We start from the raw sequence: 108,988 nt of genomic DNA on the forward strand, positions 1-108,988 counted from the left end.
AAACATCAACCTGGCGCAGCTTCGCGACGATCTCTTCGGGCTTGTGCTTCTTCTGGGGCATTCCAATGTCCTCTCCAACGGCTCACGAGCCTACTTCAGGGAGGACCACTTTTCAGGGGGCAGACCACGGGAGAAACTGATCCGATCTGTGAGGATGGCGGCAACCGGTCGCGCGCAGACATCCATTCCGAGCTGACCCACCTCGTGATCACAGCCCTGGGCCAAACGCTCAAAGATGGTAGCGAACAAAATCACGCGCATTCTGGCGTCCGCTAACCGCCCGTTGCTGCCGTTCGGCCTCTAGAACCAATGTCGGCTCATCCGCGTCAGGAAGTCTGAAGTGATGGGGACCCCGGAGGCATCACCTAGAACGGAATCGATACCACAGCGCGGGCAGAGAGCTGTTTGCCCTTCATCCGTCCATTCAGTGATTTCAGTGGGGCTGTACGTCTCAAGGCAATAGAAGCACCCGCGAATGCCGCTGGCCTCGATCTCGCCTCTGTGCCGGATCGATTGCTTGTGCGCGAGATCAATGTCGATTGTCATGCGCGAATCTTGGCATCTGGGTGTTTCATCGTCCAGCGACCGCTTTTTCCCGCAAAATTGGCGTCCCGTGCCCTCGGACCAGAGTGCCGCTCTCCACCCGTTGCAGACATTCTCGCTACTCTTCGATATCCCAAGCAGAGGTATCCTCTACCGGCTTGGGTAACCGCCCTTCAAGCCATTCGGCTACTGTGTCGGGCTGCATTGACTCTTCTGCACACTCGATGACCCAGCTCAGAAAATCACGCGGCCCGCCGTTCATGTATGGTGGAGGCGAGACTGGCTTGAAAATCGTCGGGAGCGGTTCTGTAATAGACAAGAAGTTAAGAACGTGCGCCAACTCCTGAACCACATTCCATGCCAAGGGATGTTCAATAGCTATTGAGAACTTTACCCACCACCTTCCTTCGTCCGCTCCCGAACCGAACCCATGTGAAGGCGACTCGTTCACCGCTATCGCCGGAACGCGGGAAAGAAACTCAAGCAGCCTGTGGAACTGCAGATTGTGTGGGGCCCATCTCTCCATCGTCAAAACATACCACGTGCCTGACGGCTTTCCACCCATAGCGGATGCCACGCCGCCTTTTGTACCCTTCAGTTCCGCGGCCTTACCGCCTCGTCGGAAATACTTGCGGATCACCCGCCAAAAAAGAACGACGCGGCAGCAGCACCACGGCAAGCGTGAAACATTCCAATGAACGCTGCTTCGCGAGCGGAAACGTTCGGTCTTACGATCCTCATCTTTGCCGTCGCTGCCGGCCTCAGTGTCGCCAGCGTCTATTACGCTCAACCCTTGCTCAGCTCGATGGCGCAGGATTTTGGGATATCGGCTTCGGTCATCGGATTGGTCGTGACCTTGACGCTCCATCGGAAGCGCCGTGGGGACCTGATCCCCGAGGCCTATGCGGATTTCGCGCGACCAATCTTTGCCGAATTCGCCAACCCGGCGCTGACCACGAAAGAAGGTGACGTGGCCGCGGCTGTGCTGCAAGCAGCCACAGACGCTTCGGATCGTCTGCACTATCCGGCTGGTTCCGACGCCGTTGCCCTCGCTTGGGTCGCCTAATTGCCCTGGCACCGATCATGGGCTTGCCGCCATGATCGGTGCCCCGAAATCATCCGGCTTGTTGCAGAACTCGGCCAAACGTCCGCAGGGCAGAATCGCCATAACGCCTTATGATCCGAACGTCTGCTTTTTGGCGTTCTAAGCCAAAAGCCGCCAGTCCGCATCCGGCCCCAAAGCTGCCGGGCGGCAAAGCGCCCCGTTTCGGCCGTCCGGACCCCCGTTCTGAATTCCCGAAAGCTGACATTGGATGGGAACTCGCCACGCGACCAAACCAAGGTGTCTAAAAGCCTGTCGGGTTTACTGGCTGAAACGGACACTGTCCACGCTGGTCGTTTTTCTTCTCTAGCCGCCAGCCGCCTTAAGATAGGACAGGCACATGGCAACCAGCTGTTTTCGGATCTCGACTTGCAGCGTCAACGGCATGTTTCGCTCAAAGACATTTCGCACTGTGCCGAAAATCACCGAGAGCAGCGTGGCATTGATCAGATCGAGGTCTGCATAGTCGGCATCAGGGGCCGTGGCGAGCATTGCCGTCGTCGCCCGGTCCATACGTCTGGCGAAGGCCTCAATGAGCGCTTCATTGTCGAGCTCGACGGCTGAACTGTAGAGCACCCGCGTGACATCACTGCGCTCTGTCTTCGCCTCCCAGTAAGCTGTGACCAAGGCTTCGACCATGATGGCGGTCGATACACCGTGATGACGCAGGCAGACGTCTTCCACGCGATCGGCCAGCCGATCTAGGTAACGTTCGTTGAGCGCGTAGAGCAGCGCCTGCTTGTGCGGGAAGTACTGGTACATGGTGCCCACCGACACGCCGGCACGTTCAGCCACCCGCGTGGTAGTCAACCGATGCACTCCTTCGATCAGCAAAACCTGAATGGTCGCTTCGAAAACGGCCTCGACGGTCACAGTTGACCGGGCCTGGCGCGGCCTTTTGCGGGGATTCAGGTGTCTGGGTGCTGCAACATCCATATGCGAATCCCAAACGTGAATGATCCTTCATATACTAGCATGAGGCAGTTGGCCAGTTTCTGAAGGACTTAGACGATGACGACACAGAAAGTCGCGCTGGTGACCGGCGCAAACAAGGGTATCGGCTTCGAGATCGCCCGCCAACTGGCGCAGTACGGGATCACCGTGCTGCTGGGCGCACGAGACCTCGCCCGAGGTCAGCAAGCAGTTGCATCGCTCGTCTCGGCAGGACTTGATGTTGAAGCTATCGAGATCGACCTCAATGACGAGAAGACGATTGAGGTGGCCGCGCAGGTAATTGGCGACCGGTATGGTCGGCTCGATATTTTGGTCAATAATGCTGGCATCGTCGATGCGGAAGACGGCCCGCCAACCGTCGCGACCACTGGCGCTGCACGCCGGCTCATGGAAACCAACTTCATCGGCACGCTCGCGGTAACCCAGGCTATGCTGCCACTGCTGCGCCGCTCCCTGGCCGGTCGCATTGTCAACCTGGCCACCACTCTGGGTTCGCTCGCCATCAACGGCGATCCGTCATCGCCATACTATGAGGCGCGGCTTATCGGCTACAATGCGTCCAAGGCGGCTCTCAACATGCTCACTGTGCAGCTGGCCGCAGAACTGAAAGGTACTGGGATTGCGGTCAATTCGGTAGCGCCCGGCTATGTCAAAACGGATCTCACCGGCAACAACGGCTTCATGACTGCGGAGGAAGGTGCGCGCCTGCCGGTTGAATATGCCCTGCTTGGTGATGGCGCTGTGTCAGGCACCTTCGTTGAGCCGGAAGGCAACGCACCCTGGTAATCTGCGATTAATCGATGAGACTTCGAATTGTGGGGGGAGGCGAGGCTGATAGGGGAACGTTATGGCCCCAGGGCAATAGTGCAACAACCTGTTGCACAAAGTCGCCGTCGGGCCAGGCCTCGGCGAACGCCCGCATGTATTCGGGTTTCGGGGAACAGGCCGGTCATTTCCGGGAAGGCCCGGCCAAGATCGCCGGCCAGACGGTCGATCACCTTGGCGCCCCAGGGAGAGGCTGCGTAGGCCTGGGCATCGAGTTCGACGGCAGGCTTGTTTGGAAGGCGGAAGAGTCATCCGGCCGTCTTCATGCGCTTCTTGGCGAGCATGGCCCGGACGAACTTGTCCCATTTCGCCATGCCTGCGCGCTTTTCCGGCATGTAATTCCAGCGATCGTAGCTCTTAGAGCTGACGTCCTGCAGAGTGTGGTTCTGCAATCGGTCTCGGATCTCTTTCGAGAGACCTGCCTTGCCGGCAAGCGTCTTCCAAGTTCGCCGGAGATCTCGGTTTGTCACGACGGGGATAACCTCACGATCGCGCTGGCGCCATATGAACGAATAGAGCGTTCCATGGCTGACAGGCTTGGACGGGTCGGTCGCGGATGGGAAGAACCAACCGAATTCATTCGGCTTGATCGACTCGATAAGCTCGGCTGCGATCTTGGGCACGGGGATGGCGTGAGGCTTTCCATTCTTGGTCTTGGACCAGTCGATGATGCGCTCGGCCGCATCCCATTGATCGATGTGTAGTCGAGCGATCTCCTCGACGCGCTGGCCGGTCAGCATGAGAATTCTGACGGCGCGCGTGTAAGGGGGGTGGACCGGCGTATCGGGGGATTCGAGCCAGCGATAGAGACGGATAAATTCCTCCTCGTCCAACCAACGCGTTCCGACGTTTTTTGGTTCTGTCGGAATGCCTGCTGCCGGATTGTAGACGAGACGAAAGCGACGGGCCGAGGTCGAGCGATAGTCGTGCTCGGATTTCAGTCCCCAACTGTAGGCCGATCGAATGTAACTGCGAACATGATCGGCCATGGATCGTTTGCCCCGCTCATAAATCGGGCGGATGATAGCCGTGATCTCGTCGGGCTCGATGTCGCGGGCCGCGCGGTTGCGGCCGAGCGTATCGGCTATCTTGTTCAGCCCCTTTTCGGCCTCTTTCCACGACGGCTTTCCGTCGGCCTTGAGGGATGCGACATAAGCTTCGAATAGATCAGCAACGGTGCCGGGTCGCGTGTCGCCCGCAACCTTGATGCTGCGTCCCTTCTGGATCATGTCGGCGTAGTCGCGCTTGAAAATCTCGCGCGCTTGGCTGAGGCTCATGGAAGGGTAAGAGCCGAGTTTCTTCTTGAGGCGCTTTTGGTCTCGCCACTGTTGGGCCATCCAGTCCGCTGTCACGCGGGTCGGCATTGGCTTCATCACGAGGACCAGTCGGCCCGTTCCGTGGCCCTCACCGTCGACAAGGTTCTGCTGCTTTCCGTTCTCCTCAACCTGCTTCAAAGCGCGGCGTATTTCTCCATCGGTAAGGCTTGGCACTGGGGTCTCCCATAGGCTTTCGAGTGGGATCGACTGACGGGTAGTAGGGGTCGGTATCTGGGTCCAAAACAGGCCTCGATCCCCCTAAAACCGTCCCCAATATGCCACAGTGTCCGACTCTGCGACAAGGCAGAAAGTCGTTATGCTTCAACGGTGTAGGGCGTGATCGAACGTGATCTATAAGGCGTGAGTGGGATGGTTATGAACTAGCACGATGGCCGTTGCCGAAAGCTCGAGCGCCCGGCGAACCACCTCGCGCGGGTAGGCGGGTGTGTGGTCGACCGTACCGGTCTGCTGCACCTCGTCGGCAATCAGCGCGTTCTTCTTGTCGAGGAAGAGGATGCGGAATTGTTCTCGCTCCTCGAAGGCCATGGCCGCCCGGCAGTAGTCGAGCACCTGGCTCCAGGATGAGAGGATCTCGCGTCCCTTGATCTCGCCGCGTGCCAAGCGTCGGCCGGCGGCAGCAATGATCTTGAGGTCCAGCGCCGCGCCCTCGCCAATGTCTTCGACCTCGCGCAGGAGATGCTCAGGCGCGCCCAGCACTTCGGCCAGCGAGCCGAAGCGTTTCAGCAGCGCCTTGGCGCGCTCCTTGGTGTCCGCGCGCGGAATGGAGCGGAACAGCAGCAGTTCGAGAATTTCATAGTCGGAAAGCGTTTCCGGCCCGGCCCGGCGAAAGCGGTCGCGCAGGCGCTGGCGGTGGCCAAGATAATGTGGCTTTTCCTCGCGCGGCTGGGAAGGTTTTAGGGATTGCGGCGGCCGTTCGCCAAAGAATCCGCGCTCGTCTTGCCCGTCGTCGGCCATGCAATATCCCCCACGTTGTTACGCCGCCTCGGGCGGCGAACTCCCCGGGGGGAAATATTATGAAGGCAAACCGGGCCGGTCGAGTCCCTTGGGCGACAGCGTGAAAATTTCGCAGCCCGTCGACGTCACGCCGACCGTGTGCTCGTACTGCGCCGAAAGCGAGCGGTCGCGGGTGACCGCCGTCCAGCCGTCGGAAAGCACCTTCACGTGCGGACGGCCGAGATTGATCATCGGCTCGATGGTGAAGATCATCCCTTCACGCATCTCCACGCCCTCGTTCGAATTGCCGTAGTGCAGGATGTTGGGCGCGTCGTGGAAGAGCAGGCCAACGCCGTGGCCGCAGAAATCGCGTACCACCGAGCAGCGCTCGCCTTCCGCATAGGCCTGGATGGCAGCGCCGATGGCGCCGGTGCGGGCGCCGGGCCGAACCGCGGCAATGCCGCGAAGCAGGCACTCATAGGTGACTTCGAGCAGGCGCTCGGCCGCACGCTTGACGGTGCCGACCGGATACATGCGGCTCGCGTCGCCGTGCCAGCCGTCGAGGATGTAGGTCACGTCGATATTGACGATGTCGCCTTCGCGCAGCGGCTTGTCGTCAGGAATGCCGTGGCAGACGACGTGGTTGATCGAGGTGCAGGTGGACTTGGTATAGCCGCGATAGTTCAGTGTGGCGGGTAGGGCGCCATTGTCCATGCCGAATTCGAAGACGAAGCGGTCGATCGCATTGGTGGTGACGCCCGGCTTGACGATGTCTACGAGCTCGTCGAGGCAGCGCGCGGTGAGATTGCAAGCCTTGCGCATGCCCGCAAAGGCTTCCTCGCCATAAAGGCGAATCTGACCGGTGTTGCGCAGTGGGGCCGTGTCGGCGTCCAGATAGGTGACCATGGGATAGACCTGCGTGTAGAAAGGTGAGCGCCGGGGGCGCTGCAACCGCCATGATGTGACACCTGAACGCGCCGGCTTCAAGTCCTAACAGGCCAGGCGTGACCAAAAGGCCCGATTTTGCGTCCTTGAAAGGATTTAATGGACGTTGCGAGGCGAGTTGCAGTCCTCACTTGTTGGCAGTGCTTACTTAACATCTGAAGGGAGTTGACCCGGGCCGGGGCAGAGGGCAATTTCTCGCCGCGCCGACCTCCAATGGCGGCGCCGTGGGTCGGGGGACCGTCGGATCGAAGATTCGACGATGTGCCGGATTTCACGACGGTGGTGCCGGTTTCGGGCGGGGGGCTTGGAACCGGCATCATCTGACCCGATCTCTATGACGGGTAAAACTGCACGAGGTGCGGCTTTCCTTTGGCGCTTGGACGTGATACGAGCCAGTGCCATTCCTGAAGGAACAGACGAGTCAGCGCAGCTCACCCGAGCCTCAGCGCTCGTTTCCCGTATTGAGGACTTGGCATGGCAAAGATCATCGAAACCGCAACTGGCGCCACCGCGCTGACATTTGACGACGTGCTGCTGCAGCCCGGTCATTCCGAGGTCATGCCTGGCCAGACGGATATCCGGACCATTATCGCTGGCGACATCGAACTGAACATCCCGATCCTTTCGGCGGCTATGGACACGGTGACCGAGGCGCGCCTGGCTATTGCCATGGCGCAGGCCGGCGGCATCGGCGTCATCCACCGCAACTTCACCCCGGCAGAGCAGGCCGAGCAGGTCCGCCAGGTCAAGAAGTTCGAATCGGGCATGGTGGTGAACCCGGTCACGATCGGGCCGGACGCCACGCTGGCCGACGCCCAGGCGCTGATGCGCGCACACGGCATTTCCGGCATTCCGGTGGTCGAGAACGGCGGCAAGGGCGGCCAGAAGACCGGACGCCTCGTCGGCATCCTCACCAATCGCGACGTGCGCTTTGCGACCGATCCCGGCCAGAAGGTCTACGAGCTGATGACCCGGGAGAACCTGATCACGGTCAGGGAAACCGTCGACCAGAACGAGGCCAAGCGCCTGCTCCACCAGCACCGCATCGAAAAGCTCCTCGTCGTGGACGATGCGGGCAACTGCGTCGGCCTGATCACGGTCAAGGACATCGAGAAGTCGCAGCTCAACCCCAATGCCGCGAAGGATGCCCAGGGTCGGCTGCGCGCCGCTGCCGCTACCAGCGTCGGCGACGACGGCTTCGAGCGTGCCGAGCGCCTCATCGATGCAGGTGTGGACCTTCTGGTCATCGACACGGCGCATGGCCATTCGCAGCGCGTTCTCGACGCTGTCACCCGCGCCAAGAAGCTTTCGAACTCGGTGCGCATCATGGCGGGCAACGTTGCCACCGCGGCCGGCACCCAGGCCCTGATCGACGCCGGTGCGGATGCCGTAAAGGTCGGCATCGGGCCGGGCTCCATCTGCACCACGCGCGTCGTCGCGGGCGTCGGCGTTCCGCAGCTGTCGGCCATCATGTCGGCAGTCGAGACGGCACAAAAGGCTGGTGTCTCGATCATCGCTGACGGCGGCATCAAGTTCTCCGGCGATCTCGCCAAGGCGCTTGCGGCCGGTGCCAGCGCTGCCATGATCGGCTCCCTGCTGGCCGGCACGGAGGAGAGCCCGGGTGAGGTCTATCTCCACCAGGGCCGTTCGTTCAAAGCCTATCGCGGCATGGGCTCTGTGGGTGCCATGGCGCGCGGCTCGGCCGACCGCTACTTCCAGGCCGAGGTTCGCGACACGCTGAAGCTGGTGCCCGAGGGCATCGAAGGGCAGGTGCCGTATAAGGGCCCGGTGGCCGGCGTCCTGCACCAGCTCGCCGGCGGCCTCAAGGCTGCGATGGGCTATGTCGGCGGCCGCGATCTGGCTGATTTCCGCGAGCGCGCCACCTTCGTGCGGATTTCTACGGCCGGCCTGCGCGAGAGCCATGCACATGACGTGACGATCACGCGCGAAAGCCCGAACTACCCGGGCGGCTTCTGATCAAGGGGCATAATTCGATCGGGCCGGCATGAATCCAGCATGCCGGCCCGATTTTCATTTTGAGCTGAAAAAATTCGGCGCGTGGTAAGCGCCGCCCGCCCATCGCCGAATGCGGTGAAACGGGCCGCGCCCCCAGACTATTCCGTCTCGAAAACCACGATTTTCCTGCGCTCGAACTTGAGCGCGAGTTCGCCGCGCACCAAGCGCGAGGCGATGTCGCCGAAGACTTCCCGGCGCCAGCCATGCATGGCCGGCACGTCGGCCTTCTCGCCTTCGGCCGCGATGCGGTCGATGTCGTCGCTCGAAGCTAAGACCTTGGCCGCCACGCCTTCCTTGTCGGCGACCTGCCGCAGCAGGACCTTCAGCAGCTCGGCAGCAGCGCTCGTGCCTTCAGGGGCCTGATGCTGCTTGGGTAGTTTCGGCAGCTGATCCTTGGGCAGTTGAAGGGCCTGATTGACGATCTCGAGCAGTGCCGCGGCGCTGGAGGAGCGCTCCCAACCCTTCTGAATCGTGCGCAGGCGGGCGAGTGCGGCCGCATCACGCGGCTGCTGCTGCGCGATCTCGTAGATCGCGTCGTCCTTGAGCACGCGGCCACGCGGCACGTTGCGTTCACGCGCCTCGCGTTCGCGCCATGCGGCCACGCTTTGAAGAACGGCCAGCTCGATCGGTTTGCGCAAGCGCATCTTCAGCCGCTTCCAGGCGTCATCGGGATGCGGGTCATAGGTCTCGCGGGAGGTGAGGACCTCCATCTCCTCGTTCACCCAGTGAGCGCGGTTGTCGCGCTCAAGCTGGGCCTTGAGATGCTCGTAGACCTCGATCAAGTGAGTCACATCGGCCAGCGCATAGGTAAGCTGCTTGTCGGAAAGCGGCCGGTTGCGCCAATCGGTGAAGCGCGACGATTTGTCGAGCTGGGTGCCGGTCACCTTCTGCACCAACTGATCATAGGAAACGCTGTCGCCGAAGCCGCAGACCATCGCCGCCACCTGAGTGTCGAACACCGGATGCGGGATGAGATCGCCGAGGTGGAAGATGATCTCGATGTCCTGCCGTGCAGCATGGAAAACCTTCACCACCGCTTCGTTCGCCATGAGCTCGAAGAAGGGCTTGAGATCGATGCCCGGTGCCAGCGGATCGATCAGCGCGGTCACGCCGGGCGCAGCCATCTGGATCAGGCAGAGTTCCGGCCAGAAGGTCGTCTCGCGGATGAATTCGGTGTCGACAGTGACGAACGCCGACTTGCCGAAGGCGGCAATGACGGTTTCGAGCTCTTGCTGGGTGGTTATGATTTGCATGAAATTTCGTTAACAGAAAATGGACGGTATTTCCTTTCAGTCCGAGACGCTTTCGTCAAGCGCCGCGGCCTGTGGACGACGGACGGTATCACCTTTACGGCGCGCGAGCCGGGCAAAAACCGTGGATGTGCGCAAAAGCGCAATGAACCGGCCGCGCTTGCTTGCCGGTACCGGGCTGCGAACGCCCATGCGGTAGACGATGATCACGATGAAGATCGAATAGATCGCCGCCATGAAGCCGAACAGCGCATGCGGCCCCCAGAACTGCATGAAGGTCGAAGCTGCGAAGGGGCCGGCGATCGCGCCGATCGAGTAGAACAGCATAAGCGCCGCATTCACCAGCACGAATTCGTGGCTGTCGGCCCGGTCGTTGGCATGCGCCGCCGACAACGAATAGAGCGGCATCGCAAACGAGCCGAAAACGAAGACCAGACCGAAATTGGTCAGCGGCGCTTTGCCGGCCATCGACGTAATGGCGACTGCTGCCAGCATGGCGAAGGTCGTCGTCAGCAGCAGCACCTTGCGGCGATCCCAGCGGTCGGAAAGGCTGCCGAGCGGATATTGGATGATCGCGCCGCCGATGATGCCGACGCAGACGAAGGTCACCACATCGGCAACCGACATGCCGATCTGTTCGGCATAGACGGGCGAGAGCGTGCGGAAGGCGCTGTTGGTCACGCCGACGGCGATGCAGCCGATGGAGCCCAGCGGCGAGATACGCCACACGCGGCCGAGGTCGAGCTTGACGTCTTCCGGCGCCTTCGGATTGGAGCGGTCGCCGAGCGAGACTGGCACCAGCGACAGCGTGATCATGATCGACATGATGGCGAAGATGGCAAAGCCACCCGCGCCAAAGATCGGAATCATGAACTGCGCGCCGGTCACCGAGCCGATATCGATGATGCGGTAGAGCGCCAGCACCCGCGCGCGATCATGATTCTGCACGCCGGAATTCAGCCAGCTTTCCATGACCGTGAAGAGACCGGCAAAGCAGAAGCCGGTGATGAAACGCATGCTCGACCACATCACCGGATCGATGACGAGGACCAGGAGCAAGGTGCCGGCCGAGGCGACCGCGGCAAGCGCCGAAAACGACCGGACATGCCCCACGGCCTTCATGATGTGCGAGATCGCCATGCAGCCGAGCAGGAAACCGGCGAAGTAGGCCGTGCCCATGAAGCCGATGGTCGAGGGCGAGAAGCCCTCCTGTGCCCCGCGCAGCGCAATCAGCGTGCCTTGCAGGCCGTTGCCGCCAAGCAGGAACCCTGCGGCGACGAGAAGCGGGATAAGCGGGCGTATGGAGGACATCAGGCAACGATCAGGTGGAGAAACGGCAGTAGTGACCTATTAGACGCTTCATTGCCACCCCCAATCCTTACGGGTATTGGACCAAAACGCGGCATTGCCTTGACAAAATCCAGCACCCATGCGCTTTTCGCGCAAATTTTCGGGCTGCGCGCTGAAGCGCCGGCACGGCCAAGCAAACTCCTGACCGGAATTTCATCATGCACCGTTACCGCACTCACACTTGTGGACAATTGAGGAAATCGGATGTTGGATCGATCGTTCGGCTGTCGGGCTGGGTGCATCGTGTCCGCGACCATGGCGGCCTGCTGTTCATCGACCTCCGCGACCACTACGGTCTGACGCAGATCGTTGCCGATCCGGATTCGCCCTGTTTCAAGATCGCCGAGACCGTTCGCGGCGAATGGGTCATCCGCGTCGACGGCGAGGTCAAGGCGCGCGCCGGTGACACGGTGAACGCGAACCTCGCAACCGGCGAAATCGAGATTTTCGCCCGCGAAATGGAAGTGCTGTCGGCCGCCAAGGAACTGCCGCTGCCGGTGTTCGGCGAGCCGGACTATCCGGAAGACATCCGCCTCAAGTACCGCTTCCTCGACCTGCGTCGCGACACGCTGCACAAGAACATCGTTGCGCGCACCAAGATCATTGCCGATATGCGTAAGCGCATGGGCGACGTCGGTTTCACCGAATACTCGACGCCGATCCTGACCGCCTCGTCGCCGGAGGGCGCACGCGACTTCCTGGTGCCGAGCCGCATCCATCCCGGCAAGTTCTTCGCGCTGCCGCAGGCACCGCAGCAGTACAAGCAGCTGTTGATGGTCGCCGGCTTCGACCGCTATTTCCAGATCGCGCCCTGCTTCCGCGACGAGGACCCGCGCGCGGACCGTCTGCCGGGCGAGTTCTACCAGCTCGACCTCGAGATGAGCTTCGTGACCCAGGAAGACGTCTGGAACACGATGGAGCCGGTCATGCGCGGCGTGTTCGAGCAGTTCGCCGAGGGTAAGCCGGTCACGCAGCAGTTCCGCCGCATTCCCTATGACACCGCCATCCGTACCTACGGCACGGACAAGCCGGACCTGCGCAACCCGATCGAGATCCAGGCGGTCACGGAGCACTTTGCCGGTTCGGGCTTCAAGGTGTTCGCCAACATGATCGCCAACGACCCGAAGGTCGAGGTGTGGGCGATCCCCGCCAAGACCGGCGGCAGCCGTGCTTTCTGCGACCGCATGAACTCCTGGGCGCAGGGTGAGGGTCAGCCGGGCCTCGGCTACATCTTCTGGCGCAAGGAAGGTGAGAAGCTCGAGGGCGCCGGCCCCATCGCCAAGAACATCGGCGAGGAACGTACCGAAGCGATCCGGCAGCAGCTCGGCCTCGAGGACGGCGATGCCGCCTTCTTCGTCGCGGGCGACCCTGCCAAGTTCTACAAGTTCGCGGGCGAGGCGCGCACCCGCGCGGGCGAGGAGCTGAACCTCGTCGATCGCGACCGTTTCGAGCTGTGCTGGATCGTCGACTTCCCGTTCTACGAGTGGCTGGAAGAGGAAAAGAAGATCGACTTCGCCCACAACCCGTTCTCGATGCCGCAGGGTGGTCTGGAAGCGCTCAACACGCAGGACCCGTTGACCATCAAGGCCTATCAGTACGACATGGTCTGCAACGGCTACGAGATCGCGTCGGGCTCGATCCGCAACCAGCTGCCGGAAGTGATGGTCAAGGCCTTCGAGCTGACCGGCAAGTCCCGCGAGGAGGTCGAGGAACACTTCGGCGGTCTCTACCGCGCGTTCCAGTATGGCGCCCCGCCGCATGGCGGCATGGCGGCCGGCATCGACCGCGTGATCATGCTGCTGGTCGGCGCCAAGAACCTGCGTGAGGTGACGCTGTTCCCGATGAATCAGCAGGCGCAGGACCTCCTGATGAACGCGCCGTCGGAAGCGACCCCGGCGCAGCTTCGCGAGCTGTCGCTGCGCGTGGTGATGCCCAAGAAGGAAGATTGAGAACCGCCCGCAGGCGTTTCTCTCCGCAACGAAAAAGCCCGGCATCGCTGCCGGGCTTTTTTCGTCTCTTGGTGCTAAACTTATTGCTCGGCTTCTTCGTTCGCCTGGACCGTGACGCCGAGCGTCTTGGGCAGGTCGAGCGGGTTGGCCATGGCGCCCGCTGCGATGAGGGCGAAGGGAACCGACGAGGAAGGCGTGGCCCGGACTTCGATGTTCTTCGGATCCTCCAGGAACTTGTTGACCGCAGCACTGATCTGGCCGGACAGGTCCGGGTTGTTGAGCTGGGAGGTCATGAACGGCACGATGGCCTTGGCCTGGTTGGCGATGTCGGTCGACTTCACGCCCTGCTGCTTGGCGACGTATTCCAGCACCTTGCCGGTCAGCGAATCGTCGTCGAAGCGCACGCTCGCACCTTCGAAGGTCAGCTGCTGCATGAGGCCCAGCATCGCCAGGCCCTGGGCCGAGTTGTCGGCGCCTTCGGGCTGGTCGGCCATCTTCTTCTGGAGGTCCTGCATGGACTTGAGGAAGGCCAGCGTGTAGCCGCCGAGATCGAAGGTCATGCCGATGGTGCCGGCGTTCTCGATCGAGATGTCGTTCTGCGACAGGGTCAGCCGGCCGTCGGAAGGCTGCCAGGAACCGGCGGATTCGACGTAGCCGCTGATGGTCTTATAGCCCAAGCCGTCGATGACGGCCTTGGTCTGGGCGTCGTCGATCGCGCTCAGATCGGCAGTGAACTTCTCGATCGAGCTGGTGAACTCCAGCGCATTGCCGTCCTTGGGGGGCGTCATCTCGACCGAGAGATTGGACATCGTGAACACCGGCTTGTCGTTCAGCTTGACGTCCAGGCTGGCGAGCGAGGCTGAATCGTACATCGCCATCGAGCCAAGCGCGTCGCTCGAGCCGGGGGCCGGCAGCACGACGCCCGAAAGCACCAGCGAGCTGATGTCGACCGCGGCCTTGTCTTCGGCGAAGTGATAGGGCTCGGTGGTGACCGTGTCGATCTTGTATCCGCCGTTCTCCTCGTTCACGCCCTCGAAGGTGAGCTTGCCGATCGAAAGGCGTTCCTTTTCACCGGGGGCGCCAAAGGTCACGCCTTCGAAGACCATCTTGGAAGCGTCGCCGTTGACCTCTTTCCAGTCGACGTCCATGTTCTGGGAAGCAAGGAGCTCCTTGAAGCGCTGCGCCACAGCGGTCGTGTCCTGCGCGTAAGCCGCGTGCAGCGGCATCGCAAGAAGAAAGGTCGACAAAGCGAGTTTTTGAAAAGTCGTGCGGATCATCATTGCTGGTCCTTGAGAAAAGACTACTGTGCCGTTTCCAGTCATGCCTGACCCGGAAACGAGCAGCTCGCGAGGAGCATGCTCAAAAATCCACGAAAAAGGCAATCGGAACGTGACGCGTCCAGGGCAGTAAATGCCCGTGCCCAGGCTTGCGCTTTTGCTTCAATTCGCCCTCTTGCCGCGAATCGCACGGTCGGATAACCGAAAACCATGGGAAAAAGGCTCTTGCCGCCGGGTTCCGGCGATGGCGATCATATTGAACCGGTCGATCTGAAGAAGGCGCTGGAAGAGCGCTATCTTGCCTATGCGCTATCGACCATCATGCACCGTGCGCTGCCGGACGTGCGCGACGGGCTGAAGCCGGTGCATCGGCGCATCATGCATGCGATGCGGCTTTTGCGGCTCAACCCCGACCAGGGCTTTGCCAAATGCGCCCGCATCGTCGGCGAGGTGATGGGTAAGTTCCATCCGCATGGCGATCAGTCGATCTACGACGCGCTCGTGCGCCTGGCGCAAGACTTTGCCGTCCGCTATCCGCTGGTCGACGGGCAGGGCAATTTCGGCAATATCGACGGCGATAACGCCGCCGCCATGCGATACACCGAAGCGCGCATGACCGAGGTGTCGGTGGCGCTTTTGGAAGGCATCACCGAGGATGCCGTCGACTACAGACCGACCTATAACGAGGAAGACGAGGAGCCGGTGGTTCTGCCCGGCGCCTTCCCGAACCTGCTGGCCAACGGCTCGTCGGGCATCGCGGTCGGCATGGCGACCTCCATTCCGCCGCATAATGCCGCCGAGCTCTGCACCGCAGCACTCCACCTGATCGACCATCCTGACGCGAGCGTCGACGATCTCGTCAGCAGGGAGCCGGGCGACGGGCTGGTGCAAGGCCCCGATTTCCCGACCGGCGGCATCATCATCGACAGCCGCGCCTCGATCCTTGAGGCCTATGAGACGGGCAGGGGCTCGTTCCGCGTCCGCGCCCGCTATTCGGTCGAGGACCAGGGACGCGGCACCTGGAACATCGTCGTCACCGAAATTCCCTATCAGGTGCAGAAGGCGCGCCTGATCGAGAAGATCGCCGAGCTTCTGGTGGCCCGCAAGCTGCCGCTGCTCGAGGACATCCGCGACGAGAGCGCCGAGGACATCCGCCTCGTACTGGTGCCCAAGAGCCGCACTGTTGACCCTGGCCTGCTGATGGAATCGCTGTTCAAGCTCACCGAGCTCGAAAGCCGCTTCCCGCTCAACATGAACGTGCTGTCGCGCGGCAAGGTGCCGAACGTCCTGTCGCTCAAATCCGTGCTGCAGGAGTGGCTGGAGCACCGCAAGGAGGTGCTGGTCCGCCGTTCGAAGCACAGGCTGGCCGAGATCGAGCGCAGGCTGGAAATTCTCGCCGGCTACCTCATCGCCTATCTCAACCTCGACGAGGTGATCCGCATCATCCGCGAGGAGGACGAGCCCAAGCAGGTCATGATGGCCCGCTGGTCGCTCACCGACATCCAGGCCGAGGCGATCCTCAACATGCGCTTGCGCGCCTTGCGCAAGCTGGAGGAGCTCGAGATCCGCAAGGAGCACGACGCGCTCAGCAGCGAGAAGGACGAGATCGAGCGGCTGCTGGCTTCCGACGAGAAGCAGTGGAAGACGATCGCCTGGCAGGTCCACAAGGTGCGCCGCGATTTCGGCCCCGAGGAGAGCCCGGACGTCGGCAAGCGCCGGACCACTTTCGCCGACGCGCCCGATCACGATCTGAACGACATCCAGAACGCCATGATAGAGAAGGAGCCGGTCACCGTCGTCATCTCCGAGAAGGGCTGGCTGCGGGCGATGAAGGGCCACCTCAACGACCATTCGCTGTTCGGCTTCAAGGAGGGCGATGGGCTCAAGCTCGCTTTCCACGCGCAGACCACCGACAAGATCCTGGTCTTCACGACGGGCGGCAAGTTCTACACCATCGGCGTCGACCGCCTGCCGGGCGGCCGCGGTCATGGCGAGCCGATCCGCATCATCGTCGACATGGAGAACGACCAGGACATCGTAACCGCCTTCGTTCACGACCCGGCGCGCAAGCTGCTGCTGGTCTCGACCGAGGGCAACGGTTTCGTCGTGCCGGAGCCGGACGTCGTCGCCAACACCCGCAAGGGCAAGCAGGTGATGAACGTCAAGCTGCCCGACGAGGCCAAGCTCTGCCTGCCCGTGACGGGCGACCACGTGGCAATCGTCGGCGACAACCGCAAGCTGCTGGTCTTCGCGCTTTCCGAGATCCCGGAAATGACGCGCGGCAAGGGCGTGCGCCTGCAGCGCTACAAGGACGGCGGCGTGCTCGACATCAAGCTATTCGCCATGGCCGACGGGCTGAGCTGGCAGGATTCGGCCGAGCGCACCTTCGTGCGGAGCCGCGAGGAGCTGCTCGAGTGGATCGGCAACCGAGCGGCTGCCGGCCGCATGGTGCCCAAGGGCTTTCCGCGCACTGGCAAGTTCGGCGGATAAGGGCTGATCCGAACCGAAGGACCGCGTCAGCGAGCGGGCGCGGACTTTTCGGGAGGGATCATGCTTCAAAAGCGAAAAGGCGAGATGGGGAGGGCCATCTCGCCTTTTTTGGTATCCGAACTTGACGGCTGGTCAGGCGTTTGCGTCTCTCTACTCACGGTCGACTGTGTGCCGACGCGAGATCGGCCCATGCTGCTTTGACCACGCGATGAGAGTCTGGAATACGGGCTGCAGGCCACGGGCGGCCTCGGTGATGTCGTATTCCACACGCGGGGGCATTTCTTCATAGGCCGTGCGCTTGACGAGGCCGTCGGCCTCCAACTCACGCAACTGGACCGTCAGCATGTGCTGGGTGATGCCGGGAAGTGCCCGGCGCAATTCGCCGAAGCGGTGGGTCCCCTGTGCCAGGGACCACATGATCTCGATTTTCCACTTGCCGGTCAGCGGCCGCATGGCCTCGATGAAGTATTTGTAGGGGACCTCGCCGCCGGTCTCCGGCTGGGCCGCCACTTTATGGGCTGTCATATTCATTGAATTTCAACGCAATTCCAAAGCGATTCCAAATTTCCCCCGCGTGGATAGGTCACGCGCGAAGCGCGAAAATGGGCATTCGCAGTCAAGAAATGAAGACCAAAGGTGACCTCGATTTGCCTGATCCCATCACGATTTGTTGAACGCGAAGTCACATTCTTGAAGTGATTGTGATCTTGTGCGATTCATTCGGAGATTCTGCGTTTTTCCGAGGCGGCGAAGGGCGGCCCGAGTCTCGTGGGTTGCCTCCCGAAACGAAGGCGGGGAGGGCACAGGGCCGGCCTCCGTCATTGTCTCCAAGGGATACACTTATTCGTCGCCACGCCCGGTTTTCACCGTCTGGCTGTTGTCAAAGAACCTGGGAAGACGGGCGGTCGTTGGACACGCTTATCTAAGTAAATCTTGCGGCCCTTCGACCGCCCGTTCGATGCTCTTGCCCCGCTCAGTCGCCTCCACATTCGCGTGGCCAGCCGCCGCAAAGGCCCGGACTTGGGGGTTCATCACCCAGCAGTGCGACCGTAGCACCACCAGCCCGGACATCGTCGGCCTCCACGCTCATCCGGTTCATGACCCGTGTTCCCGCTGAGGCCGATGCGGAGGATTATGCGGGAGGCGGCAATGTGGGGGAGAAAAGACGCGGCGATTTTCTTTCGGGGCGAATGATTTCAGGGGGTTAGCTTTGGTCGGCTTCGGAATTCCCGGGAATCTATCCCCTTTTTCTGCCGCCGCACCCCCTCTCCGTCGACCGGGGCGAATTGGCGGATTGCTTGCTCGTTACAGCGCCTTGGCGATTTTCGCGGCGAGGCGGGCGTTGTTTTCGACCAGCGCGATATTGGTCTTCAGGCTCGCGCCATTGGTCAGTTCGAGGATGCGAGAGAGCAGGAAGGGCGTGACCGCCTTGCCCGAAACGCCCTGTGCCTCGGCGTCGCGCTGCGCGGCATCGATGTAGCCGGCCATCGTCTCGACCGGGATTTCGTCGGCAGCCGGCACCGGATTGGCAACGAGCATGCCGCCTTCGATGCCGAGCGCCTGACGCGTGCGGAAGAATGCGGCAATGTCGTCGGCCGCATCGAGGCGCAGCGGCGCGGCATAGGGCGAAATGCGCGACCAGAAGGCCGGCATCACGTCCGAGCCGTGGGTGACGACCGGCACGCCGCGCGTTTCCAGCACTTCCAGCGTCTTTTCGATGTCCAAAATGGCCTTGGCGCCGGCCGAGACGACGACCACCGGCGTGCGCGCCAGCTCGTCGAGGTCTGCGGAGATATCAAAGCTCTTTTCAGCGCCCTTGTGCACGCCGCCGATGCCGCCTGTGGCGAAGACGCGGATGCCGGCCAGATGCGCGGCAATCATGGTGCCGGCAACCGTGGTGCCGCCGGTGCGGCCCTGCGCCACCGCAAAGGCGAGGTCGGCGCGCGAAAGCTTCATGGTGCCGGTGGTCTTGGCCAGCGCCTCGCGCTCGGCGTCGGAGAGGCCGATCTTCAGGCGGCCGTCGATGACGGCGATGGTGGCCGGCACCGCACCTTCGTCGCGGATGATCTTCTCGACATTGGCTGCCATCTCGCTGTTCTGCGGATAGGGCATGCCATGGGTGATGATGGTGCTTTCGAGCGCCACCACCGGCTTGCCCGAAGCGAGCGCCTCGGCGACCGGGGCGTGGATGTCGATGAAGGGGCGGGCGGTTTCTGGCGTCATGAAATGTCTCCAATTGAGGCGCCTAAATGCATATCCTCGGCCCCGGGCACAAGGGACAGCACTGCGGCAAATTCCTTCGGCGATAAATCCGGCACGGATTTGTCGCTTTCCACGGCGAGCACGGCTGCCGCGACACCTTCGCGCAGTGCCTCGCGCAGCGGCAGGCCACGCAGCATGGCAACCGTGGTGGCGCCGGCCAACGCATCGCCCGCGCCGGTCACGTCCACCACCTTCCGCGCCGGCGGCGGCGTGATGGAAAACAGCTCGTCGCCGTCAAAGCCGATGACCGAGCTTTCGCCGGCCGTGACGACGCCCCTGACAAGGCCGCGCTGGCGCAGCACCTGAATCGCAGCCGCGATATCGGTGTCGTCGGTTTCGGCCAACGCGCGGATTTCCCGGCGGTTCATGAACAGGCAGGCAAGGCCGGAAAGCAGGCCGTTCAGCCGCACCACCTTGGCCGGCGAAACGGCGATGACGAAGACCGGCTTGCCCTCTGCTGCGCCCACCAGGCTTCGCAAGGCTTCGGCGGGCAGGTTGGCGTCGCACATAATCGCGTCTACGCCGGCGACCGCCTCGCGCAGCTTCGAACGGCGCATCTGCTTGGGGAACGCCAGCTCGTAGAGCATCATGTCGGCAAAGCCGGTGATCACGTCGCCATCGCGGTCGAGAATTGCCGTATAGCTCGGCGTCGTGCGGTCGAGGAACACGGCCGAGAGGTCCGAAATTCCTTCCTCGGCGATGGCGCGGGCCACCATCTCGCCGGCCGCGTCGCCCCCGCGCACAGACATCAAGGATGCCTTGGCGCCGCGCCGAATCGCGTCGCGCAGCGCGTTGAAGACGCCGCCGCCGACATCCTCGCGCATGGTGCCGGGGTTGGAAGCGCCGGGAACGTAGACGCCGCTGACCTGGCCGCGCCGGTCCACATGTGCGCCGCCAATGGCCAGAATGGAGGGAGATTTCATGCCTGTGTCCTGTCGAAACGAACCGGCGCGGACATTATGACCTCGCCGCGCGCCGGGCAATGCGCGGAAACGAATCGAAGCTGTGCCGCTTCATGCCTTTGAAAGCCGCCGAGCGCGGCGCGCACACCAAAGTGTGATGGCCGTGTACAAAAATGGAACAAATTTGAAAATTAAACTATATTCAATAGCTTAACGTCTATTGCCAAATGGGAACAAAAAAGGTACAAAACAATCAAGGAAGGGGAATTTCCGGCCTTCATTGACGTCCAAGGGGTAATGTATCATGGCTCAAAATTCGTTGCGGCTTGTTGAGGACAATTCGGTGGACAAAACTAAGGCTCTGGATGCAGCGCTGTCGCAGATCGAGCGCGCTTTCGGCAAGGGCTCGATCATGCGTCTTGGCGCAAACGAGAAGAGCGTCGAGATCGAAACGGTATCGACCGGCTCGCTCGGCCTCGATATCGCGCTTGGCGTCGGCGGTCTGCCGCGCGGCCGTATCGTCGAGATTTACGGCCCGGAAAGCTCGGGCAAGACCACGATGGCGCTGCACACGGTGGCCGAGGCGCAGAAGAAGGGCGGTATCTGCGCCTTCGTCGATGCCGAGCACGCGCTCGACCCGGTCTATGCCCGCAAGCTGGGCGTCGACCTGGAAAACCTGCTGATCTCGCAGCCCGACACGGGTGAGCAGGCTCTTGAGATTTGCGACACGCTGGTGCGTTCCGGCGCTATCGACGTGCTGGTGATCGACTCGGTCGCAGCGCTTACGCCGCGCGCCGAAATCGAGGGCGAGATGGGCGACGCGCTGCCCGGTCTGCAGGCCCGCCTGATGAGCCAGGCGCTGCGCAAGCTCACCGCGACCATTTCGCGCTCCAACACCATGGTCATCTTCATCAACCAGATCCGCATGAAGATCGGCGTGATGTTCGGCTCGCCCGAGACGACCACGGGCGGCAACGCGCTGAAATTCTACGCCTCGGTGCGCCTCGATATCCGCCGCATCGGTTCGGTCAAGGATCGCGACGAGGTCGTCGGCAACCAGACCCGCGTCAAGGTGGTGAAGAACAAGCTGGCCCCGCCCTTCAAGCAGGTCGAGTTCGACATTATGTATGGCGAGGGCGTGTCCAAGACCGGCGAGCTGATCGATCTGGGCGTCAAGGCCGGGGTCGTCGAGAAGTCGGGCGCGTGGTTCTCCTACAATTCGCAGCGTCTGGGCCAGGGGCGCGAGAACGCAAAGCTGTTCCTGCGCGACAATCCTGACACGGCGCGCGAGATCGAGATGACGTTGCGCCAGAATGCCGGCCTGATCGCGGAGAAGATGCTCGATCAGGGTGGTGGTGGCGACGATGAAGGATTCGACGAGGCTGGCGAAGCGTAAGTTTCGTCACCGCTGAAAGATCTGGCAGGCCGTCGGCGTTCGCGTCGGCGGCCTGTTTGCGTGATGCCGGTTTCATGATCGCGCGAGTTGGCTTTTGGCGCGCGCCCGACGAAAAATTGTCGGCTTTCGGCGTTCTGGACAGGGTAGGATGCGAAGGCTAAAAGGCCATGTTCATTTTCCGCCCCGGGCGCGGGGCGGTTTCTCGTAAAGGCAGGTAGATGAGCGGCGTAAACGAAATCCGGTCGACCTTTCTCGACTATTTCCGCAAGAATGGCCATGAGGTGGTGCCATCGAGCCCGCTCGTGCCGCGCAACGATCCGACCCTCATGTTCGTTAACGCCGGCATGGTGCAGTTCAAGAACGTGTTCACCGGGCTTGAGACGCGCAACTACTCGCGCGCCTCGACCGCGCAGAAATGCGTGCGCGCCGGCGGCAAGCACAACGACCTCGACAACGTCGGCTACACCGCGCGCCACCACACCTTCTTTGAAATGCTCGGCAATTTCTCCTTCGGCGACTATTTTAAGGAGAACGCCATCGAGTTTGCGTGGAACCTGATCACCAAGGAATTCGGCATCGACCGCGAGAAGCTGTTGGTCACCGTCTATCACACCGACGACGAAGCCGCCGGCTTCTGGAAGAAGATCGCGGGCCTGCCGGAACAGAAGATCATCCGCATCGCGACAAGCGACAATTTCTGGGCGATGGGCGATACCGGCCCTTGCGGCCCTTGCTCGGAGATTTTCTACGATCATGGCGAAGGCATTCCCGGTGGCCCTCCCGGCAGCCCGGATGAAGACGGCGACCGCTTCATCGAGATCTGGAACCTCGTCTTCATGCAGTTCGAGCAGGTGACGAAGGAAGAGCGCATCGCGCTGCCGCGTCCGTCGATCGACACCGGCATGGGCCTCGAGCGCATCGCGGCCGTCCTGCAGGGCAAGCACGACAATTATGACATCGACCTGTTCCAGGCGCTGATCCGCGCGTCGGAAGAGGCGACCGGCGTCAAGGCCGAGGGCAAGAACCGCGCGAGCCACCGCGTGATTGCCGACCACCTGCGCGCGTCGAGTTTCCTGATCGCCGACGGCGTGCTGCCGTCGAACGAAGGCCGCGGCTATGTGCTGCGCCGCATCATGCGCCGCGCCATGCGTCACGCGCAGCTACTCGGCGCCGCCGAGCCGCTGATGTGGCGCCTGGTGCCGGCGCTGGTGCGCGAGATGGGCCAGGCCTATCCCGAGCTGGTGCGCGGCCAGCCGCTGATCACCGAGACGCTGAAGCTTGAGGAAACGCGCTTCCGCAAGACGCTGGCGCGCGGCCTGACGCTTCTGTCCGATGCGACCGATACGATGAGCAGCGGCGACCGCCTCGACGGCGAGACTGCCTTCAAGCTCTATGACACCTACGGCTTCCCGCTCGACCTCACGCAGGATGCACTGCGCCAGCGCGGCATTTCCGTCGACACCGACGGCTTCAACACCGCGATGGAACGCCAGAAGGCCGAGGCGCGCGCCAACTGGGCGGGCTCGGGCGAGGCTGCGACCGAGGCCGTCTGGTTCTCGGTCAAGGACAAGGTCGGCGCGACCGAATTCCTCGGCTATGACACCGAGCAGGCCGAGGGTGTTGTCACCGCGCTGGTCAAGGACGGCGCCGTCGTCCAGTCGGTCTCCGAGGGCGATACGGTCGACGTCGTGGTCAACCAGACCCCGTTCTACGGCGAGTCGGGCGGCCAGGTCGGCGACACCGGCACCATGTCGGGCGAAGGCTTCGTCATCGAGATCGCCGAGACGCAGAAGAAGGGCGACGGCCTCTTCGTCCATTCGGGCAAGGTTGCCAAGGGCAACGTCAAGACCGGCGCGGCGGTTGAGATGAAGGTCGACCACGAGCGCCGCACCCGGCTGCGCTCCAACCACTCGGCCACCCACCTGATCCACGAGGCGCTGCGCGAGGTGCTTGGCACCCATGTGGCGCAGAAGGGCTCGCTGGTGGCGCCGGAGCGACTGCGCTTCGACTTCTCGCATCCCAAGCCGATCTCGGCCGAGGAGCTTGAGCGCGTCGAGACCATGGCCAACGAGATCGTGACGCAGAACAGCCCGGTCGTCACCCGGCTGATGGCGGTGGACGATGCCATTGCCGAGGGCGCGATGGCGCTGTTCGGCGAAAAGTACGGCGACGAGGTGCGCGTCGTGTCGATGGGCACCGGCCTGCATGGCGACAAGGCCGGCAAGTCGTATTCCACCGAGCTGTGCGGGGGCACCCATGTCAGCGCCACGGGCGACATCGGCCTCGTGCGTCTTGTTTCGGAAGGCGCTGTTGCGTCGGGCGTGCGCCGCATCGAGGCGCTGACCGGCGAGGCGGCGCGCCGCCACCTCGACGAGCAGGACCGCCGGCTGAAGGCGATCGCCTCCGCGCTCAAAGTGTCCCCGGCGGACGCGCTGTCGCGCGTCGAGGCACTTATCGAGGAGCGCCGCAAGTTCGAGCGCGAACTGACCGAGGCCCGCAAGAAGCTGGCGCTCGGCGGCGGTTCGACCGGCAATGGCGCGGTCGCTGAGAACGAGACCGTTGCCGGCGTGGGCTTCATGGGCCGCGTCGTTTCGGGCGTGTCGCCCAAGGATCTCAAGCCGCTGGCCGACGAGGGCAAGAAGTCGCTCGGCTCGGGCATCGTGGTGTTCGTCGGCGCGGCCGATGACGGCAAGGCGAGCGTGGTCGTGGGTGTCACCGACGATCTCACCCAGCGCTTCAGCGCCGTCGATCTGGTGCGCGTTGCCTCCGCAGCACTCGGCGGTCAGGGCGGCGGCGGTCGGCCCGACATGGCGCAGGCCGGTGGCCCCGACGCAACCAAGGCCCAGGCTGCAATCGACGCAGTGAAGACCGCGCTCCAGTAAGCAGGGTCGATCCATTCGCTCCGGGGCGATAGCCCCCGGAGCTTTCCGACAAGAATATGGATACAAAAAAGCCCCGGATCGCTCCGGGGCTTTTTTCGTCTGGGCTATGTGGCCTGGAGAAAGATGGCCTTTCGTTGAAGCGCCATCTCGCTCCAGGCATTCAAGCCTGCCCGAAAAGCCGGTGGCTTTTCGGGATCATGCCTCAGGCCGACATGGCGGCGCGCAGGTTCTCGTCGATCTTGTCGAGGAAGCCGGTGGTGGAGAGCCAGGGCTGGTCGGGACCGATCAGCAGCGACAGGTCCTTGGTCATGTAGCCCGCTTCCACGGTCTGCACGCAGACGCGCTCCAGCGTGTCGGCGAACTTCTTCAGCTCGGCATTGTTGTCGAGCTTGGCGCGATGGGCGAGGCCACGCGTCCAGGCGAAGATCGAGGCGATCGAGTTGGTCGAGGTCTCCTCGCCCTTCTGATGCTGGCGGTAGTGACGGGTGACGGTGCCGTGCGCGGCCTCGGCCTCGACGGTCTTGCCATCCGGCGTCATCAGCACCGAGGTCATCAGGCCGAGCGAGCCAAAGCCCTGCGCGACGATATCCGACTGCACGTCGCCGTCGTAGTTCTTGCAGGCCCAGACGTAACCGCCGGACCACTTGAGCGCCGAGGCGACCATGTCGTCGATCAGGCGATGCTCGTACCAAATCTTCGCTTCCTTGAACTTTTCGGCGAATTCGGCGTCGAAGACCTGCTGGAAGATGTCCTTGAAGCGGCCGTCATAGACCTTGAGGATGGTGTTCTTGGTCGACAGATAGACCGGGACCTTGCGCTGCAGGCCATAGTTGAAAGAGGCGCGGGCGAATTCGGAGATCGAATCGTCGAGGTTGTACATGCCCATGGCGACGCCGGCGGACGGCGCGTCAAACACGTCGTATTCGATTTCCTTGCCGTCCTCGCCGACGAACTTCATCGTCAGCTTGCCCTTGCCGGGGAACTTGAAGTCGGTGGCGCGGTACTGGTCGCCGAAGGCGTGACGGCCGACGATGATCGGCTTGGTCCAGCCCGGAACCAGGCGCGGCACGTTCTTGCAGATGATGGGCTCGCGGAAGATCACGCCGCCCAGGATGTTGCGGATGGTGCCGTTGGGCGACTTCCACATCTTCTTGAGGCCGAACTCCTCCACGCGGGCTTCGTCCGGCGTGATGGTGGCGCACTTGACGCCGACGCCGTACTGCTTGATCGCGTTGGCCGCGTCGATCGTCACCTGGTCGTTGGTGGCGTCGCGGTTCTCGATACCGAGGTCATAGTACTTCAGGTCGATATCGAGATAGGGGTGGATCAGCTTCTCTTTGATGAACTGCCAGATGATGCGGGTCATCTCATCGCCGTCGAGTTCGACGACCGGATTATCCACCTTGATTTTTGTCATGGAAATGCCTCGTTCTGGGAGCGGAACGCAATTGTTCCAACGGGTTTGCGAAGGGAGTTCGGGCCCCTATAGCAAAGCGGGGGTGGGCGCGCAAACGCTACCGCCAAGGCAGACGCCGGCGCGGAGCGGGATGTTTCGTTTCGCGGCGACTTGTGCGAGAGAAGGCGCCAGCAAACGCAGGTTTCAGTTAAGGACAATGGCAGGCACCGATCACGACAAACCCCTGATCACCGGAGGCCCGGCGATTATACTGGTCGAACCGCAACTCGGCGAGAACATCGGCATGGTGGCGCGCGCCATGGCCAATTTCGGCCTATCGGAATTGCGGCTGATCAATCCGCGCGACGGCTGGCCGAGCGAAAAGGCACGCGCGGCCGCCAGCAAGGCCGACCACGTCATCGACGGCGCGGTGGTGTTCGACACGCTGGAAGAGGCCGTGGCCGACCTCAACTTCATCTATGCCACGACGGCGCGCGAGCGCGACGGTTTCAAGCCGGTGCGCGGGCCGGAGGAGGCGAGCCGCAGGCTGCGCACGCGCAACGACGCCGGCGAGCGCACCGGCATCCTGTTCGGGCGCGAGCGGTTTGGCCTGTCGAACGAGGAAGTCGCCATGGCCGACGAAATCGTGACCTTCCCGGTCAATCCGGCCTTTGCCTCGCTCAACATCGCGCAGGCCGTGCTGCTGATGTCCTATGAGTGGATGAAGTCGGGCTTTGGGGCTGAGCAAACGCCGTTTGCCGGGCCCGATGTGATGCCGGCGAGCAAGGAACACCTCAACGGCATGATCGGCCATCTGGAATCGGCGCTCGATGCGCGCGGATACTTCCGCCCGGCCGCGAAAAAGCCGAAGATGCTCGACAATCTGAGGGCGGTGCTGACCCGACCGGCATTTACGCTGGAGGAGATCAAGCTGCTTCGAGGGATCATTTCTTCCCTGGATTATTTTTCGCCCAAGACGCCGCGCGGCTCCGGCAACCCGGAAAGGAAAGCGAAAGTAGATCGTGATAGGCATGGCAAGAGCGGCGAAACCGTAAAGGACGAGGAACGCTGACAACATGACCGACCGGCCGGTGCTGATGTTCGATTCCGGCATTGGGGGGCTCACCGTGCTGCGCGAGGCGCGCGTGCTGATGCCCGACCGCCGTTTCGTCTATGTGGCAGATGATGCCGGCTTTCCTTACGGCGACTGGGAGGAAGAGGCGCTGCGGGCGCGCATCGTCGACCTCTTCGGCGAGTTGCTGGAGAAGCACAGGCCGGAAATCGCGGTCATTCCCTGTAATACGGCCTCGACGCTGGTGCTGTCGGACCTGCGTGCGGCCTTTCCCGGCACGCCCTTCGTCGGCACGGTGCCGGCGATCAAGCCGGCAGCGGAGCGCACGCGCTCGGGCCTCGTTTCGGTGCTGGCCACGCCCGGTACCGTGAAACGCGCTTATACGCGCGACCTGATCCAGTCCTTCGCCAATGCCTGCCATGTGCGGCTTGTCGGCAGCCAGAACCTCGCCCGCATGGCGGAAGCCTATATTCGTGGCGTTCTGCTGGACGACGAGGCCATACGGGCCGAGATCGAGCCTTGCTTCGTCGAGCAGGACGGCCAGCGCACCGACATCGTGGTGCTGGCCTGCACGCATTACCCGTTTCTTGCCAACGTCTTCCGCCGGCTGGCGCCCTGGCCGGTGGACTGGCTGGACCCGGCCGAAGCGATCGCGCGCCGGGCGCTGTCGCTGATTCCGGCCGCGTCGAAGGCCGAGCCGGAGCATGATCCGGACGTGGCGATCTTCACCTCGGGCGGCGCCGATTTTCTCACCCGCCGCCTGATGCAGGGTTTTGGGCTGAGCGTAGCCTAGAGCATTTTGCAGCGAGGCGGAATCGCCTCGCGTCGCACAAATGCGCCTCAATAAGACGATTTTTCCCGGAACATTAGGACGGGCTGATGGGTTTGCCCCTGGGAGACAACAGGGAGTGTTGAACCATGCCTGCAACTTCGAAAGCCCAGCAGAAAGCCGCCGGCGCGGCGCTTGCGGCCAAGCGCGGCGAGATCAAGGTGAGCGAACTCAAGGGCGCATCGAAACAGATGTTCGAATCGATGAGCGAAAAGCAGCTTGAGGAATTCGCCGAGACCAAGCTGAAGGGCCTGCCTGAGCACAAGACCAGGCACTGAGCCCGGAATACGTGGCGACTCATGAAAGAGCACCGCGCAGCGATGCGCGGTGCTCTTCTTTGTTCAGTAGCCCACCGTGAACCGCTTGCCGGTGTGCTTGCCCGTCTCTGCCTCGTCGGCGATTGCGACGGCCAAATCCTCGACCGATATCCGGCTTTCGCCCTTGTCGTCGAATACAGGCTTGTCCTCGCCGTAGCGGAATTTGCCGGTGCGGGCGCCGGGCGCGAGCAATATCGCCGGTGACAGGAAGCTCCAGTCGAGCCCCTTTTCCTGGCGGATTTCGTTCAATGCGTCACGGGCGGCCAGGGCGCCGTCCTTGTATTGGGCCGGAAATTCGGGCGTGTCGACGATCTGCACGCCTGGCGCGGCTTCAAGGCTGCCGGCGCCGCCGATAACGATCAGCCGTGTCTTGGCGGCCTTGGCTGCCTTCACGATGTCGCGGGAGCCGTTGAGGTGCTTGTTGTAGATGTCGGGGTCGCCCCAGCCGCCGTTGAAGGAAGAGACGATGACATCGTGGCCTGAAAGCGCCTTGGCGAGCGCGTCGACATCGTTGACGTCCACCTGCTTGGCCGTGACGCCGGGCAGCTTCTCCACCTTTTCGGGGTGGCGCACGATCGCGGTGACGTTCCAGCCGCGCGAGACGGCTTCCTTCAGGATGGCCTTGCCGACGAAGCCAGAGGCGCCGATGAGAGCGATTTTCATGGGTATTCTCCTTGTCCCCGACGTTTGCATTCGCGACCGGTCGGGTATAAATCGTAATCAGGTTATCAACGGTAACCATATAGGGGAGGCCGGAGAAACCGGGAAGAACGCACGATTTTGTGCTCAGGTAACAGCGAGGGAACCGCATGGACGTGAATGTGAAGACCGAAGGCGCTGCGCCGCTTCTGCACACGCATCCGGGGTTTGAGCGCGGCGCAAATGGCAGCTGCCCGATGCGCGACGTGCTCGACCGTATCGGCGATACCTGGAGCCTGCTGGTGATCATCAACCTCCAGCCTGCTCCGATGCGCTTCAATGCGCTCCGCCGCAGCATCGAGGGCATTTCCCAGCGCATGCTCACCGTCACGCTGCGCTCGCTGGAGCGGGACGGGCTGGTGCGCCGCACCGTGCGGCCGACAACGCCGCCGGAGGTGGAATACGCGCTGACGGACATTGGCCAGTCGATCGCGGTGCCGATTGCCGCACTTGGCCTGTGGGCACAGCGGAACCAGCCGTTGCTGCAGCAGGCGCGGGAGCGTTTTGATGCGACAAACGCATGAGAAGCGCCCGATGGCGTTGACTTTCGGCGCTTAGTCGCCTATCCACCCGCCAGCCGCGCAGAGATGTGCGGTTTACGTGTCCCGTGGGTTTTTCCGCCAGCTTTGCGCGGAAGATCCTGTCAGGTCTCGAAAACGGAGGCCAGAGGAGGGCGCGTTTCCTTCGCTCGGAGCACGAGGTTCCGGGCATATTTGTTTGAAAGGGAATGCGATGAGCAAGCGCGAATCCGCAAAATACAAGATTGACCGCCGTCTTGGCGAAAACATCTGGGGCCGTCCGAAGTCCCCGGTCAACAAGCGTGAATACGGCCCCGGCCAGCACGGCCAGCGCCGCAAGGGCAAGCTGTCGGACTTCGGTCTGCAGCTGCGCGCCAAGCAGAAGCTGAAGGGCCACTACGGCGACATTTCGGAAAAGCAGTTCCGCAAGACCTATGACGAGGCAAACCGCCGCAAGGGCGATACGCCGGAGAACCTGATCGGCCTGCTCGAGTCGCGTCTGGACGCGATCGTGTACCGCGCCAAGTTTGTTCCGACGATCTTCGCCGCTCGTCAGTTCGTCAACCACGGCCACATCAACGTCAACGGCCGCCGCGTCAACATCGGCTCGTTCCGCTGCAAGGCCGGCGACGTGATCGAAGTGCGCGAGAAGTCGAAGCAGCTGACGATCGTTCTCGAGTCGGTCGGCCTGGCTGAGCGCGACGTGCCGGACTACATCGAAGTCGACCACAACAAGATGGTCGCGACCTTCCAGCGCGTTCCGGGCCTGGCCGACGTTCCGTTCGCCGTGCAGATGGAACCGAACCTGGTCGTCGAATTCTACTCGCGCTAATTCAGTCGCGAAGTTCGAATTTATCGGAAAGGCCGCCTTCGAGGCGGCCTTTTTGTTTGCCCGTTGCCCTCCGCCGGGCGTTGTTCTAAGTCGGGCTCATAAACCGACCGAGCAGGAATACACCGCCATGAACATGATGCCGGAACCAATCGCCGATCTGGAAGGCGATGCCTGCCATCCCATGTTCCGTGAAACGCCGTCGGGCGTGGAGTTCAACAAGCTGCGCAAGCGGCTGCTGCGCCAGACGCGGCAGGCGCTGGACGATTTTTCCATGGTCAAGCCGGGCGAACGCTGGCTGGTGGCGCTTTCGGGCGGCAAGGACTCTTATGGCCTGCTGGCGCTGCTGCTGGACCTGAAGTGGCGCGGCTTCCTGCCGGTGGAGCTTCTGGCCTGTAATCTCGACCAGGGCCAGCCGCACTTTCCAAAGCACATCCTGCCGGACTTTTTGAACAAGCACGGCATCGAGCACCGCATCGAGTACCAGGACACCTATTCGATCGTCACCGACAAGATCGACGAGGGCAAAACCTATTGCTCGCTCTGTTCACGCCTGCGGCGCGGCCACCTCTATCGCATCGCGCGCGAGGAGGGGTGCTCGGCGCTGGTGCTGGGCCACCATCGCGAGGACATTCTCGAAACCTTCTTCATGAACCTGTTCCATGGCGGCCGACTCGCCGCCATGCCGCCCAAGCTGCTAAACGACGAGGGCGACACACTGGTGCTGCGGCCGCTGAGTTATTGCGCGGAAGCCGACATGGAAAAGTTCGCCGAGGCGATGCAGTTTCCGATCATTCCCTGCGACCTCTGCGGCAGCCAGGAAGGCCTGCAGCGCAACGCCATGAAGGCGATGCTGGACGATATCGAGCGGCGCATGCCCGGCCGCAAGGACACCATGATCCGCGCGCTGACCAATGTGCGGCCGAGCCATCTGCTCGACCGCAACCTGTTCGATTTCGCGGGGCTCATGGTGCCGGAAGGCGCTTAATTCGCCGAGTATCTAGCCGAGGATTTCCCCCTCGACCGGCCGCGCGAAGCGGAGGCCCGGCGAGGGGGGGCTTGGCTGCTACGAGTTGCAGCGGCGCCTCGTCATACCGGCTTGTTGTGCGGCCGGAACAGCTGGCCCTTCTCCGCGATCAGCACGAAGACCAGCCCAACCACCGACACAGTGAAGTAGCCGACGGCTAGCGGGGTGGTCGTGCCGTCGAACGACTGGCCGATCAGCGCGCCGATGGCGCCGCCGCAGGCAGTGCCCATGAAGCCCAGCACCGACGATGCCGTGCCGGCGACATGGCCCAGCGGTTCCATGGCCAGCGCGTTGAAGTTCGAGCCGATAAGGCCGAACTGGAACATCGCAAGCGCGAAAAGCACCAGGAAAAGCGGGAAGGGCAGGTAGCCGAGCATCAGCGAAAGCGTGAACCAGACGAAGCTCACGGTCATGAAGCCGATGAGCGCGCCATGCGACAGCCGGCGCATGCCGAAGCGGCCGACCAGGCGCGAATTCAGGAACGACGACAGCGCCATGAACATGGCAACGCCCGCGAACACCACCGGGAACATGGTGCCCAGATCGTAGATGCCGACATAAATCTGCTGGGCCGAGTTGATGAAGCCGAACAGGGCGCCGAAGACGATGGAGCTGGCGAGCGTGTAGCAAAGCGCAACCCGGTTGCCGAGCACGATGCCGAAGCCGCGCAGGATGGTCATCGGCGTGAATGGCCGCTTGTCGGCCGGATCGAGCGTTTCAGGCAGCCGCACCCAGATCCAGATGCCGGCGAGGATGGCCATCACGGCCATGAAGCCGAAGATGAGGTGCCATTCGCCAAAGATCATGACGACCTGCCCGATGCCCGGCGCGATGACCGGGACGATCATGAACACCATCATGACGAGCGACATCACCTCGGCCATCCTGCGGCCGCCGAAGACGTCGCGGATGATCGACACGCTGATGACGCGGGTGGCGGCCGAGCCGATGCCATGCACGAAGCGCATCGCCAGAAGAGCGCCGAACGAGGGCACGAACATCGCCGCGCCCGCGGCCAGCACATAGATGCAGATGCCGAAGAGCAGCGGCGGGCGGCGCCCAAAACGGTCCGCCAGCGGGCCATAGGCCAGCTGCGCGAAGGCAAAGCCCAGCAGGTAAGCCGAGATCACATATTGCCGGTGGTTTTCGTTCTCGACGCCGAGGCTGGCGCCGATCTGCTGCAGGCCGGGCAGCATCATGTCGATGGCGAGCGCATTGAGCGCCATGAGCATCGCCATCATGGCGATGAACTCGACCTTGCCTATGCCTTTGAGGCGAGATTCCGATACTGCTGTCGATGCGTCCATTTAGTCACCCCGTCGAAACGCCAAATAAGGCGCCGGAACGGCCGGCGCCTTTGCTGGAAGTCCCGACGCGGATGCCGGAACGGTTATTGCTTGTCAGGCTATCAGGCGGCCTTTGTGGCTACGCCCTTGCCTTCAAAAAGGGCCTGCAATTCGCCGGCCTGGAACATTTCGCGGATGATGTCGCAACCGCCGATGAACTCGCCCTTCACATAGAGCTGCGGGATGGTCGGCCAGTTGGAATATTCCTTGATACCCTGGCGCAGCTCCATCGAGGTCAGCACGTCGATGCCCTTGTAGTCGACGCCGACATAGTCGAGAATCTGAACGACCTGGCCCGAGAAACCGCACTGCGGGAAACCGGGGGTGCCCTTCATGAACAGGACGACGTCGTTGTTCTTGACCTCGTTGTCGATGAAATCCTTGATACCGCTCATAATGACTTGCCTTTCATCGCCCGCACGCGCAGGGCCGTGATATTCGTTCTTCAAATAACCCCATTGCCCGGGCGAGACAAGGTCGAGCCCTGACAATGACGGCACCGGCGACGTGACAACTGACGGGAAAACCTTGCTGCGCACCACCTCACGTCTCACCAATCGCTCGACGATCCTTGCGACTGCGTTGCTTGTCCTTGGATGCCTTGCGGTGGTCGCCTTCTGGCCGAAGCGCAAGCCTGCGCGCCCTGTCGTTGCGGCGCAGGTTGCAGTGGCGCTTCCGGTGCCCTGCCGCGATTTGAGCTTCGAAGGCATCGACCATATCGTCTGCGAGATCGACCTGCGCAGCTATGACATCGGTCTGTTCCACAAGGATGCCGACAGCAAGCCCTACCGCTCGCTGAAAAACTTCGACGCAGTAATGAGCGGGCAGGGCAGGCAGCCGATCCTGTCGATGAATGCGGGCATGTATCACGAAGATTTGTCCGCGGTCGGCCTCTTGGTCGAGGACGGCCGGCAGACCAGCCCGATCGAACTGGCGAGCGGCATCGGCAATTTCTTCATGAAGCCGAACGGCGTCTTCAGCATTCGCGCCGATGGAACTGCCGCGATCACCGAATCGAGCGCCTATGCCGCGGCCCCGCCTGCAGACTCCTTTGCCACGCAGTCAGGCCCGCTGCTTGTCATCGACGGCCAGTTGCATCCGCGTTTCGAGGAGAACGGCTCGTCGCGCTTCATTCGCAACGGCGTGGGCGTGCGCGACCCGGACACGGTGGTGCTGGCGATCTCCCGCCAACCGGTGAGTTTTGGCAGCTTCGGCCGCCTGTTCCGCGATGCGCTGCAATGTCCGAATGCGCTCTATTTCGACGGCGCGATCTCGGCGCTGTCGAACGGCAAGGACATGATCATGGGCGGCGCCAATCCGGTGGGGCCGATATTGGCGGTGTTTGCGAAGCGGCAGCCGTAGCTCCGGGCACGACCTCCGCCGAAGCCCTCCAACCTATGGTCGATTTGCTTCGGCAAGCGGTCGTTCCGGCTGAAACGCTCTCGGCTCAGTCCGGGGCGCTGGTCTGCAGGGCCAGCGCGTGCAGCACGCCGCCCATATTGCCTTTCAGGGCCTCATAGACCATCTGGTGCTGCTGGACGCGGCTCTTGCCGCGGAAGCTTTCGGCCACGACCTCGGCTGCATAGTGGTCGCCATCACCGGCAAGGTCGCGGATCGTGACCTTGGCATCGGGAATGCCGTCCTTGATCAGCTTCTCGATGTCGCGTGCGTCCATTGCCATGAAGGAGTCTCCAATCTCACTCCTTCAGATATGGCCGTTGCGCGAAACAAGGTCAATCGTCGGGTGTCGCCAGAACGAGCCGAGCAGGCCGATCAGATACGGCCTTGCCAGAGCGGCAGCCCAGTCGAGGCAGCGACTTCGGGATCGGCAGTGAAAATCCCGGCGCCGCGCGCGTGAAGCGTGAGCAGGACCGCGCGATCCATATCGCTATGAAGTCTTTGCAGGCCAAGGTCGTTGTAGACGTGGCCGCTCGACCCGGGGTTGATACCCGAGATGATCACGGCCGGTGCGCCGCTGAGGAGCGCATAGAGCACCGCGGTCACGCCATTCGAAAACTTCCGGGCGTTGTCCAACTCGCTGTGGCGCTTGCCTATGATGGCTTCGTACAGCGCCATGCGGTGATACTGGTCCACCAGCCGAAGCTCGTCGCAGCGATAGTTGAAGGCAGACAGTCCGTCCCGCAGGCGTTGTTCTTCGAACGGCCAGCGGATCACATGCAGGATGCCGGTCTCTTCGCCATTGAGAACACGACGAACGGCAACAGCGTTGTCGTTCGTTCCTTCGATCTGGTTGAACTGCAGGAAGGTCGCGTCAGGCTTTGAGATGCCCCACTTCTTCGCTACCGACTGCGAGCCATTGACGGTGAGAACCGAAAAGCTCTCATCGAAGCCCTTGGGCAGATTCGAGACCGGGGCTGAGCCGACGACGAGCACCGGCCCAGCGAGTGGCGTCGGATGACGTGGCGGCTTGGGGCGGGAGAGCCGATAAACCACGGCCTCCTTTATCTTTCGCCTGATCTCGGAATAGCCCACCCGAAGGCCCATGGATTAAGCGTTCGACAATTCGTTATCCATGAATTGCGGGAACCACGCTTCATGCGCTTCGCGCATTGCCGAGACGGCGATTGCGCGGGCGTCGCCCAGCTTCAATTCGCTGCCGCCGGTGGTGCCGATCCAGGGCGCGAAGACGCCCGTGTCCTTGACACGCTCCTGATAGAACCAGTCGACGCGGTCGCGCGGGATCGTCACGAGATAACGGCCCTGGTCTTCGCCGAAGAAGACAGGAATCGGCGACAAGTCCTTCAATTGGTTGACGGTTGCGCCGATGCCGGAGGCCATCGCCATTTCGGCGAGGCCGACAGCGAGGCCGCCATCGGAAAGGTCGTGCACGGCAGTTGCGATGCCGTCGGCGATGAGCGCGCGGACGAAATCGCCCACCTTCTTCTCATGCTCCAGATCGACCGCCGGCGGCGGGCCGTCGGTGCGGCCATGGATGTCGCGCATATAGACCGACTGCGCCAGATGCGTGCCCCAGGAGGCCGGCGCGCCGACGAGCAGGATGGCTTCGCCTTCGGCCGCAAAGCCGATGCGCGCCATCTTCGACCAGTCGCGGATGAGACCGACGCCGCCGATGGTCGGCGTAGGCAGGATGCCCTGGCCATTGGTCTCGTTGTAGAGCGAGACGTTGCCCGAAACGATCGGGAACCCGAGCGCGCGGCAGGCGTCGCCGATGCCGGTGACGGCCTTGGTGAACTGGCCCATGATCTCGGGGCGCTCGGGATTGCCGAAATTGAGGTTGTCGGTGGCGGCCAGCGGCTCGGCGCCGGTCGCGGTCAGGTTGCGCCAGCATTCGGCCACGGCCTGCTTGCCGCCCTCATAGGGATCGGCCTCGCAATAGCGCGGCGTCACGTCGGACGAGAAGGCCAGCGCCTTGGTCGCATGGCCTTCCACGCGCACCACGCCGGCATCGCCGCCGGGAAGCTGCAGCGAATTGCCCTGAATCAGCGTGTCATACTGTTCCCATACCCAGCGGCGGCTCGACATATTGGCGCTGCCGAGCAGTTTCAGCAGCGCATCGGCTACGTCTGCGTGCGGAATGTCGTCCTTGGCCAGCGGCTCGTGCGTCTTGGGCTCGACCCAGGGGCGGTCATATTCGGGCGCCTCGTCGCCGAGTTCCTTTATCGGCAGGTTGGCGACTTCCTCGCCCTGATGCAGCACGCGGAAGCGGAGGTCGTCGGTGGTCTTGCCGACGATCGCGAAATCGAGCCCCCACTTGCGGAAGATACCCTCGGCCTCTTCCTCCTTTTCGGGCTTGAGCACCATGAGCATGCGCTCCTGGCTTTCGGAGAGCATCATCTCGTAGGCGGTCATGCGCTCTTCGCGCACCGGCACCATGTCGAGGTCGAGCTCGATGCCGAGATCGCCCTTGGCGCCCATCTCGACGGCAGAGCAGGTGAGGCCGGCAGCACCCATGTCCTGGATGGCGATGACGGCGCCCGAGGCCATGAGTTCGAGGCAGGCTTCCAAGAGGCACTTTTCGGTGAAGGGATCGCCCACCTGCACGGTCGGGCGCTTTTCCTCGATGTCGTCGCCGAATTCAGCGGACGCCATGGTCGCGCCGCCGACACCGTCGCGACCGGTCTTGGCACCGAGATAGACTACCGGCAGGCCCACACCCTCGGCCTTGGAGAGGAAGATGCCGTCGGTCTTGGCGAGGCCGGCTGCGAAGGCGTTGACCAAAATGTTGCCGTTGTAGCGCGGGTCGAAATTGACCTCGCCGCCAACCGTCGGCACGCCGAAGGAATTGCCGTAGCCGCCGACGCCGGCTACGACGCCGGCCACGAGATGCTTCGTCTTGGGGTGGTCCGGCGCGCCGAAGCGCAGCGCGTTCATGGCCGCCACGGGGCGGGCGCCCATGGTGAAGACATCGCGCAGGATGCCGCCGACGCCGGTCGCCGCGCCCTGATAAGGCTCGATGTAGGAGGGGTGGTTGTGGCTCTCCATCTTGAAGACGACGCATTCGCCGTCGCCAATGTCGACCACGCCGGCGTTCTCGCCCGGCCCCTGGATGACGACGTCACCCTTTGTGGGCAGGGTGCGCAGCCACTTCTTGGAGGACTTGTACGAGCAGTGCTCGTTCCACATGGCCGAGAAGATGCCGAGTTCGGTGAAGGTCGGCACGCGCCCGACGAGTTCAAGGATGCGCTGGTATTCGTCGGGCTTCAGCCCGTGCGATGCAATCAGCTCGTCCGTGATTTTCACGGTATTGGAAATGGTCATGGGATCGGGCCTTTTCCGTCAGTTCAGCTTCGGAAGCTTCCTAAAGCGTGAAATGCCAAGGTCTGCAAGGATTGCGATGACGCATGGCACAAGATAGCGGGTGTCATGGTGCGGGCAGGGGACCTCTCCGCTCTTTTCGGTCCCTCGCCCATCGAAAATCAGGCCGCGCTGCCGCAGTCGCTGTTGCCAGTGGCCCAGCGGGCGAGATCGGCATTGATGCGTGCGCCGAGCGGCTCGGTCGTCAGTGGGCCAAAATGCTCGATCCGGCTCGAATTGCCGCGCGCCTGCACGACCAGCAGCGGCAGGCCGCCATAGTTCTTGGCCGGAACCAGCAGGAAGCGCGGCGTGCCGCCGAAGGCGTTCAACTCATTGGCCATGCGATAGGACTTGAAGGCAGGGTCCTTGCTGGCGAACCAGCATCTGTGCGCTGCGATGGCCACCTGCTCCATGGATTTCAGCGATGCGCTCTTGCCCGAGCCGGCATTCGAGCTCGAAGGCTTGGAGCCGGACTGGCAAGCGCCGAGCGCAAGCAGCGCCGAAAACACTGCGGAAACCATGCAAAGCTTCTTCATGCCGCGACATTCGCCTTTTCGAATCGTGGGTTGCGGTCGGTGGGATGTTCGCTGAACCGTTCAGGCGCCAGGTCGTCTCACGCGGCCACGCCGAGCGCGCTTTCGAATAGCCCGCGCCCGTCGGTGCCGCCATGGGCCGGTTCGATCAGGTTTTCGGGGTGCGGCATCAGGCCGAGCACATTGCCCTTGTCGTTGACGATGCCGGCAATGTCGTTGATCGCGCCGTTGGGGTTGGTGCCTTCGGCATAGCGGAACACCACCTGGCCCTGGCCCTCGATGCGCGCCAGCGTCTCGGCATCGGCGAAGTAGTTGCCGTCATGATGGGCGACCGGGCAGCGGATGATCTGGCCCGGCTTGTAGCGATGGGTGAAGGCGGTGTTGGCGTTGGCCACCTGAAGCTTCACCTCGCGGCAGACGAACTTCAGCGATGTGTTGCGCATCAGTGCGCCCGGCAGCAGGCCAGATTCGACCAGGATCTGGAAGCCGTTGCAGACGCCGATGACCTGAACGCCCTTGGCGGCCTTTTCGGCCACGGCGCGCATGACCGGCATGCGGGCTGCGATAGCGCCGCAGCGCAGGTAGTCGCCATAGGAGAAGCCACCGGGGATGACGATCAGGTCGACGTCAGGGATGTCGGTGTCCGTCTCCCAGATGGTGACGGGGGCGGTGCCCGAAATCTTGGTCAGCGCCGCGATCATGTCGCGGTCGCGATTGAGGCCGGGGAGGACGACGACGGCAGATTTCATTTCGGTTCGTAAGGCCTTTGCGTTTCGGCGAGTTCGCGCAGTTCGAGACGGTGTTCTATGCGATCGAAGCTTTCGTCATGCCTGTCGAGCTTCGTATAGATATTGTGAACGTCGCTCTGCATTGAAAGCATGTGGCCGCGAATGGCTATCAGCTCTTGCTTGACCTCGCGGACACTGTGCTCAAGTCCGTCGAGGCGGGACTGAATTTTCTTAAGCACTTCGTAGATCAGATCGCTTGAGATTTCAGCCACTACACCCTCCGGTTTCAACCTCAGGTTATGGACACACTATAGTTCTCGATGACCGTGTTCGCCAGAAGCTTGTCGCACATGGCATTGAGGTCGGCTTCGGCCTTGGCGGCGTCGGTGCCTTCGATCTCGATGTCGAACACCTTGCCCTGGCGAACTTGTCCGACGCCTTCGAAGCCGAGGCTGCCGAGTGCATGTTCGATCGCCTTGCCTTGCGGGTCGAGCACGCCGTTCTTGAGGGTGACGGTTACGCGGGCCTTGATCACGGGCATTTCACTCCGAGAAGTCGACTAAAAGTTGTTCGGGCGCGTTTTTGGACGCGCCCGAGGATTTGGTTCAGTGCTTTACGAGGACCGGGCCGGTGGGGCGCGGCGGCTCGTTTTCATTCATGATGCCGAGCCGGCGCGCCACTTCCTGGTAGGCTTCGACGAGCCCGCCCATGTCGCGGCGGAAGCGGTCCTTGTCGAGCTTGTCCTGGGTGTTGACGTCCCACAGGCGGCAGCTGTCGGGCGAGATCTCGTCGGCGACGACGATGCGCATCATGTCGCCCTCGAACAGGCGGCCGCATTCGATCTTGAAGTCGACGAGCTGGATGCCGACGCCGAGGAACAGGCCGGAGAGGAAGTCGTTGACGCGGATGGCGAGAGCCATGATGTCGTCGATTTCCTGCGGGCTTGCCCAGCCGAAGGCGGTGATGTGCTCTTCCGACACCATCGGGTCGTCGAGAGCGTCGGCCTTGTAGTAGAATTCGATGATCGAGCGGGGCAGGACGGTGCCTTCCTCGATGCCGAGGCGCTTTGCCAGCGAACCGGCGGCGATGTTGCGCACGACGATCTCGAGCGGGATGATCTCGACTTCCTTGATCAGCTGCTCGCGCATGTTGAGGCGGCGGATGAAGTGGGTCGGAATGCCCATCCGGTTGAGATGGGTGAAGATGTGCTCGGAAATGCGGTTGTTGAGCACGCCCTTGCCGTCGACGATGTCGTGCTTCTTTTTGTTGAAGGCGGTGGCGTCATCCTTGAAGAACTGGATCAGAGTGCCCGGCTCCGGTCCTTCATAAAGGATCTTGGCCTTGCCTTCGTAGATGCGGCGGCGATTTTTCATCTCATTGTTCTCTGAATTCAAGGGCCGACGGCACGGAGCCGCTCCCTGCATCTCGCGCGCGAAGATCGCGGCGCTCATGGGGTTTCAAGCGGTCTCTATCCCAAACGCGCCGTTTCCTCAATGAGCAAATCTGTGCGATCAACTGGTTTTGCAAGCAAAATGCCGCAGTGCAGCATGGTTCGGCCCATATTGACCGGCAAACGGCTTTCGGTTTGTGTTGCCCAGACCCATATAGTCAGTCTCGAATCGGTATTGATCCGGAGGAATTGCGCATGACTAGCATGAAGGACCGCGAAGAGGTCTTCGAGAAGAAGTTCGTCATGGACGAGGAATTGCGGTTCAAGGCGACGGCCCGGCGCAACAAGATGCTCGGCCTGTGGGCCGCCGAAAAGCTCGGCAAGACGGGCGCCGACGCCGAGGCATACGCGACGGAAGTGGTCGTGGCGGATGTCGAAGAGGCTGGCGACCACGACGTGTTCCGCAAGATCCGCCGCGATTTCGATGCGGCCGGCGTTGCGCAGTCGGATCACCAGATCCGCCGCACGATGGACGAAATGCTCGCCGTCGCAGCCGAGCAGATCAAGAACAGCTGAGCCACTTGCGCTCTGGACCAAGGAACCGCCCGCTTGCCGGGCGGTTTTTCTTTGCCTTGCGATCGGTTTCCGGTTCACATGTCAGAAGATTCCGAGGAGTTTTGCCCATGACGATCGCATCCCGCCTGAACGCCGGTGAAACGCTGCTCACGGCCTGGTCCGGTATACCGGACGCGCTGACGGTCGAGATCGTCGCCGCGCAGGGCTTTGATGCGGTCACGCTCGACATGCAGCATGGCGGGCATCACGAGGACAGCATCTTGCGCAGCATCGTGCCGGTGCTGCGGGCGGCCAAGCACCCGGTGGTGCGCATTCCGGTCGGCCGCTTCGACATGGCCAGCCGCGCCCTCGACTTCGGCGCCGAGGCGGTGATCGCCCCGATGGTCAATTCAGTGGAGGATGCGCGCCGTTTTGCAGCCTTGATGAAATATCCGCCGGTCGGCGAACGCTCCTGGGGGCCGACCTTCGCGGCGCCGCGGTTCGGCAGCAAGGACCCGACAGCCTGGCTGCGCGAGAGCAATGCGGCGACGGTTTCCTTCGCCATGATCGAAACGCGGGCTGCGCTGAACGTGCTCGACGGCATCCTGGCGACGCCCGGCGTCGACGGCATCTTCGTCGGCCCGGCGGATTTCTCCATCGCCTGGACCGAGGGTGAGACCGTGGATGCGACGCTGGAAGACATGATGGAAACGCTGGCGCGCATTGCGGCCCGGGCGAAGGTGGCGGGCAAGCATGCGGGCATCTTCGTGGTCGATGCCGGCATGTGCGGCCGTTTCGTCGAGATGGGCTACCGCTTCCTGGCGCTGGGCACCGAGCACCGCTACATCTCGCTTGGCGCCGAAAGCCTGCTCAAGACCGCTCGTGGCGCGCTCGGCGCGCCGCAGGCGAGCAAGGCTTCCGGGAAGACGGGTTACTGACCCGCCTCAGCCGGGCAGCCGCGTCAGGAAATTGGCGAAAGCCATCGAGCCTTCCGGCCAGGGGCCGAAGCCTGCATCGCTGTTGATATGACCGGCGTCTCCGGCATGGATCAGCTGCGAGCCCCAGGCGGCGGCGATGTCGGCCGCGATCTCCTGCGAGCAGAACGGATCGTTGCTGCTCGAAACCACCACCGACGGAAACGGCAGCGGATCGCGTGGGTAGGGGCCGAAGGTCATCAGGTGCTTCGGCCGGATCTCGGGATTGGCGACGTCCGGCGGCGCGACCAGGAAGGCGCCGGCGACCGGCTTCGTGAACAGCGGTACGGCATGGACGACCGTCGGCACGCCGAGCGAATGCGCAACGATCACGACCGGCTTTTCAGCCTCGTTCACCGCGTTGGCGACAGCTTCCACCCAGTCCTCGCGGACAGGCTTGGACCATTCTGCCTGCTGCACACGACGCGCCGTCGAGAGTTTTGACTCCCAGCGGCTCTGCCAGTGGTCCGGCCCGGAGTTGGTGTAGCCGGGAACGATGAGGATATCTGCGTCTTTGACCTTCATGACCGCGCATGTAGCGACGACGCATTTCCGGTGCAACCTCCAAGATGCTCGAACGAACGTCGACCCCTTGCTCGGACCACGGCAAGCGCGCGCAACAACTCCCTCTCGTCACAATTCCATATGCACGATTTCGATCGGGTCTCCGCCTACACCATGGGAGAAGAAGCCTCGCTTGAGCGTGCGGAAGCCATGCCGCTGGTAAAAGCCCTCGGCATTGATCGTAGACTCGACCTTGATCGGTCCTTCGTGCCCCAAGCGGGCATGGTCGATCCCGATTTCGAGCAATCGCTTGCCGAGGCCAGAACCGGCCGCCTCCTCCAAGAGGAACAGCCGGGTGACCTCTCCGGGCTCTGAGTCGACAAAACCGACGATCCTGCCGGCTTGTTCGGCGACGACCATTCGACCCTTGGCGATGAGGTCCTCATAGTATTCCGCAGTGCGATTGCCCATCCACCCGTCGATTTGCTCGGGGGAATAGTGGTTCTTCGCGAGCGCACGCACGGAAAATCGCGTGACTTCGAACACGGCGAGGCCATCGGCTCGATGAGCTGGGCGCAGGGAGAAGGATTGCTCGGTGTTCATGAAATCCATTCGGATAAGGTTTTTTTTGCTCCCCATCAGTTAGCAGATGGGCAGCGGATGCGTCTCCGCTTATCGCACATTGGTACAATCGGTAATTGAGCAGCACCGCTGCTAACTGTCGATCTGGTGAACGCGGTGTTCGCTAATTGCCGGCTTGTGTGAACGATCATCCTCGCAGATTTATGAGATGACGAAACAGCCGTGTTGGCCGGAGAGTGGCTTTGGAACTGACACGACGCAAATTGGTCGGCAGCACCGCATTGCTCGCCCTTGGGGCGACGGTGGGTGCCGGCCGCACGGAGCCGAAGATGAGCGAACTGCCATTTGCCGCCACCACGCCGATCAGCGTTTCCCGCGTCGGCCTCAAGGCGAAGGACGCCGACAAGCTTGCCGCCTACTACCGTGCAGTGGTCGGCCTAAATGAACTGTCGCGGGACGGCTCGGTCATCACGCTCGGTGCAGGGAACCGGCCGTTGCTCGACATCGAGGCCGACCGAGCGGCAAAGCCCGACGACCCCCGCAGCGCCGGGCTGTTTCATACCGCCTTCCTGCTGCCTGAGCGCGCCGATCTCGGCCGCTGGATCAGGCACGCCATAGACCAGCGCATCCCGGTCGACGGCGCATCCGACCATCTGGTCAGCGAGGCGCTGTACCTCACCGACCCCGAAGGCAATGGCATTGAGATCTACGCCGACCGCCCACACGAAAGCTGGAATTGGCACGGCTCGCATGTCGAAATGGCGACCATTGGCCTGAATGTGCCGGACGTTCTCGCCACGGTGCCGGCCGACAACGCCGAATGGAAGGGCGCGCCGGAAAACAGCGTGATCGGCCATGTGCATCTGCGCGTCGGCGATCCGAAGGAAGCCGAGGCCTGGTGGCACAAGGAATTCGGCTTCGACACCGTGGCCGTATATGGCGGCCAGGCAGTATTCCTGTCGTCCGGCGGCTATCACCACCACATCGGCGCCAATTCGTGGCAGAGCCCGCATGCCGGCAAGCGCGACGCTGGCCGCACCGGCTTGAGCTGGGTCGAGATGCGCTCGGCAAACGCCAAGACGAACGAGACCCGGGAAGACCCCTGGGGCACCGTGATCAGGACGGTGCCCGACAAGGCCTGACAATAGTTCAAAAGAAAAGGGTCTGCGCCACGATGCGCAGGCCCTTTTTCTTTGGCAGGTCGATGCGGCCGGAACGTTGCCCGCCGTAACCTTTGGGCGAGATCAGCTTTCCCCGAACACCCGCTTGAAGATCGTGTCGACATGCTTGGTGTGGTAGCTGAGGTCGAACTTTTCACGGATCGCCTCTTCCGAAAGCGCGGCCCGCACTTCCTGGTCGGCCAGAAGTTCTTCAAGGAAATCCTTGCCTTCTTCCCAGACCTTCATGGCGTTGCGCTGGACGAGGCGATAGGCGTCCTCGCGGGAGACGCCGGCCTGCGTGAGCGCCAGAAGCACGCGCTGCGAATGCACCAGCCCCCGGAACTTGTTCAGGTTCTTCAGCATGTTTTCGGGGTAGATCACCAGCTTCTCGATGACGCCGGCCAACCGGTTCAGTGCGAAGTCGAGGGTGATGGTGGTGTCCGGGCCGATGGCGCGCTCGACGCTTGAATGGGAAATGTCACGCTCGTGCCAGAGCGCCACGTTTTCCATCGCCGGCGTGACCGACATGCGCACGAGCCGAGCAAGGCCGGTGAGGTTTTCGGTCAGCACCGGGTTGCGCTTGTGCGGCATAGCCGACGAGCCTTTTTGGCCGGGCGAGAAGAATTCTTCCGCCTCGAGAACCTCGGTGCGCTGCATATGGCGGATTTCGATGGCGACGTTCTCCATCGAGGAAGCGATGACGCCGAGGGTCGCGAAGAACATGGCGTGCCGGTCGCGCGGGATGACCTGCGTGGAAACGGGCTCGGGCGCGAGGCCGAGTTTTTCGCAGACATATTCCTCAACATAGGGATCGATATTGGCGAAGGTGCCGACCGCGCCCGAAATGGCGCCGGTGGCGATTTCCGCGCGCGCCGCGACCAGACGCGCCCGGTTGCGCGACATCTCTGCATAGAAACGGGCGAAGGTGAGGCCCATCGTGGTCGGCTCGGCGTGGATACCGTGGCTGCGGCCGATGCGGATCGTGTCCTTATGCTCGAAGGCGCGCGTCTTCAGCGCGGCGAGCACGCGATCCATGTCAGCCAGCAGCAGGTCGGCCGCGCGCACCAGCTGGATGTTGAGCGTGGTGTCGAGCACGTCCGACGAGGTCATGCCCTGGTGGACGAAGCGGGCGTCGGGCCCGATGAACTCGGCCAGATGCGTCAGGAAGGCGATGACGTCATGCTTGGTGACAGCTTCGATCTCGTCGATGCGCGCCACGTCGAACCTTGCCGCGCCGCCCTTTTCCCAGATGGTCTTGGCCGCTTCCTTGGGGATGACGCCGATCTCGGCCAGCGCGTCGCAGGCATAGGCCTCGATCTCGAACCAGATGCGGAACTTGGTTTCCGGCGACCAGATGGCCACCATTTCCGGGCGCGAATAGCGAGGGATCATATCGAGCTGTCCGTTAAGCGTTGAATGAGGGGGCTCCTAACAGACCAAGCCCCGTTGCTCAATGCGCGAGCCTGCCAAGAATACCAGCTTGCGGCAGATATGCATCCAATTCAGCGGCAGGGCGTTATCCGGCAAGCCCGCCGAAGGGAGGATACCGCCGTGACCGCCGCCGACCACTTACGCGAAGATGCCATTCACCAGATCCGCGAGCACATGGAGGTCATCGGCGCCGATGGCGTGCATATTGGCACGGTCGAGGCTGTGGCCGGCCAGCGCATCATGCTCTCGAAGCAGGATAGCGGGCAGGGCTCGCACCGCCATCACAACCACTATATCCCCCTGGCGCTCGTGGCCGAGGTCGAGGGCGACAAGGTACGCCTGTCGGCAAACTCAAATGTCGCCGTCACCTTCGAGGAAGAGGAAGACGGCCACCAGCCGCTCAGCTCGACAGTGAAGACCACACCGGCATGAGGTCGCCGGGCGCTGGCGTTGCCGAATAGACCGCACGCGCGATGGCGCGCGCCATTGTGGCGCCGGCGGCGGCATAGAGGTCGGTGATGTCGTCGACATCGGGCGCGATGCCGCTCTTCCCGGTGGCAAGCGCGAAGACCAGATCGCCGTCCATCGGCGTGTGCGTCGGCCAGATGGCACGGGCAAAACCGTCATGCGCGGCAATGGCCAGCCGCTTGGCGGCAGGCTTGGTCAGCACCGCATCGGTGGCGATCACGGCTATCGTGGTGTTCGCCCCGGCCACAGGCCGCTGGCGGAATTTCAGCTCTATATCGGTCGCTTCCGGCGGCAGGGGCGAGGGCAGGCCGAGCCCGCCGAACTCGTCGCCGATCTCGAACGGAGCGGCCCAGAAATGCCGGCTGCGGCCGACCGTGACCGCGCCTACCGGATTTGCTGCCACCAGCGCGCCGATGGTGATGCCGTTTGGCAGCACCGTGGAGGCCGAGCCGAGGCCGCCCTTGAGGCCGGCGACCAGCGCGCCCGTGCCGGCGCCGGCAGTGCCGATCTCGAAGTCGAGCGCAACATCCTGCACGGCCTCATAGCCGAGTTCGCGATAGGGCGGATAGCGGCCCCAGTTCTTGTCGCCGCCATTGATGAGGTCGAACAGGATGGCGCCGGGAACGATGGGGATGCGCTGGTCGGCCACGGCAAAGCCGATGCCTCGCTCGCGCAGCGCCGCCTGCACGCCGGAGGCAGCGTCCAGCCCGAAGGCCGAGCCGCCCGAAAGCACCACGGCATTGATCGTATCGACCGAATTGTGCGGCTCCAGAAGATCGGTCTCGCGTGTGCCGGGCGCGCCGCCCAGCACCTGCACCCCGGCCACAGCCGGCTCGTCGCAGAGCACCACGGACACGCCCGATTTCAGCTTGGCGTCGGTCGAGTTGCCGACCTTCAGGCCGGCGACGTCGGTTATGAGGTTGCGGGGGCCGGCCTTGAAGCTCATTGAACCTCCACGGGCAAGAAGCGCGTCCCGTCATAGCGGAAGACGCGGTACGGGTTCTCGGACAGATCGCCCTTGGCGTCGAACCTTACAGGGCCGATTGCCGTCTGGAAATCATGTTCGGTCAGCGCTTTCTTGAGGTCACCGCTCGCTGCCGCCTCGGCAACCGCCGCGCGGACGACCTCGACGGCCGCATAGGCGGGCAGGACATAGCCTTCGGGGATGATCCGATCAGCATTGAATTTCTCGACCACGGCAGGGTTCGCGACCTCCTGCCATTCGGGCAGGGCGATCATCAGCGTGCCGGCCGCCAGTGGCACCGGACCGGGCGCCGCACGCAGGGTTTCGCCGCCCGCGAACACCATGTTCAAGCCAATCTTGCGCGCGTCGCGCGCCATGATGGCGATGTCGTCGCGGTCGCCGCCCACGAAGACATGCGTGGCATCGGCCTTGCGCAGACGGCCGACGAGGCCGACCTGATTGTCGAGCTGCGGCCGGAACGTGTCGTTGAAGACCGGCTTCAGCCCATCCTGCTGGGCGGCGGTGCGAAAGCTCTCGGCCAGCTCGCGGCCATAGATGGTGCCGTCGTCGACGATCGCAAACAGCTTGTCGCGCCAGAGCTTTGTTAGCAGCAGGCCGGCAGCGTCATGCTCGCTGTCGGCGCGGGGGGCGAGGCGGAATACGGGCCAGCCGGTCTTTTCGCGACTGTCGGTGAGGCTGTCGGTGCGCACGCCGATGGTGACGACGGGAATGCCGGCCTCTTTCAGGATCGGCATGGCCGCCTCGATTGCCTCGCCGCAGAGGAAGCCGACCACGGCCTGCACCTTGGCCTTCGCGAATTGCCTGGCGGCCTTGGCACCGCCGTCGGCGGTGCAGGCGTCGTCGGCGATCTCGAGCGTCACCGAGCCGTCTTCAGCTGCGGCCTGCGCGCCGGCGCGGACCTGCGCGCCGAGGACGGCCGAGGGGCCGCTGAGCGGGGCCGCCACGCCGAGGCGCAGCGTCTCGGCATGCGCCGACCCGGCCAGGAGCAGGCCAGCCAAGGCGCCTATGACGAAACGTGCAATCCGCATGCCTTTCCCCCACTGCCGGCGGGCGATAGCCGGCGTCATTTCGGGCCAAGACGTAAAGGCTGCCCCAATTTTCCGCAACACGCTAATTTCCTTGGCGTTACGGCTGGCCCAAGCCGCCTTGCTTGTGACGCGGTAATAGCGGGCATATATAGCGGGCAACTGACAATCGCGGGAATCTCTCTGGTGTTGAAGAAATATGATGTCGAGCCGCAGGCCTATCGCGACGCGATGGCGCATTTCGCCGGTGCCGTGCATGTTGTGACGACCGACGGCAAGGCCGGGCGGCGCGGCGCAACCGTTATCGCGGCCTGTTCGGTTTCCGACACCCCTCCGATGATCCTGGTGTGCCTCAACCGCGAGAATCCCAACAACGATCTCTTCATCAAGAACGGCAATTTCGCGCTCAACACGCTGGCCGCGCATCACCAGGAACTGGCGGCGGCTTTTTCCGGCATCACCCGTCTGCCGACCGAGGAGCGCTTTGCGCTTGGCGAGTGGGAGACGATTGCCAGCGGCGCGCCGACGCTGACCGACGCGCTCGCCGTGTTCGACTGCGAACTGATCGACACCAAGGACCTCGCCACCCATCGTGTGCTTTTTGGCAAGGTGACAGGCCTTCGGGTGAGCAATAACTTCAAGCCGCTGATCTATCACGATCGCGGCTACCACGTACTCGGCCGGTGAGGCCCACGGAGACGCAATGACCGAAACGGCACGACCGGTACCCGGCTCCATCGACGAAACGCTGGAGATGCTGACAGGGGCCGATTACGTTGCCGACCGGTCGCTGGCGACGGTGCTATTCCTGAGCCTGCGCATGAAGCGCCCGCTTTTCCTCGAAGGCGAGGCGGGCGTGGGCAAGACCGAGATTGCCAAGGTGCTGGCAAGCGGGCTCGGCCGCCGGCTGATCCGCCTGCAATGCTATGAGGGGCTCGACGTTTCCTCCGCCGTCTATGAGTGGAACTACGCCGCCCAGATGATCGAAATCCGCATGGAGGAGGCGACCGGAGACGTCGACCGGCGCGACATGGAGCGCAACGTCTTCTCTGAAAAATACCTGATCCGCCGCCCTGTGCTGGAGGCGCTGACGGGCAAGGCAGGTGCGGCCCCCATCTTCCTGATCGACGAGCTCGACCGCACCGACGAAGCCTTTGAGGCTTACCTCCTCGAAATCCTGTCCGATTTCCAGGTGACGGTGCCCGAACTCGGCACGATCAAGGCCGAAGAGCCGCCGATCGTCATCATCACCTCCAACCGCACGCGCGAAATCCACGACGCGCTGAAGCGTCGCTGCCTCTATCACTGGGTCGACTATCCGGATGCCGCGCGTGAGCTGGAGATCGTGCGCCGCAAGGTGCCCGACGCCAACCGTCGGCTGTCGACAGAAGTGGTGAATTTCATCCAGAAGCTGCGCGAGATAGAGCTGTTCAAGGCGCCGGGCGTGGCCGAGACCATAGACTGGGCGAGCGCGCTGACCGAACTCGACAAGGTGGCCCTCGATCCCGAGACGGTGTCCGACACGATCGGCGTTCTGCTGAAATACCAGGACGACATCGCGCGCATCCAGCAAGGCGAAGGCCGCCGCATCCTCCAGGAAGTGAAGGCCGAGCTGTCGGCGGCGGAGTAGGGGCCATGGACAAGTTCCAGTCCGCTCCCAAGGTCGCCGTCCCCGATGGGCGCATTGCCGACAACATCGTCTATTTCGCCCGCACGCTGCGCAAGGCGGGCATGCGCGTCGGGCCGTCCTCGGTGAAGGATGCCATCGAGGCGGTGCTGGCCGCCGGTATCGGATCGCGCGAGGATTTTTACTGGACGCTGCATGCGGTGCTGGTCACCCGCTATGAGGACCACGCCACTTTCGACGAGGCGTTCCGCCTGTTCTGGAAGTCGCGCGAGCTGATCGAGAAGATGATCGCCATGTTCTCGCCGGTCGCGCCGGAAAGTCGCGAAAGGCAGAAGCCGCGCGCCGCCGAGAGCCGTGTGGCAGATGCCATGTTCGAGGGGCACCAGAAGAACCAGCCCGTCAGCGAGATGCCTGAAATCGAGATCGACGCGCGATTCACCGTCTCGGGCAACGAGGTGCTGCGCGGCAAGGATTTCGCGCAGATGACAGCAGCCGAGATCAGCGACGCCAAGCGCGCCATCGCCGGGCTGCAGCTGCCGTTCGATACGGTGCGCACGCGGCGCCACCAACCGGACACGCGCGGCCGTGCCGATCCGCGCGCCATGATGCGCTCAGCCGCCCGCACCGGCGGAGAGCTAATCCTGCCGAAATTCCGTTCGCCCCGCGAAATCAGCCCGCCCATCGTGGTTCTGGCCGATATTTCCGGCTCGATGAGCCAGTACACGCGCATTTTCCTGCATTTCCTGCACGCGCTGACCGAGAAGCGGCGGCATGTGCACACTTTTGTCTTCGGCACGCGGCTAACCAACCTGACCCGCCAGATGCGCCATCGCGACCCCGACGCGGCGCTGGCCGACTGCTCGGCGGCGGTGAAGGACTGGTCCGGCGGCACGCGCATTGGGGACGCGCTGCACGAGTTCAACCGGCTGTGGTCGCGCCGGGTGCTGGGGCAGGGCGCTGTCGTACTGCTCATCACCGACGGGCTGGAGCGCGATGACGTGGCCGGTCTTTCGGAGGAGATGGCGCGGCTGCACCGCTCCTGCCGGCGGCTGATCTGGCTGAATCCCTTGCTGCGCTTCGAGGGTTTTGAGGCGCGGGCGCGCGGGGTGCGGGCGATGCTGCCGCATGTGGATGAATTCCGCGCGGTCCACAACCTCGATGCACTTGCCGATCTCTGCGCGTCGCTGGACCGGCGGACGACCGCGGATGTCGATCCGCGCCGCTGGTTGGGGATTGGCAGACCTCAGGCGGCGTGACCATATTACCTACGGTCCTGTCCCGGCTTATGGAGGAGCCGTCATGGAGAACGCAGCACATCTGGATGAAAGCCGAGACCCGCTGCTCATCGCCGAAGAGTGGATGAAGAGCGGCAGGGATGTCGCGATTGCCACCGTGGTCGAGACGTGGGGCTCTGCGCCGCGCCCGACCGGCAGTTGCCTGGTGATCGACTCGGACGGCAATTTCCAGGGCTCGGTTTCCGGAGGTTGCGTCGAAGGCGCGGTGATCGCCGAGGCCGCCGACGTGATCGAGAGCGGCAAGCCCAGAATGCTCGAATTCGGCGTGGCCGACGAGACCGCTTGGCGCGTGGGACTTTCCTGCGGCGGCCGCATCCGCGTTTATGTCGAACGGCTGGGCTGATCATGGATCCGTATCAACTCAAGAAGCTGAACGCCGAACGCCGCGCCCGCCGGGCAGCCGTGCTGGTGACCGATCTCGGCGACGGCCGCGACCGCCTCGTATGCGAAGGCGACGCGGTGGCGGGCGAACTGGGCACAGCCATCGCCGAAGCCTTCCGCACCGGCGCCTCGGGCGTGGTGGAGGCGGAAGGCCGCAGCTTCTTCCTCAACGCGCATCTGCCGCAGCCGCGGCTGGTGGTGATCGGTGCGGTGCATATCAGCCAGGCGCTGGCGCCGATGGCGCAGGTGGCCGGCTATCCGCTGGAGATCATCGACCCGCGCACGGCCTTTGCTACGCCGGAGCGCTTTCCTGACGTGGCGCTTCATGCCGAATGGCCGGAAGATGCGCTGAAAGTTCATCCGCTCGACAGTTACACCGCGCTGGCAGCGCTGACGCATGATCCCAAGATCGACGATTTCGCGCTGAAGGCGGCGCTTGAAGCCGGCTGCTTCTATGTCGGCGCGCTGGGCAGCCGGAAAACCCACGCCAAGCGGGTGGAGCGCCTGATGGCGATGGGCGTGCCGGCAGAGCGGATCGACACGATATTCTCGCCGATCGGCATAGACATCGGCGCGGCCAGCCCGGCCGAAATCGCTGTCGCGGTCCTGGCCCAGGTGATCCGCGCGTTCCGGTCGCGCGACACGGCACGACAGCCGAAGGGGCAGGCGGCGTGAGGTTCGGAACCGTCAGCATCGAACAAGCCGAAGGCGCGGTGCTGGCGCACTCGCTGAGTGCTGGCGAGCGGCGGTTTCGCAAGGCGCATCTGCTGAACGCCGACGATATTGCATTCCTCAAGGCGGCCGGCATCCGCGAAGTGGTCGTTGCGCGGCTCGATCCGGGCGATCTCAGCGAAGACAAGGCGGCCGAGCGCATCGCGCGGGCACTTCTGGTGCTCAATGTCGAGGTGAAGGCGGCGGCGACCGGCCGCGTCAACCTCCACGCCGAAATGGCCGGAGTGTTCACTGTCGACAAGGGGTTGGTCGACGCCATCAATGCCGTCGATCCGGCGATCACGCTGGCCACCGTGCCCGACTACGCCGAGGTGCAGGCCGGGCAGATGGTCGCCACGGTGAAGATCATCCCCTTTGCCGTGGCAGGCGAACTGGTGGAGCAGGTGGTGGCGCTGTGCGCAGGGCGCGAGGCCTTTGGCATAAAACCGTTCCGCGCGCTACGCGTGGGCATGATCCAGACGGTCCTGCCCGGCATCAAGGACAGCGTTCTCGACAAGACCTCCGCGATCACGGTCGAGCGCCTGGCGCGCTCGCAAAGCGAGATCACCGAGGAGCGGCGCACGCCGCATGAGGCAGCACCAGTGGCCGACGCGGTTGAGGCGCTGGTGCGCGATAACGACATGGTTCTGGTGTTCGGCGCCTCGGCCATGTGCGATTTCGAGGACGTCATCCCGGCGGCCATCGCCAAGGCTGGCGGGCGGGTCATCCGCGCCGGCATGCCTGTCGATCCGGGCAATCTGCTGGTGATCGGCGAGATTGGCGGCAAGCCGGTGATCGGCGCTCCCGGCTGTGCCCGCAGCCCGAAGGAAAACGGTTTTGATTGGGTTCTGGACCGCGTCATCGCGGGCCTCCCCGTCTCGGCAATGGACATTGCCGGCATGGGGGTGGGCGGCCTTCTGATGGAAATCCCGACACGGCCGCAGCCGCGCGAGGCGCGCGAAAGGCCGGTTTCCGCGAAAGTGGGCATCGTGGTGCTGGCCGCCGGGCGCTCCAGCCGCATGGGCGGGCCCAACAAGCTGATGGCGCTGTTCGGCGACCGGCCGCTCATCCGGCTGACTGTGGAGCGTGCGCTGGCAAGCCATGCGGCGAACACAGTCGTCGTCACCGGGCATCAGGCCGAAAGGATCGAGGACGCGCTTTCAGGGCTCGACGTGAAATTCGTGCGCAACCCCGATTTCGCGACCGGGCTTGCCTCCTCACTCAAGACGGGGATAGCGGCGCTGCCGCCTGATGTCGCGGGCGCGCTGATCGTGCTCGGCGACATGCCGGGCATTGTCGCTGCGGATCTCGACCGCATGATTGGGGCGTTCAAGTCGGGTGGCGGGCGGCCGGTGGTGCGTGCCACCCATGAAGGCCGCCGCGGCAACCCGGTTCTCCTGCCGCGCTCGCTTTTTCCTGCCGTTGCGAGCTTGCAGGGCGACACCGGCGCAAGGCATATCGTGGAGGCCGAGGGGGCCAATGCCATCGATGTCGAGATCGGCGTGGGCGCAGCCATTGACGTCGATACGCGCGATGCGCTGGAAAGCGCCGGCGGCGTGCTGCAGGAAAGGTGAGCGGGGACGCATGACATTTCTGGTTCGGTGGCGCAGCGCCGGTGCTGCAGGGCTGATGGCGCTTGCGATGCCCTCGCTTGTATTGGCCGACGGGCTGACGCTGGCACCCTTCAAGGACGATCTCTTCGCCTATCCCGGCGTGCTCTCGAGCGGCGATGGCGGCGCCTATACGGTGGTCGACTATCGCGAGATGCGTGACATCAACGCGCGCGACGAAATCCCCGAACGGCGCGTGCGCGGACAGTATATTTCAACCAGCGTGCGCAGCGTGCAGCAGGATCTGGTCCTCAAGACTGATAGCGGCGACGTGCGGCACTTCGCGGTGGGCAAGCAGCAGGGCGCGAAGATGATCGTCATCTACCTGCACGGGCAGGGCGGCAGCCGCAAGCAGGGCGTCGACGACTTCACCTTCGGCGGTAATTTCAACCGGGTTAAGAACCTGATGGCCGAAAATGGCGGCCTCTATCTCTCGCCTGATTTTCCCGACTTCGGCGACAAGGGTGCGGCGCAGATCGCCGCGTTGATTTCGCACTATGCCCAGCAATCGCCCGGCGCGTCGGTCTTCGTTGCCTGCGGCTCGATGGGCGGGGCGCTGTGCTGGAAGCTCGCCGCCGACAAGACTGTCGCGCCGCGCCTGTCCGGCCTGCTGCTGCTCGGATCGCTATGGGACGAGGACTTTTTCGCCAGCGCCGCCTTCAAGCGAAAGGTGCCGGTGTTCTTCGGGCAGGGCAGCCACGACATCGTCTTCCCGGTCGAGAAGCAGGAGGCGTTTTTCCGCTCGATCTCGGCCAAGTCGCCCGGCTATCCGACGCGCTTCGTGCGCTTCGAGACCGGCACGCACGGCACGCCGATCCGCATGACCGACTGGCGCGGCGTGCTGAACTGGATGCTGTCGCTCAAGCGCTGACCTGAGAGATCAGGGCGCGGAGTTGTAGTCCAGAATGGTCTCGGGATTGACGATGCCGTCATAGGTGGCGTCGACGTCGTATTGCACGAGGCTGAAATCGCCGTTGCGGAACAGCCAGGTGCCGTTCGACGAGGCGTCGCCCTTGGCCCGCCACTTGCCGTTGGAGGTGATGGTGTGGGCTTGCGGATCATAGGTCGAGTTGATCAGCGCGTTCTCGTCGCGGAAGCCGATGATGTTGATCGCCTCGACCTTGCCCTCGCTATTGTTGTGCTCGTAGTGGATGTCGAGCTCCGGCGTGGCGAAGTGCAGCTCGCGCACGCCGCGCGCCTCGTCGGCCAGGTAGTAGACATGGATTTGGTTGTAGGCGCCCGAGGTGCAGAAGAAGCGGATCAGCCGCGCCTTGCGCTCGGGGCCGGCCGCGCCTTCGTTCCCGTCGTGATAGGTGATCGTATAGTCTTCCGGCTTGGTGGCGTCGTCGGGCTGTCCCGGCGCCAGCGAATTGCACTGCGCCGTGTGGGTCGCCGCGAATGCGGTCTTGGCCTCCTCAAGCACCTTGTCCTTGGGGGCCGGGGGCGGAACGTCGCCGCAGCTTGCCGGCAGCGACTCCTCCAAGGACTTGTCGCTGGGCTTCAACTCGCCCTTTTCGATGTGCAGCCCCACGAAAGGCGGCTCGGCCTGGATCTGCGGATTGGAAAGCCGCGCCGTGTAGCAGCCGGCAAAGATCTTCTGGCTGCCGTCCTTGCCATGCGCGAGGATGGATATGGGGATGTAGTAGATCGTGCTGCCGGCAGCACCCTCCGAGCTTGGCTCGCCCACCAGCGCGCGCACTTCCTCGGTGTCCTTGAAGCCGTCGACGAACTGCTCGAAGTTCTCCGTCGGCTTGGCCTCGCCGAAATAGCTCCAGGCGCGCGTGTATTCGTGCCGGTCGACCGCGTTGTAGAACGAGCGCACCAGCGCGGCCGCGTCGGAGCGGTCGTCCAGATAAGGCGGCTCGGCTGCGAGCACGTGGGTGCAGGCCAAGGTCGAGGCGGTGGCGGCAAGCAGAAGTCGTTTCATCAGGCGAATCTCTCCGGGCCGCTAGTATCTCAAAGGGATTGCGGCAGGGTCGTGACGTTCAAGTGCTACCAAAGCGCACTGGCGCCCAAACACTTGGCAAGTAAATTTCTTTTGCTGTCGCCAAGCCATTTTTAACGAGCGCTGGATAGTGTCCGAGCCAGGGCCGATCGTGGGATGACGGCGCAGGAGAGTATCGTGGGGACCAACACCGATCGCGATTTTGCTTCGTTGCTCGACGACCTCTTCGTCGCACGTGCGATGGCTGAGGATTCACCGCCCAAGCCCTCGATTCCATTCGATTATCTGGCCGTCGCCGACGAGCTCTATTCGGGGCGTATCAAGGTAGCGGCGGAAGCCGTCGCCTCCGAGTACCGCGAGGCGAGCGAAAATTTTGAGGCCGGATTCGCGGCTCTGCTGGCCAGCCTCGACGAACTGGTGGTCGAACGGGTGGAACCGCAGGAAGATTTGCCGTCGGTCGATCCCGAGGCCATTGCCCGTGAGCTCAATCTGACCGCCGTGAAGGCCAGCGCCGACTTCAGCCGGCTGCGCAGGACATTCGCCTTCCACAATCATCCCGACCGCGTGGCGCCGCATCTGCGCCAGCGCGCCATGGTGCGCATGCAGGTAGCCAACATGCTGATTGACGACGCCAAGCGCCGGGCAGCCAAGGCGAGCAAGCGCTAGGCGATCCCACTCTGGAGTGCCGGCCGATCATCGGCTATGCATGCGCGTCCTTCCCGCGCGCATACGCGCCAGCCTGACATTCCGGAGACTTTTTTCATGGAAAAGCGCCGCATAGGTCGCACCGACCTTTCCGTCTCGAAAATCTGCCTCGGCACCATGACATGGGGCCAGCAGAACACCGAGGCGGAAGGCCACGCCCAGATGGACCTCGCCTTTGAGCGCGGCGTCAATTTCCTCGATACCGCCGAGCTCTATTCCATTCCGCCCAAGCCCGAGACGCAAGGGTTCACCGAAACCTATATCGGCAACTGGATGAAGGCGCGTGGCAACCGCGACCGCGTCGTGCTGGCCTCCAAGGTGGTCGGCCGCACGGCGAACGAGTGGTTCAGGGGCGGGCGTCCGTCAAAGTTGGTGCGCGCCGATATCCTCGATGCCATCGACAAGTCGCTGGCACGCCTGCAGACCGACTACATCGACCTCTACCAGATCCACTTCCCTGACCGGCTGATCACCTGGGGCGCGAACCCCACGCGTATCGGTACCGAGCCGGCCAAGCGCGCCGAGGACGAGACGCCAATTGCCGAGACGCTTGCCGTTTTCGAGGAACTGGTGAAGGCAGGAAAAATCCGCCATCTCGGCCTTTCCAATGAAAGCTCCTGGGGCGTGATGCGCTTCGTCGCCGAAAGCGATCGCGGCGTCGGCCCGCGCGTCGCCTCGGTGCAGAACGCCTACAACCTCGTCAACCGCACCTTCGAGGTGAACCTGGCCGAGACCTGCGAGCGCGAGGATGTTTCGCTGCTGGCCTATTCGCCGCTGGCGCAGGGCTACCTGACCGGCAAATACGACCACGGCGCCCGGCCGGAAGGCGCGCGCACCACGCTGTTCGATCGCGGCCAGCGCTACGAGACGCCTTATGCGGCCGAAGCCCTGCTCGCCTACAACGAGTTGGCGCGCTCCTTCGACATGGAGCCGGCGCTGTTTGCCAATGCCTACGTCACCAGCCGCTGGTTCGTGACCTCGAACATCATCGGCGCGACCTCGCTACCTCAGCTCGAAATGGCGCTCGCTTCGGCCGAGGTGAGATGGACTGAGGAAATGCAGAAGGCGGTCGACGACATCCACCAGCGCGTCGGCAATCCCTGCCCCTAGTACTTGGAATGAGCATCGGATTAAAACCGGTCCCCACTTTTCGGTCCGATGCTCTAACCGGCACCGCAAGTCGCTTTGGCAACTGGACCCGGCCGAACGAATCGCTAAGCTCCGCCCGAAAACGAGGAAAGGGATTCCGCAATGACTGACATCTGGTTTCGCACGGGCGAGGCGACGGTTCTGGCCGCCGAGGGGCAGGCAACGGACGCCATGCCCGAGGTTCTGATCGGCTCGGTGAAGGGCCCCGTGGGCCAGGCCTTCGCCTCGATGATGGGGCAGGCCAAGGGCCACACGCGCATGTTCGTGGTGCGCGACCTCAACCAGCTCGTGCGCCCGGCCACGATGATGACCACCAAGGTCACCATCAAGAACATGGCCTATGCGGAACTGCTCGGCGGCGTCGTGCAGGCGGCCACCGGCGACGCCATCGTCGACTGCCTTGCCGAGGGCATCCTGCCCAAGGACGAGGCCGACGAGCTGTGCATGATCATCATGATCTGGCTCGATCCGCGCTGCGCCGAGGACGAGAACCTCGACAAGAAGGATCTCTACCGCACCAACTACGAGGCGACCAAGATCGCCATCTCGCGCGCCATGACCGGCAAGCCGACGGTGGACGAGCTGATCGCCAACCGCAAGACGGTGAAGCACTACGCGCTGGACGGCGTGATCGACTACGAGTGATCTTTCTCGGCGTTTTGTCGCCCGAGACTTCCGAAGACGCCGCCCAAAGCGGCGTCTTCTTTCATTCGGGAGGCAGGTCGAAAGGCTCTGGCCCCCCGCTTTGCCGGTCTTGGCTATGCGCATGTCCGGAGCACGGCGCTATGTAGGCGCCAGGCGGCCTTCGGCCTGCACGCATTTCCAACAGAGTTCGCATATGACCACCGCAACGACAGTAACGAGCGCCACTTCGGCGTCGCAGCGCCTTGCCTTGACGGCGCTGATCCTGGGCGCCGCAACAATCGGCTGCTCGCCCATTTTCGTGCGGCTGTCGGAAGTGGGCTCGCTGACCACGGCCTTCTGGCGCGTGGCGCTGGCCATGATACCGCTGCTGCTCTGGTCGGGGGCGACCTCGGGCCGCGAGCAGGAGCAAAGGCGCCCTGTGGGCCTCAAGGACCGGCTGGCGCTGGTCGTGCCGGGCTTCATGCTGGCGGGCGACCTGGCCGCCTGGCACATCTCGCTTCACATGACGTCTGTGGCCAATGCGACGCTGCTCGCCAATATGGCGCCCATATTCGTGACGCTCGCCAGCTGGCTTCTGTTCCGGACCCGCATCAGCGGGACCTTCATGACCGGGCTGGCTCTCGCGCTCGTCGGCGTGGTGGTCCTGAAGGGCGGACCTGGCGCATTCTCGGGCGGCAACATGGCGGGCGACGTCGTCGCGATCGTGGCGGCCATGTTCTATGCGGGCTACATGCTCTCGCTGGCGCGGATTCGCAGCCAGTTCTCCACCCTGACTGCCATGCTCTGGACTACCGGTTCGGCCGCGGTCTTCATTCTGCCGATGGCGCTGGTCTTCGAGACCGGCTTTTGGCCGCAGACGCTGTTTGCCTGGGCGATGCTGCTGGGGCTGGCCTGGATGACGCATGCGAGCGGGCAGGGGCTGATCATCTATGCGCTGGCATGGCTTCCGCCGGCCTTCTCGTCGCTTACCTTGCTGATCCAGCCTGTGATGGCTGCGATCCTGGCCTGGATGATCCTGGGCGAACCCATCGGACCTATGCAGGCGATCGGCGGGGCGGTGGTGCTGGCGGGCATTTTCGTCGCGCGCCGAGGGTAGCCGACTGGCAAGTTGCCAATTGTGATAACCGAACTTTGATTAGCCGAACGTTGCGTTAGCTGGCGAAACGAATAGACAGGATTTCGTTCGAAATTCCGTCGAAAAGCCATGCCGATGAACCATCGTATACTGTTCGGTTCCTATCCGATCCCGCGCTTTGCCAATGTAGCAAACCACAACTTCCTTGTCTGGACGGACGAGGAGGGCAGGCCGCTGTTCGAAATCAATGGCGGGGCGAGCAATCCTGACGGTACATTCAACTATGCGGCGGCCTTCAGCCGGCTGACGGCGGTGCAGACGGATTATGCGCGGCGCGACCCGCGGCTCTATCCGGAATTCTATGTGCGACCCACCTCGCGCACTGTGACGCTTTTCGAAGCGGGTTATCGCGAGGTTGCGGCGAGATGGCGGGCAGGGGTGGAGATGGCCGAGCGCATCGCGGCTGCGGGCCTGCGCTATTCGTTTCTGACGCAGAACAGCAATTCGGTGGCCAGCACGGTGGCGCGGAGTATGGAGCTTTCCGTGCCGTCCGCCGCACTGGGCATTCTGCGGGCACCGGGCGGCCGGAGGCGGCTGAGGCCGGTCGACATTCATGGATCGCGCCACGCCCGTTCCATGAATGCCCATATGTCCTGACCTACACCTCTTCCGGCGCGCAGCCGAAACGAAGCAGGTTTCCGTGTGGGTCGTGGATATAAAACTCTTTCATGTTCCACGGCCGCACGGTGAAGGGGCTTAGCTTTTCGACGCCGCGTTCCGAAAACTCGGCGTGGAGTGACGGCACCTCGCCGCCGCGGATGTAGCAGGACGACACTGGCGGCAGCGCCAGGTCCGGCGTGCACCAGAAATGGATCTCCATCTCGCCCCGGCGGACGATCAGGTAGTCGTCCATCTCCGGCTGGACGACCGCAAAACAGAGCTCATCGCGATAGAAGTCGCGGCTCGCCTTGATGTCGGGCGAGGGCAGGACTGGAATGGTGCGGGCATAATCCATTGCCGCTCGGCCTATGCGCCTTCGACGACCGAAAAGCCCTCGAACTGAGGGTGGCCGATATAGAGCGGCTTGTTGTTGCCGGCATTCTTGTGGGCAGCGCGGAAATTCTCCGACTTGGTCCAGGCGACGAAATCCTCGTGGCTTTCCCACACGGCGTGCGAAGCGAAGAGCGTGTAGCCTTCCTCCTCGTTGACCGGCCCGCGCAGAAGATGAAACTCCCTAAAACCCTTCATCTCGGCGAGGCTCGAATCGCGGTTCTTCCAGACGTTCTCGAACGATTCTTCCGAGCCCTTCTGCACCCTGAAGCGGTTCATTGCGATGTACATGGGTCGATCTCCTTTCAAATCCGATGGGGTCGGCCGGGCAGCCAGCTTGTCAGTAGGTCAAAGAATAGATGGCCGGGCGCGGACGCTCGGCCAGGGTTGGCATGGCGTGAGCGGTCGCCATGCCGTTGTCTGCAGCCGGCCCTCACAGGCCGAACTTGATCCCGGTTCTGCTCTCGGTCTTCAGCGAGCGCAGGCAGGCATCCGGCGCGATGCCGTTGCCTGAGCATTGGGCGGCGGTGTTGATGAGCACGCGGCTGACCTTGGCGCAGTCGGTGCGCGGCAGGTCGAATCGGCTCACCTTGGTCTTGCCGGCCGGCAGGTCCTTGAAGTCGAGCACCGTCAGCCGGTCGACCACGCCGCTCTCGTCGAACAGCGCGATCTCGAAGACGGCCCGGGACAGTTCGGCGCCGAGAGCATTGTTGACCACGAAGGTCATGCGGCAGCCCTTGTCCGAGGGCTCGGCGCCGTTGAGTTCGAGGGTGAGGGCAGGCGCGGCCGCGTTTTCCTGGGCAAACGCCGGCCCTCCCGTTGCGAGCGGCAACGCCATTGCGGAGGTCATGAAGCCAATGAGAGCTGCCGCCCGAACCATGATCAGCCTCCGAAGCGCATCGTTGCGCCGAGCTTGAACGTCACGCCCGGCTCGTAGAGCGCGCTGGTGGTGCTGGCGTTCAGCGGGTTGGTGTACTTGACGTCGAAGATGTTATCGACGCGGAAGTTCACGTTGAGGTTGTTCGTCGCCTTGTAGGTGGCGAAGGCGTTAACCAGCGTGTAGTCCGAGGCGTATGGGTTGCCCTTCGGAGCGCCGTTGTACTGAACCTCGCCGCCGAGCACGAGCCTGTCCTCCAGGAAGCGGAAGCCGAGCTGGCCGGTGACCTGGGAGGAGGGGATGGTGGCAAGGTCTTCCTGCTCGCCACTGTAGGACACCGTGTAGCCGTCGATGATCGACGCCGACAGGCCGAGGAAGCCCCAGGCCGCGTCATAGACGCCTTCGAGCTCAAAACCCTTGATCTTGGCGTTGGCGAAGTTCTGGTACTGGTAGCAGATCGGGATCGCGCCGGTTACGCGCGGGCAGCCGCTGGTCGGGTCGTAGGCGGACAGCGTCGCGCCGCCGATATAGTCGGCCACGTCGTTGTTGAAGTAGGCCGCCTTGAGGCGCAGCGCGTCGTCTGGCTGGATGAGGCCGTCCTGCTTGTAGTTGATGCCGACTTCCCAGGTCTTTGCCGTCTCGGGCTTGAGGTCCGGATTGGGCAGGAACGGGAACTTTACGCCCGACGGGTGCAGGCCGCTGATCAGCGTTTCGGTGATCGTCGGCGAGCGATAGCCCTCGGCATAGGTGCCGTAGACCTGCAGGCCCTGCAACGTGCCTTCCTGGAAGGGCGAGACGCCAACCGTGATGCGCGGCGACAGGCGATCGCCCGAGGCCTCTCCGGAACTGCCGTCGAGCTTGTAGCTGTCGTAGCGCAGCGCGCCGATGACCTCGAGCCACTCATAGGTGAGCTTGTCCTGGATGTAGGCGCCCGACACGCGACGCTTGCCCGAAGGGGTGTAGACATCCATGCCGCCGCCGGCGTTCGCGGTGACGACATCGTCGCTCACCCAGTCGCCACCATAGGTGAACTCGTGGCTGGCAAAGCCGGTGTCGAAGCGCGACGTGTTCCAGATGTCGAAGCTGTAGGTGCCGAGGTCGTAGGTCGTCTGCGAACCGGCCGGCACGACGATCGGCGCGCCGGTCGTGGAATCGAACTGGTTGACGTCCTTCAGATAGGTCTGGCCGAGGTCGGTCTTGTTGTAGGCGGCGTTGATGTGCAGATCGAGCCAGCTGTTGTCGTCGTCGGTGATGCTGTAGCGACCGGTGAAGGTGTTCTGCTTGACGTCCATGTCATAGGCGTTCGCGCCTTCGGTCCAGCTGTCGTTGGCGCCGACCCAGCCGAGCTTCAGCTCGCTGTTCTCCGTCGGGCGGATGGTGGTCTTGAGCATGCCGTTCAGCACGTCGAAGCCGGTGCCGGGAACGGTGTCGCCGCCGCCATCCTTGTAGCTGCCGTAGTCGCGATAGACGATGTTGCCCAGAACGTCGAAGGCGTCGTTGAAGCGGTAGGCGCCGGTTGCGCTGGTGGTCCAGCCATGACCGTTGGTTTCATAGATGCCGCTGACCGATCCTGCCCAGGTCTCGCCGTCACGCAGGAAATCCTCCGCATCCTTGGTCTCGTAGAAGACCACGCCGCCGATGGCGCCCGAGCCGTAGGTGTTGGCCACGGGCCCTCGAATGATATCGACCTGCTTCACCAGTTCCGGATCGAGCCAGAACATCGATTGCGTGCCGTGGCCGGAGCGTTGGAAATTCTGCCGCGCGCCGTCGACGATGACCGCGACGCGACCAAAATCCTGCAGGCCGCGGATGTTGATGCTGGAGGCGGTGCGGTTCGCGTCGGACTGCGTCGCAACGCCAGGCACGGCGAACAGCAGGCCCTGCTGGGTCGTGGCCATGCGGCGTTCTATCGACTCGGCATCCACATGGCTGACCGACGCCATGGTGTCGATGGCGCTCTCGTCGGTGCGGCTGACGACGGTGATCTTGTCGAGAAGCGTGACGCCGTCGCCGCCCTTCTTCTGCTCTGCCTGTTCGGTGTTTTCCTGATTCTGCGCCTGGCTGCCGGCTTCCTGCGCCGAGGCTGAAACCACGCCGATGGCAATGGCCGCAACGCCCGCCATCAAGGCCGCGGCGCGCATCGCGCTCAGCCTGAACTTCATTGCTCCGTCGCCCGACGGAGTCCCCACTTCATGAGCCAACAGCCCCATACCCTTATTTCTCCAGTGTCTGCTGATGCGGGCTGGCCTGGAGGCTGGCTGGCACTTTTTTCATTTGAATCGGAGCGTTTTAAATCTTGACTCGTTTACTCCGGTATTGCACTGACTAGATAACATGATTGATCGAGTCAAGATTGATTTCGAGCCCATCAATCCGATCGGTGGACAACGAAATCGTCTTCGCAAGGCAGCGGCAAACAAGGGGTCTATCGACCATGAACAGCCACAATCAGGACGCTTTTCACCACCGTGCGAAGGAGCCCGTCGTCGAGGCGGGCCAGCGGCAGGAAACGTCGCTCCTGTCGATCCGCACGGTCTCTAGCGCAGCGCTCTTCGAGGGCGAGCACGAGATCGGCATCGATCATCGTGGGGCGCTTTACCGGCTGAAAATTACCCGTCAGGGCAAGCTCATTCTCAACAAGTAATTCCGTATCAAGGGGTCTGAATCATGGATGCTCGCGTTAAGCCCGCGCCGCACGAAATCCGTCTGGCGAGAGCCGAAAATCCGAAGATGCGCGAGCGCGATCTCGCCAGCCAGCTTGGCGTCTCCGAGGCCGAGCTGGTGGCGGCCTATATCGGCGAAGGCGTCGTGCGCCTCGAGCCGCGCGTCAACGATCTATTGACCGGCCTGGAGGCCGTGGGCGAGGTGATGGCGCTGACCCGCAACGAAAGCGCCGTGCACGAGAAGATCGGGGTCTACGACAAGGTCGTCACCGGTGAGCAGACGGCAATGGCGCTGGGCGAAAACATCGACCTGCGCATCTTCCCCAAGCGTTGGGCCTTCGGCTTCGCCGTCGAAAAGCGTGACGGCGACGATGTTCGCCGCAGCTTCCAGTTCTTCGACAAGGCGGGTGCTGCCGTGCACAAGGTGCATCTGCGCCCATCCTCCAATGTCGAGGCATATGAGCAGCTGGTCGAAAAACTCCGCTCGGAGGACCAGAGTGTAGCCCTCGATATCGAGGCCGCCGATGTTGTCGAGGCGACCGTCGTGGAGACGACCACAACCGTGGAAGAGCTGCGCGACCGCTGGGGCAAGCTCACCGACACGCACCAGTTCTTCGGCATGCTGCGTACCCTCAAGCTCGGCCGTCAGCAGGCGCTGCACATGGTCGGCGAGGACTATGCCTGGCGGGTCGAGAACGATGCGCTGACGACCATGCTGCACAAGTCGGTCGAGACGCAGGTGCCGATCATGTGTTTCGTCGGCAATGACGGCTGCATCCAGATCCATTCGGGACCAATCCAGAACGTCAAGCCGATGGGGCCGTGGATCAACATTTTCGACGAGACCTTCCACCTGCATTTCCGGACCGATCACGTCCAGGAACTCTGGGTGGTGCGCAAGCCGACCACGGACGGCCATGTCACCTCGCTGGAAGCCTATGACGCCAATGGCGAGTTGGTCATCCAGTTCTTCGGCAAGCGCAAGGAAGGCCATGACGAGCGCGTCGAGTGGCGCGAAGTCGCCGAGAGCCTGCCGCGCGCGACGGCGGCTGCCGCATAAGGATGAAGAGCATGTCGATATTCAGCCGTTCCATGCGGGTTACCGCGCTCGGCGTTGCGCTGGCGTTCGGTTCGCTTGGCGTGGCGCAGTCGGAGGAGGGCAAGAGCGTGTTTCCGGATGCCTCCCGCGTTGCGGCCGTTGGCGGCTCGATCACCGAGATCGTCTATGCGCTGGGCGAGGAGGGCAAGCTGGTGGCTCGCGACTCGACCAGCACCTATCCGGAAAGCGCGCTAAAACTGCCCGATGTCGGCTATATACGGGCGCTGTCGCCCGAAGGTGTCCTGTCGGTCAATCCGTCCGGCATCCTGGCATTGGCAGGGAGCGGGCCGAAGGAAGCCATCGACGTGCTCAAGAAGGCGAGCGTGACCTATATCGAGGTGCCCGAGACGTTCGATCACCAGGGCATTCTCGACAAGGTGCGCATCGTCGGCCATGCGCTCGGCGCGGACGACAAGGCCGCGACGCTTGCCAGCTCCATCGATGCCGACCTCAAGGCGGCCGAGGAACTGACGGCCAAGGTGGCGGAGCGCAAGCGCGTGCTGTTCATTCTCAGCATGGAAGGCGGCAAGATCCTTGCTGCCGGCGACCACACGGCCGCCAATGGCATCATCAAGCTGGCCGGCGGTGTGAACGCCATGGAAGGCGTGAACGGCTACAAGCAGCTGACCGACGAGGCGGCGCTGACCGCCAAGCCCGACATGATCCTGATGATGGACAGCGCAGGCGCGCCCGCAACGGCGGATGCCGACGTCTTCTCCAACCCGGCTCTTGCCACTACGCCGGCGGGCAAGGCGAAGAAACTCGTCCGCATGGATGGCAGCTACCTGCTGGGTTTTGGCCCGCGCACGGCAAGCGCGATCCGCGATCTCGCGGTCGCACTCTATGGCGACCAGATCAAAGGCTGAGCGTACCGTGGTTGACAGCGTGGCCGGCAGCGTCGGCAACATGGAAAGGCGCGCGTCGGCGGGCGACCGCTCGGCGCGCGCGAAATTTGCGATCGTCCTACTGGCGGTTCTGCTCGGCGTGACCGTGCTGCTGAGCCTGGCTTCCGGAGCGTCGGATGCCTCGGCGCTGGCCGTTGCGCGCGACTGGCTGTTTCCGTCGATGTCGGACGGCTCGCCTCTGTCCGAGCGCGACCGTATCATCGTCTATGACATCCGCCTGCCGCGCGTCGTTCTTGGCGTGCTGATAGGCTCGGCGCTCGCCGTGTCGGGCGCGGTCATGCAGGGTCTGTTCCGCAATCCGCTGGCCGATCCCGGCCTGGTCGGCGTGTCCGCAGGGGCGGGGCTCGGCGCCATCGTCGTCATCGTCCTGGGCGGCACCATGCTTGGCCCGCTGCTGGCGATTCTCGACATCTACACACTGCCACTCGCAGCTTTCGCGGGCGGTCTTGCCACGACCCTGATCCTCTATCGCGTCGCCACGCGGCGCGGACAGACCTCCATCGCCACCATGCTTCTGGCCGGCATTGCGCTCGGCGCCATGGCCGGCGCGTTTTCCGGCATCATGGTCTATCTCGCCGACGACCGGCAGCTGCGCGACCTGACGTTCTGGGGGCTCGGCTCGCTGGCCGGCGCCACCTGGACCAAGATCGCGGCGGCCGGGCCGATCATCGCGCTGGCGCTGATCGCCTCGCCCTTCTTGGCGCGGGGCCTGAATGCACTGGCGCTGGGGGAGGCGGCGGCGCATCACCTCGGCATCCCCGTGCAGCGGTTCAAGAATGTCGCCATCGTCTCGGTCGCGGCGGCCACCGGCGCCTCGGTCGCGGTCAGCGGCGGCATCGGCTTCGTCGGCATAGTGGTACCGCATCTGCTGCGGCTGCTGATCGGGCCGGACAACCGCTACCTGCTGCCGGCTTCGGCCCTGCTCGGCGCCTCCATGCTGCTGCTCGCGGATGCGATAAGCCGTATCATCGTCGCGCCGGCGGAACTGCCGATCGGCATCATCACCGCAGCCGTCGGCGGACCGTTCTTCCTGTGGATCCTGCTGCGCAAGCGCGGTCTTCTGGATCTCTGAGTACAGCCATGATCGAAGCCACTGACATTTCTGTCTCCATCGGTTCCAGGCGCATCATCTCCGATGTGAACTTCGAGGTTCGCCCGGGCGAGATCGCGGCGATCGTCGGGCCCAACGGGTCCGGCAAGACCACGTTCCTGAAGGCGCTGACCGGCGATCTTCCATATTCGGGCCGCGTCGTCATCAACAACCGCGACATGGCGGGCCTGAAGCCGTGGGAGGCGGCGTCGATGCGTGCCGTGCTGCCGCAGTCGACGGCGCTGTCCTTTCCGTTCACGGTACATGAGATCGTAAAACTCGGCCTGATGAGCGGCCGTTCAGGCGCGCTGGCAAGCGAGGAACGCAATCTACCCGAAAGGGCGCTGGCGCGGGTGGACCTCGACGGTTTTGCGGGCCGTTTCTATCAGGAGCTTTCCGGCGGAGAGCAGCAGCGCGTGCAGCTTGCCCGCGTGCTGTGCCAGGTCTGGGCGCCGGTGCTGGATGGCAAGCCGCGTTATCTATTCCTCGACGAGCCGGTCTCCAGCCTCGACATAAAACACCAGCTGATCATCATGGACATCGCCCGCGATTTTGCCCTGCGCGGCGGCGGCGTGGTCGCAATCCTGCACGATCTCAACCTGACGGCGATGTACGCCGACCGCATCTTCGTTATGCATCGGGGCCGGCTGGCGGCCGCCGGAACCCCGCAGGAAGTGCTCAGTGACGATCTGATTTCGCAAGTGTTCGAGTGCGGCCTGAAAGTCGGCCGGCTTCCGGCCGGCAATACGCCGTTCGTCCTGCCGCAATCGGCGGCGATTTAGGGCGCCGCATTCGCCCTCAAAACAAAAAGGCCGCGCCCGGAAGGTCGCGGCCTTTGTTTTTCCAGCGATCGGTTGGCTTACGCAGCCGGCGCGCGGCGTTCTGCCAGCTCGTCGATGCCGAGAAGCGCGCGGACATTGGGCCGCGCCTTGACCAGATCGTCGATCGTGTGCTTGGCAAGCACCGCGAAGAAGGCGTTCAGCGCCTCGCGCAGCGCTGAGTTCAGTCCGCAGCTGTCGATGAGAGGGCAATCGGCCGCATCGTTTTCGAAGCATTCGGCCATGGCGAAATTCTCTTCCGTCACCCGCACCACGTCGAACAAGGTAATCTTGTCGGCCGGGCGGCCGAGCCGAACGCCGCCATGACGTCCGCGAACCGTCTCCACCAGACCCGCTTCGACCAGCGGTTGCAGGATCTTGAACAAGAACAGCTCCGACACGGTATATGCGTGGGCAATTTCGGGAATCCGGCTGAGCCGGTCATTGTTGGCGGCGCAATACATCAGGATGCGTATGGCGTAGTTTGTCTGGCGCGTGAGCCGCATGGTGGTTCCTTCGCGAATGCTGTCCGGATCATGGGCGCGTAACGCGCTCGCATGAGGCTCCGGCCAGTACGGGCACTGCAATCGACTCGATCAGCAGGGATCGTTTCTCTTCATTACCGAATATGGCGTACAGTTTGGAATAATTCCAGATTGGAAACGACAATACTTTCCATTCTTTGTCAAGTTTATGATGGCGCTCGCCTGCGTCGAGCCCAGCAGCCCTGCGCTGCGCGAATGGCTGCCATGATTGACTTTTACGTAAGACGAGGTTGCATTTCGTGTTGCAGTGCACAATATTGGGGTCGTTCGTAGTCGTAGACTCGAGGGAGGAGCCCACGAGGAGTACGACATGCAGAAGTCTGCATCCCCCATGGCCCAGCTTACGGGCATCATCAGGCAACTAAGGCCTTCGGATTTACCGCGCTTTCGCGACCATCTGCTGCGGCTTGACGTCGAAAGCCGGCGCGACCGCTTCAATGGCTTCGCCGACGACAGTTTCGTCACCGCCTATGCCGATCGCTGCTTTGCGAAGGGCACCACCGTCATCGGCTATGTCGAGGACGACCGCGTGCTCGGCGCCGCCGAACTCCATGAGCGGCCGGAAATCGAAGAACCCACGGGCGAGATCGCCTTCAGCGTCGAGCGCGAGCTTCAGCACCGCACGATCGGCGGGCGCCTGTTCGAACGGCTGATCGCCAATGCGCGCTGGCTCGGCTATACGCGGCTTCTGGTCACCACCCATCCGCAGAACCAGGCGATGAAGGCGCTGGCGCGCAAGTTCAATGCTGCGCTTTCCTTCGACGCCGGCGAAACGGTGGGCGTCATCGAGCTCGACCCGCCGGTGCCGGTGTTCACCAAGGCAGCTTCCGACCCTTTCGTGATGGCTAGGGGCGCACGTGCCGGCGCCCCGGCGATGCCGCCTGCCGTCTTCTTCATGCACTCCTGACCTCGGCGTGGTGGCGTGCGCGTGAGCGAATGGTAGTGTAGCTGCCGTTCGCCACCGGAATTGCCCATGTCACCGAACGACACAATCGTTACCACCGGCTTTCGCGACGACGCGGCCAAGCTTGCAGCCCTCCGGCGCACCAAGCTGATCGCCACCGGCGCGCTTTGCCTCTGCGTTGCGGTGTTCGCCACCGCCAAGATCTATCAGCCCGTCTATCCGTGGCTTGGCTTTGTCGCCGCCTTTGCCGAGGCCGCGACCATCGGCGGCCTGGCCGACTGGTATGCGGTTGTGGCGCTGTTCAAGCGGCCACTCGGCCTGCCCATTCCTCACACTGCCATCATTCCCGCCAATCAGAACCGCATCGCCGACAATCTCGGCCGCTTCATCGAGGTCAACTTTTTGGCGCCCGGGCCGGTGCGCGAGAAGCTGAACGAGGTGGATTTCGCGTCGCTGGTGGCCGACTGGCTGTCCAACCCGCAACGCGCCGAGGCGCTGTCGCGCTTCGTTGCGCGGCTGGTGCCGCAGACGCTTGCCGCAATCGACCGTTCGGGCCTGCGCAATTTCGTGGCCGAACGCATGGTGGCCGAACTCGACAAGGTGCGGGTCGCGCCGCTGGCGGCCGAATTCTTGTCGGCCTTCACTGAGGATCGCCGGCACCAAAAACTCTTCGACCAGTTCACCAGGATCATCGGCCGCTTCCTCTCCGACGAGGAAGCGCTGGCCACAATGCGCGAAAAGATCCGCAAGGAACTGCCGTCGCTGTTCAACCTGTTCCGTGCCGACGCTTATCTTTTGAAGAAGATCGTCGCGTCGTCCGCCTCGCTTCTAGAGGAGGTGCGCAACGATCCCGATCACCCGATGCGGCACGAATTCGACCGCTTCGTGCACAACTTCATCGACGATCTGCGCACCTCAAAAGCCTATGCCCGCCGAGCCGAGGCGATGAAGCGCGATTTCCTCGCCCGGCCCGAGCTGAAGGCGCTTGCCGGCGACGTGTGGGAAAGCCTGCGCAATTTGATCGAGCAGGATGCCGCGGCACCGGATTCGAAGATCCGCGCGCATCTTGCCGGCATGTTCGTGGAAGTCGGCCGCAACCTTGCCAGCGACAAGGCGATCCGCGCCGACATGAACCAGGGCTTTGTCGTGGCGCTGTCATCCTTCGTCGAAAGCCAGAAGAGCGGCGTTTCCGGCTTCATCGCCGAACAGGTCAAGCGCTGGGACCTCGGCCAGCTGACCCGCCTGATGGAGATGAACATAGGCCGCGACCTGCAATATATCCGCTTCAACGGCATGCTCATCGGCGGCATGGCCGGGCTGGCGCTCTATGTCGGGGAGCTACTCCTCCTGGCGAATTGACCTTGGTGGTCTCGGCCCTATTCTGACTGCAGGCTCCGTCCGGAGCGTGCACGCTCTATTGGGAGCGCAAAGGGAGGACAGGAATGGCCAAGAAACCCGAGTCCGACACTTTCACCGGCATGTTCAGCCAGCTCGGCGAGGCGTTGAAGATGCCGCGCGTCGACGTGGATGCCATCATCGATCACAACCGCCGCAACCTCGAAGCCTTGCAGAAAGCAGCTAGCGCCTCGGCAACGGGCGCGACCGAACTGATGAACAAGCAGCGCGAGATCTTTCAGGACACGCTGCGCGAGATCACCGATATGGGTCAGAATTTTCGGGCGGGAAATCCGCAGGAAATGATGACCAAGCAGGCCGAACTCGCCCGTCGTTCCTTTGAGGCGGCCGTGAAGAATGCCGGCGAATCCGCCGATATCATGAGAAAGTCGGGCAGCGAGTCGCTCGACATATTGCGCCAGCGCATCCATGACGCGATGGAAGAGATCCGTCGCGGCTACGAAAAGAAATAGTGGCGCCGGCGCAGATAGCGTCGTCACCGAATTCGATTTGACGCTCTCGCCCCGCGGCCTGACAGAGGTCGGCGAGGTCGACGCGATCTGCCTCGCGACTTGACGCCCGCAGGGCGGCGCGGCGCCGCTGTAGGCGCCCCAGGGGGCCATTTCGGCATAAATGCCTTTTGTCACGCCAAATAAGCTGCTACTTCCGGCGCCGATTGACAGGAAACGGCTTGCCGTGACCGGCGGCCGGCCATCGCCCAACTGGAATGAAGGCGTGGCGCGCTGACGCACGGAGGTAATTTATGTCGAAACCGGCTCCGACTTTCGAGATGCTGAAGGGAATGGCCGGCCAGGAGCTCGGCGTCTCGGGATGGGTTACGGTCGACCAGAGCCGCATCGACCAGTTCGCCGAATGCACCGGCGACCACCAATGGATCCATGTCGATACCGAACGCGCCAAGCGGCGCAGCCCGTTTCGCTCCACCATCGCGCATGGCTATCTGACCCTGTCGATCATCGGTGCGCTTGGGCAGGACCTCGGCGCGGTTCCGGAAAACACGCAAGCCGCCTTCAACTACGGGCTCGACCGCGTGCGCTTCATCTCGCCGGTGCGTGTCGGCTCGCGCATTCGCCTGCGCTCGACCATGATTTCCATGGAAGATCGCGGCCCCGGCCAGTATCTGATCAAGGCAAACAACGTGGTCGAAATCGAGGGCGAGGAAAAGCCCGCGCTGATCGCCGAAACGCTGATCATGTTCTACGAGCGCCGCACGAGGCCGGTGAAGGCCTGAAGCTTCGATCACTCCGCGTCGGGCTGGTTCTTCGGCGCTGCCTTGATGAAGGCGGGCAGTTCCATGCAGTTCGCCGCGATCCGCGAGATCACGGGGTAGGGGCCCATGTCGACGTCGAAGCGGGCGTTGTTGGCGACCTGCGCGACCAGGCAGATGTCGGCGAGGCCGGGCGCGTCGCCGTGGCAGAAGCGGCCCGTCTCCGGGCTTTCGGCCAGGATTTTTTCAAGCGGCTCGAAGGTCTCATTGACCCAGTGGCGAAACCAGTTAGCAACGTCCGCGTCGCTGGCGCCGAACACTGCGCGCAGCGAGGTCAGGATGCGCAGATTGTTCACCGGATGGATGTCGCAGGCGATCATCTGGGCCAGCATGCGCACTCGCGCGCGGCCGAGCGGGTCGGCTGGCAATAGCGGCGGCTCGGGCACCATCTCGTCGAGGAATTCGATGATCGCCAGCGACTGCAGCAGCACATGGCCATCGGTCCAGACCAGTGCCGGCACCAGCCCCTGCGGATTGACGGCCAGATAAGGCGGCTCGCGATGCTCGCCGTGGCGCAGGTGGTGGGCCACGTAAGCGTAGCTAAGTCCCTTCATTTCCAGCGCGATCCTCACCCGATAGGAGGTCGAGGACCGGAAATAGTTGTGCAGGACGATCTCACTCATCGGGGCCTCCCGGTGCCGTCGTTTCGCGCCCGCCGCAGTCATGCGTCAGGCAGGGACATTCGATGTACTATTTGCCAATAATCGCTTGCGGCTGGCTCGGCTACTCTTGGAGCAGGCGGAATGAATCGAGGACGCGGAAAAGATACCTGTCGGACCGGCGATTCCGGTGTGGGACATGCCCTTGATTCACATAGTTGCATGACGGAGTGTTGGCCATGAGCGCTGCCAACGACAAAGCCCGATTCCTGATCATCGACGATCACCCCCTGTTTCGCGAGGCGCTGCACAGTGCCGTGCGCATGGCCTATCCGGATGTCGATACGGTCGAGGCGCGCTCCATAACCGAGGCGCTGGAGATATTGGCGGGTCCAAAGCCGTTCGATCTGGCGCTGCTCGACCTCAGCATGCCCGACGTGCACGGCTTCGAAGGGCTGCTGCAGCTTCGCACCCATCACCCGCGGCTGCCGGTGGTGGTCGTTTCCGGCCATGAGGAGCCCAAGATCATCTCCGAGGCGCTGTCCTACGGCGCGGCGGGCTTTATCCCGAAATCGGTGCGCAAAAGCGACCTTGCCGCTGCCATCCGCGCGGTGATGGACGGCGCAATCCACGTGCCGGAAAACTACAAGCCCGAGGCACTCGACGCCGAAAGTGCGGACCGGGCCGAAATGGCGCGGCGCCTTTCCAAGCTGACGCCGCAGCAGCTTCGCGTTCTGCAGATGCTCCGCCAGGGGCTGCTCAACAAGCAGATCGCCTATGAGCTGCAGGTCGGCGAGACGACGGTGAAGGCGCATGTCTCGGAAATCCTGCGCAAGCTCAACGTCTACAGCCGCACACAGGCAGTGATCGAGGTCTCGAAGCTCGACAACATCGATCTGTTCAGGGACTCGTCGGGATTTTGAAGGTTAGGGGAGTAGGGCAGTAGAGTTCCAGAAGGAGCCGCCTCCCGGAGAACTGCCGGGCGTGGAACAATCCCTGTCATTCGGCCCTATTCCCCTATTCCCTCACTCCCCTAAGCCAGCAGATGCGCCAGTAGCGCCCTGAGTTGCGCCGGCTTCAGCGGTTTGCGCATCAGTTCGACGCCGGCTTCGCGCGCGACTTCAGCCACCTCTTCCGAGGTGTCGCCGGTTACGATCAGCGCCGGCACGTCGCGGTTGAGATAATCGCGTACGGCCGCGATGGTGACGCTGCCGAGGTCGCCGCCTTCCAGATGCTGGTCGGCAATCACGATGTCGGGGATCCAGGCCGTATCGCCCAGCGCCTCCAGCGCTTGTGTGGTCGAGGCCGCCGATTTCACCGTGCACTGCCAGCGCTCTAGAAGCACCGTCATTGCATTCTGCACATCGGGCTCGTCCTCGATCAGAAGCACCTTGGTGTCGAACAGGCCATAGCCACGCGGCCGTTCCTCTACAGGGGCAGTGGGCGTTTCAACGAAGGCCGTTTTGGCCGCCGGGACTTCGAGATGGAATATGGTTCCGCGCCCGACGACCGAAGTGAAGCTGATCGGATGCCCGAGCGCGCTTGCCATGCGGCGCACGATCGAAAGGCCAAGCCCGAGCCCGCCTCCGGTCAGATCTGCTTCCGTCGCCTGAGGCGCGCGGTGGAATTCTTCGAAGATCGCCTCGTACTCATCTTCGGGAATGCCGCAGCCGGTGTCCACCACGTCGATCCTGACGGTGCTGCGGCGGTGGCGTATGCCGACCAGCACGCCGCCGGCGCGGGTGTAGCGGATGGCGTTGGAGACGATGTTCTGCAGGATGCGCCGCAGCAGCGTGCGGTCGGAGCGTACCACCGCATTGGTGCTACGGAAGCGCAGCTTCAGGCCCTTCTGGTCCGTCAGCGGCTGGAAATCGGATTTCAGCGAAGAAAACAGCGGCTCGAGCGCGACGTCGGTGATCTCCGGCTGGACCACGCCGGCATCCAGCTTGGAAATGTCGAGCAGGATGCGCAGCAGCTCTTCCATCGTCTCCAGCGAGCGCTCCACCTGCTGCACCAGCTTGCGGCCTTCCTCGGTGGTCTGCACCTCCGCAAGCGCGGAGACGGTGAGATGGGCGGCGTTGAGCGGCTGCAAAATGTCGTGGCTGGCGGCGGCCAGGAAGCGGGTCTTGGAAAGATTGGCGCGCTCGGCGTTTTCCTTGGCGGCCACGAGGTCGACATTCGACACCTCGAGCCGGCGCAAGGTGGCGCGCAGTTCCTCGGTGCGGCTGCGCACCCGGTTTTCGAGATTGATTGCGGTCTGGAAAAGCGAAAACGCGTTGCCCTGCTGGTCCATCGAACGCTCGACGCGCGAGATCAACGCCTCGTTGATCTTCTTCAGCCTTTCGATGTCGTGCACGTCACGGATGGGCATATTTTTCTTGCCGTCACTCCGCCGCTTGTTGCTGCCCGAAAGCAATGCCGGTGAATGTCTGGTTTAGATGCATTGAACGGTATTGCTCGCCATAGGTTCCAAAACCGACCACGCGGTTGGCGCGATAGAGTTCGGAAATGTCGCGGAATACCTGGCGATTGCGCGCGTCGAGCCTTCTGAGCACGCAGTCGAAACCCAGGATCATGTCGATGCCGCCGAGGCGCTCGCTGACATTCTTGAGCGCGGCGCGGGTCGAATCCACCATGCCGGTCGGCTTGGCGATGGAAAGCACGACGCCATCGTCGATGGCGCAGTAGAAGGTCAGCGAGCCGTCCTTGTTCATCTTCTGGATAGAGCGGCAGTAATATTCGCCACCCACCTTCACGACCACCGGGTGCGAGGCAAAGCTGAGCGGGGTCATCGCGCTGTGCACGATGCCCACGGCCGCGGCGAATTCCTCGGCGGCCACGCCGGCGTTGAATTCGCGCACGATCCGTCGCTCCGGGTCGGAGGCGGTGACCACCAGCTTCTCTCCCGTTGGGACGAAATTCTCGGTCTTGAAGACGTGGAACGGCACGTCGGTGGCAATCAGGATCACGATGGCGCAATCGCTGCCGACATGGCCGTTGGAGATCGGCGTGGTGGTCTCGAACTTGAGGTCGTCGCCGGCGGAGCCGCCAATCAACGGAATATCGTCCAGCGCCCAGTGCAGCGCCGAGGTCACCGCTTCTTCGGCATAGGAAAGCCCGTCGATGAGGCAGATGGCAAATACGTTGCCGGATCGGGCCAACCCGTTGCGCGCATGAAGCTCCCGCCGCAGCCCCTCCACTTCGCCGGCGACCTCGTCCATGCCGGCGGTGGAAAGATCATGGATCGTGGCGCTCACTGCGGTGAAAGTGCGCCGCGGAAACAGGATCGCCACGACATGGCCGTCTTCGAGGCCGGCGGGCGTGATCTCGCCCGCGGTCGAGCAGCCGGCATGGGCGAGCTCCGGCGCGTGGCGTGCCAAAGCTTCGGACAGAGCCTTGGCGCTCATCATCGATTGGGAAAAGAAGAACAGGGCGAAGCCGGCATCCATGGAAGAGGCTTCGCTCGCGACCGCGCGCGCAAATTCGTCGGCATCGGCCCTGTCATATGTAAGGGCCGACAGACCACAAGCATAGCTTGTCCGCGAACAGACCAGCGCAGTTCCTCCCCAACCGGCCGATCGACGTCTTCCTCCCGCGCCGCCGGCGTACACGTCGGGCGCATTCTTGTACCTGAAGTTGATTTTGGCAATGCCTCGGGTCTTGGCCCAGATGGGGCAGGTCGTATCCGAAAGTACAATATACGGACTCAAGGGGCCCTTGCATTCTCGCCATGTCGAAAGATGTAATGCGCTTTCGCCACATGCTGTGGCGATGGCAGTTACGCCGTGCGCAGACCTTACGGGCGCGACGGCGCGGGCACCGAGGGAGGTTACATGTCGGAAGTATCGTTGGTTGTGAACGGCCGGCGCGTTAGCGGCGTGGTCGAGGACCGCACGCTGCTGGTCCATTTTCTGCGCGAGCATCTGGGACTGACCGGAACGCATGTCGGCTGCGACACGTCGCAGTGCGGCGCATGCGTCGTGCATGTGGACGGCAAGGCGGTGAAGTCCTGCACCATGCTGGCCGCGCAGGCATCCGGGTCTACCGTGGTCACCATCGAAGGGCTGGCCGATGGCGCGGATCTGCATCCGGTCCAGGCTGCTTTCAGGGAAAATCACGCTCTGCAGTGCGGCTTCTGCACGCCGGGCATGATCATGGCGTCGGTCGACATCATCAACCGCCATCCCGACGGGCTGGACGAAGCGACGGTCCGCGAGGAGCTTGAGGGCAATATCTGCCGCTGCACTGGCTACCACAACATCGTCAAGGCGGTGCTGGCCGCTTCGAAGGCCATGAACAAGAGCAAGGCCAAGGGCAAGTCGGCGAGCAGGGCGAAGCAGGCAGCGTGAAGAAAGTCGGGCGCGGGGCAGCGAACGGATTAGCGCAAAAGGGCCGGATCCCGGCCATCCTTTCCCTACCGTTATTCGCAATCCGCTTTTCGCTTCTGAAGGTTCTGGAGGAGAACTTCGATGGGCATTGAAGGTATCGGCGCGCGGGTGGCGCGCAAGGAAGACAAGAGATTCATCACGGGCGCGGGGCGCTACGTGGACGACATGGTGGTTCCGGGCATGAAGCACGCGGCCTTCGTGCGCAGCCCGTACGCCCATGCGCAGATCAGGAAGATCGACGTGAAGGCGGCGCAGGCCATGCCGGGCGTGATTGCGGTCCTGACCGGCAAGGAACTGAAGGCCGACGGCATCGGCAACCTCATCTGCGGCTGGATGATCCATTCCAAGGATGGCTCGCCGATGAAGATGGGCGCCTGGTCGCCGCTGGCGGTCGACAAGGTGCGCTATGTCGGAGACGCGGTGGCCATCGTGGTCGCTGACACCAAGGGCCAGGCGCGCGACGCGGCCGAGGCCGTGGAAGTCACTTACAAAGAGCTGAAGGCGGTCGCCGACGTGACCGAAGCCGTGCGCAAAGGCGCACCGCAAATCCACCCCGAAGCCGAAGGCAACCTGATCTTCGATTGGGAGATCGGCAACGCCAAGGAGACCGAGGCAGCCTTCAAGAAGGCGGCGCACGTGGTCAAGATGGACGTCATCAACAACCGCCTGGTGCCCAACGCCATGGAGCCACGCGCGGCGCTCGGTCATTACGACAAGGCCGAAGATCACTACACCTGCTGGACGACGTCGCAGAACCCGCATGTCGCACGCCTGGTGATGAGCGCCTTCTACAACGTCGCGCCCGAGAACAAGCTGCGCGTCATCGCTCCCGATGTCGGCGGCGGCTTCGGCTCCAAGATCTACATCTATCCGGAAGAGCTCGTCTGCCTCTGGGCGTCCAAGAAGAGCGGCGTGCCGGTCAAATGGGTGGCGGATCGTAGCGAGAGCTTCCTGTGCGACGCCCATGGCCGGGACCATGTGACCCATGCCGAGATGGCGTTCGACGAGAACCACAAGATCCTCGGTTTCAAGGTCGAAACCATGGCCAATCTCGGGGCCTACATGTCGCTGTTCTCGTCCGCGACGCCAACCTATCTCTACGCGACGCTGCTCTCGGGCCAGTATGACATCCCGGCCATCCATGGGAATGTGAAGGCGATCTACACCAACACCGCCCCCGTCGACGCCTACCGCGGGGCAGGGCGCCCTGAAGCTGCCTTCCTCGTGGAACGCATGATGGAAGTGTCGGCGCGTCAGTTCGGCATCTCGCCGGCGGAACTCAGGCGTAAGAACTTCATCACCTCCTTCCCGCACCAGACGCCGGTGATCATGAACTACGATGCAGGCGACTTCGCAGCCTCGCTCGATGCGGCCATGAAGGAGGCCGACTATGCCGGCTTTGCCAAGCGCAAGGCCGAGGCCGCGAAACGCGGCAAGCTGCGCGGCATCGGCATGAGCTGCTACATCGAGGCCTGCGGCATCGCACCCTCGGCTGCGGTGGGCTCGCTCGGGGCGGGCGTCGGCCTTTGGGAATCGGCCGAGGTACGCGTCAACGCGGTGGGCACCATCGAGGTGCTGACCGGCTCTCACAGCCACGGGCAGGGGCATGAAACCACCTTTGCCCAGCTGGTGGCCGAGCGCCTCTCGGTGCCACTCGATTCCATCTCCATCGTCCATGGCGACACCGACAAGGTGCAGATGGGCATGGGCACCTATGGCTCACGCTCAGGCGCGGTGGGCATGAGCGCGATATCCAAGGCGCTCGACAAGGTCGAGGCAAAGGCCAAGAAGATCGCCGCCCATCTGATGGAGGCCGACGAGGGCGACATCGTCATCGAGAACGGAGCACTCAAGGTGGCCGGTACCGACAAGAGCGTGCCGTGGTTCCAGGTGGCGCTCGCCGCCTACACCGCGCACAATTTGCCGGGCGGCATGGAGCCGGGTCTCAAGGAAACCGCCTTCTACGACCCGTCGAACTTCACCTTCCCGGCTGGCTGCTACATCTGCGAGGTCGAGATCGATCCCGACACGGGCGTGACCGAGATCGTGCAGTTCGTGGCGGCGGATGATTTCGGCAACATCATCAATCCGATGATCGTCGAGGGCCAGGTGCATGGCGGCATTGCGCAGGGCATTGGCCAGGCATTGCTGGAGGGCGCCCATTATGACCCCGACAGCGGTCAACTGCTGACGGCCAGCTACATGGACTACACCATGCCGCGTGCCGCCGACCTGCCTTCGTTCAAGGTGTCGACCTCGAACACACCATCGCCGTCCAATCCGCTCGGCATGAAGGGCTGCGGCGAGGCGGGCGCAATCGGTTCGCCGCCCGCCGTCATCAATGCCATCACGGACGCCATCGGCACGGAAGACCTGACCATGCCGGCCACCCCGCAGAAGGTGTGGGCGGCGATCCGCTCGGCCACGAAGCACTGAGGAGGAACGATCATGTATTCGGTCAACTATCATCGGGCTTCCTCGGTCGCGGATGCCGCGAAGCTCATCAAGAAAGGCGATGCCAAGTTCCTGTCGGGCGGTATGACGCTGATTCCGGCCATGAAGACGAGGCTCGCCGCACCCTCCGATCTCGTCGATCTCAACCACATCGCCGAGTTGAAGGGCATCAAGGTCTCCGGCAAGACCGTGACGATCGGGGCGGCGACCACTCATTACGAGGTCGCCACTGACGAGAAGCTGAAGAAGGTTTGTCCGGCGATTGCCGAGCTTGCCGGCTTGATCGGCGACGTCGCCGTGCGCTATCGCGGCACGATCGGCGGCTCGATCGCCAACAACGACCCGGCAGCCGATTATCCGGCGGCCTTGATGGCGCTCGATGCAACAGTCGTCACCAATAAGCGGCAGATACCGGCGGAAAAATTCTTCAAGGGCCTGTTCGAGACCGCTCTGAAGGATGACGAGATCGTCACCGCCGTCACCTTCACCGCGCCTCCGAAAGCCGCCTACCAGAAATTCCCTAACCCGGCCTCGCGCTACGCCATTACCGGCGTGTTCGTGACCAAGGGCAAGGATGGCGTGCGGGTGGCGGTCACCGGGGCGGGCGACAATGGCGTGTTCCGCTCCAAGGAAATCGAGGCGGCGCTGGCGAAGAAATTCGATGCCGCCGCGCTCGATGGCGTGAAGGTGCCCTCGGCCAATATGATGACCGACATGCACGCCTCGGCCGACTACCGCGCCAATCTGGTGCTGGTGATGGCCAAGCGCGCGGTTACGGCGGCGAATGCCGGGGCCTGAGCCGACTTGGAAAGATCAAAAGGGGGCCGCTCGCGGCCCCTTTTTTCTTGGCGGAAACACCTTTCGAGAACTGCCCTTGTCGGCTAGGTGAACCGCTCGAAGATGGAAGGCAGAGACGAAATGAATATCCGCGCACGAGACGCCAGCGATAATCCCAAGCTCACCGAGATCTGGCTCGCGTCTGTGCGGGCAACGCATTCCTTTCTCACCGAGGACGACATCCAGTTCTACCACCCGCTGGTCAGGAACGAATATCTGCCAGCGGTGGACGTGTGGGTGTCGGAAACCGAGACAGGTGAGCCGGCAGGTTTTATTGGCTTGTCCGAAAGCAAGGTGGAGATGCTTTTCGTCGACCCTGCGCACCATGGACGTGGGCATGGCAGGCAGCTTCTGGCCTTTGCCAGCCAGTTGCGCGGTCCGCTGACGCTTGACGTAAACGAGCAGAATCCCGGCGCTTTGGCCTTTTACCGCAAATGCGGCTTTGTCGATGTCGGACGCTCGGAGCTGGACGGTTCGGGCAAGCCTTTTCCGCTCATCCATATGGCGCAGCGCGGCGACTGAGTTCGCTCGCTTTTGACTTGCCCATGACCAGCGGGCTAGATGGCTTGCATCATGCGTCTTCAAGGCTGGGTCGAGTGAAGAATTACTGGAAGATCGGGCTCGGTGTCGCGGCCCTGCTGGTCGTGGCGCTCTTTGTCGGCTGGTATCGCGTCGCGTCGATCGGACACGAGGCGCTGCGCGACGTCGCCACCCAGGCCAATCTTTGCAAGACGGTCGGCTGTTCCGAGGGGATCGACGAGGCGTCGTCCTATCTCGCCGAGGAGTTCGGCCTGTCGCCTCGGCTCGTCGAATGGTGCGTCGGCGTCGACACGCTGTCTGAGCGGACCGGCAGCAAGGGGCTGGTCAACCGCTCCTGGTGGATCAACCTGCTCTACGAACCCTGCGGCGACCCGATCCTTGAATGATCTGTGCGGCAGTTTACGCTGAGCCAGAATCACAGCAGCTATTGCCGGAGCTACATCCTCGAGTAAGATAAATCTTGCGGAGGGGATGATATGAAAAGAATATCGGCGCTTTGCACGGTCTCGTTTATTCTTCTTTCGAACGCATGGGCAGATGAAGTGGCCGAGACCAAGGATGGTCGCCAGATAATTCTGCACGACGACGGTACTTACAAATTCCTGGACGACGAGCAGAAGGTGGCCGGGCAGTACAAGCAGATCAGTATTGCCAACTTGAAGCTCGATATCGAAAGCATGCATGGCCAGGCCATCGAGACTGCGGCCAAGGTGACGTCGGTGGGCGCAATGGTGATGCTTTCCGACCCCAAGCAGATGTACGATCCAAATCCGGTCACTACGGATTCGGCAAAGCTGAGCGGAAGTGATCGGCAATACGTCCTTACGAAATGCAACCTGGGCTGCAAGGTCACGGTTCGAGGGGTGATAAAGGAAGTGCTTTTCCGGGGCGGCATCGAGCTTCACGAGCTCGTTTACTGAGACTTTGGGCCCGCTCGTCAGGCGACGTCGGCAACCAGGGTCGCTGGGGCGCCGGACGAGAATTTTCTGCCGGGCCGGGCTGCAGGGGGGGCGGCGTCGGTGCCGGAAGAGAGGCGCGCATGCATCTAATGCAGAACGGCGTTGCCCTGATCGAACCCTACATCAAGGCCTACGGCGCCTTTGCCGTTTTCGTCATCATCTATTTCGAGTCGCTCGGCGCACCGTTGCCCGGCGAGAGCCTGTTGGTGGGAATCTCGGCCATCGCCGCTCGTGGCGATATCAATCTTGGTCACGCTCTGGCGGCGGCATTTTTCGGGGCGATATTGGGCGACAGCACCGGCTATCTGATCGGGCGCTTTGGCGGCCGTCTGCTGCTGTTGCGTTTCGGCTCTTACATCAAGCTGACGGCTGAGCGGCTAGGCAAGCTCGAGGCGGTGTTCCACAGCAAGGGCATCTGGATCGTCATGAGCGCTCGCTTCTTTGCCGTGCTCCGGCAGCTGAACGGGCTCATCGCGGGCAGCGTCGCCATGCCATGGCTGCACTTCCTGTTCGCCAATATCATCGGCGCGGCGGCATGGGTGCTGGTTTGGGGCCTTGGCCCCTATCTGGCGGTGGACACTTTCGAGGCCATCTTTCGGCGATAGCGCGATCCAGACGGTCAAACGAAAACCGCTTGCCGGAGGCAATCCTGCCGGCAAGCGGTTTTTGTCAGAAGGGATAGAAACTAGGCGGCAAGCCACTCTTCGGCTGCCTCCATCGTCGATCCGTGAACCGTTTCGGGCACCAAAATGCCCCGCGAGCGGGCGAACGCCCTGAATGCGATATAGGCTGCCTTGATGTCGGCGTCGTTGGTGAGGGCGTTGCGGCACAGGTTGAGAGCCATGACGTGCATTGGCCCGCGGTTGCCGTTCCATTCAACCAGTGCCTCATAGGCTTCCCAGACATTGTCGACGTTGCGGGGGAAGCCGAGGCCGACAAAGATCGCGATGGGGTGTTCGAAGCGCTTGTTGGTCATGAGTGTCTCCAGCTGCGGGAACCCGGGGTTGGATCCAGGTTCCACGTTACAAGGGGCGGGGCGGAACGCTCGAGTTGGCTGTTGGTTGCATCGCTGTCCGACAAAAGTGCATATTGCTCGCGTGCCGCTGGCACGGCGGATGGAAAATTTCTGCTGCGGACGCGGCCAGCGACGCCGGAACATGGCAGGCGCCGCCGCTGCACCGAGAACTCTGAACAGGCGCGATTGGCCGGCTTCTATCTGCGCAAGAAGGCCTGGATATCCTCCAGGGTGATCCTGCCGTCCTTCTTGGTGTCGATCGCGTCGAACAGCCGTTTCATGACCACCGACACTTCAGCGAAAGTCAACGAGCCGTCATTGTCGGTATCGGCCATTGCGAACAGCACCTTCAGCGGAAGCGGAATTCTCCTGCCATGCATCCTTTCCATCATTTGGCCGGGAGGCATCATGTGCGGACGCCCCTGAATCTGCCCTGGCATTCCCCCGGGCATGCCAGGCATCGTCCCGGGCATTCTCGGTTGGGGCATCATTCGAGGGGGCATTTGCTGTTCGGGCGGCATCATGCCCGGGCCCTGATCTTCGGGCTGTTCGTCGTAATATTCGTCCGAGGGCGGCGCTGCCTGTCCGACGACTGGATTGTTCTGATCTTCGGCCGACTGGGCAAAGGCACTTGTCATCATGCCCGTCGTGACGAGCACGGCCGACAGCGTGAGGCTCTTCAACAGCATCGATGTCATGGAATCCTCCTTGCTTCCCGTCGCCGGCAGGCAGCGGGAGATTCGTTGAGGCTGATCTCTTTTCCAGGCGTAGGCCGACAACCGCGGCGCCCGCCGCCACGAGGGCTCGGGAAATCACGCGGCCAAGCCCGTCATTCGGTGGGTTGCGCACGCCTTGCGCGGCGGTCGCGATTTAACGAACCGTGCGCCAGAAGGTTGCAAGAGCGCGATGCGGCATCCCCCGCGGCGAGGGCTGCCGACGCAAGGCAAGAAAGATCGAGTTGCTCGCCGAGCAACTCGTCGATCGCCTCTTTACGGCCGTCTGTGCTTCGCCGTACGGAAACCTTATTGGCGGCGGCTACCTCAGAAGCCGCGCTCCTCGTCTACCCACTCCTCGGGCGGAATCGGGAATGGCTGAATGGTCCTGACAATGCTGCCCTCGCCAAGCTCGCGAATTTGCTGATCGATGGCTTCTCTGAGCGGCATGACAACGTCCCACACGCCGGCGGCAAAATCGCGCGTCCGGTCGTCGGCCGTGTGGCGGGCCTGGTATTGCGCACGGTCGCAAAATCGTTTTGCATCGGCGCCGACGCAAAACATCGCACGTTCGGGCAATTGGGCGACGATGCTCCCGACAATGACGAGCAGCGCCTCCATCTTGCCCGCGTCATAAGCCGATATCCTCCGGCTGTCTTCAGGCTCTTCCATTACGCAGTCCCCTCCCTGCAATCCATCACGCAGTCCCCTCCCAGGAATCTCGTGATTCGAAGAAGATAATCCGTTCTGCTGCACTGTGGAACGGGCTCAGTTTTGCAGCCAAAAAGCTGCTACCTGGCTCCGATCGAAGGCCTTGTTATCCCAGTGCGCGATCTTGCCGTCGCGCTCGATGTCAATTTGCGCTAGATAGCCAGCGGAACCATCTTTGCGTTTGCGTGGAGTAGTCGCTTCCAAAACCGGCGGTACAACATGGCGGCAGGGGCATAACTTGGTTGTACTGGCGACAGGGAAGCACGACTAAATCCGCAGAGATGGGCGGAAAATCCGTACGACAAAGACGAAGGCAGAATGAACGAAAGCGCCAAAAAATATAATAATTACAAAGCGTTTAAGCTTTCCGTCGCTCCCATGATGGACTGGACTGATCGTCACTGCAGATTTTTCCATCGCCAGCTTTCGCGCAATGCGCTGCTCTATACCGAGATGGTCGTGGCCGACGCCGTCATCCAAGGCGCGCGCGAGCGGCTGCTGGGATTCTCGCCGGAAGAGCATCCGGTCACGCTGCAGCTCGGCGGCTCCGATCCGAAGAAACTGGCCGAGGCCGCGCGCATCGGCGAGGGGTTCGGTTACGACGAGATCAACCTCAATGTCGGCTGCCCGTCCGACCGCGTGCAGTCGGGCACCTTCGGCGCCTGCCTGATGAAGACGCCGGAACTGGTGGCCGAATGCGTGGCCGCCATGCGGCAGGCGGTGACGATCCCGGTGACGGTCAAATGTCGCATCGGCGTCGATGAGCAGGATCCTGAGGCGGCGCTGGATGCGTTGGCCGATGGCGTCTTCGCGGCCGGTGTGGAAGTGCTGTGGGTGCACGCCCGCAAGGCCTGGCTGGAAGGCCTGAGCCCGAAGGAAAACCGGGACATCCCGCCGCTCGACTACGGTCGCGTCTATCGGTTGAAGGCGAAAAACCAAAGCCGTTTCATCGGCATCAATGGCGGTATTCAGACTCTGGATGAGACCGCAAAACACCTCGAAAATGTCGATGGTGTCATGCTCGGCCGCGCGGCCTATCACACGCCCGGCATCCTGGCCGATGCCGATGCGGTGGTTTACGGCGAGGCCGCGCGCGAATTCGACTATGCCGGGTTGATCGACACGATGGCGGCCTATGCCGCGCGCCACATCGAGCAGGGCGGCCGGCTCGGCCATGTCACGCGCCACATGGTCGGGCTTTTCCACGGTCAGCCGGGCGCGCGACGCTTCCGCCAGATTCTCTCCACCGACGCGACGCGGCCCGGTGCGGGTCCGGAAGTGCTGTACAGCGCCTTCGCCGCAGTCGAGCAGGAGCGCGCCAGCCGCGCCGCCTGACATTTCCTGCACACTCCGTGATCGACGCCCGGCGGCTGCCTTGCCCGCCGGGCGCTTTCGTATGCGAAAGCGCCTTGCCAAAATGATAAGTGTACACTTATATGTGGCCTATGATCGAGTCTGAAATCTTTCGCGCCCTTGCCGACCCAACGCGCCGAGCCGTCTTCGAACGGCTGGCCGACGGGGAAATGAGCGTCGGCGATCTCAAATCGGGCTTTGCCATTTCGCAGCCGGCGGTGTCCCAGCACCTGGCGGCCCTGCGCAAGGCGGGGCTGGTCGCCGAGCGGCGCGAGGGGCGCAACGTGTTCTACCGCGTGGCGCCGGAAGGGCTGGCGCCTCTCGCCGGCTGGGTGGAGCGCTATCGGAACTTCTGGCCGGAGCGCGTGGAAAGACTGAAGGACGTGCTGAAGGAAATGGACCAATGAGCGAGCACCAGAACGAGCCGCATGACGAGATCGTGGTCGAGTGCACCTTGCCGGAGGCTCCGGAAAAGGTGTGGCGGGCGCTGACCGTGCCCGAATTGCTCGGCGCCTGGCTGCTGCCCAACGACATGCGGCCCGTCGAGGGCGAGCATTTCTCCTTCGATGGAGCACCGGGCGAGGGCGGCAAGGTCGAATGCGAGGTGCTCGACATCGAGCCGCACCGGCTGATCCGCTATTCGTGGCGCGACGCCGGAACCGCGCGCGACGGGCTCGCCACCTCCGTCACCTTCCGGCTCGACCCGGCCGATGGCGGCGGCACCCATCTGCGCATCGTGCATGAGGCGCGGGTCGTCGCCTGGCCGGTCGCGCGGCCGCAGACCCTCGCCGCCAACTCAAACCGCCCCGCCACGATGGCGCTGGCCGCCTGATCATCCTCGTTGGAGAACGCATATGAGCGGAGTGAATAATCTCGTCCCGATGGTGGTCGAGCAGTCGAGCCGCGGCGAACGCGCCTTCGACATTTTCTCGCGGCTGCTACGCGAGCGCATCATCTTCATCAACGGGCCGATCGACGACAATGTCTCGGCGCTGGTTTGCGCGCAGCTTTTGTCGCTGGAATCCGACAATCCGAAGAAAGAAATCTCGCTCTATATCAATTCGCCGGGCGGGGTGGTCAGCAGCGGCCTCGCGATCTACGACACGATGCAATACATCACGAGCCCCGTGGGCACGGTGTGCATGGGCACCGCCGGTTCGATGGGCTCATTTCTGCTAATGGCCGGCTCGGCTGGGCGGCGTATCGCGCTGCCCAATGCTTCGATCGTGCTGCATCAGCCCTCGGGCGGCTATCAGGGCCAGGCATCCGACATCCAGCGTCACGCCGAAGACATCGTCAGGATGAAAAAACGCCTCTACGCGCTCTATGCCAAGCATTGCGGACGCACCCTCGAAGAGGTCGAGCACACGCTGGATCGGGATTATTTCATGACGGCCGAGGAAGCACTCGCCTGGGGCATCGTCGATCATATCTACGAGCGCCGCGAACTGACGGCGGCGTAGTTCAGTCGCGCAGGATCATCCGGTCGCCGCGGATGTCGAAGCCCGACAGCGAGCCCAGGAAATTCATGCCGAGCAGGCTTTGGCTCAGCATTCCCGGCGCTGCCACCAGCACCGTCTGGTTGCGACGGCTGATGGCGCCGAGCTCGATATTGCGTGCCACCACGCGCGCCGCCGTGGCATCGCCATTGGCGGTCGAAACGGGGATGGTGTAGTCGAGGTCCGAGGGGTTGAAGCCGGCGCGCTCCGCATCGGCGGCCGTCAGCACGGTGGCCGTCGCGCCAGTGTCAACCAGTGCGCGGACCGGTGCGCCGTTGATGTTCAGCCGGGCCTCGAAATGGCCATTGGGTGATTTTTCGAGCGTCACCGTGGAACGGCCTTCGGAATCGGTCAGTGAAAGCGGGCTGCCGGGAACCAGCCCGGCGGTCACGCGGCTGGCGATGTCCTGCAACTCGTAGCGGTACTGATAGCCGGCGATCAGCACCAGGACGAGCAGCAGCCACATGCCCAGATTGCGGACGATATCGCTGAAGCGATGCCGCGCATTCAGGATGCCGGCGCCGATGACCGCGCCGAATATGCCGAGATAGAGCACACGGCCAAGTGTTTCGCTGGAGAAGCCGGATGCGCCGCTGCTCATGTCGTTGGCGATCAGCAGCAGGAGGCCGATGCCCATGACTGCCAGAACGATCCAGATTCCGCGCCCTGCCATTTGGGTTCAGACCGCCGTATCTCTTTCGCGCGCCATGCGTGCACGCCTGGTTTCGCGGCGCGGGCGACGCTCCACCGTCTCGAGCCGCGCCGGTAATTCCGCCATGACCTCGCGCCGCCGCTCGGGCGTCATGCCGATCCAGCCGGAAATCTCCTCGCGGGTGCGCCCGCAGCCAAAACAGTAACCGGTCTTCATGTCGACCGAGCAGACGAGGATGCAGGGCGATTCAATAGCCGGCATGGAGACTTTCCGTTGGTTCACTCCACATGGGACAGCTGTGGCGGCAATGCAAGCCCCAGGTTGTATGAGACGTTTCGGCCATTGTGCCATGAGGCCAACGCAGCTATGCCGCTGCCAACGACCATTCTCCCAGGTTAAAACGACATGACCAGTGCGCTTCCTTTCGACGATTTCCGTACCCTGATGACACGGCTGCCGGCCGGTGACGAGGCGGCGGGCGAACGCGTGCGGGCGCAGTTTTCCAAGGCCGAAAAGCCGGTTGGTTCGCTTGGCAGGATCGAGGACCTCGCCGCATGGTTGGCGACGTGGAGCGGCCGGCCGCCGGCCGTCAATCGTCCGCTGGTGGCGATCTTCGCCGGCAATCACGGCGTGGTGCGGCACGATATCTCGCCCCGTACCGTCGAGGCGACGGCGCGCGCGGTGGAACTCACCGCCGCCGGCGGCGCGGCGATCAACCAGATCTGCCTTGCCAACGACGTCGGCCTCAAGGTGTTCGACCTGGCGCTGCACCTGCCCACTGAAGACATCACGCAGGACGCCGCGCTCGACGAGCGCGGCTGCGCGGCAACCATGGCCTTTGGCATGGAAGCGATCTCGGGAACGGACCTTCTGTGCATCGGCGACCTGGGCGTGGGCAATTCCACGGTTGCGGCGGCCATGCTGGCTGCGCTGCACGGCGGCACCGGCGCCGACTGGGTCGGCGTTGGCTCGGGCGCAGACGCCACGATGATCGCGCGCAAGGCGAAGGTGGTCGACGCAGCGCTCGCTTTCCATCGCGCCCACCTGAAGGACCCGCTTGAAGTGCTCCGCCGGGTCGGCGGACGGGAGTTCGCGGCGATTGCCGGCGCCATCATAGCCGCCCGCATGGAAAAGGTGCCGGTGATCCTAGATGGGCTCGCGGCAATCGCATCCGCGTCGGTGCTCTATGCGATCAACCCACGCGCGCTCGATCATTGCGTGGTGGCGCAGGCGTCCCCGGAGCATGGTTTTGGCAAGGCGGTCGAAAAGCTCGGCATGAAGCCGCTGCTCGATCTCGGCATGGCGCATGCCGAAGGTGCGGGTGGTGCGCTCGCCGTGGGACTGGTGAAGGCAGCCGCGCTTTGCAGCACGGGAATGGCCGCAGCGCTACGCTGATTGGCGACGGCGGCCAGCGGCCGCCACTGCCTTGGTCGGCAGCGCGGGCAGCACTTCCATGACCCGCGAAAGCGGGAAGATGGCGATCGCTTCGGTGCCCTCGCGCAGCTTCGAGTGAAGCTGGAATTCGCCGCCATGCATGGCAATCAGGCCCTGCACGATCGGCAGGCCGAGGCCGGTGCCTTGCTCCGCGCTCTTGATGGCGATGGAGCCCTGGCCGAAGGCCGAAAGCACGACCGGGATTTCCTCCGGCGGAATGCCCGGTCCGTTGTCCTTAACCGAAATGTACTGGCCGCCGCCTGCGGTCCAGCCTACGCGCACCAGGATTTCGCCGCCGGGCGGAGTGAACTTGACGGCGTTCGACAAGAGGTTGAGCGCGATCTGGCGAACCGCGCGCTCGTCGGCATAGAGGCGCGGCAGCTCCGGCTCGAACTGCTGGACGATACGCAGGTCCCTGTTGTGCGCCTTGAGCTCCATCAGGTGGCAGCATTCCTCGGCAATGTGCAGGAGATGCACCGGCTCCTCGTTGAGCTGGTAGCGCCCGGCCTCGATGCGCGACAGGTCGAGGATTTCGTTGATGAGATTAAGCAGGTGCTGGCCAGAATCGTGCACGTCGCGCGCATAGTCGCGATAGGTCGCGTTCTGCATCGGCCCGAGCACCTCGTTGGACATCACTTCGGAGAAGCCGAGAATGGCATTGAGCGGCGTGCGCAGCTCATGGCTCATGGAGGCGAGGAAGCGCGACTTGGCAAGGTTCGCCTCTTCGGCGCGGCGGCGGGCCTCGTCCGACATCGACTTCGCCGTTTCGAGTTCGGCGATCAGCCCGTCTTTTTCCGAGCGAAACGAGAGCAGCATGACCGAGGAGCGGTTCAGGCGGCTCGCGACATAGGCGAAGAAGGGCAGCGAAAGCGCCAGAAGGGCGGTCATCAAGAGATCGACCGCTTCCGGCGAATGCGAGACGCTGACGCCGTAAATCACCACCGGCAGCGCGAAGGTGACCATCAGCGCGCCGCGCAGCGAGGAAGCGATCAGTGCGGTCGCGGCCATCGCCAATAGCAAGATGACGGCCTTGACGATGGGGAATTGCTGGAGCTGGCATTCGTCACAGCCGATCCCAGCGAAATAGGCCCAGCCTAGGCCGGATAGGAAATGGCCGATCAGGAAATTGCGCTTGATGCCCTGCGTGTCGAGCTTGGCCAAATCCATCTTGCTGACGCGGTGCGCCACTAGCGCCAAGCCCGCATAGCAGGTGGTGGTCAGCATCGCCCAGATAAGGATTTCGCCCCGCATGCCGGCAATCAGGCCCGCGACCGTGATGACCAGAACCAGCAATGGGATGGCGGTGGCGCTGCCGGTCATGGCGTGGGCATGCAGCCTCAGCAGCTCGCGGTCGAAGGCAAGCGCGCCGGGGCGCTGGGCAAGTCGGTCGCGCGTCCTGCGAACGGCGCGCGCGACATCGCTGTTGCGGCGCCGCTTCGTGCGATCCACAATGTTCTTGTCGGCGATGTCGGAGCGCAGCAACGCCATCAGGGTTCAATTTATGCGAGCAATTGATTTCAGAGGCTTAGGCTACGCCGAAATAATTAAGAGTCTGTTTGCCATATGCTTCGAATGACGCGGTATCGCCCGCTTCGAAGGCCTTCTGCCAGGCCACGCAGTGCCTTCCGGACGGTCTTGGACATCTGTCTCGCGGTGGCGATTCTCGGCATGCTTGCAGTGGTGAGCGCGCGCTTCGACCTCCTTGCCACGCGCCAGAACACTGGTTCGGTCATCGTCAATGACGGCGATACCGTCACGCTGAATGGCGAGCGCATCCGGCTCATCGGCATGGACGCGCCGGAATATATGCAGGCCTGCAACAAGGGCGGCATCGACTATCCATGCGGGCGCCAGGCGCGGGAGGCACTCGTCAGGCTCATCGCCGGCAGGAGTGTCACCTGCGAGGGATCGAAGCGCGACCGTTACGGCAGGCTTCTCGCCGTCTGCAACGCCGGCGGCGTAGATCTGAACCGCGCAATGGTCGAGCAGGGCTGGGCGGTCGCCTATGGCGACTACGGCGATGCCGAACGGATGGCACGCGATCGCCGCGCCGGCATTTGGGCCGGCACCTTCGAGCAGCCGAGCGACTGGCGTGCCAGCCATCACAGGAATGCCGAGCCGCGCCATGATGCCGGCAACTGGCTTTTTGACTGGCTGCGAGAAGTTCTTCGGTTTTGGTGAGGCCGCGCTATAGTGCGGCTAAATGTAGTCCGGGAGAGCGATGTGAAGCTGTATGATGGTGGGCGCGCGCCCAATCCGCGCCGGGTACGCGTATTCCTCGCCGAAAAGGGCATCGAGGTGCAGATGGTGCCGGTCGACATGGCCGGCCTCGAGCACAAGAGCGCGCTGATGACGTCGCGCAACCCTTTGCAGCGCCTGCCTGTGCTGGAACTGGACGACGGCACCATCCTGACCGAGTCCGTGGCCATCTGCCGCTATTTCGAGGAGCTTCACCCCGAGCCGGCACTGTTCGGCCGCGGCGCGCTCGGCAAGGCCAAGGTCGAGATGTGGCAGCGGCGGGTGGAACTGAACCTCTTCATGTGCGTCGCGGCTGCCTTCCGGCATATCCATCCTGCGATGAAGGAGTGGGAGGTGCCGCAGATCCCGACTTGGGGCGAGGCCAACAAGCCCAAGGCCCTCGATTTTCTGGAAATCCTCGATGGCGAACTGGCCAGCCGCGAATTCGCCGCCGGCGACGAGTACTCGATCGCCGACATTACCGGCCTGATTGCCATCGATTTCATGAAGCCCGCCCGCATGCGGGTTCCCGAAGAATTCGGCAACGTCATCCGTTGGCATCAGGCGCTGTCGAACCGGCCGAGTGCTGCTGCCTGACCTCATGACTGCGAATGATCTGGACCGTTTGACCGCGCAAATCCGCGCCTGTCGCCTTTGCGCGGAGGAACCGCGCGGCCGGCCGCTGCCACATGAGCCGCGGCCCGTGGTGGTGGCGTCGACGAGGGCGCGCATCCTGATTGCCGGCCAGGCGCCGGGCACCAAGGTGCATGCCACCGGCATTCCGTTCAACGATGCCTCAGGCGACAGGCTGCGCGACTGGCTCGGCGTCCCTCACGAGGAGTTTTACGATCCCGCAAACTTCGCTATCTTGCCGATGGGCTTTTGCTTTCCGGGGCAGGATGCCAAGGGCGGCGACCTGCCGCCGCGCCGGGAATGCGCCCCGCGCTGGCGCCGGCCGTTGATCGACCTGATGCCGCAGATCGAACTCGTGCTCGCGATCGGCCTCTATTCTCAAGGGTGGCATATCGGGGCCGGCCGGGGTGCCACACTAGGCGAAACCGTCATGAACTGGCGCACCATCTATGCCTCCAACGAGCGGCCGCGCGTGATCCCGCTGCCGCATCCTTCCTGGCGCAACTCCGGCTGGCTGAAGAAGAATCCCTGGTTCGAAACGGAATTGCTTCCGTTCCTGAAATCGGAAATACGCCATCGTCTAGGCTGATTTCATTGCAATGCCGTTGCGTAAAATCGCGCCTGTCGGAGAATTCCTTTCTTGCGGACAAAGCGGGTTATAGCGATTATGCGGGAATATTTTTTCGCTCGGAGCCAGCATGGACCGTCTTGACCGCAAAATTCTTCGTCTTCTGCAGGAAGATGCTACCCTTGCCGTGGCGGACATCGCCAAGAAGGTGGGGCTGTCGACGACGCCCTGCTGGCGCCGCATCCAGAAGCTCGAGGAGGAGGGCGTCATCAAGCGCCGCGTCGCCATCCTCGATCCCGAGAAGATCAATACCCGGGTCACCGTCTTCGTGTCGATCCGCACCAATTCGCACAGCCACGAATGGCTGCGGCGCTTCTCCGAGGTGATCCAGGATTTCCCGGAGGTCATCGAGTTCTATCGCATGAGCGGCGACGTCGATTACCTGCTGCGCGTGGTCGTGCCCGATATTGCGGCCTACGACGCTTTCTACAAGCGCCTCATCGCAAAGATCGAGATCCGGGACGTTTCGTCGTCCTTTGCGATGGAGCAGATCAAATACACCACCGAACTGCCGCTGGACTACATGGTGCTCGACAAGGAAGCCGGCTCCAACGCTGCCTGATCCTGCCTCGCATCTAAGGCCTGGAAACAAAACCCCGCTTCGAATTCGAGGCGGGGTTTTTGCTTGTTGCAGGTTTCGAAGACACAAACCATGCATGCAGGTCCTAGGGAGGAACCGGCCAAACAAGTCAGGTTTCGCTGGCGGCCGTCAGAACGCGTCGGCCTATCTATGTGAAATTACCTCTCTGCGGCTTTCCAGGCTCGATCTGCCGCAGAGCCCAAATAAGACAAAGAAATTCCCGGTCGGTTCGCCGATCCGGACTTCTATCTATGCGCCTCTTCGTCCCGCGAGCGCGTGGTAGAGCCACAGCACCACTACGGCACCGATGACCGCGACGATGAGGCTCCAGACGTTGAAGCCCGTCACGCCGGCCGTGCCGAAGAAGTTGAAGATCAGGCCGCCTACAATGGCGCCGACGATACCGAGGACGATGTCCATCAGCATTCCTTGGCCGCTGCTGTTGACGATCTTGCTACCCAGGAAGCCTGCAATGAGGCCGAGAACGATCCAACCGACGACTGACATCTCGATGTGTCTCCGTTTCCTTTGCCGGTAAAGATTTTCACAGGAAACGAAGAAACACAACTATTGCTCGCAGACTTGAAATGGCCGTCTGCTGCCCCACAATTTCTTCATCGGGGTCGGATTTAGTCATGACAGGGAGGTCCTTATGGGACTTTTTGATGACGCTGTGCCGGGAGGTAATATCGGCAAGCCTTTGATGATTGCGCTCGGCGCGTTGCTGGTGGGCAAGATGCTGAGTGGCAGCAAGAGCCAGCCCGACGCCAACGCTCCGGCATCGCCTCAGGGCGAGGAAGGCGGCCTGCTCGGCGGGCTTGGCGGTCTTCTCGACAAGTTGCGGGCAAGTGGGCAGGGCGACACGGCCGACTCCTGGGTCGGCACGGGTCAGAACCAGCCGATCAGCCCCAACGATCTTGGTCAAGCGATCGGCCAGCCGACACTCAAGGCAATCGCCGACCGCGCCGGCATGAGCGAGCAGGAACTGCTGCAGCAGCTTTCGGCCGCCTTGCCCGGAGTGGTCGACAAGCTGACGCCCGGCGGCAACGTTCCGCAACAGGACCAGATCGCCTCGCTGCTGAACCGGTAGTGCTTTGGGCCTGCGCCTTTTGAAGGGGCACGGCCTTTCGCCGTGCCCGAAGTGGTTGTTTTGCGCGTTTTCTCCGAGTGGGCTTGTCGTCGGGCTTCGTCGATGTGACAAGCCGGGCCATGGCAGCCTTGTCGATTTCCTGCATGGGTCCCTTTCTTGTCGCGGAATTCGCGTCCCCGCAGGCGATGTTGAGTTGGTCTCTGACACGTCCGGGCTTCGTCACGTCGCGAAAAGTGGCCTGGCTGGAGGTCAGGAACGCCGACCTGCCGCTCGATGTTGATCCGATCGCGCTGCTCGAAACGAAGATGGCGGAAGTCGGGCACGAGGATGCGGTCCATCTGATGACCTCGCGCACCGTCCGAAAGCATCATTTCGCTGCAGCCTCATTCGGCCAAGCCAATGCCTCCTGCCTGGCAACGGTCGGGCTCGGCAATGCAGATCGGGTCGGCGAAAGCCCGGCCATCTCCATGCCGGCCGGGACGATCAACCGGCTCGCCCATGTCGACCGACCGCTTTCGACGGCAGCGCTGATCGAAGCGATGTCGATCGCCTCCGAAGCGCGCACGGCCGCGATCATGGATCTCAATTGGCGTCAGAACGGAAAGCCCGTGACCGGCACGGGAACCGACTGCATTGTTATAGCGGCACCAGATGGTGAAAAGCCGGAGCAATTCGCAGGGCTGCATACGGATATCGGCGCCGCCATCGGCCGGGCGGTTTATGATGTCGTCAGGCAAGGTGGCGAGCTTTGGATCGCCGAACAGGCTGGATCGGACGACGGCATGGCAGTCGACATGCTTGCTGCCGAGACAGCCTAGTAGATCTTCCGAAAAGTCGACGGGAGCGGGCCTTTGCAGCATGGCCAGCCAGCTTCAAAGGTTGCCTGCATGCAAAGCTGAGGTCAAAAGTCGCATAGGTGATTCATGACTTTGCCGCAGGCACCTGCTGGTCATGGATGACCTTGCCGAACAACGACTGCAGCAAAGACAGCCCATGGAAACAATATCGGTCGTACTCGTCATGATGGTCGCGGTGGTGGTCAGTGGCGCCGTCGTGCGCGCCTCGCCCATTCCCCTGCCGATTCCGCTTGTCCAGATCGCGCTTGGCGCAGCCATTGCGTCGGTCGCCAATTTTGGGGTCGAGCTGCAGCCGGACATCTTCTTCCTGCTGTTTTTGCCGCCGCTTTTGTTTCTCGACGGCTGGCGAATTCCGAAGGAAGGGCTGCTCCGCGACAGGCGCGCGATCCTCGGCCTTGCCATGGGGCTGGTGGTGTTCACCGTCGTTGGCGTCGGTTTCTTCATCAATTGGCTCATCCCGTCGATGCCGCTCGCCGTCGCCTTCGCGCTTGCAGCGATCGTGTCGCCGACCGACCCGATTGCGGTTTCGGCCATTGCCGCAAGGGTGCCGATCCCAAAGCGGCTGATGCACATCCTCGAAGGGGAATCGCTGCTCAACGATGCGTCGGGCCTGGTCTGCATGCGCTTTGCCGTTGCCGCCGCGCTCACTGGTGCATTTTCGCTGACCGAGGCCTTCGTTACCTTCCTCTGGGTGTCGATCGGCGGCATCGTTATCGGCTTCGTCGTCACCTGGTGCGTGACGCGGGCGACCGCTCTGATTTCCCGCAAGTTTGGCGAGGAGACAGGCGCGCAGATTCTGGTCAGTCTCCTGATTCCGTTTGCGGCCTATCTTCTGGCCGAGCATTTGCATTGCTCGGGCATCCTTGCCGCGGTCTCGGCCGGCATCACGATGAGCTATGCGGAATTTCTGGGCAAGGTGCTCGCCGTGACCCGCGTGCGGCGAAGCGCTGTCTGGGACACGGTTCAGTTCGCGACCAACGGCATCATCTTCGTGCTGCTCGGCGAGCAATTGCCAACGATTGCCGCGCGCGCAGCCGATGTGGTTCGCGAAACCGGCCATCATGAGCCAGTGTGGCTGCTGATCTATGTCATTGTTATCAGTGCAGCTCTGGCCGCCTTGCGCTTCGTATGGGTCTGGACCGCCCTGAGGTTCACCATGTTCCGGATCAGGCGGCGCGGGCAGAGCATGAACACGCCCAGCTGGCGCCTGGTGGCTGCGACTTCACTGGCGGGCGTGCGCGGGGCCATCACCCTCGCAGGTGTGCTGACCCTGCCGCTGACGATGTATGACGGCTCGCCATTTCCGGCCCGCGATCTCGCGATTTTCCTGGCGGCAGGCGTCATCATCATGTCGCTGGTGGCGGCCAGCATCGGTCTGCCGCGCGTTCTGAGGGGACTGAGACTGCCGCCGACACCCGAATTGGACACGAAAGAAGTCCGCGCGCGCATCGCTGCCGCGGAAGCCGCCATCCACGCCATCGAAAAATCCCAGCACGACATGGGTAAGGGGCGCGCGGATGCGGACGTCTATGTCGATGCGGGCTCGCGCGTGATGGAAATCTATCGCCGGCGCATCGACGGGTTTTCCAAGACTGGCGAGGAGGCCGATCTTGTTCGTCATGTCGGGACGATCGAACGGGAACTGCGCCTCGCCGGGCTGCGGGCGGAACGCGACGAGATCAGTCGCCTGGTACGCAGCGGCAAGATTTCTGACGAGCCGGCACGCAAACTGGTCCGGGAGATCGATCTGCTCGAGGCTCGAATCATGAGCTGATTCGAGGGGGCACAAGGTTCGCGTTGGATTATCGCGGCCTGAGTCGCACGGTTCGATTGCGGCCGCGAAAAATGGGGCGAACCGGATGGCTGACCACACCATCCTCTTAATTCAGCAACTGCGAGATGCCTAGCCGAGTTGGATTGTCGGCAGCATTCTCTGCAGGACAACCCGTATCTCGTGGTATTTCGGATCGTTTTTACTCATCGCTATCGCTTCGTTTGCAATAGCTACAAATTCAGAGGTCGTGAGAACCCCCTTCTTGTGAAGGTGAATCGCCAGGGTTGTGGAGAAATTGAGCGACGCAATAATCGCCGCGCTCGCATCAAGCGTCTGATAGTTCATTGTCACCCCTCCCGCTGATCTTTCATATCAAAGAAAAGCCGTGCGGGCGAGTCGAGTGAGGGCAGTAGAACGGGGCCTGGGTGCCGACTTCGGCATCGCCCACGCCGATCCGTCTTGGTCCTGTCAAATCAATGTGAGTGCTTGGGTGCGCGAGAGTCGCCTGGCGCCGATCGCATCAGCGCTTTTTCGGGACTTTTGTTCCGAAATGCGGATTTTGTGTCAGTTGCGTTCGCAACTTGGCCCGATGGCCAAATCCCGACATCGCAGCCAAATGTTGATTTCATTTAGGAAAAAATGGTCGGAGTGGCGGGATTCGAACCCACGACCCCTTGACCCCCAGTCAAGTGCGCTACCGGGCTGCGCTACACTCCGAACCGGGGCAAGGCATATATACTCAGGGGGGCGGGCGCAAGCGCTAATTCGTGCCTTTTCGATCGAACCCCATCATTTGCTTTCAAATTCGACCGCGGGACCAAGCGTTCCATAGTGTTTATGATCCGTGCGGCCGTCCCGATACATAATGATCGAGGTAGCCCCGTCCTTTGATTGTGTATTCCCCGGGCTGGCACTGAGGTGCCTGAATCACGTGTCGCCGATTCGATGGCGAGATTCCCGTCGGGATCAACAAAATACTGAGATTTTTCGATGCAACCGATGGTCCTGAGCCATTGCCTCAATCATGACTCCGTAATGGAGAGCTCAGGCTTGTTGATGAAGTCTGGCTCGCTGACTTCCCTAAGATGTTACTACTTTCAGTGCACATCGGTTACCCAAAACGGAACCCTCGAACGACATTTGCGTTAAATTATCGTCAAAGTGAGAGGGGTACGGAGGTAAGCGATGCGTACCCTTACTATTGTAGCGGTATTGGCAACACTGGGTGGTTGCACGACTGAACACTACGTCGCCAAGGACTATGGCGGCACACTGTACGGCATAACATTTCCGGCTTTTGTTGCGGAGCGCCACAGGCATGAACACAGGCCGGAAAAGCCCGAGCACAAGCCCGGAAAGCCTGAGCACAAGCCCGGAAAGCCCGGTTACGGAAATGAATCTGGCTATGGTGGCTATGGGTTCGGGCAGGGCTATGGAAACCACGGCCAGGGTTATGGAAACCATGGAAACGACCACGGCCACGGGCATGAGCGTGGCGGAAAGTAACGAAGCCAAGACCCGCGAATCGACCTGAGCTTCGCGCCTCTGGTTCGGCTTGACCTTGGCGATCCGGAAGAGATCGCCGTCTGAAATCTTGGGCTGGGTTCGTCCAGTCGAGATGAATGGGGTCTGGCCGAACCGGAGGCGCGAAACGCTGTCGGGACTCTGGTTGCATACAGGTTGCAATAGAAGTCTCTCGGCTCCGGTTTTCATTTTCGCTCGGCGGAGCTCAGTCAGCTCGTTTGCTGGTGTGTGGACTCTTCTCGCAAATACAAGCTGGTTATGGGAAAGCTGGAGAGGCTGCGCCTGACCGAAACGAACGGCTACCGGTAAAGAAAACGTCGGGAAGTCGTATCGAACTTCTGCCTGGCGGTCAGGGGCATGCGTCACGCCCCTCGAAAAAAAACTGGAGTTCGCAGTGTCAGTGCCAATTTAACCGCGGCGCCAGCCCCTGGCTGTCACGGCCAGTCAGGCTGGGTGGTGGCCGGCTACCTTTTTAGAGTAACCAGCCACCAGGCCAGCTTTCACATCCTAAGATGGTCAAGCGGGATCAGCATGCCCCATCAGTGGTGGCCGTGCCCATGTGAACCATTGAAATTGCCGTTGCCGTTGCCGTTGAACCAGCCCGAGTTGAGGTTGCCATTCAGGTTGCCGTTGCCCGAGCCCTTGTTGAAGTTGCCGTTCAGGTTGCCGTTGAACGAGCCCTTGTTGAAGTTCCCGTTCCCGTTGCCGTTGAACGAGCCAGAGTTGCCATTGCCGTTCCCGTTGCCATTGCCATCGCCGCCACCGGCAGCTGCAAAAGCAGTCATCGCGAGAAGGGCAGTTGCGGCGATGATGAGCTTCTTCATGTCAGGTTCCTTTCATACGAAATCAATTGAGACAGGCTTCATTGATCAGGTGTGTTGCGGATCCCGCTCATGTGGGTGCCGTAACCCTTTGATTATCAAATTTAATCAAGGCGACAGCAATTCAGGATAAGTACCTGCTACCTTCGGGGGATAGGGTAGTCGAAAGTTGTAGCTTTTACCGATCGGCCAGGGGAAAAGCCTGACAGGAAATTCCTGACCGATGGCTGGGCCGGGGTAAATTGCCGGAGAATTGGTGCTCAACCTCCTCTCTGGCGCCAGCGATGATGACTACCCAAACGTGCGGACCTAGGCAGTACGTCTAGCCAGCCGCGGCCCGATGCGGAGTGGCGCTTCCGGTGCCGGCGGGAAGCCCATGCCATAGTTCGTGAGCCACAGCGCTCAATAGGCGTTTTCCGTGTTGAGGAGACGAATCGGCGTCAGAAACAGGATTTTCAGGTCGAACCAGAGCGACCAGTTCTCGATATAGTCGAGGTCGTATTCCGTCCGCTTGCGGATCTTCTCGTCGGTGTCCATCTCGCCGCGCCAGCCGTTGATCTGGGCCCAGCCGGTGACGCCAGGCTTGACCCGATGACGGGCGAAGTAGCCGTCCACGACCTCGTTGTAGAGCAGGTTGTGCGACTGGGCGGCCACTGCATGCGGGCGCGGGCCGACCAGCGACAGGCTCCCCACCAGCGAGTTGAAGAACTGCGGCAGCTCGTCAATCGAGGTCTTGCGGATGAATCGGCCGACGCGGGTGACCCGCGGATCGTTCTTCGTCACCGTCTTCTTCGCCGTCGGGTCGGACTGGTCGGCATGCATCGAGCGGAACTTGTAGACCTCGATCACCTCGTTGTTGAAGCCGTGCCGCTTCTGCTTGAAGAGGACGGGGCCTTTGCTGTCGAGCTTGATGGCGATGGCCGTGGCCAGCATGATGGGCGAAAAGACGATGATGCCGAACAGGCTGAAGAAGATGTCGAAGGCGCGCTTGGCGACCGAATCCCAGTCGTTGATGGGCTTATCGAATATGTCCAGCATCGGCACCGAGCCGATGAAGGAGTAGGAGCGGGGCCGAAACTGCAGCTGGTTGGAGTGCGCCGAAAGACGGATATCGACCGGCAGCACCCAAAGCTTCTTGAGCAGCGACAAGACGCGCTTCTCCGCGGCGATCGGCAGCGAGACGATCAGCATGTCGATCCGGGCGATCCGGGCGAATTCAATTAGCTCGTTGATATTGCCGAGCTTGGGATAGCCGGCGACGATGGGCGGCGAGCGCCGGTCGTCGCGGTCGTCGAAGATGCCGCAGATGCGGATGTCGTTGTAAGGCTGCCTCTCAAGCGCACGGATAAGGGTTTCGGCCGCCTGGCCACCGCCGACGAGGACCGCGCGCCGTTCCATCGAACCGTTGCGTGCCCAACGCCGGATGAGCTGGGCCATGACCAGACGCAGCCCGAAAACCAGGAGGAAGCCGAGCACGAACCAGGTGCCGAACAGAAGGCGCGAGAATTCGCTCGAAATCTTCAGGAAGAAGCCTGCGACGGCCAGCAGCGCGAAGGCGCCGGCCCAGAGCACCAGCAGCCGCCCGGCCTTGGAAAGCGGGCGGAGAAGAACTGGGATCTGATAGAGGTCGCTGACTTCGAAGAGGATCACCGTCAGCAGCGAAGTGCCGCCGATGATCACCGGATAATGCCACAAAAGACGCGTGTCGAACCCGACATAGGCGGCGAACAGCGACGCTCCCGAAATGAAGAGCAGACAGAACTCGACAAGGCGCATGACGCCGCTGACCATCACCGGCGAGGTCGTGTCACGCCTGTATTGGGCCGCAACCTGCTGGGCGACCTTGTTGAGTTTTACCGGCTGCGGCTTTCCGGCGGCCTCGTCGTCCACGAACTTGCGCACGGCATTGGCGGAAAAGCGGCTGGCGGAGTCTTCTTTCATGGCTTGATCCGTAGCTTACGCCGGATCATTAGCGCCGAGGGGCTAAGAAACCCTTGAGACGACCGGCGGCTCTGCCATGCCCACAGGTTCTAGAAAAGCCGCTCACGCACATAGACCGTGTCGCCAGGCAGGAGGGGATCGCTGGTCAATACCCTGCCGGTCATCACTTTGCCGTTGATGTCGCGCGTGACATCGACGTCGGTCTGGTTGGCGCGAGGCGAAAACCCACCGGCAATCGCGATGGCCTTTTGCGCCGTCAGGCCTGGAACATAGGAATACTGACCTGCCGCACTCACTTCGCCCATGACGAAGATCGGGCGGTAGCGCTCGACCTCGACCGAGACGTCCGGATTGCGCAAGTAGCCCTGGCGCAGCTTGGTAGCGATGGCCGCTTCAAGCTTCTGCGGGGTCTGGCCGCGAGCCGGGACCGGACCGATGAGCGGGAAGGCGATATAGCCGGACTGGTCGATGCTGTAGACGTTCGTCAGCCCCTCCTGTTCGAACACGGTAACGCGGACGCGATCGCCGGGGCCGAGCTGGTAGGGCTGGTTGAGCACCTCGTGGAAGGCCGGCGGGGCGGGGCGGTAGCTGGTACAGCCGGCAAGGAGAGTGGCGGCCAGAAGTGCGCAGAGGATCGAACGGGGGCTTCGCATGACCAAGCGGATACCTTCGGCTTTGTGCCGGACATGCCCCGGCGGAATTCGATGTGCTCGTTATTGCTTTGTTAGGGTTAATGGGCGGTAAAGCGGATAAAGCGTGATGCAACCCTTGATGGCAGATGGGGTCCTCAGCGGATGCCCTTCTAAAGAGGCGTGTATCCGGCGTGTCGATCTTAACGGCTGAGTTACCATCAATATTTACTATGCCTGCTGTCCGATACTGGGAGCAGGATGAATGTCAGGCGTTCAGTCAACTGCCGGCGACATAGGCGGCGATACCCAAAAGCTGTTCGCTTCGCTCGCGGGGAACTCGGTGCGTATACTGGTGGTGGCGCTTGTCGTCGCCAGCGTTGCGTTCGCTCTGGCCTCGATGGTGACGCCTCGCTACCAGGCAGAGACGCGGCTGCTGATCGAAACGCGCGAGGCGGCTTCGACGGGGACCGAACCTGCCGTATCCGACCGTCCAATCTTCGATAAAGACGCCGTGGCCAGTCAGGTCGAGGTGATTTCGTCAGCCGACATCCTCAAGCAGGTGGCCAGGGATCTTGGGCTCGCCAAGTTGCCCGAGTTCGATCCCTCGGCGGACATGTCTCTGCAGTCGAGTCTGCTGATCTTGGCGGGGCTCAAACCCGATCCGCTTGAAATTCCGGCTGAGGAGCGCGTGCTGAAGGCGATGCGCGAAAGGCTCGATGTCCATCAGGTGGAAAGGCCGCGCATTGTCGTCATCGCGTTCTCGTCTCATGACCCCAAGCTTGCCGCCGATGTGCCCAACGCCGTTGCCGACGCCTATCTCAAGGTGAGTCGCGATGCCGCGCTGGCCAAGGATCGGGGCTATCTGCCCGCCGATGCCCGCATCTTCACGCGCGCGGCTGTTCCAGCTGAACCTTATTTTCCCAAGATCATCCCGATCGTCAGCGCGGCCTTCGTCGCCTCGCTTTTGGTGATGGCAGCTGGCACTCTGTTCCGCGAGTTGTTTTCGGCGCGCGCCATGCGTCCTGCGCCGGGCGCGCGGTTCGCGCCGGTGGAGCAAGTTGCGATGCCGGTCGTGCGCGACGAGCCCGCCGAGGACCAGCCTCTTGCCGAAACGCTGACCCCAGAGCCGGCAACGCCCGAGCCGGCGTTGGGCGTCAAGCCCGAGCTGACGCACGCGGTGGAACGGAGCTCGCGGCCGGTTCGCAAGCTTGGCGAGATTGGTATCTCGCGCGCGGCCGAAAGGCTGATCTCGAGCGATGCGAACTGTGCGATCTTCATATCGCCGGAGGGCGACGAGGCTGCCGCCATCGCCGTGCTGGTGGCCCGCGAGATTGCCGATGTCGGGCTGCGCGTGCTGCTGCTCGATCTCACGGTTTCAGGCGCGGCCTCAAGGCCGATGCTGGATGGCGCGCGCTATCCGGGCATCACCAACCTATTGACCGCGCAGGCGCAGTTCACCGACGTGATTCACGCCGATCACTATTCCGGCTGCCACGTCATACCGGTGGGAACGGCCGATCCGGAGCGCGCAATGCGCGCCGTCGATCGCCTGCCGATCATCCTCGAATCGCTGACCACCGCCTATGACATCGTGGTGGTGGAATGCGGACCGATCGATGCGGACGGCATTCGCCGGTTGGTGGGCGAGGGGACTGAAGTCGTCGTCAGCGTCATCGAGCCGGGTGAGGAGGTTATGGTCGCTGCGGAGAATCTGCGCGTGGGTGGCTTCCCTGGCCTGATCCTCGTGACGCCCGCCGGCTACGAGCGGCCGAGTTCGCCTGCGCACGGCCGCAGCGCGGCCTGATGCCGGGGAAGCGGTTTCCGCCGATCAGCTAGGTGAGGTTCAGCTCTTCGGCTTGCGCTCGATGATCAGCCACTTGATGATGCCCATGGCGGGCAGGATCCACAAAAGGCCGGTCAGCAGGAAGAACAGGAAGTGCACCAGCGGCCCGGATTCACCCAGGCGCGCGACAGCCACGGTGGTTGCGACCAGCGAATAGACGATCACCAGCAGGATCAGCAGGATCGTTCCGATGAGCTTCTTGAGGCGAATGGGCATGGCTTTTCCTTCGCCGCCGTCCTAGGACTTCTTGGTGCTGCGCGCAAGCACAACTCCGGCGCGACGGCGTGCCGCGCATGACAGCCTTGTAAGCGCGGCCGCGATGGTCCACCAAGCCCGCGGATTTCGAATTGGCCGGGAACGATTGCCATGTCCGCAATGACGAACACTGTTGCACCGCTTGCCATGCGTGACAGAGAGCTGCACGACCGCAAGCTTGTGCGCTATTGGCTCTATGTCGTGCTGGTGGTGCTGTTTGCGCTGGTCATGGTGGGCGGCGCCACGCGCATGACCGGCTCGGGCCTGTCGATCACCGAGTGGAAGCCGATCCATGGTGTGATCCCGCCGCTCAACCAGGCCCAATGGCAGGAAGAGTTCGAAAAGTACCAACAGATCCCGCAATATGAGCAGATCAACAAGGGCATGACCCTTGATGAGTTCAAGGGCATTTTCTGGTGGGAGTGGGTGCACCGCCTGTTGGCGCGAGGCGTCGGCTTCCTTGTCGCCGTTCCGCTCGTTCTCTTCTGGCTGTCGGGCCGGCTCGAGCGCGGGCTGAAGCCGCGCCTCGCAGGCCTTCTGGTGCTGGGTGGGCTGCAGGGTGCGGTCGGCTGGTGGATGGTCGCCTCGGGCCTGTCCGAGCGCGTTTCTGTCAGCCAGTATCGCCTCGCGGTGCACCTGACCTTCGCCTGCGTCATTATCATGGCTGTGACCTACATCGCCCGCGGGCTTGCGACCTATACGGAAGCCGCGGCGAGCCGCGGAGTGCAGCGCTTCGCCGGCCTCATGGTGCTATTGGTGCTGTTTCAGATCTATCTCGGCGCGCTGGTGGCGGGCCTGCATGCCGGCCTCACATATAACACCTGGCCGCTGATGGACGGCGCCGTCGTCCCGGGCGATCTCTTCGCCATCGAACCGGCCTGGCGCAATTTGTTCGAGAACCCCAAGACGGTGCAGTTCATCCACCGCATGTTCGCCTATACGGTGCTGGTGGTGGCGATCTGGCACGCGCTGGCGACCAGCCGGGCCCTGCCGGGCACCACGCATGCCCGCCGCGCCTGGGTGCTGGCCGGCCTCGTGCTGGCCCAGGCGGCGATCGGCGTGGCGACTTTGCTGACGCAGGCCGATATGCACTGGGCGCTGCTGCATCAGGGCTTTGCCATGGTGGTGCTGATCTTCGCCACGGCGCATTGGCGGGGCACCAAGGGTGCCTATCCGCTGCCGACCGAGGTCGTCGTCAGAAGCTGATCGGGTATTTCAGGCGTGGATAGCGCCTAGTAGCTGCGCCGCACGTCGCGCACGGCGGCCGCCACGGCGAGTGTGCGGCTTTCGTCCTTCGCGTTACCGTCCTCCGCATGCCAGGCTGCCGAAAGGCAGCCATAGGCGAAGGCATGGTCGAGGATGGCGGTTGGATTTTGCCCCAATGTCTTGGCGAAAACCTCGGCCATGTGAGCGATCCGATCCGGGTTCAGGCAGAGATCATCGCGGTCGAGCGGATTGTAGATGAGGTTGGCGGCGTCGAAGGCCGGGTCGCCCAGAACACCCTTCGGATCGATCACCAGCCAGCCACGCGCCCCGTGCATGATGTTTTCATGGTGAATGTCGCCATGCAGCGGGCGTAGGTCGTGCGGATTGCTCAGGAGGCGCTCGGCTACCTCTGCCGCCTCGACATAGATGCTTCGCGTGCCCCCATCCCTGTCAGCGCTAGCCTTCCTGAACAGGCTGGCGAAGCGGTCGCGCAGCGGCTGCAAGTCTGGTGGGAAAAAGGTTTCGGACGGCGAGAAAAGCCGCTCCAGCATTTCCGCCGCTATTTCGGTCGCGGTATCGTCGCCAAGCGCATTGAGGTCGTCGACCAGATGCCGTTCGCCGGCATATTCGAGCAGCATGCGATTGCCCTCGAGGCCAAGCAGCCCGACCGAGCCCTCGCCATTGCGCCATGCAAGGTAATGCGCGCCCCGCAACTCGTCCTCGACGTCGTCGAGAGGTTTCAGGTCCTTGATGGTGGCGGGCGTGCCGTCGGCAAGCCGCACTTTCCAGATGCGGCTCGAAAACGTTTCCGTCAAAAGGACAGGGCCGCCGGCCTCCCAATGGGCAGGGAAGGCCGGCGCACCATTCATCGATTGAGGCCGAGCATCAGGTCGAGGTTCTGCACCGCAGCCCCCGAAGCGCCCTTGCCGAGATTGTCGTAGACGGCAATCAACAGCGCCTGCGCGCGGGCGTCGTTGGCGCTGACATAGAGCTTCATCTTGTTGGTGCCGTTGTAGATCTCAGGCTGGATATCGGCGCTGCGCTCGAAGTCGATCAGCGGCGCAACCTCGACCACGCCGCCCTTCAGGCCGGCATAGTGGTCGGCAATCGCAGCATGAAGCTCCGCGCCGGTCGGCACTTTCGGCAGGCGGCCGAGCTGCAGCGGCACGACCGTGATCATGCCCTGCGCGAAATTGCCGACGGCCGGCTGCATGATCGGGTCGTGCGTGAGCTTGGCATAGGCGCGCAGCTCCGGCACGTGCTTGTGCTTGAGCATCAGGCCGTAGGGCAGGAACTCGGGCGAATCCTCGCCCTGCGCTTCGTAGTCTTCGATCATTTGCCGGCCACCGCCGGAATAGCCGGAGATGCCGTTGATAGTGACGGGGAAATCGGCCGGCAGGAGACCGGCGGTCACCAGCGGACGCAGGCAGGCGATGGGCCCCTGCGGCCAGCAGCCGGGATTGGCCACGCGCTTGGAGACGGCAATCGCCTCCATCTGCGCCTTGTCCATCTCCGGGAAGCCATAGGTCCAGCCCTCGGCCACGCGATGCGCAGTCGAGGCGTCGATCACACGGGTGGTGTCGTTTTCGATCAGCGAAACGCTTTCACGGGCCGCGTCGTCCGGCAGGCAGAGGATTGCGACGTCGGCCTTGTTCAAAAACTCGGCGCGCGCGGCGGTTTCCTTACGTCGTTCGGCAGGCACCGAAATGACTTCCAGGTCGTGGCGACCCGCGAGCAGTGCCCTGATCTGCAGGCCCGTCGTGCCGTGTTCGCCGTCGATGAAGATTTTCGGTTTCATGTCCTGTCGTCCATAAGAAAGCATTTTGTCTCAGAGGCTTGCGCCCGAATCCAGACTCAAGCCCTGAAGTTTTTACCGGCTGCTTCAGGCGCCTTCGCGCACCTTCCGCTCTGCCAGCAGGCCGAGATAGTGCATAGCAACCGTCGCACCCGCAATTGCAGTTATATCGGCGTGATCGTAGGCCGGCGCAACCTCTACGACATCGGCGCCGACAATGTCGATCTGCGTCATCTGGCGCAGCACCGACAGGATCTTGGCCGACGAGGGCCCGCCTGCCACCGGCGTGCCGGTGCCGGGCGCGTAGGCCGGGTCGAGACAGTCGATGTCGAAGGTCACATAGGTCTTCCTGCCGCCGGTGCGCTCGGCGATCGCATAGGCGATGTCGGAGGCGCGCATCTCCTCGACCTCGTGGCCGTAGAGAATCTTGATACCGAAGTCGGCCGGCGCATGGGTGCGGATGCCGATCTGGATCGAGCGATCGGGATCGATGATTCCCTCACGTACGGCGCGCGCGACGAAGGAGCCGTGGTCGATACGCTTGCCGTCATCGTCCCAGGTGTCCTGGTGAGCGTCGAACTGCACCATCGCCAGCGGGCCGTGGATGGCGGCATGGGCCTTGAGCACCGGCCAAGTGACAAAATGGTCGCCGCCGAGCGAGAGCAGGAAGGCGCCGGATTTCAGGATCTTGGCGGCCTCGCGCTCGATGGTGGCGGGCGTCTTCTGGTGGTTGCCGCTGTCGAGCAGGCAGTCGCCGTAATCGACCACGCCGAGATTGTCGAACAGGTCGAGATTGAACGGATATTGCGGATCGCAGTCGAAGATCGCCGAGGCGCGGCGGATGGCCTGCGGGCCGAAGCGCGCGCCCGGACGGTTGGTGACGGCGGCATCGAACGGAATGCCCCAGACGACCACGTCGGCTCCCTTGACGTTCTTGGTATAGCGCCGGCGCATGAAGGACAGCGCACCGGCGTAGGTAGGATCACCCGAACGACCGGTGTTCTTGTTGGCCGTGAAAGCGTGGTCGATGGATTTGGCAGGCATCACGATTTCCTAAAACAATCTGGTGGCGGGGAGATGAAGCATGCTGGAATTGCGTGCCCCGGCTCAAATACGATTCGGCCTCTATAGCATCCCCGAACGGAAAGTGGATTCCCTTCGGTCCTTATCTCGATATGCCAACGATGCTTCACTGCTGTGAAAGCCGGCCATGCGTCACGGCCATGAAAAAAGGCCGCCCGGAGGCGGCCTTTTCTGTCGGCTGCTGTAAACAGCGCCGAAACGGTTCCGGGAAGCTTAGCGCTTCGAGAACTGGAACGAACGACGGGCCTTGGCCTTACCGTACTTCTTACGCTCGACGGTACGGCTGTCGCGGGTCAGGAAGCCGCCCTTCTTGAGCACGCCGCGCAGGCCCGGCTCGTAGTAGGTCAGCGCCTTGGAGATGCCGTGACGGACCGCGCCGGCCTGGCCGGAGAGGCCGCCGCCGACAACCGTGGCGACGATGTCGAACTGACCTTCGCGGTTGGTCGCGACGATCGGCTGCTTCAGGATCATCTGCAGAACTGGACGGGCGAAGTAGGCGCCGAATTCCTTGTCGTTGACGATGATCTTGCCGGTGCCGGGCTTGACCCAGACGCGGGCGATGGCGTCCTTGCGCTTGCCGGTGGCATAGGCGCGGCCCTGCTTGTCCAGCTTCTGGACGTGGACCGGAGCAGCCGGCTGTGCGGCGGCGACGGTGCCGAGATCTGCGAGCGAGTTGAGCTCAGCCATGATTACGAAGCCTTCTTGTTCTTGGCATTCAGAGCGCCGATGTCGAGGACTTCGGGCTGCTGGGCGACATGCGGGTGTTCAGAACCGGCGTAAACGCGCAGGTTCTTCATCTGGCGACGGCCGAGCGGGCCACGCGGAATCATGCGTTCCACGGCCTTCTCAAGCAGACGCTCCGGGAAACGGCCTTCGATCAGCTGGCGAGCGGTGCGCTCCTTGATGCCGCCGGGGTGGCCGGTGTGCCAGTAGTACATCTTGTCGGTGTACTTCTTGCCGGTCAGCACGACCTTCTCCGCGTTGATGATGATGACGTTGTCGCCATCGTCGACGTGGGGCGTGAAGGTGGGCTTGTGCTTGCCGCGCAGGCGGTTGGCGACGATGGATGCGAGACGGCCGACGACGAGACCTTCGGCGTCGATCAGCACCCACTTCTTCACCACGTCCGCAGGCTTCTGCGAAAAGGTTTTCATGGATCTAACTTTCGTTTCGGGACCTTCCGGAGAAGGCGTTTCTTGTTGCTTGGTTTGGAAGGAGGGCCGGGGCCAACCACCAAATACAAAACCGCGGCCGAAAAGGGCCGCTGGTCAGGTTGGGCTTATAGGCGGAGTGTTATCTTGCGTCAAGTGTAGGGAACTGGCGCACATCCCGGAAAACGACACGAAAACAGAAGCTTAATAGTGCGGTATTATTTTACCTCATGCGGATGATGCCGTTTGGGTGGAATCGAATAGGTTCCAGTCGCGTGCGCCACGGTGTGCTGGTCCGGTCCGGCCACGATGTCGATATCGAACACCATCAGGCTTTTGCCCATCTTCAGGATGCGGCAATGGCCGAGAATCGGGCCGGCTTCCGCCTTGCGCATGAAGTTGATGTTGAGGTTGGTGGTGACCGACAGCGCGTCCGCGCCGGCGTGGGT

At 62.8% G+C, this 108,988-nt stretch carries 117 protein-coding genes, 1 tRNA gene and 1 pseudogene (1 of these 119 cut by a window edge); 63 read left to right on the forward strand and 56 right to left on the reverse strand.

The genetic code is table 11. The annotated features are described in order from the left end of the window. On the forward strand, positions 1–196 hold a 196-nt coding region (locus C7I85_RS31350), incomplete at its 5' end, for a hypothetical protein (protein WP_210203051.1). Between the two features lie 104 nt (positions 197–300). On the opposite strand, the gene C7I85_RS14865 is transcribed toward C7I85_RS31350, so the two are convergent. Then, positions 301–546: a cytoplasmic protein gene (locus tag C7I85_RS14865; RefSeq protein ID WP_106724791.1), complete on the reverse strand. Its 246-nt coding sequence runs from the start codon at positions 544–546 to the stop codon at positions 301–303. Between the two features lie 691 nt (positions 547–1,237). Here C7I85_RS14865 and C7I85_RS32145 point away from each other — a divergent pair. Then, positions 1,238–1,405: pseudogene (locus tag C7I85_RS32145) on the forward strand (MFS transporter); the annotation flags it as partial. Positions 1,406–1,951: 546 nt separating this feature from the next. On the opposite strand, the gene C7I85_RS14880 reads toward C7I85_RS32145, so the two are convergent. Beyond that, positions 1,952–2,581 (reverse strand): TetR/AcrR family transcriptional regulator, encoded by a 630-nt coding sequence (locus C7I85_RS14880; protein WP_106724794.1) that lies wholly within the window; start codon positions 2,579–2,581, stop codon positions 1,952–1,954. Between the two features lie 75 nt (positions 2,582–2,656). Between C7I85_RS14880 and C7I85_RS14885 the strand changes: the two genes are divergently transcribed. Continuing rightward, the gene (locus C7I85_RS14885) at positions 2,657–3,385 is read left to right on the forward strand and encodes an SDR family oxidoreductase (protein ID WP_106724795.1); all 729 of its coding nucleotides are present in this window, start codon (positions 2,657–2,659) and stop codon (positions 3,383–3,385) included. 287 nt (positions 3,386–3,672) lie between these two features. Here the strand turns inward: C7I85_RS14885 and C7I85_RS14895 are convergent, their stop codons facing one another. From C7I85_RS14895 to map, 3 genes are all read right to left on the reverse strand, one after another. Then, complete coding sequence (locus tag C7I85_RS14895) at positions 3,673–4,914, reverse strand: site-specific integrase (protein WP_106724796.1); 1,242 nt, start codon at positions 4,912–4,914, stop codon at positions 3,673–3,675. A gap of 177 nt (positions 4,915–5,091) precedes the next feature. Then, entirely contained in the window at positions 5,092–5,715 is a 624-nt protein-coding gene (locus C7I85_RS14900; protein ID WP_106724797.1) for a JAB domain-containing protein, read from the reverse strand. A 57-nt stretch (positions 5,716–5,772) separates the two neighbouring features. Continuing rightward, on the reverse strand, positions 5,773–6,600 hold the full coding sequence (gene map / locus C7I85_RS14905; protein WP_106724798.1) for a type I methionyl aminopeptidase: 828 nt from the start codon (positions 6,598–6,600) through the stop codon (positions 5,773–5,775). 513 nt (positions 6,601–7,113) lie between these two features. Between map and guaB the strand changes: the two genes are divergently transcribed. After that, the gene (gene guaB / locus C7I85_RS14910) at positions 7,114–8,616 is read left to right on the forward strand and encodes an IMP dehydrogenase (RefSeq protein ID WP_106724799.1); all 1,503 of its coding nucleotides are present in this window, start codon (positions 7,114–7,116) and stop codon (positions 8,614–8,616) included. A gap of 137 nt (positions 8,617–8,753) precedes the next feature. On the opposite strand, the gene rnd is transcribed toward guaB, so the two are convergent. Together rnd and C7I85_RS14920 are read right to left on the reverse strand one after the other, a co-directional pair. Further along, positions 8,754–9,908: a ribonuclease D gene (gene rnd / locus C7I85_RS14915; protein ID WP_106724800.1), complete on the reverse strand. Its 1,155-nt coding sequence runs from the start codon at positions 9,906–9,908 to the stop codon at positions 8,754–8,756. A gap of 36 nt (positions 9,909–9,944) precedes the next feature. After that, positions 9,945–11,216, reverse strand: a complete 1,272-nt coding sequence (locus C7I85_RS14920) for an MFS transporter (protein ID WP_106724801.1) — start codon at positions 11,214–11,216, stop codon at positions 9,945–9,947. A gap of 197 nt (positions 11,217–11,413) precedes the next feature. Between C7I85_RS14920 and aspS the strand changes: the two genes are divergently transcribed. Then, a complete protein-coding gene (aspS, locus tag C7I85_RS14925; RefSeq protein WP_106724802.1) occupies positions 11,414–13,204 on the forward strand; it encodes an aspartate--tRNA ligase in 1,791 nt (596 codons plus the stop codon). An 80-nt stretch (positions 13,205–13,284) separates the two neighbouring features. Here the strand turns inward: aspS and C7I85_RS14930 are convergent, their stop codons facing one another. Beyond that, entirely contained in the window at positions 13,285–14,484 is a 1,200-nt protein-coding gene (locus C7I85_RS14930) for a hypothetical protein (protein ID WP_106724803.1), read from the reverse strand. Positions 14,485–14,691: 207 nt separating this feature from the next. On the opposite strand from C7I85_RS14930, the gene parC reads away from it, so the two are divergent. After that, positions 14,692–16,971: a DNA topoisomerase IV subunit A gene (gene parC, locus C7I85_RS14935; protein WP_106724804.1), complete on the forward strand. Its 2,280-nt coding sequence runs from the start codon at positions 14,692–14,694 to the stop codon at positions 16,969–16,971. A 150-nt stretch (positions 16,972–17,121) separates the two neighbouring features. Here parC and C7I85_RS14940 read toward each other — a convergent pair whose 3' ends face one another. From C7I85_RS14940 to C7I85_RS14950, 3 genes are all read right to left on the reverse strand, one after another. Beyond that, on the reverse strand, positions 17,122–17,424 hold the full coding sequence (locus C7I85_RS14940) for a winged helix-turn-helix transcriptional regulator (RefSeq protein ID WP_106725082.1): 303 nt from the start codon (positions 17,422–17,424) through the stop codon (positions 17,122–17,124). Positions 17,425–18,276: 852 nt separating this feature from the next. Continuing rightward, positions 18,277–19,194: a pseudouridine-5'-phosphate glycosidase gene (locus tag C7I85_RS14945; protein WP_106724805.1), complete on the reverse strand. Its 918-nt coding sequence runs from the start codon at positions 19,192–19,194 to the stop codon at positions 18,277–18,279. Continuing rightward, a complete protein-coding gene (locus C7I85_RS14950; RefSeq protein ID WP_106724806.1) occupies positions 19,191–20,156 on the reverse strand; it encodes a carbohydrate kinase family protein in 966 nt (321 codons plus the stop codon). The genes C7I85_RS14945 and C7I85_RS14950 overlap by 4 nt, the downstream gene beginning before the upstream one ends. Before the next feature lie 283 nt (positions 20,157–20,439). Here C7I85_RS14950 and recA point away from each other — a divergent pair, with 283 nt between their 5' ends. After that, a complete protein-coding gene (gene recA, locus C7I85_RS14955; RefSeq protein WP_106724807.1) occupies positions 20,440–21,531 on the forward strand; it encodes a recombinase RecA in 1,092 nt (363 codons plus the stop codon). A 218-nt stretch (positions 21,532–21,749) separates the two neighbouring features. Then, the gene (alaS, locus tag C7I85_RS14960) at positions 21,750–24,413 is read left to right on the forward strand and encodes an alanine--tRNA ligase (protein ID WP_106724808.1); all 2,664 of its coding nucleotides are present in this window, start codon (positions 21,750–21,752) and stop codon (positions 24,411–24,413) included. Between the two features lie 202 nt (positions 24,414–24,615). Here the strand turns inward: alaS and C7I85_RS14965 are convergent, their stop codons facing one another. Beyond that, positions 24,616–25,830: an NADP-dependent isocitrate dehydrogenase gene (locus C7I85_RS14965; protein ID WP_106724809.1), complete on the reverse strand. Its 1,215-nt coding sequence runs from the start codon at positions 25,828–25,830 to the stop codon at positions 24,616–24,618. A 196-nt stretch (positions 25,831–26,026) separates the two neighbouring features. Between C7I85_RS14965 and C7I85_RS14970 the strand changes: the two genes are divergently transcribed. The 3 genes from C7I85_RS14970 to C7I85_RS14980 all read left to right on the forward strand — a co-directional run bounded on the left by C7I85_RS14970 (position 26,027) and on the right by C7I85_RS14980 (position 27,988). Continuing rightward, the gene (locus C7I85_RS14970; RefSeq protein ID WP_106724810.1) at positions 26,027–26,881 is read left to right on the forward strand and encodes an RNA methyltransferase; all 855 of its coding nucleotides are present in this window, start codon (positions 26,027–26,029) and stop codon (positions 26,879–26,881) included. A gap of 4 nt (positions 26,882–26,885) precedes the next feature. Next, positions 26,886–27,674, forward strand: coding sequence for a glutamate racemase (gene murI, locus C7I85_RS14975; protein ID WP_106724811.1), 789 nt, complete (start codon positions 26,886–26,888; stop codon positions 27,672–27,674). A 125-nt stretch (positions 27,675–27,799) separates the two neighbouring features. Beyond that, positions 27,800–27,988 carry a DUF3008 family protein gene (locus C7I85_RS14980; RefSeq protein ID WP_106724812.1) on the forward strand — a complete coding sequence of 63 codons (189 nt, stop codon included), beginning with the start codon at positions 27,800–27,802 and terminating at the stop codon, positions 27,986–27,988. Positions 27,989–28,051: 63 nt separating this feature from the next. Here the strand turns inward: C7I85_RS14980 and C7I85_RS14985 are convergent, their stop codons facing one another. After that, positions 28,052–28,690 carry an NAD(P)-dependent oxidoreductase gene (locus C7I85_RS14985; protein WP_106724813.1) on the reverse strand — a complete coding sequence of 213 codons (639 nt, stop codon included), beginning with the start codon at positions 28,688–28,690 and terminating at the stop codon, positions 28,052–28,054. A gap of 146 nt (positions 28,691–28,836) precedes the next feature. On the opposite strand from C7I85_RS14985, the gene C7I85_RS14990 reads away from it, so the two are divergent. The 3 genes from C7I85_RS14990 to ttcA all read left to right on the forward strand — a co-directional run bounded on the left by C7I85_RS14990 (position 28,837) and on the right by ttcA (position 31,061). After that, positions 28,837–29,250, forward strand: a complete 414-nt coding sequence (locus tag C7I85_RS14990) for a winged helix-turn-helix transcriptional regulator (RefSeq protein WP_106724814.1) — start codon at positions 28,837–28,839, stop codon at positions 29,248–29,250. A gap of 208 nt (positions 29,251–29,458) precedes the next feature. Next, a complete protein-coding gene (rpsD, locus tag C7I85_RS14995; protein ID WP_106724815.1) occupies positions 29,459–30,076 on the forward strand; it encodes a 30S ribosomal protein S4 in 618 nt (205 codons plus the stop codon). 127 nt (positions 30,077–30,203) lie between these two features. Next, entirely contained in the window at positions 30,204–31,061 is an 858-nt protein-coding gene (gene ttcA / locus C7I85_RS15000; protein ID WP_106724816.1) for a tRNA 2-thiocytidine(32) synthetase TtcA, read from the forward strand. Positions 31,062–31,162: 101 nt separating this feature from the next. Here ttcA and C7I85_RS15005 read toward each other — a convergent pair whose 3' ends face one another. Together C7I85_RS15005 and grxD are read right to left on the reverse strand one after the other, a co-directional pair. Next, a complete protein-coding gene (locus tag C7I85_RS15005; RefSeq protein ID WP_106724817.1) occupies positions 31,163–32,407 on the reverse strand; it encodes a multidrug effflux MFS transporter in 1,245 nt (414 codons plus the stop codon). 101 nt (positions 32,408–32,508) lie between these two features. Continuing rightward, positions 32,509–32,841, reverse strand: a complete 333-nt coding sequence (grxD, locus tag C7I85_RS15010) for a Grx4 family monothiol glutaredoxin (RefSeq protein WP_106724818.1) — start codon at positions 32,839–32,841, stop codon at positions 32,509–32,511. 112 nt (positions 32,842–32,953) lie between these two features. Between grxD and C7I85_RS15015 the strand changes: the two genes are divergently transcribed. Beyond that, a complete protein-coding gene (locus tag C7I85_RS15015) occupies positions 32,954–33,808 on the forward strand; it encodes a phosphodiester glycosidase family protein (RefSeq protein WP_245444959.1) in 855 nt (284 codons plus the stop codon). An 85-nt stretch (positions 33,809–33,893) separates the two neighbouring features. Here C7I85_RS15015 and C7I85_RS15020 read toward each other — a convergent pair whose 3' ends face one another. From C7I85_RS15020 to purC, 8 genes are all read right to left on the reverse strand, one after another. Further along, positions 33,894–34,127 carry a BolA/IbaG family iron-sulfur metabolism protein gene (locus tag C7I85_RS15020; protein WP_106724819.1) on the reverse strand — a complete coding sequence of 78 codons (234 nt, stop codon included), beginning with the start codon at positions 34,125–34,127 and terminating at the stop codon, positions 33,894–33,896. Between the two features lie 92 nt (positions 34,128–34,219). Next, entirely contained in the window at positions 34,220–34,951 is a 732-nt protein-coding gene (locus tag C7I85_RS15025) for a membrane-anchored protein (protein WP_106724820.1), read from the reverse strand. 3 nt (positions 34,952–34,954) lie between these two features. Further along, a complete protein-coding gene (gene purL / locus C7I85_RS15030; protein ID WP_106724821.1) occupies positions 34,955–37,186 on the reverse strand; it encodes a phosphoribosylformylglycinamidine synthase subunit PurL in 2,232 nt (743 codons plus the stop codon). A 158-nt stretch (positions 37,187–37,344) separates the two neighbouring features. Then, the gene (locus C7I85_RS15035; RefSeq protein WP_106724822.1) at positions 37,345–37,758 is read right to left on the reverse strand and encodes a hypothetical protein; all 414 of its coding nucleotides are present in this window, start codon (positions 37,756–37,758) and stop codon (positions 37,345–37,347) included. A 77-nt stretch (positions 37,759–37,835) separates the two neighbouring features. Then, on the reverse strand, positions 37,836–38,504 hold the full coding sequence (gene purQ, locus C7I85_RS15040) for a phosphoribosylformylglycinamidine synthase subunit PurQ (RefSeq protein WP_106724823.1): 669 nt from the start codon (positions 38,502–38,504) through the stop codon (positions 37,836–37,838). After that, positions 38,501–38,755, reverse strand: coding sequence for a hypothetical protein (locus C7I85_RS15045; RefSeq protein ID WP_106724824.1), 255 nt, complete (start codon positions 38,753–38,755; stop codon positions 38,501–38,503). Before C7I85_RS15045 ends, purQ begins: the two co-directional genes overlap by 4 nt. Positions 38,756–38,775: 20 nt before the next feature. Beyond that, entirely contained in the window at positions 38,776–39,018 is a 243-nt protein-coding gene (gene purS / locus C7I85_RS15050; RefSeq protein WP_106724825.1) for a phosphoribosylformylglycinamidine synthase subunit PurS, read from the reverse strand. 70 nt (positions 39,019–39,088) lie between these two features. Continuing rightward, positions 39,089–39,856, reverse strand: coding sequence for a phosphoribosylaminoimidazolesuccinocarboxamide synthase (gene purC / locus C7I85_RS15055; RefSeq protein WP_106725084.1), 768 nt, complete (start codon positions 39,854–39,856; stop codon positions 39,089–39,091). A gap of 272 nt (positions 39,857–40,128) precedes the next feature. On the opposite strand from purC, the gene C7I85_RS15060 reads away from it, so the two are divergent. Both C7I85_RS15060 and C7I85_RS15065 read left to right on the forward strand, forming a co-directional pair. Further along, positions 40,129–40,449 (forward strand): DUF1476 domain-containing protein, encoded by a 321-nt coding sequence (locus C7I85_RS15060; protein WP_106724826.1) that lies wholly within the window; start codon positions 40,129–40,131, stop codon positions 40,447–40,449. Between the two features lie 107 nt (positions 40,450–40,556). Then, positions 40,557–41,366 (forward strand): HpcH/HpaI aldolase family protein, encoded by an 810-nt coding sequence (locus C7I85_RS15065; protein ID WP_106724827.1) that lies wholly within the window; start codon positions 40,557–40,559, stop codon positions 41,364–41,366. A 6-nt stretch (positions 41,367–41,372) separates the two neighbouring features. Here the strand turns inward: C7I85_RS15065 and C7I85_RS15070 are convergent, their stop codons facing one another. After that, entirely contained in the window at positions 41,373–41,927 is a 555-nt protein-coding gene (locus tag C7I85_RS15070) for an RBBP9/YdeN family alpha/beta hydrolase (protein ID WP_106724828.1), read from the reverse strand. Positions 41,928–42,035: 108 nt separating this feature from the next. Further along, entirely contained in the window at positions 42,036–42,509 is a 474-nt protein-coding gene (locus C7I85_RS15075; RefSeq protein WP_106725085.1) for a GNAT family N-acetyltransferase, read from the reverse strand. Positions 42,510–42,730: 221 nt separating this feature from the next. On the opposite strand from C7I85_RS15075, the gene C7I85_RS15080 reads away from it, so the two are divergent. Further along, positions 42,731–43,630: a VOC family protein gene (locus tag C7I85_RS15080; RefSeq protein ID WP_428832862.1), complete on the forward strand. Its 900-nt coding sequence runs from the start codon at positions 42,731–42,733 to the stop codon at positions 43,628–43,630. Positions 43,631–43,732: 102 nt separating this feature from the next. Here the strand turns inward: C7I85_RS15080 and purB are convergent, their stop codons facing one another. Then, positions 43,733–45,040 (reverse strand): adenylosuccinate lyase, encoded by a 1,308-nt coding sequence (gene purB, locus C7I85_RS15085; protein ID WP_106724829.1) that lies wholly within the window; start codon positions 45,038–45,040, stop codon positions 43,733–43,735. 213 nt (positions 45,041–45,253) lie between these two features. Between purB and C7I85_RS15090 the strand changes: the two genes are divergently transcribed. Then, complete coding sequence (locus tag C7I85_RS15090) at positions 45,254–45,511, forward strand: DUF2171 domain-containing protein (RefSeq protein WP_106725087.1); 258 nt, start codon at positions 45,254–45,256, stop codon at positions 45,509–45,511. On the opposite strand, the gene C7I85_RS15095 is transcribed toward C7I85_RS15090, so the two are convergent. After that, complete coding sequence (locus tag C7I85_RS15095; protein WP_106724830.1) at positions 45,480–46,493, reverse strand: P1 family peptidase; 1,014 nt, start codon at positions 46,491–46,493, stop codon at positions 45,480–45,482. The genes C7I85_RS15090 and C7I85_RS15095 overlap by 32 nt on opposite strands. Further along, positions 46,490–47,560 (reverse strand): branched-chain amino acid ABC transporter substrate-binding protein, encoded by a 1,071-nt coding sequence (locus C7I85_RS15100; protein WP_106724831.1) that lies wholly within the window; start codon positions 47,558–47,560, stop codon positions 46,490–46,492. The genes C7I85_RS15095 and C7I85_RS15100 overlap by 4 nt, the downstream gene beginning before the upstream one ends. Before the next feature lie 183 nt (positions 47,561–47,743). On the opposite strand from C7I85_RS15100, the gene C7I85_RS15105 reads away from it, so the two are divergent. From C7I85_RS15105 to C7I85_RS15135, 7 genes are read left to right on the forward strand one after another with little or no spacing between them, the layout of a single operon-like run. Beyond that, complete coding sequence (locus C7I85_RS15105; RefSeq protein ID WP_106724832.1) at positions 47,744–48,244, forward strand: flavin reductase; 501 nt, start codon at positions 47,744–47,746, stop codon at positions 48,242–48,244. 16 nt (positions 48,245–48,260) lie between these two features. Further along, positions 48,261–49,187, forward strand: a complete 927-nt coding sequence (locus C7I85_RS15110) for an AAA family ATPase (RefSeq protein ID WP_106724833.1) — start codon at positions 48,261–48,263, stop codon at positions 49,185–49,187. A gap of 5 nt (positions 49,188–49,192) precedes the next feature. Then, positions 49,193–50,440, forward strand: coding sequence for a vWA domain-containing protein (locus C7I85_RS15115; RefSeq protein WP_106724834.1), 1,248 nt, complete (start codon positions 49,193–49,195; stop codon positions 50,438–50,440). Between the two features lie 43 nt (positions 50,441–50,483). Beyond that, positions 50,484–50,822 (forward strand): XdhC family protein, encoded by a 339-nt coding sequence (locus tag C7I85_RS15120; protein WP_106724835.1) that lies wholly within the window; start codon positions 50,484–50,486, stop codon positions 50,820–50,822. 2 nt (positions 50,823–50,824) lie between these two features. Continuing rightward, on the forward strand, positions 50,825–51,535 hold the full coding sequence (locus tag C7I85_RS15125; RefSeq protein ID WP_106724836.1) for an XdhC family protein: 711 nt from the start codon (positions 50,825–50,827) through the stop codon (positions 51,533–51,535). Further along, the gene (locus C7I85_RS15130) at positions 51,532–53,145 is read left to right on the forward strand and encodes an NTP transferase domain-containing protein (RefSeq protein WP_106724837.1); all 1,614 of its coding nucleotides are present in this window, start codon (positions 51,532–51,534) and stop codon (positions 53,143–53,145) included. Before C7I85_RS15125 ends, C7I85_RS15130 begins: the two co-directional genes overlap by 4 nt. Positions 53,146–53,200: 55 nt before the next feature. Beyond that, positions 53,201–54,052: an alpha/beta hydrolase gene (locus C7I85_RS15135; RefSeq protein ID WP_106725088.1), complete on the forward strand. Its 852-nt coding sequence runs from the start codon at positions 53,201–53,203 to the stop codon at positions 54,050–54,052. A 9-nt stretch (positions 54,053–54,061) separates the two neighbouring features. On the opposite strand, the gene C7I85_RS15140 is transcribed toward C7I85_RS15135, so the two are convergent. Continuing rightward, positions 54,062–55,108, reverse strand: a complete 1,047-nt coding sequence (locus C7I85_RS15140; protein ID WP_106724838.1) for a DUF1176 domain-containing protein — start codon at positions 55,106–55,108, stop codon at positions 54,062–54,064. 195 nt (positions 55,109–55,303) lie between these two features. On the opposite strand from C7I85_RS15140, the gene C7I85_RS15145 reads away from it, so the two are divergent. The 5 genes from C7I85_RS15145 to C7I85_RS15165 all read left to right on the forward strand — a co-directional run bounded on the left by C7I85_RS15145 (position 55,304) and on the right by C7I85_RS15165 (position 59,357). Further along, positions 55,304–55,792, forward strand: a complete 489-nt coding sequence (locus C7I85_RS15145; RefSeq protein ID WP_106725089.1) for a hypothetical protein — start codon at positions 55,304–55,306, stop codon at positions 55,790–55,792. Positions 55,793–55,888: 96 nt separating this feature from the next. Then, positions 55,889–56,941 carry an aldo/keto reductase gene (locus tag C7I85_RS15150; RefSeq protein ID WP_106724839.1) on the forward strand — a complete coding sequence of 351 codons (1,053 nt, stop codon included), beginning with the start codon at positions 55,889–55,891 and terminating at the stop codon, positions 56,939–56,941. Between the two features lie 141 nt (positions 56,942–57,082). Beyond that, positions 57,083–57,625, forward strand: a complete 543-nt coding sequence (gene fae / locus C7I85_RS15155) for a formaldehyde-activating enzyme (protein ID WP_106724840.1) — start codon at positions 57,083–57,085, stop codon at positions 57,623–57,625. 193 nt (positions 57,626–57,818) lie between these two features. After that, positions 57,819–58,721, forward strand: a complete 903-nt coding sequence (locus C7I85_RS15160) for a DMT family transporter (protein WP_106725090.1) — start codon at positions 57,819–57,821, stop codon at positions 58,719–58,721. Positions 58,722–58,835: 114 nt separating this feature from the next. Next, positions 58,836–59,357, forward strand: a complete 522-nt coding sequence (locus C7I85_RS15165; protein ID WP_146148885.1) for a hypothetical protein — start codon at positions 58,836–58,838, stop codon at positions 59,355–59,357. 1 nt (position 59,358) lies between these two features. Here the strand turns inward: C7I85_RS15165 and C7I85_RS15170 are convergent, their stop codons facing one another. The 4 genes from C7I85_RS15170 to C7I85_RS15185 form a co-directional block, all read right to left on the reverse strand. Beyond that, on the reverse strand, positions 59,359–59,715 hold the full coding sequence (locus C7I85_RS15170) for a bleomycin resistance protein (protein ID WP_106724842.1): 357 nt from the start codon (positions 59,713–59,715) through the stop codon (positions 59,359–59,361). 11 nt (positions 59,716–59,726) lie between these two features. Beyond that, on the reverse strand, positions 59,727–60,041 hold the full coding sequence (locus C7I85_RS15175) for an antibiotic biosynthesis monooxygenase family protein (protein WP_106724843.1): 315 nt from the start codon (positions 60,039–60,041) through the stop codon (positions 59,727–59,729). Positions 60,042–60,183: 142 nt separating this feature from the next. Beyond that, positions 60,184–60,630 (reverse strand): hypothetical protein, encoded by a 447-nt coding sequence (locus C7I85_RS15180; protein ID WP_106724844.1) that lies wholly within the window; start codon positions 60,628–60,630, stop codon positions 60,184–60,186. A gap of 2 nt (positions 60,631–60,632) precedes the next feature. Beyond that, positions 60,633–62,789: a TonB-dependent hemoglobin/transferrin/lactoferrin family receptor gene (locus C7I85_RS15185; RefSeq protein ID WP_181257191.1), complete on the reverse strand. Its 2,157-nt coding sequence runs from the start codon at positions 62,787–62,789 to the stop codon at positions 60,633–60,635. 272 nt (positions 62,790–63,061) lie between these two features. Between C7I85_RS15185 and hemP the strand changes: the two genes are divergently transcribed. From hemP to C7I85_RS15210, 5 genes are read left to right on the forward strand one after another with little or no spacing between them, the layout of a single operon-like run. Further along, positions 63,062–63,271, forward strand: coding sequence for a hemin uptake protein HemP (hemP, locus tag C7I85_RS15190; protein ID WP_106724845.1), 210 nt, complete (start codon positions 63,062–63,064; stop codon positions 63,269–63,271). Between the two features lie 23 nt (positions 63,272–63,294). Beyond that, a complete protein-coding gene (locus C7I85_RS15195; RefSeq protein WP_106724846.1) occupies positions 63,295–64,350 on the forward strand; it encodes a hemin-degrading factor in 1,056 nt (351 codons plus the stop codon). Between the two features lie 11 nt (positions 64,351–64,361). Then, on the forward strand, positions 64,362–65,255 hold the full coding sequence (locus tag C7I85_RS15200; protein WP_428832863.1) for a heme/hemin ABC transporter substrate-binding protein: 894 nt from the start codon (positions 64,362–64,364) through the stop codon (positions 65,253–65,255). Beyond that, the gene (locus C7I85_RS15205) at positions 65,233–66,366 is read left to right on the forward strand and encodes a FecCD family ABC transporter permease (RefSeq protein WP_106724848.1); all 1,134 of its coding nucleotides are present in this window, start codon (positions 65,233–65,235) and stop codon (positions 66,364–66,366) included. Before C7I85_RS15200 ends, C7I85_RS15205 begins: the two co-directional genes overlap by 23 nt. Positions 66,367–66,374: 8 nt before the next feature. Then, complete coding sequence (locus C7I85_RS15210; RefSeq protein ID WP_106724849.1) at positions 66,375–67,166, forward strand: heme ABC transporter ATP-binding protein; 792 nt, start codon at positions 66,375–66,377, stop codon at positions 67,164–67,166. Positions 67,167–67,243: 77 nt separating this feature from the next. Here C7I85_RS15210 and rirA read toward each other — a convergent pair whose 3' ends face one another. Next, positions 67,244–67,708: an iron-responsive transcriptional regulator RirA gene (rirA, locus tag C7I85_RS15215; protein WP_106724850.1), complete on the reverse strand. Its 465-nt coding sequence runs from the start codon at positions 67,706–67,708 to the stop codon at positions 67,244–67,246. A 349-nt stretch (positions 67,709–68,057) separates the two neighbouring features. Between rirA and C7I85_RS15220 the strand changes: the two genes are divergently transcribed. The 4 genes from C7I85_RS15220 (at position 68,058) to C7I85_RS15235 (ending at position 71,298) form a co-directional block, all read left to right on the forward strand. Then, positions 68,058–68,654, forward strand: a complete 597-nt coding sequence (locus C7I85_RS15220; RefSeq protein ID WP_106724851.1) for a GNAT family N-acetyltransferase — start codon at positions 68,058–68,060, stop codon at positions 68,652–68,654. Positions 68,655–68,720: 66 nt separating this feature from the next. Further along, entirely contained in the window at positions 68,721–70,010 is a 1,290-nt protein-coding gene (locus C7I85_RS15225; RefSeq protein ID WP_106724852.1) for a DUF445 domain-containing protein, read from the forward strand. 83 nt (positions 70,011–70,093) lie between these two features. Next, complete coding sequence (locus C7I85_RS15230) at positions 70,094–70,519, forward strand: phasin family protein (protein ID WP_106724853.1); 426 nt, start codon at positions 70,094–70,096, stop codon at positions 70,517–70,519. 290 nt (positions 70,520–70,809) lie between these two features. Further along, positions 70,810–71,298: a MaoC family dehydratase gene (locus C7I85_RS15235; protein ID WP_106724854.1), complete on the forward strand. Its 489-nt coding sequence runs from the start codon at positions 70,810–70,812 to the stop codon at positions 71,296–71,298. Between the two features lie 8 nt (positions 71,299–71,306). On the opposite strand, the gene maiA is transcribed toward C7I85_RS15235, so the two are convergent. Continuing rightward, positions 71,307–71,957: a maleylacetoacetate isomerase gene (gene maiA, locus C7I85_RS15240; RefSeq protein WP_106724855.1), complete on the reverse strand. Its 651-nt coding sequence runs from the start codon at positions 71,955–71,957 to the stop codon at positions 71,307–71,309. A gap of 215 nt (positions 71,958–72,172) precedes the next feature. On the opposite strand from maiA, the gene C7I85_RS15245 reads away from it, so the two are divergent. Next, the gene (locus C7I85_RS15245) at positions 72,173–72,856 is read left to right on the forward strand and encodes a response regulator (protein WP_181257192.1); all 684 of its coding nucleotides are present in this window, start codon (positions 72,173–72,175) and stop codon (positions 72,854–72,856) included. Positions 72,857–72,966: 110 nt separating this feature from the next. Here the strand turns inward: C7I85_RS15245 and C7I85_RS15250 are convergent, their stop codons facing one another. Both C7I85_RS15250 and C7I85_RS15255 read right to left on the reverse strand, forming a co-directional pair. Next, positions 72,967–74,304 (reverse strand): ATP-binding response regulator, encoded by a 1,338-nt coding sequence (locus C7I85_RS15250; RefSeq protein ID WP_106724857.1) that lies wholly within the window; start codon positions 74,302–74,304, stop codon positions 72,967–72,969. Between the two features lie 13 nt (positions 74,305–74,317). After that, positions 74,318–75,382 carry an FIST N-terminal domain-containing protein gene (locus C7I85_RS15255; protein WP_428832864.1) on the reverse strand — a complete coding sequence of 355 codons (1,065 nt, stop codon included), beginning with the start codon at positions 75,380–75,382 and terminating at the stop codon, positions 74,318–74,320. A 384-nt stretch (positions 75,383–75,766) separates the two neighbouring features. Here C7I85_RS15255 and C7I85_RS15260 point away from each other — a divergent pair, with 384 nt between their 5' ends. The 7 genes from C7I85_RS15260 to C7I85_RS15290 all read left to right on the forward strand — a co-directional run bounded on the left by C7I85_RS15260 (position 75,767) and on the right by C7I85_RS15290 (position 81,716). Continuing rightward, positions 75,767–76,282 (forward strand): (2Fe-2S)-binding protein, encoded by a 516-nt coding sequence (locus tag C7I85_RS15260; RefSeq protein WP_106724858.1) that lies wholly within the window; start codon positions 75,767–75,769, stop codon positions 76,280–76,282. 120 nt (positions 76,283–76,402) lie between these two features. Further along, the gene (locus tag C7I85_RS15265) at positions 76,403–78,757 is read left to right on the forward strand and encodes a xanthine dehydrogenase family protein molybdopterin-binding subunit (RefSeq protein ID WP_106724859.1); all 2,355 of its coding nucleotides are present in this window, start codon (positions 76,403–76,405) and stop codon (positions 78,755–78,757) included. Between the two features lie 12 nt (positions 78,758–78,769). Continuing rightward, entirely contained in the window at positions 78,770–79,573 is an 804-nt protein-coding gene (locus tag C7I85_RS15270; protein ID WP_106724860.1) for an FAD binding domain-containing protein, read from the forward strand. A gap of 120 nt (positions 79,574–79,693) precedes the next feature. Then, positions 79,694–80,134, forward strand: a complete 441-nt coding sequence (locus C7I85_RS15275) for an acetyltransferase (RefSeq protein WP_106725093.1) — start codon at positions 79,694–79,696, stop codon at positions 80,132–80,134. 74 nt (positions 80,135–80,208) lie between these two features. Beyond that, positions 80,209–80,538, forward strand: coding sequence for a hypothetical protein (locus tag C7I85_RS15280; RefSeq protein ID WP_106724861.1), 330 nt, complete (start codon positions 80,209–80,211; stop codon positions 80,536–80,538). Positions 80,539–80,628: 90 nt separating this feature from the next. Beyond that, on the forward strand, positions 80,629–81,072 hold the full coding sequence (locus tag C7I85_RS15285) for a hypothetical protein (protein ID WP_106724862.1): 444 nt from the start codon (positions 80,629–80,631) through the stop codon (positions 81,070–81,072). Between the two features lie 119 nt (positions 81,073–81,191). Continuing rightward, a complete protein-coding gene (locus C7I85_RS15290) occupies positions 81,192–81,716 on the forward strand; it encodes a DedA family protein (RefSeq protein WP_106724863.1) in 525 nt (174 codons plus the stop codon). Between the two features lie 80 nt (positions 81,717–81,796). Here C7I85_RS15290 and C7I85_RS30980 read toward each other — a convergent pair whose 3' ends face one another. The 3 genes from C7I85_RS30980 to C7I85_RS15305 form a co-directional block, all read right to left on the reverse strand. Then, positions 81,797–82,087, reverse strand: coding sequence for a DUF982 domain-containing protein (locus C7I85_RS30980; RefSeq protein ID WP_181257193.1), 291 nt, complete (start codon positions 82,085–82,087; stop codon positions 81,797–81,799). Positions 82,088–82,323: 236 nt separating this feature from the next. Continuing rightward, a complete protein-coding gene (locus C7I85_RS15300; RefSeq protein WP_106724865.1) occupies positions 82,324–82,824 on the reverse strand; it encodes an EF-hand domain-containing protein in 501 nt (166 codons plus the stop codon). Positions 82,825–83,166: 342 nt separating this feature from the next. Beyond that, positions 83,167–83,511, reverse strand: a complete 345-nt coding sequence (locus C7I85_RS15305) for a hypothetical protein (RefSeq protein WP_106724866.1) — start codon at positions 83,509–83,511, stop codon at positions 83,167–83,169. Between the two features lie 357 nt (positions 83,512–83,868). Between C7I85_RS15305 and dusA the strand changes: the two genes are divergently transcribed. The 4 genes from dusA (at position 83,869) to C7I85_RS15325 (ending at position 86,366) form a co-directional block, all read left to right on the forward strand. Further along, positions 83,869–84,885, forward strand: coding sequence for a tRNA dihydrouridine(20/20a) synthase DusA (gene dusA, locus C7I85_RS15310; RefSeq protein ID WP_106724867.1), 1,017 nt, complete (start codon positions 83,869–83,871; stop codon positions 84,883–84,885). A gap of 110 nt (positions 84,886–84,995) precedes the next feature. Continuing rightward, positions 84,996–85,310: an ArsR/SmtB family transcription factor gene (locus C7I85_RS15315; protein WP_106724868.1), complete on the forward strand. Its 315-nt coding sequence runs from the start codon at positions 84,996–84,998 to the stop codon at positions 85,308–85,310. Next, positions 85,307–85,735, forward strand: a complete 429-nt coding sequence (locus C7I85_RS15320) for an SRPBCC family protein (protein WP_106724869.1) — start codon at positions 85,307–85,309, stop codon at positions 85,733–85,735. The genes C7I85_RS15315 and C7I85_RS15320 overlap by 4 nt, the downstream gene beginning before the upstream one ends. Before the next feature lie 22 nt (positions 85,736–85,757). Continuing rightward, positions 85,758–86,366, forward strand: coding sequence for an ATP-dependent Clp protease proteolytic subunit (locus C7I85_RS15325; protein WP_106724870.1), 609 nt, complete (start codon positions 85,758–85,760; stop codon positions 86,364–86,366). A 1-nt stretch (position 86,367) separates the two neighbouring features. Here the strand turns inward: C7I85_RS15325 and C7I85_RS15330 are convergent, their stop codons facing one another. Further along, positions 86,368–87,075, reverse strand: a complete 708-nt coding sequence (locus tag C7I85_RS15330; RefSeq protein WP_106724871.1) for a retropepsin-like aspartic protease family protein — start codon at positions 87,073–87,075, stop codon at positions 86,368–86,370. Positions 87,076–87,081: 6 nt separating this feature from the next. Continuing rightward, positions 87,082–87,315, reverse strand: a complete 234-nt coding sequence (locus C7I85_RS15335; protein WP_106724872.1) for a DUF1289 domain-containing protein — start codon at positions 87,313–87,315, stop codon at positions 87,082–87,084. A gap of 144 nt (positions 87,316–87,459) precedes the next feature. Between C7I85_RS15335 and C7I85_RS15340 the strand changes: the two genes are divergently transcribed. Next, the gene (locus tag C7I85_RS15340) at positions 87,460–88,449 is read left to right on the forward strand and encodes a nicotinate-nucleotide--dimethylbenzimidazole phosphoribosyltransferase (protein ID WP_106724873.1); all 990 of its coding nucleotides are present in this window, start codon (positions 87,460–87,462) and stop codon (positions 88,447–88,449) included. Here C7I85_RS15340 and C7I85_RS15345 read toward each other — a convergent pair. After that, the gene (locus C7I85_RS15345; protein ID WP_106724874.1) at positions 88,441–89,976 is read right to left on the reverse strand and encodes a sensor histidine kinase; all 1,536 of its coding nucleotides are present in this window, start codon (positions 89,974–89,976) and stop codon (positions 88,441–88,443) included. The two genes, C7I85_RS15340 and C7I85_RS15345, sit on opposite strands and share 9 nt — an antisense overlap. A 147-nt stretch (positions 89,977–90,123) precedes the next feature. On the opposite strand from C7I85_RS15345, the gene C7I85_RS15350 reads away from it, so the two are divergent. From C7I85_RS15350 to C7I85_RS15365, 4 genes are all read left to right on the forward strand, one after another. Beyond that, positions 90,124–90,669: a thermonuclease family protein gene (locus C7I85_RS15350; RefSeq protein WP_245444961.1), complete on the forward strand. Its 546-nt coding sequence runs from the start codon at positions 90,124–90,126 to the stop codon at positions 90,667–90,669. Between the two features lie 42 nt (positions 90,670–90,711). Then, complete coding sequence (locus C7I85_RS15355) at positions 90,712–91,323, forward strand: glutathione S-transferase (RefSeq protein ID WP_106724876.1); 612 nt, start codon at positions 90,712–90,714, stop codon at positions 91,321–91,323. A gap of 4 nt (positions 91,324–91,327) precedes the next feature. After that, the gene (locus C7I85_RS15360; protein ID WP_106725094.1) at positions 91,328–91,948 is read left to right on the forward strand and encodes a uracil-DNA glycosylase family protein; all 621 of its coding nucleotides are present in this window, start codon (positions 91,328–91,330) and stop codon (positions 91,946–91,948) included. 109 nt (positions 91,949–92,057) lie between these two features. Continuing rightward, positions 92,058–92,549, forward strand: a complete 492-nt coding sequence (locus C7I85_RS15365; RefSeq protein WP_106724877.1) for an Lrp/AsnC family transcriptional regulator — start codon at positions 92,058–92,060, stop codon at positions 92,547–92,549. A gap of 267 nt (positions 92,550–92,816) precedes the next feature. Here C7I85_RS15365 and C7I85_RS15370 read toward each other — a convergent pair whose 3' ends face one another. Beyond that, positions 92,817–93,074 carry a GlsB/YeaQ/YmgE family stress response membrane protein gene (locus C7I85_RS15370; protein ID WP_106724878.1) on the reverse strand — a complete coding sequence of 86 codons (258 nt, stop codon included), beginning with the start codon at positions 93,072–93,074 and terminating at the stop codon, positions 92,817–92,819. 145 nt (positions 93,075–93,219) lie between these two features. Here C7I85_RS15370 and C7I85_RS15375 point away from each other — a divergent pair, with 145 nt between their 5' ends. The 3 genes from C7I85_RS15375 (at position 93,220) to C7I85_RS15385 (ending at position 96,288) form a co-directional block, all read left to right on the forward strand. Further along, on the forward strand, positions 93,220–93,657 hold the full coding sequence (locus C7I85_RS15375) for a YidB family protein (RefSeq protein ID WP_106724879.1): 438 nt from the start codon (positions 93,220–93,222) through the stop codon (positions 93,655–93,657). A 143-nt stretch (positions 93,658–93,800) separates the two neighbouring features. Further along, a complete protein-coding gene (locus tag C7I85_RS15380; protein WP_245444962.1) occupies positions 93,801–94,475 on the forward strand; it encodes an adenosylcobinamide amidohydrolase in 675 nt (224 codons plus the stop codon). A 175-nt stretch (positions 94,476–94,650) separates the two neighbouring features. Further along, positions 94,651–96,288 (forward strand): Na+/H+ antiporter, encoded by a 1,638-nt coding sequence (locus tag C7I85_RS15385; RefSeq protein ID WP_106724880.1) that lies wholly within the window; start codon positions 94,651–94,653, stop codon positions 96,286–96,288. A gap of 129 nt (positions 96,289–96,417) precedes the next feature. Here C7I85_RS15385 and C7I85_RS15390 read toward each other — a convergent pair whose 3' ends face one another. Both C7I85_RS15390 and C7I85_RS15395 read right to left on the reverse strand, forming a co-directional pair. Then, positions 96,418–96,633, reverse strand: coding sequence for a hypothetical protein (locus tag C7I85_RS15390; protein ID WP_106724881.1), 216 nt, complete (start codon positions 96,631–96,633; stop codon positions 96,418–96,420). A 295-nt stretch (positions 96,634–96,928) separates the two neighbouring features. Beyond that, a tRNA-Pro gene (locus C7I85_RS15395) sits at positions 96,929–97,005 on the reverse strand. 468 nt (positions 97,006–97,473) lie between these two features. Between C7I85_RS15395 and C7I85_RS30985 the strand changes: the two genes are divergently transcribed. After that, the gene (locus tag C7I85_RS30985; RefSeq protein WP_181257194.1) at positions 97,474–97,794 is read left to right on the forward strand and encodes a hypothetical protein; all 321 of its coding nucleotides are present in this window, start codon (positions 97,474–97,476) and stop codon (positions 97,792–97,794) included. 557 nt (positions 97,795–98,351) lie between these two features. Here the strand turns inward: C7I85_RS30985 and C7I85_RS15405 are convergent. The 3 genes from C7I85_RS15405 to C7I85_RS15415 all read right to left on the reverse strand — a co-directional run bounded on the left by C7I85_RS15405 (position 98,352) and on the right by C7I85_RS15415 (position 101,227). Then, entirely contained in the window at positions 98,352–98,636 is a 285-nt protein-coding gene (locus tag C7I85_RS15405) for a hypothetical protein (RefSeq protein ID WP_181257195.1), read from the reverse strand. Between the two features lie 399 nt (positions 98,637–99,035). Continuing rightward, the gene (locus C7I85_RS15410) at positions 99,036–100,574 is read right to left on the reverse strand and encodes an undecaprenyl-phosphate glucose phosphotransferase (protein ID WP_106724882.1); all 1,539 of its coding nucleotides are present in this window, start codon (positions 100,572–100,574) and stop codon (positions 99,036–99,038) included. 89 nt (positions 100,575–100,663) lie between these two features. After that, positions 100,664–101,227: a polysaccharide biosynthesis/export family protein gene (locus tag C7I85_RS15415; RefSeq protein ID WP_106724883.1), complete on the reverse strand. Its 564-nt coding sequence runs from the start codon at positions 101,225–101,227 to the stop codon at positions 100,664–100,666. Between the two features lie 241 nt (positions 101,228–101,468). Between C7I85_RS15415 and C7I85_RS15420 the strand changes: the two genes are divergently transcribed. After that, positions 101,469–103,010 (forward strand): tyrosine-protein kinase family protein, encoded by a 1,542-nt coding sequence (locus C7I85_RS15420; protein ID WP_106724884.1) that lies wholly within the window; start codon positions 101,469–101,471, stop codon positions 103,008–103,010. A gap of 39 nt (positions 103,011–103,049) precedes the next feature. On the opposite strand, the gene C7I85_RS15425 is transcribed toward C7I85_RS15420, so the two are convergent. Beyond that, positions 103,050–103,265: a DUF2842 domain-containing protein gene (locus C7I85_RS15425; RefSeq protein WP_106724885.1), complete on the reverse strand. Its 216-nt coding sequence runs from the start codon at positions 103,263–103,265 to the stop codon at positions 103,050–103,052. Positions 103,266–103,415: 150 nt separating this feature from the next. Here C7I85_RS15425 and C7I85_RS15430 point away from each other — a divergent pair, with 150 nt between their 5' ends. Then, positions 103,416–104,510, forward strand: coding sequence for a COX15/CtaA family protein (locus C7I85_RS15430; protein ID WP_106724886.1), 1,095 nt, complete (start codon positions 103,416–103,418; stop codon positions 104,508–104,510). Between the two features lie 26 nt (positions 104,511–104,536). On the opposite strand, the gene C7I85_RS15435 is transcribed toward C7I85_RS15430, so the two are convergent. The 6 genes from C7I85_RS15435 to C7I85_RS15460 form a co-directional block, all read right to left on the reverse strand. After that, positions 104,537–105,379 (reverse strand): aminoglycoside phosphotransferase family protein, encoded by an 843-nt coding sequence (locus C7I85_RS15435; protein ID WP_106724887.1) that lies wholly within the window; start codon positions 105,377–105,379, stop codon positions 104,537–104,539. Further along, positions 105,376–106,308 carry an N-acetyl-gamma-glutamyl-phosphate reductase gene (argC, locus tag C7I85_RS15440; RefSeq protein WP_106724888.1) on the reverse strand — a complete coding sequence of 311 codons (933 nt, stop codon included), beginning with the start codon at positions 106,306–106,308 and terminating at the stop codon, positions 105,376–105,378. Before argC ends, C7I85_RS15435 begins: the two co-directional genes overlap by 4 nt. 84 nt (positions 106,309–106,392) lie before the next feature. After that, entirely contained in the window at positions 106,393–107,349 is a 957-nt protein-coding gene (gene speB, locus C7I85_RS15445) for an agmatinase (protein WP_106724889.1), read from the reverse strand. Between the two features lie 252 nt (positions 107,350–107,601). Beyond that, complete coding sequence (gene rpsI, locus C7I85_RS15450; RefSeq protein WP_106724890.1) at positions 107,602–108,075, reverse strand: 30S ribosomal protein S9; 474 nt, start codon at positions 108,073–108,075, stop codon at positions 107,602–107,604. A gap of 2 nt (positions 108,076–108,077) precedes the next feature. After that, a complete protein-coding gene (gene rplM / locus C7I85_RS15455; RefSeq protein WP_106724891.1) occupies positions 108,078–108,542 on the reverse strand; it encodes a 50S ribosomal protein L13 in 465 nt (154 codons plus the stop codon). 215 nt (positions 108,543–108,757) lie between these two features. Further along, positions 108,758–108,988: the 3' end of a PaaI family thioesterase gene (locus C7I85_RS15460; protein WP_106725096.1), read on the reverse strand. 237 nt of this gene lie beyond the right edge of the window; 231 of the gene's 468 nt are visible here — the last part of the coding sequence; its start codon lies off the right edge, out of view; its stop codon occupies positions 108,758–108,760.

This window comes from Pseudaminobacter soli (ex Li et al. 2025), from assembly GCF_003012705.1.
GTDB lineage: Bacteria > Pseudomonadota > Alphaproteobacteria > Rhizobiales > Rhizobiaceae > Pseudaminobacter > Pseudaminobacter soli.

Bases quoted from the DNA above. Each gene is read 5' to 3' on its own strand.
- maiA (WP_106724855.1), bottom strand. From the start codon at position 71,957: ATGAGTGAGATCGTCCTGCACAACTATTTCCGGTCCTCGACCTCCTAT.
- C7I85_RS15005 (WP_106724817.1), bottom strand. From the start codon at position 32,407: ATGGACGCATCGACAGCAGTATCGGAATCTCGCCTCAAAGGCATAGGC.
- C7I85_RS15265 (WP_106724859.1), top strand. From the start codon at position 76,403: ATGGGCATTGAAGGTATCGGCGCGCGGGTGGCGCGCAAGGAAGACAAG.
- C7I85_RS15235 (WP_106724854.1), top strand. From the start codon at position 70,810: ATGTCGAAACCGGCTCCGACTTTCGAGATGCTGAAGGGAATGGCCGGC.
- purL (WP_106724821.1), bottom strand. From the start codon at position 37,186: ATGACCATTTCCAATACCGTGAAAATCACGGACGAGCTGATTGCATCG.
- C7I85_RS14945 (WP_106724805.1), bottom strand. From the start codon at position 19,194: ATGACGCCAGAAACCGCCCGCCCCTTCATCGACATCCACGCCCCGGTC.
- C7I85_RS15320 (WP_106724869.1), top strand. From the start codon at position 85,307: ATGAGCGAGCACCAGAACGAGCCGCATGACGAGATCGTGGTCGAGTGC.
- dusA (WP_106724867.1), top strand. From the start codon at position 83,869: ATGAACGAAAGCGCCAAAAAATATAATAATTACAAAGCGTTTAAGCTT.
- C7I85_RS15090 (WP_106725087.1), top strand. From the start codon at position 45,254: ATGGAGGTCATCGGCGCCGATGGCGTGCATATTGGCACGGTCGAGGCT.
- C7I85_RS15180 (WP_106724844.1), bottom strand. From the start codon at position 60,630: ATGGTTCGGGCGGCAGCTCTCATTGGCTTCATGACCTCCGCAATGGCG.
- C7I85_RS15250 (WP_106724857.1), bottom strand. From the start codon at position 74,304: ATGCCCATCCGTGACGTGCACGACATCGAAAGGCTGAAGAAGATCAAC.
- ttcA (WP_106724816.1), top strand. From the start codon at position 30,204: ATGAACATGATGCCGGAACCAATCGCCGATCTGGAAGGCGATGCCTGC.
- C7I85_RS15020 (WP_106724819.1), bottom strand. From the start codon at position 34,127: ATGGCAATGGACGCACGCGACATCGAGAAGCTGATCAAGGACGGCATT.
- C7I85_RS14985 (WP_106724813.1), bottom strand. From the start codon at position 28,690: ATGAAAATCGCTCTCATCGGCGCCTCTGGCTTCGTCGGCAAGGCCATC.
- C7I85_RS15335 (WP_106724872.1), bottom strand. From the start codon at position 87,315: ATGCCGGCTATTGAATCGCCCTGCATCCTCGTCTGCTCGGTCGACATG.
- alaS (WP_106724808.1), top strand. From the start codon at position 21,750: ATGAGCGGCGTAAACGAAATCCGGTCGACCTTTCTCGACTATTTCCGC.
- grxD (WP_106724818.1), bottom strand. From the start codon at position 32,841: ATGAGCGGTATCAAGGATTTCATCGACAACGAGGTCAAGAACAACGAC.
- map (WP_106724798.1), bottom strand. From the start codon at position 6,600: ATGGTCACCTATCTGGACGCCGACACGGCCCCACTGCGCAACACCGGT.
- argC (WP_106724888.1), bottom strand. From the start codon at position 106,308: ATGAAACCGAAAATCTTCATCGACGGCGAACACGGCACGACGGGCCTG.
- purC (WP_106725084.1), bottom strand. From the start codon at position 39,856: ATGAAAAATCGCCGCCGCATCTACGAAGGCAAGGCCAAGATCCTTTAT.
- C7I85_RS15110 (WP_106724833.1), top strand. From the start codon at position 48,261: ATGACCGAAACGGCACGACCGGTACCCGGCTCCATCGACGAAACGCTG.
- C7I85_RS15260 (WP_106724858.1), top strand. From the start codon at position 75,767: ATGTCGGAAGTATCGTTGGTTGTGAACGGCCGGCGCGTTAGCGGCGTG.
- C7I85_RS14980 (WP_106724812.1), top strand. From the start codon at position 27,800: ATGCCTGCAACTTCGAAAGCCCAGCAGAAAGCCGCCGGCGCGGCGCTT.
- C7I85_RS15365 (WP_106724877.1), top strand. From the start codon at position 92,058: ATGGACCGTCTTGACCGCAAAATTCTTCGTCTTCTGCAGGAAGATGCT.
- C7I85_RS15175 (WP_106724843.1), bottom strand. From the start codon at position 60,041: ATGTACATCGCAATGAACCGCTTCAGGGTGCAGAAGGGCTCGGAAGAA.
- C7I85_RS15170 (WP_106724842.1), bottom strand. From the start codon at position 59,715: ATGGATTATGCCCGCACCATTCCAGTCCTGCCCTCGCCCGACATCAAG.
- C7I85_RS14990 (WP_106724814.1), top strand. From the start codon at position 28,837: ATGGACGTGAATGTGAAGACCGAAGGCGCTGCGCCGCTTCTGCACACG.
- C7I85_RS15140 (WP_106724838.1), bottom strand. From the start codon at position 55,108: ATGAAACGACTTCTGCTTGCCGCCACCGCCTCGACCTTGGCCTGCACC.
- C7I85_RS30985 (WP_181257194.1), top strand. From the start codon at position 97,474: ATGCGTACCCTTACTATTGTAGCGGTATTGGCAACACTGGGTGGTTGC.
- C7I85_RS15035 (WP_106724822.1), bottom strand. From the start codon at position 37,758: ATGAAGAAGCTTTGCATGGTTTCCGCAGTGTTTTCGGCGCTGCTTGCG.
- C7I85_RS15285 (WP_106724862.1), top strand. From the start codon at position 80,629: ATGAAAAGAATATCGGCGCTTTGCACGGTCTCGTTTATTCTTCTTTCG.
- C7I85_RS15100 (WP_106724831.1), bottom strand. From the start codon at position 47,560: ATGCGGATTGCACGTTTCGTCATAGGCGCCTTGGCTGGCCTGCTCCTG.
- C7I85_RS15305 (WP_106724866.1), bottom strand. From the start codon at position 83,511: ATGGAAGAGCCTGAAGACAGCCGGAGGATATCGGCTTATGACGCGGGC.
- guaB (WP_106724799.1), top strand. From the start codon at position 7,114: ATGGCAAAGATCATCGAAACCGCAACTGGCGCCACCGCGCTGACATTT.
- recA (WP_106724807.1), top strand. From the start codon at position 20,440: ATGGCTCAAAATTCGTTGCGGCTTGTTGAGGACAATTCGGTGGACAAA.
- C7I85_RS15135 (WP_106725088.1), top strand. From the start codon at position 53,201: ATGGCGCTTGCGATGCCCTCGCTTGTATTGGCCGACGGGCTGACGCTG.
- C7I85_RS15070 (WP_106724828.1), bottom strand. From the start codon at position 41,927: ATGAAGGTCAAAGACGCAGATATCCTCATCGTTCCCGGCTACACCAAC.
- C7I85_RS15290 (WP_106724863.1), top strand. From the start codon at position 81,192: ATGCATCTAATGCAGAACGGCGTTGCCCTGATCGAACCCTACATCAAG.
- C7I85_RS14880 (WP_106724794.1), bottom strand. From the start codon at position 2,581: ATGGATGTTGCAGCACCCAGACACCTGAATCCCCGCAAAAGGCCGCGC.
- C7I85_RS14970 (WP_106724810.1), top strand. From the start codon at position 26,027: ATGGCAGGCACCGATCACGACAAACCCCTGATCACCGGAGGCCCGGCG.
- C7I85_RS15370 (WP_106724878.1), bottom strand. From the start codon at position 93,074: ATGTCAGTCGTCGGTTGGATCGTTCTCGGCCTCATTGCAGGCTTCCTG.
- hemP (WP_106724845.1), top strand. From the start codon at position 63,062: ATGAACAGCCACAATCAGGACGCTTTTCACCACCGTGCGAAGGAGCCC.
- speB (WP_106724889.1), bottom strand. From the start codon at position 107,349: ATGCCTGCCAAATCCATCGACCACGCTTTCACGGCCAACAAGAACACC.
- C7I85_RS15270 (WP_106724860.1), top strand. From the start codon at position 78,770: ATGTATTCGGTCAACTATCATCGGGCTTCCTCGGTCGCGGATGCCGCG.
- parC (WP_106724804.1), top strand. From the start codon at position 14,692: ATGGGAAAAAGGCTCTTGCCGCCGGGTTCCGGCGATGGCGATCATATT.
- C7I85_RS15120 (WP_106724835.1), top strand. From the start codon at position 50,484: ATGGAGAACGCAGCACATCTGGATGAAAGCCGAGACCCGCTGCTCATC.
- C7I85_RS15390 (WP_106724881.1), bottom strand. From the start codon at position 96,633: ATGAACTATCAGACGCTTGATGCGAGCGCGGCGATTATTGCGTCGCTC.
- purQ (WP_106724823.1), bottom strand. From the start codon at position 38,504: ATGAAATCTGCCGTCGTCGTCCTCCCCGGCCTCAATCGCGACCGCGAC.
- C7I85_RS15325 (WP_106724870.1), top strand. From the start codon at position 85,758: ATGAGCGGAGTGAATAATCTCGTCCCGATGGTGGTCGAGCAGTCGAGC.
- C7I85_RS15330 (WP_106724871.1), bottom strand. From the start codon at position 87,075: ATGGCAGGGCGCGGAATCTGGATCGTTCTGGCAGTCATGGGCATCGGC.
- C7I85_RS15430 (WP_106724886.1), top strand. From the start codon at position 103,416: ATGTCCGCAATGACGAACACTGTTGCACCGCTTGCCATGCGTGACAGA.
- rplM (WP_106724891.1), bottom strand. From the start codon at position 108,542: ATGAAAACCTTTTCGCAGAAGCCTGCGGACGTGGTGAAGAAGTGGGTG.
- C7I85_RS15150 (WP_106724839.1), top strand. From the start codon at position 55,889: ATGGAAAAGCGCCGCATAGGTCGCACCGACCTTTCCGTCTCGAAAATC.
- C7I85_RS15200 (WP_428832863.1), top strand. From the start codon at position 64,362: ATGTCGATATTCAGCCGTTCCATGCGGGTTACCGCGCTCGGCGTTGCG.
- C7I85_RS14900 (WP_106724797.1), bottom strand. From the start codon at position 5,715: ATGGCCGACGACGGGCAAGACGAGCGCGGATTCTTTGGCGAACGGCCG.
- C7I85_RS15185 (WP_181257191.1), bottom strand. From the start codon at position 62,789: ATGAAGTTCAGGCTGAGCGCGATGCGCGCCGCGGCCTTGATGGCGGGC.
- C7I85_RS15125 (WP_106724836.1), top strand. From the start codon at position 50,825: ATGGATCCGTATCAACTCAAGAAGCTGAACGCCGAACGCCGCGCCCGC.
- C7I85_RS15385 (WP_106724880.1), top strand. From the start codon at position 94,651: ATGGAAACAATATCGGTCGTACTCGTCATGATGGTCGCGGTGGTGGTC.
- purB (WP_106724829.1), bottom strand. From the start codon at position 45,040: ATGATCCCTCGCTATTCGCGCCCGGAAATGGTGGCCATCTGGTCGCCG.
- C7I85_RS15025 (WP_106724820.1), bottom strand. From the start codon at position 34,951: ATGGGCCTTCGGGTGGGCTATTCCGAGATCAGGCGAAAGATAAAGGAG.
- C7I85_RS15315 (WP_106724868.1), top strand. From the start codon at position 84,996: ATGATCGAGTCTGAAATCTTTCGCGCCCTTGCCGACCCAACGCGCCGA.
- C7I85_RS14865 (WP_106724791.1), bottom strand. From the start codon at position 546: ATGACAATCGACATTGATCTCGCGCACAAGCAATCGATCCGGCACAGA.
- C7I85_RS15210 (WP_106724849.1), top strand. From the start codon at position 66,375: ATGATCGAAGCCACTGACATTTCTGTCTCCATCGGTTCCAGGCGCATC.
- C7I85_RS15420 (WP_106724884.1), top strand. From the start codon at position 101,469: ATGTCAGGCGTTCAGTCAACTGCCGGCGACATAGGCGGCGATACCCAA.
- C7I85_RS15075 (WP_106725085.1), bottom strand. From the start codon at position 42,509: ATGAACACCGAGCAATCCTTCTCCCTGCGCCCAGCTCATCGAGCCGAT.
- C7I85_RS15345 (WP_106724874.1), bottom strand. From the start codon at position 89,976: ATGGCGTTGCTGCGCTCCGACATCGCCGACAAGAACATTGTGGATCGC.
- rirA (WP_106724850.1), bottom strand. From the start codon at position 67,708: ATGCGGCTCACGCGCCAGACAAACTACGCCATACGCATCCTGATGTAT.
- C7I85_RS15220 (WP_106724851.1), top strand. From the start codon at position 68,058: ATGCAGAAGTCTGCATCCCCCATGGCCCAGCTTACGGGCATCATCAGG.
- C7I85_RS15165 (WP_146148885.1), top strand. From the start codon at position 58,836: ATGAACCATCGTATACTGTTCGGTTCCTATCCGATCCCGCGCTTTGCC.
- C7I85_RS15415 (WP_106724883.1), bottom strand. From the start codon at position 101,227: ATGCGAAGCCCCCGTTCGATCCTCTGCGCACTTCTGGCCGCCACTCTC.
- C7I85_RS15435 (WP_106724887.1), bottom strand. From the start codon at position 105,379: ATGAATGGTGCGCCGGCCTTCCCTGCCCATTGGGAGGCCGGCGGCCCT.
- C7I85_RS14950 (WP_106724806.1), bottom strand. From the start codon at position 20,156: ATGAAATCTCCCTCCATTCTGGCCATTGGCGGCGCACATGTGGACCGG.
- C7I85_RS15205 (WP_106724848.1), top strand. From the start codon at position 65,233: ATGGCGACCAGATCAAAGGCTGAGCGTACCGTGGTTGACAGCGTGGCC.
- C7I85_RS15245 (WP_181257192.1), top strand. From the start codon at position 72,173: ATGAGCGCTGCCAACGACAAAGCCCGATTCCTGATCATCGACGATCAC.
- rnd (WP_106724800.1), bottom strand. From the start codon at position 9,908: ATGCAAATCATAACCACCCAGCAAGAGCTCGAAACCGTCATTGCCGCC.
- C7I85_RS14965 (WP_106724809.1), bottom strand. From the start codon at position 25,830: ATGACAAAAATCAAGGTGGATAATCCGGTCGTCGAACTCGACGGCGAT.
- C7I85_RS14930 (WP_106724803.1), bottom strand. From the start codon at position 14,484: ATGATGATCCGCACGACTTTTCAAAAACTCGCTTTGTCGACCTTTCTT.
- C7I85_RS15275 (WP_106725093.1), top strand. From the start codon at position 79,694: ATGAATATCCGCGCACGAGACGCCAGCGATAATCCCAAGCTCACCGAG.
- C7I85_RS15380 (WP_245444962.1), top strand. From the start codon at position 93,801: ATGGGTCCCTTTCTTGTCGCGGAATTCGCGTCCCCGCAGGCGATGTTG.
- C7I85_RS14940 (WP_106725082.1), bottom strand. From the start codon at position 17,424: ATGCGGCCGCTGACCGGCAAGTGGAAAATCGAGATCATGTGGTCCCTG.
- murI (WP_106724811.1), top strand. From the start codon at position 26,886: ATGACCGACCGGCCGGTGCTGATGTTCGATTCCGGCATTGGGGGGCTC.
- fae (WP_106724840.1), top strand. From the start codon at position 57,083: ATGACTGACATCTGGTTTCGCACGGGCGAGGCGACGGTTCTGGCCGCC.
- rpsI (WP_106724890.1), bottom strand. From the start codon at position 108,075: ATGGCTGAGCTCAACTCGCTCGCAGATCTCGGCACCGTCGCCGCCGCA.
- C7I85_RS15410 (WP_106724882.1), bottom strand. From the start codon at position 100,574: ATGAAAGAAGACTCCGCCAGCCGCTTTTCCGCCAATGCCGTGCGCAAG.
- aspS (WP_106724802.1), top strand. From the start codon at position 11,414: ATGCACCGTTACCGCACTCACACTTGTGGACAATTGAGGAAATCGGAT.
- C7I85_RS15360 (WP_106725094.1), top strand. From the start codon at position 91,328: ATGACTGCGAATGATCTGGACCGTTTGACCGCGCAAATCCGCGCCTGT.
- C7I85_RS15230 (WP_106724853.1), top strand. From the start codon at position 70,094: ATGGCCAAGAAACCCGAGTCCGACACTTTCACCGGCATGTTCAGCCAG.
- C7I85_RS15195 (WP_106724846.1), top strand. From the start codon at position 63,295: ATGGATGCTCGCGTTAAGCCCGCGCCGCACGAAATCCGTCTGGCGAGA.
- C7I85_RS15255 (WP_428832864.1), bottom strand. From the start codon at position 75,382: ATGGATGCCGGCTTCGCCCTGTTCTTCTTTTCCCAATCGATGATGAGC.
- C7I85_RS14920 (WP_106724801.1), bottom strand. From the start codon at position 11,216: ATGTCCTCCATACGCCCGCTTATCCCGCTTCTCGTCGCCGCAGGGTTC.
- C7I85_RS30980 (WP_181257193.1), bottom strand. From the start codon at position 82,087: ATGACCAACAAGCGCTTCGAACACCCCATCGCGATCTTTGTCGGCCTC.
- C7I85_RS15225 (WP_106724852.1), top strand. From the start codon at position 68,721: ATGTCACCGAACGACACAATCGTTACCACCGGCTTTCGCGACGACGCG.
- C7I85_RS15405 (WP_181257195.1), bottom strand. From the start codon at position 98,636: ATGAAGAAGCTCATCATCGCCGCAACTGCCCTTCTCGCGATGACTGCT.
- C7I85_RS15160 (WP_106725090.1), top strand. From the start codon at position 57,819: ATGACCACCGCAACGACAGTAACGAGCGCCACTTCGGCGTCGCAGCGC.
- C7I85_RS15095 (WP_106724830.1), bottom strand. From the start codon at position 46,493: ATGAGCTTCAAGGCCGGCCCCCGCAACCTCATAACCGACGTCGCCGGC.
- C7I85_RS15375 (WP_106724879.1), top strand. From the start codon at position 93,220: ATGGGACTTTTTGATGACGCTGTGCCGGGAGGTAATATCGGCAAGCCT.
- C7I85_RS15340 (WP_106724873.1), top strand. From the start codon at position 87,460: ATGACCAGTGCGCTTCCTTTCGACGATTTCCGTACCCTGATGACACGG.
- rpsD (WP_106724815.1), top strand. From the start codon at position 29,459: ATGAGCAAGCGCGAATCCGCAAAATACAAGATTGACCGCCGTCTTGGC.
- C7I85_RS15115 (WP_106724834.1), top strand. From the start codon at position 49,193: ATGGACAAGTTCCAGTCCGCTCCCAAGGTCGCCGTCCCCGATGGGCGC.
- C7I85_RS15300 (WP_106724865.1), bottom strand. From the start codon at position 82,824: ATGACATCGATGCTGTTGAAGAGCCTCACGCTGTCGGCCGTGCTCGTC.
- C7I85_RS15065 (WP_106724827.1), top strand. From the start codon at position 40,557: ATGACGATCGCATCCCGCCTGAACGCCGGTGAAACGCTGCTCACGGCC.
- C7I85_RS15425 (WP_106724885.1), bottom strand. From the start codon at position 103,265: ATGCCCATTCGCCTCAAGAAGCTCATCGGAACGATCCTGCTGATCCTG.
- C7I85_RS14885 (WP_106724795.1), top strand. From the start codon at position 2,657: ATGACGACACAGAAAGTCGCGCTGGTGACCGGCGCAAACAAGGGTATC.
- C7I85_RS15060 (WP_106724826.1), top strand. From the start codon at position 40,129: ATGACTAGCATGAAGGACCGCGAAGAGGTCTTCGAGAAGAAGTTCGTC.